The organism is Dictyobacter halimunensis (genome assembly GCF_036245075.1).
The window spans coordinates 5,766,982-5,882,324 of sequence record NZ_BSRI01000002.1; the positions used below are offsets into that span (position 1 = coordinate 5,766,982).

At 55.8% G+C, this 115,343-nt stretch carries 97 protein-coding genes and 4 pseudogenes (1 of these 101 running past the window's edge); 51 read left to right on the forward strand and 50 right to left on the reverse strand.

The window, feature by feature from the left end:
* On the forward strand, window positions 1–1,236 hold the 3' portion of the coding sequence (locus AABA21_RS38155) for an ABC transporter substrate-binding protein (RefSeq protein ID WP_338258270.1). Its footprint begins 105 nt before the window's first position; only the last 1,236 of its 1,341 coding nucleotides appear in the window; its start codon lies beyond the left edge, outside the window; the stop codon is at window positions 1,234–1,236.
* A 36-nt stretch (window positions 1,237–1,272) separates the two neighbouring features.
* Here the strand turns inward: AABA21_RS38155 and AABA21_RS38160 are convergent, their stop codons facing one another.
* The 3 genes from AABA21_RS38160 to AABA21_RS38170 form a co-directional block, all read right to left on the reverse strand.
* A complete protein-coding gene (locus AABA21_RS38160) occupies window positions 1,273–1,407 on the reverse strand; it encodes a hypothetical protein (protein WP_338258272.1) in 135 nt (44 codons plus the stop codon).
* Window positions 1,408–1,470: 63 nt separating this feature from the next.
* Window positions 1,471–2,334: an SDR family oxidoreductase gene (locus tag AABA21_RS38165; protein ID WP_338258273.1), complete on the reverse strand. Its 864-nt coding sequence runs from the start codon at window positions 2,332–2,334 to the stop codon at window positions 1,471–1,473.
* A gap of 154 nt (window positions 2,335–2,488) precedes the next feature.
* A complete protein-coding gene (locus AABA21_RS38170) occupies window positions 2,489–3,316 on the reverse strand; it encodes a MerR family transcriptional regulator (RefSeq protein WP_338258275.1) in 828 nt (275 codons plus the stop codon).
* A 320-nt stretch (window positions 3,317–3,636) separates the two neighbouring features.
* Here AABA21_RS38170 and AABA21_RS38175 point away from each other — a divergent pair, with 320 nt between their 5' ends.
* Window positions 3,637–4,551 carry an LLM class flavin-dependent oxidoreductase gene (locus AABA21_RS38175; RefSeq protein WP_338258277.1) on the forward strand — a complete coding sequence of 305 codons (915 nt, stop codon included), beginning with the start codon at window positions 3,637–3,639 and terminating at the stop codon, window positions 4,549–4,551.
* A gap of 92 nt (window positions 4,552–4,643) precedes the next feature.
* Window positions 4,644–5,219 carry a GNAT family N-acetyltransferase gene (locus AABA21_RS38180; RefSeq protein WP_338258279.1) on the forward strand — a complete coding sequence of 192 codons (576 nt, stop codon included), beginning with the start codon at window positions 4,644–4,646 and terminating at the stop codon, window positions 5,217–5,219.
* 87 nt (window positions 5,220–5,306) lie between these two features.
* Here the strand turns inward: AABA21_RS38180 and AABA21_RS38185 are convergent, their stop codons facing one another.
* On the reverse strand, window positions 5,307–6,119 hold the full coding sequence (locus tag AABA21_RS38185; RefSeq protein ID WP_338258280.1) for an aldo/keto reductase: 813 nt from the start codon (window positions 6,117–6,119) through the stop codon (window positions 5,307–5,309).
* A gap of 279 nt (window positions 6,120–6,398) precedes the next feature.
* On the opposite strand from AABA21_RS38185, the gene AABA21_RS38190 reads away from it, so the two are divergent.
* Window positions 6,399–7,118, forward strand: coding sequence for an MgtC/SapB family protein (locus AABA21_RS38190; protein ID WP_338258281.1), 720 nt, complete (start codon window positions 6,399–6,401; stop codon window positions 7,116–7,118).
* A 12-nt stretch (window positions 7,119–7,130) separates the two neighbouring features.
* Here the strand turns inward: AABA21_RS38190 and AABA21_RS38195 are convergent, their stop codons facing one another.
* Window positions 7,131–7,622: an arsinothricin resistance N-acetyltransferase ArsN1 family A gene (locus tag AABA21_RS38195; protein WP_338258282.1), complete on the reverse strand. Its 492-nt coding sequence runs from the start codon at window positions 7,620–7,622 to the stop codon at window positions 7,131–7,133.
* 198 nt (window positions 7,623–7,820) lie between these two features.
* On the opposite strand from AABA21_RS38195, the gene AABA21_RS38200 reads away from it, so the two are divergent.
* Complete coding sequence (locus tag AABA21_RS38200; RefSeq protein ID WP_338258284.1) at window positions 7,821–8,201, forward strand: VOC family protein; 381 nt, start codon at window positions 7,821–7,823, stop codon at window positions 8,199–8,201.
* A 115-nt stretch (window positions 8,202–8,316) separates the two neighbouring features.
* On the opposite strand, the gene pgi is transcribed toward AABA21_RS38200, so the two are convergent.
* The gene (pgi, locus tag AABA21_RS38205) at window positions 8,317–9,948 is read right to left on the reverse strand and encodes a glucose-6-phosphate isomerase (RefSeq protein ID WP_338258286.1); all 1,632 of its coding nucleotides are present in this window, start codon (window positions 9,946–9,948) and stop codon (window positions 8,317–8,319) included.
* A gap of 384 nt (window positions 9,949–10,332) precedes the next feature.
* Between pgi and AABA21_RS38210 the strand changes: the two genes are divergently transcribed.
* Window positions 10,333–11,232 (forward strand): DUF6807 domain-containing protein, encoded by a 900-nt coding sequence (locus tag AABA21_RS38210; RefSeq protein ID WP_338258288.1) that lies wholly within the window; start codon window positions 10,333–10,335, stop codon window positions 11,230–11,232.
* Between the two features lie 247 nt (window positions 11,233–11,479).
* Here the strand turns inward: AABA21_RS38210 and AABA21_RS38215 are convergent, their stop codons facing one another.
* From AABA21_RS38215 to AABA21_RS38225, 3 genes are all read right to left on the reverse strand, one after another.
* Window positions 11,480–12,241, reverse strand: coding sequence for a DUF2071 domain-containing protein (locus AABA21_RS38215; RefSeq protein ID WP_338258290.1), 762 nt, complete (start codon window positions 12,239–12,241; stop codon window positions 11,480–11,482).
* Window positions 12,242–12,371: 130 nt separating this feature from the next.
* Window positions 12,372–12,986: an HNH endonuclease gene (locus AABA21_RS38220; protein WP_338258291.1), complete on the reverse strand. Its 615-nt coding sequence runs from the start codon at window positions 12,984–12,986 to the stop codon at window positions 12,372–12,374.
* A gap of 31 nt (window positions 12,987–13,017) precedes the next feature.
* A complete protein-coding gene (locus AABA21_RS38225) occupies window positions 13,018–13,617 on the reverse strand; it encodes a TetR/AcrR family transcriptional regulator (RefSeq protein ID WP_338258292.1) in 600 nt (199 codons plus the stop codon).
* Window positions 13,618–13,820: 203 nt separating this feature from the next.
* Between AABA21_RS38225 and AABA21_RS38230 the strand changes: the two genes are divergently transcribed.
* Entirely contained in the window at window positions 13,821–14,705 is an 885-nt protein-coding gene (locus AABA21_RS38230) for an NmrA family NAD(P)-binding protein (RefSeq protein WP_338258293.1), read from the forward strand.
* Between the two features lie 501 nt (window positions 14,706–15,206).
* Window positions 15,207–17,309: a glycoside hydrolase family 43 protein gene (locus tag AABA21_RS38235; RefSeq protein ID WP_338258294.1), complete on the forward strand. Its 2,103-nt coding sequence runs from the start codon at window positions 15,207–15,209 to the stop codon at window positions 17,307–17,309.
* A gap of 102 nt (window positions 17,310–17,411) precedes the next feature.
* On the opposite strand, the gene AABA21_RS38240 is transcribed toward AABA21_RS38235, so the two are convergent.
* Window positions 17,412–18,506 carry a LacI family DNA-binding transcriptional regulator gene (locus tag AABA21_RS38240; RefSeq protein ID WP_338258295.1) on the reverse strand — a complete coding sequence of 365 codons (1,095 nt, stop codon included), beginning with the start codon at window positions 18,504–18,506 and terminating at the stop codon, window positions 17,412–17,414.
* 505 nt (window positions 18,507–19,011) lie between these two features.
* Here AABA21_RS38240 and AABA21_RS38245 point away from each other — a divergent pair.
* From AABA21_RS38245 to AABA21_RS38285, 9 genes are all read left to right on the forward strand, one after another.
* On the forward strand, window positions 19,012–19,974 hold the full coding sequence (locus AABA21_RS38245; RefSeq protein ID WP_338258296.1) for a carbohydrate ABC transporter permease: 963 nt from the start codon (window positions 19,012–19,014) through the stop codon (window positions 19,972–19,974).
* 59 nt (window positions 19,975–20,033) lie between these two features.
* Window positions 20,034–20,870 (forward strand): carbohydrate ABC transporter permease, encoded by an 837-nt coding sequence (locus tag AABA21_RS38250; RefSeq protein WP_338258298.1) that lies wholly within the window; start codon window positions 20,034–20,036, stop codon window positions 20,868–20,870.
* Between the two features lie 136 nt (window positions 20,871–21,006).
* Window positions 21,007–22,479, forward strand: coding sequence for an ABC transporter substrate-binding protein (locus tag AABA21_RS38255; RefSeq protein ID WP_338258301.1), 1,473 nt, complete (start codon window positions 21,007–21,009; stop codon window positions 22,477–22,479).
* 82 nt (window positions 22,480–22,561) lie between these two features.
* The gene (locus AABA21_RS38260; RefSeq protein ID WP_338258303.1) at window positions 22,562–23,704 is read left to right on the forward strand and encodes an enolase C-terminal domain-like protein; all 1,143 of its coding nucleotides are present in this window, start codon (window positions 22,562–22,564) and stop codon (window positions 23,702–23,704) included.
* A gap of 12 nt (window positions 23,705–23,716) precedes the next feature.
* Window positions 23,717–24,487: an SDR family NAD(P)-dependent oxidoreductase gene (locus tag AABA21_RS38265; RefSeq protein WP_338258305.1), complete on the forward strand. Its 771-nt coding sequence runs from the start codon at window positions 23,717–23,719 to the stop codon at window positions 24,485–24,487.
* 135 nt (window positions 24,488–24,622) lie between these two features.
* Window positions 24,623–25,462, forward strand: coding sequence for a hypothetical protein (locus AABA21_RS38270; RefSeq protein ID WP_338258306.1), 840 nt, complete (start codon window positions 24,623–24,625; stop codon window positions 25,460–25,462).
* Between the two features lie 63 nt (window positions 25,463–25,525).
* Window positions 25,526–26,113, forward strand: a complete 588-nt coding sequence (locus AABA21_RS38275; RefSeq protein ID WP_338258308.1) for an IS607 family transposase — start codon at window positions 25,526–25,528, stop codon at window positions 26,111–26,113.
* The gene (locus tag AABA21_RS38280; RefSeq protein ID WP_338258531.1) at window positions 26,100–27,398 is read left to right on the forward strand and encodes an RNA-guided endonuclease InsQ/TnpB family protein; all 1,299 of its coding nucleotides are present in this window, start codon (window positions 26,100–26,102) and stop codon (window positions 27,396–27,398) included. The genes AABA21_RS38275 and AABA21_RS38280 overlap by 14 nt, the downstream gene beginning before the upstream one ends.
* A 2-nt stretch (window positions 27,399–27,400) precedes the next feature.
* A complete protein-coding gene (locus AABA21_RS38285) occupies window positions 27,401–28,444 on the forward strand; it encodes a hypothetical protein (RefSeq protein ID WP_338258309.1) in 1,044 nt (347 codons plus the stop codon).
* A gap of 110 nt (window positions 28,445–28,554) precedes the next feature.
* On the opposite strand, the gene AABA21_RS38290 is transcribed toward AABA21_RS38285, so the two are convergent.
* A complete protein-coding gene (locus AABA21_RS38290; protein WP_338258310.1) occupies window positions 28,555–29,001 on the reverse strand; it encodes a cupin domain-containing protein in 447 nt (148 codons plus the stop codon).
* 221 nt (window positions 29,002–29,222) lie between these two features.
* On the opposite strand from AABA21_RS38290, the gene AABA21_RS38295 reads away from it, so the two are divergent.
* Window positions 29,223–29,642, forward strand: a complete 420-nt coding sequence (locus AABA21_RS38295) for a MarR family winged helix-turn-helix transcriptional regulator (RefSeq protein WP_338258312.1) — start codon at window positions 29,223–29,225, stop codon at window positions 29,640–29,642.
* 69 nt (window positions 29,643–29,711) lie between these two features.
* Here the strand turns inward: AABA21_RS38295 and AABA21_RS38300 are convergent, their stop codons facing one another.
* The 3 genes from AABA21_RS38300 to AABA21_RS38310 all read right to left on the reverse strand — a co-directional run bounded on the left by AABA21_RS38300 (window position 29,712) and on the right by AABA21_RS38310 (window position 33,019).
* Window positions 29,712–31,100: an RNA polymerase sigma factor gene (locus AABA21_RS38300; RefSeq protein ID WP_338258313.1), complete on the reverse strand. Its 1,389-nt coding sequence runs from the start codon at window positions 31,098–31,100 to the stop codon at window positions 29,712–29,714.
* 151 nt (window positions 31,101–31,251) lie between these two features.
* The gene (locus AABA21_RS38305; protein ID WP_338258314.1) at window positions 31,252–32,124 is read right to left on the reverse strand and encodes a MurR/RpiR family transcriptional regulator; all 873 of its coding nucleotides are present in this window, start codon (window positions 32,122–32,124) and stop codon (window positions 31,252–31,254) included.
* A gap of 88 nt (window positions 32,125–32,212) precedes the next feature.
* Window positions 32,213–33,019, reverse strand: coding sequence for a metallophosphoesterase family protein (locus AABA21_RS38310; protein WP_338258315.1), 807 nt, complete (start codon window positions 33,017–33,019; stop codon window positions 32,213–32,215).
* Window positions 33,020–33,259: 240 nt separating this feature from the next.
* On the opposite strand from AABA21_RS38310, the gene AABA21_RS38315 reads away from it, so the two are divergent.
* A complete protein-coding gene (locus tag AABA21_RS38315; RefSeq protein ID WP_338258316.1) occupies window positions 33,260–34,129 on the forward strand; it encodes an EamA family transporter in 870 nt (289 codons plus the stop codon).
* 249 nt (window positions 34,130–34,378) lie between these two features.
* Entirely contained in the window at window positions 34,379–34,816 is a 438-nt protein-coding gene (locus AABA21_RS38320) for a hypothetical protein (protein ID WP_338258317.1), read from the forward strand.
* Between the two features lie 46 nt (window positions 34,817–34,862).
* On the opposite strand, the gene AABA21_RS38325 is transcribed toward AABA21_RS38320, so the two are convergent.
* Entirely contained in the window at window positions 34,863–35,867 is a 1,005-nt protein-coding gene (locus AABA21_RS38325) for a phosphotransferase (RefSeq protein ID WP_338258318.1), read from the reverse strand.
* A gap of 311 nt (window positions 35,868–36,178) precedes the next feature.
* On the opposite strand from AABA21_RS38325, the gene AABA21_RS38330 reads away from it, so the two are divergent.
* Window positions 36,179–39,820, forward strand: a complete 3,642-nt coding sequence (locus AABA21_RS38330) for an MBL fold metallo-hydrolase (RefSeq protein WP_338258320.1) — start codon at window positions 36,179–36,181, stop codon at window positions 39,818–39,820.
* Window positions 39,821–39,931: 111 nt separating this feature from the next.
* Here the strand turns inward: AABA21_RS38330 and AABA21_RS38335 are convergent, their stop codons facing one another.
* A complete protein-coding gene (locus tag AABA21_RS38335; RefSeq protein ID WP_338258322.1) occupies window positions 39,932–40,714 on the reverse strand; it encodes a 3-keto-alpha-glucoside-1,2-lyase-like domain-containing protein in 783 nt (260 codons plus the stop codon).
* Window positions 40,715–40,945: 231 nt separating this feature from the next.
* Here AABA21_RS38335 and AABA21_RS38340 point away from each other — a divergent pair, with 231 nt between their 5' ends.
* Together AABA21_RS38340 and AABA21_RS38345 are read left to right on the forward strand one after the other, a co-directional pair.
* On the forward strand, window positions 40,946–42,187 hold the full coding sequence (locus tag AABA21_RS38340; protein ID WP_338258323.1) for an FAD-dependent oxidoreductase: 1,242 nt from the start codon (window positions 40,946–40,948) through the stop codon (window positions 42,185–42,187).
* 128 nt (window positions 42,188–42,315) lie between these two features.
* Window positions 42,316–43,113, forward strand: coding sequence for a GNAT family N-acetyltransferase (locus AABA21_RS38345; protein WP_338258324.1), 798 nt, complete (start codon window positions 42,316–42,318; stop codon window positions 43,111–43,113).
* 114 nt (window positions 43,114–43,227) lie between these two features.
* Here the strand turns inward: AABA21_RS38345 and AABA21_RS38350 are convergent, their stop codons facing one another.
* Window positions 43,228–45,159, reverse strand: coding sequence for an alkyl/aryl-sulfatase (locus tag AABA21_RS38350; RefSeq protein WP_338258325.1), 1,932 nt, complete (start codon window positions 45,157–45,159; stop codon window positions 43,228–43,230).
* A gap of 243 nt (window positions 45,160–45,402) precedes the next feature.
* Here AABA21_RS38350 and AABA21_RS38355 point away from each other — a divergent pair, with 243 nt between their 5' ends.
* A complete protein-coding gene (locus AABA21_RS38355; RefSeq protein ID WP_338258327.1) occupies window positions 45,403–47,148 on the forward strand; it encodes a Clp protease N-terminal domain-containing protein in 1,746 nt (581 codons plus the stop codon).
* A gap of 92 nt (window positions 47,149–47,240) precedes the next feature.
* Here the strand turns inward: AABA21_RS38355 and AABA21_RS38360 are convergent, their stop codons facing one another.
* Both AABA21_RS38360 and AABA21_RS38365 read right to left on the reverse strand, forming a co-directional pair.
* Entirely contained in the window at window positions 47,241–47,756 is a 516-nt protein-coding gene (locus AABA21_RS38360) for a hypothetical protein (protein WP_338258328.1), read from the reverse strand.
* 150 nt (window positions 47,757–47,906) lie between these two features.
* Window positions 47,907–48,833 (reverse strand): hypothetical protein, encoded by a 927-nt coding sequence (locus tag AABA21_RS38365; RefSeq protein ID WP_338258329.1) that lies wholly within the window; start codon window positions 48,831–48,833, stop codon window positions 47,907–47,909.
* Between the two features lie 718 nt (window positions 48,834–49,551).
* Here AABA21_RS38365 and AABA21_RS38370 point away from each other — a divergent pair.
* The 5 genes and pseudogenes from AABA21_RS38370 (at window position 49,552) to AABA21_RS38390 (ending at window position 54,229) form a co-directional block, all read left to right on the forward strand.
* On the forward strand, window positions 49,552–51,450 hold the full coding sequence (locus tag AABA21_RS38370) for a PAS domain-containing sensor histidine kinase (protein WP_338258330.1): 1,899 nt from the start codon (window positions 49,552–49,554) through the stop codon (window positions 51,448–51,450).
* Between the two features lie 11 nt (window positions 51,451–51,461).
* Window positions 51,462–52,076, forward strand: a pseudogene (locus AABA21_RS38375) (RNA-guided endonuclease TnpB family protein); the annotation flags it as partial.
* 61 nt (window positions 52,077–52,137) lie between these two features.
* Window positions 52,138–52,980 (forward strand): alpha/beta fold hydrolase, encoded by an 843-nt coding sequence (locus tag AABA21_RS38380; RefSeq protein WP_338258333.1) that lies wholly within the window; start codon window positions 52,138–52,140, stop codon window positions 52,978–52,980.
* A 12-nt stretch (window positions 52,981–52,992) separates the two neighbouring features.
* Window positions 52,993–53,616, forward strand: coding sequence for a trimeric intracellular cation channel family protein (locus AABA21_RS38385; protein WP_338258334.1), 624 nt, complete (start codon window positions 52,993–52,995; stop codon window positions 53,614–53,616).
* Between the two features lie 88 nt (window positions 53,617–53,704).
* The gene (locus AABA21_RS38390; protein WP_338258335.1) at window positions 53,705–54,229 is read left to right on the forward strand and encodes a hypothetical protein; all 525 of its coding nucleotides are present in this window, start codon (window positions 53,705–53,707) and stop codon (window positions 54,227–54,229) included.
* A 57-nt stretch (window positions 54,230–54,286) separates the two neighbouring features.
* Here the strand turns inward: AABA21_RS38390 and AABA21_RS38395 are convergent, their stop codons facing one another.
* From AABA21_RS38395 to AABA21_RS38425, 7 genes are all read right to left on the reverse strand, one after another.
* The gene (locus AABA21_RS38395; protein WP_338258336.1) at window positions 54,287–55,309 is read right to left on the reverse strand and encodes a tagatose 1,6-diphosphate aldolase; all 1,023 of its coding nucleotides are present in this window, start codon (window positions 55,307–55,309) and stop codon (window positions 54,287–54,289) included.
* Between the two features lie 225 nt (window positions 55,310–55,534).
* Complete coding sequence (gene iolG, locus AABA21_RS38400) at window positions 55,535–56,584, reverse strand: inositol 2-dehydrogenase (protein WP_338258337.1); 1,050 nt, start codon at window positions 56,582–56,584, stop codon at window positions 55,535–55,537.
* Window positions 56,585–56,606: 22 nt separating this feature from the next.
* Window positions 56,607–57,536: a TIM barrel protein gene (locus AABA21_RS38405; RefSeq protein WP_338258338.1), complete on the reverse strand. Its 930-nt coding sequence runs from the start codon at window positions 57,534–57,536 to the stop codon at window positions 56,607–56,609.
* 27 nt (window positions 57,537–57,563) lie between these two features.
* On the reverse strand, window positions 57,564–59,444 hold the full coding sequence (gene iolD / locus AABA21_RS38410) for a 3D-(3,5/4)-trihydroxycyclohexane-1,2-dione acylhydrolase (decyclizing) (protein WP_338258339.1): 1,881 nt from the start codon (window positions 59,442–59,444) through the stop codon (window positions 57,564–57,566).
* 99 nt (window positions 59,445–59,543) lie between these two features.
* Window positions 59,544–60,587: a 5-dehydro-2-deoxygluconokinase gene (gene iolC / locus AABA21_RS38415; protein ID WP_338258340.1), complete on the reverse strand. Its 1,044-nt coding sequence runs from the start codon at window positions 60,585–60,587 to the stop codon at window positions 59,544–59,546.
* The gene (gene iolB / locus AABA21_RS38420) at window positions 60,588–61,493 is read right to left on the reverse strand and encodes a 5-deoxy-glucuronate isomerase (RefSeq protein WP_338258341.1); all 906 of its coding nucleotides are present in this window, start codon (window positions 61,491–61,493) and stop codon (window positions 60,588–60,590) included. It abuts the gene before it with no gap.
* A 30-nt stretch (window positions 61,494–61,523) separates the two neighbouring features.
* Window positions 61,524–62,555, reverse strand: a complete 1,032-nt coding sequence (locus AABA21_RS38425; protein ID WP_338258342.1) for a LacI family DNA-binding transcriptional regulator — start codon at window positions 62,553–62,555, stop codon at window positions 61,524–61,526.
* A 564-nt stretch (window positions 62,556–63,119) separates the two neighbouring features.
* On the opposite strand from AABA21_RS38425, the gene AABA21_RS38430 reads away from it, so the two are divergent.
* From AABA21_RS38430 to AABA21_RS38440, 3 genes are all read left to right on the forward strand, one after another.
* Window positions 63,120–64,571, forward strand: a complete 1,452-nt coding sequence (locus AABA21_RS38430) for a serine hydrolase domain-containing protein (protein ID WP_338258343.1) — start codon at window positions 63,120–63,122, stop codon at window positions 64,569–64,571.
* Between the two features lie 355 nt (window positions 64,572–64,926).
* Window positions 64,927–66,117 carry a sensor histidine kinase gene (locus AABA21_RS38435; RefSeq protein WP_338258344.1) on the forward strand — a complete coding sequence of 397 codons (1,191 nt, stop codon included), beginning with the start codon at window positions 64,927–64,929 and terminating at the stop codon, window positions 66,115–66,117.
* A gap of 175 nt (window positions 66,118–66,292) precedes the next feature.
* Window positions 66,293–67,087: an IclR family transcriptional regulator gene (locus AABA21_RS38440; RefSeq protein ID WP_338258346.1), complete on the forward strand. Its 795-nt coding sequence runs from the start codon at window positions 66,293–66,295 to the stop codon at window positions 67,085–67,087.
* Between the two features lie 44 nt (window positions 67,088–67,131).
* Here AABA21_RS38440 and AABA21_RS38445 read toward each other — a convergent pair whose 3' ends face one another.
* The 3 genes from AABA21_RS38445 to AABA21_RS38455 form a co-directional block, all read right to left on the reverse strand.
* A complete protein-coding gene (locus AABA21_RS38445) occupies window positions 67,132–67,590 on the reverse strand; it encodes a MaoC family dehydratase (protein WP_338258348.1) in 459 nt (152 codons plus the stop codon).
* A 17-nt stretch (window positions 67,591–67,607) separates the two neighbouring features.
* Window positions 67,608–68,780 carry a CaiB/BaiF CoA transferase family protein gene (locus AABA21_RS38450; protein WP_338258349.1) on the reverse strand — a complete coding sequence of 391 codons (1,173 nt, stop codon included), beginning with the start codon at window positions 68,778–68,780 and terminating at the stop codon, window positions 67,608–67,610.
* 76 nt (window positions 68,781–68,856) lie between these two features.
* Window positions 68,857–70,002, reverse strand: coding sequence for an ABC transporter substrate-binding protein (locus AABA21_RS38455; RefSeq protein WP_338258351.1), 1,146 nt, complete (start codon window positions 70,000–70,002; stop codon window positions 68,857–68,859).
* Between the two features lie 383 nt (window positions 70,003–70,385).
* Between AABA21_RS38455 and AABA21_RS38460 the strand changes: the two genes are divergently transcribed.
* From AABA21_RS38460 to AABA21_RS38485, 6 genes are all read left to right on the forward strand, one after another.
* Window positions 70,386–71,498: a Gfo/Idh/MocA family protein gene (locus AABA21_RS38460; RefSeq protein WP_338258353.1), complete on the forward strand. Its 1,113-nt coding sequence runs from the start codon at window positions 70,386–70,388 to the stop codon at window positions 71,496–71,498.
* Between the two features lie 128 nt (window positions 71,499–71,626).
* Window positions 71,627–72,880, forward strand: coding sequence for an extracellular solute-binding protein (locus AABA21_RS38465; RefSeq protein ID WP_338258355.1), 1,254 nt, complete (start codon window positions 71,627–71,629; stop codon window positions 72,878–72,880).
* A complete protein-coding gene (locus AABA21_RS38470) occupies window positions 72,877–74,988 on the forward strand; it encodes a beta-galactosidase trimerization domain-containing protein (RefSeq protein WP_338258357.1) in 2,112 nt (703 codons plus the stop codon). Before AABA21_RS38465 ends, AABA21_RS38470 begins: the two co-directional genes overlap by 4 nt.
* Before the next feature lie 520 nt (window positions 74,989–75,508).
* Window positions 75,509–76,993 (forward strand): ABC transporter substrate-binding protein, encoded by a 1,485-nt coding sequence (locus AABA21_RS38475; protein WP_338258358.1) that lies wholly within the window; start codon window positions 75,509–75,511, stop codon window positions 76,991–76,993.
* A 96-nt stretch (window positions 76,994–77,089) separates the two neighbouring features.
* Window positions 77,090–78,037, forward strand: a complete 948-nt coding sequence (locus AABA21_RS38480) for a carbohydrate ABC transporter permease (RefSeq protein ID WP_338258359.1) — start codon at window positions 77,090–77,092, stop codon at window positions 78,035–78,037.
* A gap of 3 nt (window positions 78,038–78,040) precedes the next feature.
* Window positions 78,041–78,934 (forward strand): carbohydrate ABC transporter permease, encoded by an 894-nt coding sequence (locus AABA21_RS38485; protein WP_338258360.1) that lies wholly within the window; start codon window positions 78,041–78,043, stop codon window positions 78,932–78,934.
* Between the two features lie 109 nt (window positions 78,935–79,043).
* Here AABA21_RS38485 and AABA21_RS38490 read toward each other — a convergent pair whose 3' ends face one another.
* The 6 genes and pseudogenes from AABA21_RS38490 to AABA21_RS38515 all read right to left on the reverse strand — a co-directional run.
* Window positions 79,044–79,985, reverse strand: coding sequence for an acetamidase/formamidase family protein (locus tag AABA21_RS38490; protein ID WP_338258361.1), 942 nt, complete (start codon window positions 79,983–79,985; stop codon window positions 79,044–79,046).
* A gap of 141 nt (window positions 79,986–80,126) precedes the next feature.
* Window positions 80,127–81,308 carry a phosphotransferase gene (locus AABA21_RS38495; protein ID WP_338258362.1) on the reverse strand — a complete coding sequence of 394 codons (1,182 nt, stop codon included), beginning with the start codon at window positions 81,306–81,308 and terminating at the stop codon, window positions 80,127–80,129.
* 175 nt (window positions 81,309–81,483) lie between these two features.
* Window positions 81,484–82,267: pseudogene (locus AABA21_RS38500) on the reverse strand (SDR family oxidoreductase).
* 63 nt (window positions 82,268–82,330) lie between these two features.
* On the reverse strand, window positions 82,331–82,786 hold the full coding sequence (locus tag AABA21_RS38505) for a response regulator transcription factor (protein ID WP_338258364.1): 456 nt from the start codon (window positions 82,784–82,786) through the stop codon (window positions 82,331–82,333).
* A gap of 388 nt (window positions 82,787–83,174) precedes the next feature.
* Window positions 83,175–84,098, reverse strand: a complete 924-nt coding sequence (locus tag AABA21_RS38510) for a 2-deoxy-5-keto-D-gluconate 6-phosphate aldolase domain-containing protein (protein WP_338258366.1) — start codon at window positions 84,096–84,098, stop codon at window positions 83,175–83,177.
* A gap of 275 nt (window positions 84,099–84,373) precedes the next feature.
* Window positions 84,374–86,167: pseudogene (locus AABA21_RS38515) on the reverse strand (PAS domain-containing sensor histidine kinase); the annotation flags it as partial.
* Window positions 86,168–86,559: 392 nt separating this feature from the next.
* On the opposite strand from AABA21_RS38515, the gene AABA21_RS38520 reads away from it, so the two are divergent.
* A complete protein-coding gene (locus AABA21_RS38520) occupies window positions 86,560–87,282 on the forward strand; it encodes an SDR family NAD(P)-dependent oxidoreductase (protein ID WP_420917252.1) in 723 nt (240 codons plus the stop codon).
* Between the two features lie 34 nt (window positions 87,283–87,316).
* Entirely contained in the window at window positions 87,317–88,048 is a 732-nt protein-coding gene (locus tag AABA21_RS38525) for an SDR family oxidoreductase (RefSeq protein ID WP_338258371.1), read from the forward strand.
* A gap of 136 nt (window positions 88,049–88,184) precedes the next feature.
* Here AABA21_RS38525 and AABA21_RS38530 read toward each other — a convergent pair whose 3' ends face one another.
* From AABA21_RS38530 to AABA21_RS38550, 5 genes are all read right to left on the reverse strand, one after another.
* Window positions 88,185–88,763 carry an NADPH-dependent FMN reductase gene (locus AABA21_RS38530; protein WP_420917253.1) on the reverse strand — a complete coding sequence of 193 codons (579 nt, stop codon included), beginning with the start codon at window positions 88,761–88,763 and terminating at the stop codon, window positions 88,185–88,187.
* Window positions 88,764–88,875: 112 nt separating this feature from the next.
* On the reverse strand, window positions 88,876–90,537 hold the full coding sequence (locus tag AABA21_RS38535; protein WP_338258373.1) for an FAD-dependent monooxygenase: 1,662 nt from the start codon (window positions 90,535–90,537) through the stop codon (window positions 88,876–88,878).
* A 331-nt stretch (window positions 90,538–90,868) separates the two neighbouring features.
* The gene (locus tag AABA21_RS38540) at window positions 90,869–93,292 is read right to left on the reverse strand and encodes a glycoside hydrolase family 65 protein (RefSeq protein ID WP_338258375.1); all 2,424 of its coding nucleotides are present in this window, start codon (window positions 93,290–93,292) and stop codon (window positions 90,869–90,871) included.
* A complete protein-coding gene (locus tag AABA21_RS38545; protein ID WP_420917187.1) occupies window positions 93,289–93,522 on the reverse strand; it encodes a DDE-type integrase/transposase/recombinase in 234 nt (77 codons plus the stop codon). Before AABA21_RS38545 ends, AABA21_RS38540 begins: the two co-directional genes overlap by 4 nt.
* Before the next feature lie 347 nt (window positions 93,523–93,869).
* On the reverse strand, window positions 93,870–94,109 hold the full coding sequence (locus AABA21_RS38550) for a hypothetical protein (RefSeq protein WP_338258377.1): 240 nt from the start codon (window positions 94,107–94,109) through the stop codon (window positions 93,870–93,872).
* Window positions 94,110–94,483: 374 nt separating this feature from the next.
* Between AABA21_RS38550 and AABA21_RS38555 the strand changes: the two genes are divergently transcribed.
* A complete protein-coding gene (locus AABA21_RS38555; protein WP_338258379.1) occupies window positions 94,484–95,467 on the forward strand; it encodes an aldo/keto reductase in 984 nt (327 codons plus the stop codon).
* Between the two features lie 142 nt (window positions 95,468–95,609).
* On the opposite strand, the gene AABA21_RS38560 is transcribed toward AABA21_RS38555, so the two are convergent.
* The gene (locus AABA21_RS38560) at window positions 95,610–95,735 is read right to left on the reverse strand and encodes a hypothetical protein (RefSeq protein ID WP_338258380.1); all 126 of its coding nucleotides are present in this window, start codon (window positions 95,733–95,735) and stop codon (window positions 95,610–95,612) included.
* Between the two features lie 157 nt (window positions 95,736–95,892).
* On the opposite strand from AABA21_RS38560, the gene AABA21_RS38565 reads away from it, so the two are divergent.
* Window positions 95,893–97,110: an epoxide hydrolase family protein gene (locus AABA21_RS38565; protein WP_420917254.1), complete on the forward strand. Its 1,218-nt coding sequence runs from the start codon at window positions 95,893–95,895 to the stop codon at window positions 97,108–97,110.
* Window positions 97,111–97,235: 125 nt separating this feature from the next.
* On the opposite strand, the gene AABA21_RS38570 is transcribed toward AABA21_RS38565, so the two are convergent.
* The 5 genes from AABA21_RS38570 to AABA21_RS38590 all read right to left on the reverse strand — a co-directional run bounded on the left by AABA21_RS38570 (window position 97,236) and on the right by AABA21_RS38590 (window position 102,951).
* A complete protein-coding gene (locus AABA21_RS38570) occupies window positions 97,236–97,820 on the reverse strand; it encodes a type 1 glutamine amidotransferase domain-containing protein (protein ID WP_338258383.1) in 585 nt (194 codons plus the stop codon).
* A gap of 66 nt (window positions 97,821–97,886) precedes the next feature.
* The gene (locus tag AABA21_RS38575) at window positions 97,887–98,507 is read right to left on the reverse strand and encodes a LysE family transporter (RefSeq protein ID WP_338258385.1); all 621 of its coding nucleotides are present in this window, start codon (window positions 98,505–98,507) and stop codon (window positions 97,887–97,889) included.
* A gap of 394 nt (window positions 98,508–98,901) precedes the next feature.
* Window positions 98,902–99,990, reverse strand: a complete 1,089-nt coding sequence (locus AABA21_RS38580; RefSeq protein WP_338258387.1) for a molybdopterin-dependent oxidoreductase — start codon at window positions 99,988–99,990, stop codon at window positions 98,902–98,904.
* Between the two features lie 236 nt (window positions 99,991–100,226).
* Window positions 100,227–101,828: a DUF7405 family protein gene (locus AABA21_RS38585; RefSeq protein WP_338258389.1), complete on the reverse strand. Its 1,602-nt coding sequence runs from the start codon at window positions 101,826–101,828 to the stop codon at window positions 100,227–100,229.
* 496 nt (window positions 101,829–102,324) lie between these two features.
* The gene (locus AABA21_RS38590; protein WP_338258390.1) at window positions 102,325–102,951 is read right to left on the reverse strand and encodes a TetR/AcrR family transcriptional regulator; all 627 of its coding nucleotides are present in this window, start codon (window positions 102,949–102,951) and stop codon (window positions 102,325–102,327) included.
* A 132-nt stretch (window positions 102,952–103,083) separates the two neighbouring features.
* On the opposite strand from AABA21_RS38590, the pseudogene AABA21_RS38595 reads away from it, so the two are divergent.
* The 3 genes and pseudogenes from AABA21_RS38595 to AABA21_RS38600 all read left to right on the forward strand — a co-directional run.
* Window positions 103,084–103,605, forward strand: a pseudogene (locus tag AABA21_RS38595) (SDR family NAD(P)-dependent oxidoreductase); the annotation flags it as partial.
* A 161-nt stretch (window positions 103,606–103,766) separates the two neighbouring features.
* A complete protein-coding gene (locus AABA21_RS39630) occupies window positions 103,767–103,847 on the forward strand; it encodes a hypothetical protein (protein ID WP_420917255.1) in 81 nt (26 codons plus the stop codon).
* A gap of 111 nt (window positions 103,848–103,958) precedes the next feature.
* The gene (locus AABA21_RS38600) at window positions 103,959–105,215 is read left to right on the forward strand and encodes a cytochrome P450 (RefSeq protein WP_338258392.1); all 1,257 of its coding nucleotides are present in this window, start codon (window positions 103,959–103,961) and stop codon (window positions 105,213–105,215) included.
* Window positions 105,216–105,322: 107 nt separating this feature from the next.
* Here the strand turns inward: AABA21_RS38600 and AABA21_RS38605 are convergent, their stop codons facing one another.
* Window positions 105,323–106,375 (reverse strand): sensor histidine kinase, encoded by a 1,053-nt coding sequence (locus tag AABA21_RS38605; protein WP_338258394.1) that lies wholly within the window; start codon window positions 106,373–106,375, stop codon window positions 105,323–105,325.
* A 364-nt stretch (window positions 106,376–106,739) separates the two neighbouring features.
* Between AABA21_RS38605 and AABA21_RS38610 the strand changes: the two genes are divergently transcribed.
* Complete coding sequence (locus AABA21_RS38610) at window positions 106,740–108,929, forward strand: PAS domain S-box protein (RefSeq protein WP_338258395.1); 2,190 nt, start codon at window positions 106,740–106,742, stop codon at window positions 108,927–108,929.
* Window positions 108,930–109,096: 167 nt separating this feature from the next.
* Here the strand turns inward: AABA21_RS38610 and AABA21_RS38615 are convergent, their stop codons facing one another.
* Together AABA21_RS38615 and AABA21_RS38620 are read right to left on the reverse strand one after the other, a co-directional pair.
* Window positions 109,097–109,747, reverse strand: a complete 651-nt coding sequence (locus AABA21_RS38615) for a PsbP-related protein (protein WP_338258397.1) — start codon at window positions 109,745–109,747, stop codon at window positions 109,097–109,099.
* Between the two features lie 249 nt (window positions 109,748–109,996).
* Window positions 109,997–110,557: a TQO small subunit DoxD gene (locus AABA21_RS38620; protein WP_338258398.1), complete on the reverse strand. Its 561-nt coding sequence runs from the start codon at window positions 110,555–110,557 to the stop codon at window positions 109,997–109,999.
* Between the two features lie 288 nt (window positions 110,558–110,845).
* Between AABA21_RS38620 and AABA21_RS38625 the strand changes: the two genes are divergently transcribed.
* The 5 genes from AABA21_RS38625 (at window position 110,846) to AABA21_RS38645 (ending at window position 114,232) form a co-directional block, all read left to right on the forward strand.
* Window positions 110,846–111,661, forward strand: a complete 816-nt coding sequence (locus AABA21_RS38625; protein ID WP_338258400.1) for a class I SAM-dependent methyltransferase — start codon at window positions 110,846–110,848, stop codon at window positions 111,659–111,661.
* A gap of 150 nt (window positions 111,662–111,811) precedes the next feature.
* Window positions 111,812–112,570, forward strand: coding sequence for an N-acyl homoserine lactonase family protein (locus AABA21_RS38630; RefSeq protein WP_338258402.1), 759 nt, complete (start codon window positions 111,812–111,814; stop codon window positions 112,568–112,570).
* A gap of 226 nt (window positions 112,571–112,796) precedes the next feature.
* On the forward strand, window positions 112,797–113,174 hold the full coding sequence (locus AABA21_RS38635; protein WP_338258403.1) for a P-loop nucleotide/nucleoside kinase family protein: 378 nt from the start codon (window positions 112,797–112,799) through the stop codon (window positions 113,172–113,174).
* Window positions 113,162–113,359, forward strand: coding sequence for a hypothetical protein (locus tag AABA21_RS38640; RefSeq protein WP_338258404.1), 198 nt, complete (start codon window positions 113,162–113,164; stop codon window positions 113,357–113,359). The genes AABA21_RS38635 and AABA21_RS38640 overlap by 13 nt, the downstream gene beginning before the upstream one ends.
* Before the next feature lie 195 nt (window positions 113,360–113,554).
* Window positions 113,555–114,232 (forward strand): hypothetical protein, encoded by a 678-nt coding sequence (locus AABA21_RS38645; protein WP_338258405.1) that lies wholly within the window; start codon window positions 113,555–113,557, stop codon window positions 114,230–114,232.
* A 91-nt stretch (window positions 114,233–114,323) separates the two neighbouring features.
* On the opposite strand, the gene AABA21_RS38650 is transcribed toward AABA21_RS38645, so the two are convergent.
* Window positions 114,324–114,920, reverse strand: a complete 597-nt coding sequence (locus AABA21_RS38650) for a hypothetical protein (RefSeq protein ID WP_338258407.1) — start codon at window positions 114,918–114,920, stop codon at window positions 114,324–114,326.
* Window positions 114,921–115,343: the final 423 nt, after the last annotated feature.

The window sequence follows — 115,343 nt, forward strand, 5'->3', positions numbered from 1 at the left end:
TCGAACGGCAACGGCGATCCGACCAGTTTTGATGCTTCAAAGCAATACTCGATTAATTTCTGGGAGGCGTTCGCCACCGGAGCCAACAAGACGGTGTTGGAGAGTCTGACCAAGCAGTACACAGACAAGCATCCTAACGTCAAGATCAACCTGCAGGCCTACGATTCGTACACCACCCTGCAGACCAAGCTGAACGCGTCCATCGCCGCCAAGAATCCGCCGGCCATCGCGCAGGTCTACGAGAACTGGGCCATGCAGTACAAGCAGAACGACAACATCGTCTCGCTGCAGCCCTACATCTCGGGCAAGAACGGGCTCAGCTCAAGCGAGATGTCCGACTTCTATCCTTCTCTGCTCAAGGATGGTCAGATAGATGGGCAGCAGTACATGATGCCGTTCAACAAGAGCGACGAGGTCCTGTATTACAACGCCGACATCCTAAAGAAGATGGGCATCGAGCCACCGAAGAGCATGAGCGACCTGGTCGTGGATCTGGCGAAGGTCACCAAGAGCGATGGCTCGCAGTGGGGACTCTCCCTGACCCCTAGCGTCGACGAGTGGTCTATCCTGTACAAAGCCCTGGGTGGCAAAGATTTTGTCTCCAGCGACGGCCAGAAGTCAGCCTTCGCGCAGGGTGGCAATAAGGCTTTCGCGAAAAGCGCCCTGGAGGCGCTGGCCCCGCTGGTCAAAGCCGGCTCCGTCCACGTAACCAAGCAGTATGCCTGGCAGAACGATTTCGCCTCGCAGAAGTCGGTCTTCGCCATCTCGACCGTGGCCAGCTACAGCTTCTTGCAGGCCTCGATCAAGGGCGCCTTTGCCTTCAACGAGGCAGCGATCCCGGCTGGTCCCGCCGGACAGTACACGGTCCTCTACGGCACCAACCTCTCGCTGTTCAAAGGCGTCAGCGACGACACCCGTGCTGTGGCCTGGGATTACCTCAAGTTCCTGATCAGCAAAGATTCGAACACCACCTTTGTGCAGAAGACCGGCTACCTGCCGATTCGCCAGTCGGTGTTCAACAGCGACGCCATGAACACCTACTACAGCAAGTTCCCGGCGCGCAAAGTTGGCTCAGAGCAGATCAACAATGCTTTTGTGGCCTCGTTCCAGCCCGGCTGGCAGAAGTGCCGCGACGAGATCACCAACGACTACACCAGCGTTCTCAGTGGTCAGAGCAGCTCGGATGCGGCCCTGAGCAAGATGGAACAGCAGTGTAACGACGCGCTGGCGCAATAGATTGTGCGCGAGAGCGCATCAAACATATGTGTGTGTTTAACTCTTGTCATCCTGGGGGCACATGATAGCCCCCGCACGGGCGGCCGCATTCGCGGCCGCCCCATTTTTAATTACTGGTGCATCGGTGGGCGCATCCGCGCCCACCGATGCACCAGTAATTATATGGATCATGAGGGCTGCATCCGCGCCCTCGGGGAGGGAGTAAGCCGGGGCGAGTCCGGCACCTACGAAGAGCTACTTATCCATTTGAAGCGTTACCTTCACAACATCCCGTAGCGTCATTGGTGGACGGCCGATAAGACGAGCAAGCGTCGGGTCAACGTGGGCGAACGCGCCTTGCCTGCTGGCGGCAAAATACCCTAGATACATGTTCGCCACCGCCTCAGGACTGCCATTAGCGATCAGGCGAGCACGAAACTCATCGTCTGACACAATGATCCGGCGGATTGGCCGACCTGTCACTTCAGAGACGATCTCTGCAACTCCGGCTAAGTCGAGTGCCTCAGTGCCAGTGAGAGGGGGTGTGATGCCATTCAACTCGCCCTTCGTCAGCGTGATTGCCGCCGCCCTTGCCAGGTCATCGTGGGCTGTCCAGGCAACTGGCCCATCCTCTGGTGCCACCGCCTCACCGGTCTCAATGGCGTTGCCAAGCAGCGGGACGGCAGATGATGCGTAGTAGCCATTGCGTAGTGATATGAAAGCCACCCCTGACTCTCGCAGCGCTTCCTCTGTGGCTGCGTGATCGGGCGCGGGAGCAAAGGGTGATGCCGGGTTTGCTGCCATCTGGCTTGTATAGAGAATCCTTTGAGCGCCGGCCGCTTTGGCCATGTCAATCGCAGTCCGATGCTGGCGAAGAGCCTGTTCCCCTAGACGAGGGGCCGACACAATGAGCACTTGCGATGCCCCCTCGAATGCATGAGCGAGGCTCTCAGCATCGTCAAAGTCTCCCCGACGGACGCGAACCCCTCGTTGCTCAAGGTCGCGTGCCTTCTCAGGATTCTGGACACTCACGCTAATCTGCTCAGTGGGAACGAGTGTGAGCAGGTTTTCTACAATGGCTCGCCCAAGCTGGCCATTGGCTCCTGTAATAATAATCATAATGACCTCCTGTTGTTCATTTGACGTAATATCAATTGGGTTGGATGTCGTTTTTGGGATACATGGGCGCATGGGTAAGGGGTCGCCTTCGGCTCCAAGCCGGGGCGAGCCCGGCACCTACGGGGCGTATGTATCCTCCGTGGGTGGATGACGTTCATGTTGATTTCTCGACCGGAAATTGGACCTCGGTGAGAGCTTCGTCGAGGGTTTCTCCGCGACGCAAACTGATCTTGCGGCGAGGGCCGACGATGGTGTAGGCGTTGTTTTCTATCCAACTGCCCAGGGCTTGATAGGCCGGTAGCACCAGTCCGGGTGGTCCGTGATGGAGCGTAGTGGCCATGTGGGGAACTGCTGGCAATTCGCAGCGTGCCAGCTGTCCCTCACTGCGCGAGATCAGTGTATCGATGTCCTGGTCTGCAAGCGGGGCGACGATCTCCACGAAACCTGTGATCTGCTCATCCTCATTGGTTTCATAAAGGACGAGCAGATGATCGGCGGGCTTGACCCGGTAGCGTTTGAGCATGACATCGAGCAGGTCAACCCAGTGCCCCTGATCGGCCAGGTCCGCCAGCGTCAGGCGCAGCGAGACGCCTGTGATCGGCCTGACCGTTTTGAGTACCACTTCATAATCCGGTAGGGAACTGCCATGTTCAAGGGAGCGCAGGCGCGCCTCGATGCGCACCAACTGCTCCTGCTCGGTCTGGATCTGCTGCTGGAGTTGTGTTTGCCGGATGCGTAGCATCCCCTGTAACGCCTCGGGAGCAAGGTTCTCGCCCAGAACCTCGACGATCTGGGTCAGTCCCAGTCCGAGCTCCTTGAAGGCCTGAATGCGATGCAGGTATGGCAATTGATCTATAGTATAGAACCGATAGCCAGTCTCTGGATCGACATGGATCGGCTTGAGAAGGCCGATCTCGTCGTAGTAGCGCAGGGTGGTCATCGACACCTCGGCCAGCCGGGCGAAATCGCGGATCTTTAACATCTCATCTCTTCCTATTGGGATGTGGAACAGGTAAACATCTGATGTCACAAGCATATAACTTTCGGGTAAGGTGAAGGTCAAGGGGGAGATTATGAGAATTTGTTTTGTTTTTATCCTGTCGGGAAACTTGCGCGCCCCCGCATACGCGGCCGCAATGGTTTTTGGGTTGGTTCGTGCTGTGCGTGTTTGCACACAGCACGAACCAACCCAAAATTGCCTTCTGAGCAATACAGGTTATAAGGCCAAGCGTGTGGGACGGCGGAGGCTGTGATGTGCGATACTGTGGGGAGAAAGGCGTCTTTACATAAAATAAAGGGAGTATGATGGCACGTATTCAGTTTGGGCTGGCATTGCCCAATGGTCCTCGTGACGGAATGGCCCGTGAAGCGTTCATGGAGCAACTCAAGAAGAACCTGGACGTGGTCGATGGGACATTTGACTCGATCTGGTTTATTGATCATGTGCAGTTTAAGGGGAGTCCGTTGCTGGAAGGCTGGACGGCCCTGGCATATATGGCGGCGCTCTATCCATCGTTTGATTTTGGGCACGTGGTGCTGTGTCAGTCGTTCCGCAATCCGGCCCTGCTGGCCAAGATGGCGGCGACCGCGCAGTTTATGAGCGGGGGACGTTTCGTGCTCGGCATCGGCGCGGGCTGGCACGAGGAGGAGTATAACGCCTATGGCTATGACTTCCCCGGAGCGGGTACTCGTGTTGAGGAGCTCGATGAGACCTTGAAGATCGTCAAGGCGCTGTGGACGCAGCCACAGGCCACTTTTAAGGGTAAGCACTACCAGGTGTCCGAGGCTTTTTGTGAGCCGAAGCCAGATCCGGTCCCACCGATTATGGTGGGTGGCGCGCAGCCGCGCATGCTACGGCTCACTGCCCGCCATGCCGACTGGTGGAACGTCTCGCAGGTCGGTATTGAGCGCTATCGGGAGCAGGTCAAGATGAGCGAAGAGGCCTGCGCGGCCGTCGGACGTGATCCGTCCACCCTGCGTCGCACCTGGTTCGGCGGCTGCTATTGCGTCCCCGAAGGGACCGCCGAGGCTGACATCGATACCTCGCTGGCGCGCTCGCCCAATCCTTTTGTTGGCACGCCGACGCAGATCATCGAGCAGATGAAGCCATTTATCGATCTCGGCGTTGACTACTTTATGTTGAAGCCCGAGAGCTTCCCCGATACCACCTCGCTGCGCCTGCTGGCCGAGGAAGTCTTCCCCAAACTCAACGCCTGATGTGAATGGCAGCGAGGTGAGATGCTCCTGGGCATCTCACCTCGCATCCGCAGACCTGAAGAAATCTTCAACCGCACATGGGAGGGGTGCCAATGTCTATCACCGCTTTTACCACCATTGAGACCGGCAGATTGCGTCTGCGACACTTTATGGATGCTGATCTCGCGCCCTTCATGGCCTATCGTAACGATCCCGAAGTCGCCAGATATCAGAGCTGGGAGGGGATCAGCGAGTCCGAGGCGCGTACCTTTGTGCAAGAGCAAATGAAGGCCCAGCCGGGTGCGCCGGGACAATGGTTTCAAATCGCTGTCGAACTCAAGGAGACGGGCGTGCTAGTGGGCGATTGCGCATTGAAGATTGAGGAGCATGATGAGCGCCAGGCCGAAATCGGCTATACGCTTGCCCGTGCCTACCAGGGACAGGGTATCGCCTCGGAGGCCGTCCGGTGTGTGCTGGAGTATGCCTTCGTGACGCTGGGTTTGCACCGGGTGATCGCGATTACCGACTGTGAGAATGCCGCCTCTATCGCATTGCTTGAGCGTCTTGGCCTGCGCCGGGAAGGACATTTTCACCAGAATGTGTGGTTTAAAGGCAAGTGGGGGGATGAGTACCTCTATGCCATGGTACAGGAGGAATGGCTCATCCTTCGTAGGGATTCCTCTGGATGAATGAAAAGAGAGCGTAAAAAAAGCGCTAGGGATAGGTGTACGCGAGATAACATACCTTCTCGCGTACACCTATCTCTATAGGTGATATCAGGAGATGGCCAGGCGGGCCACGAGGTCGCGTTCGGCGGGCCCGAACCAGGGGGGACTACCAGCGGCCGCGTTCTCAATGACGCGTTGGGTCTTTGTGGTGGCCGGGATGGCTACGTGGCAGCGCTCATCGCTGAGGATCCACTTGAGCAGGGCCTGTCCCCAGGTTTTGACGCCGAAGGGGGCCAGCGGTGCCAGTGCCTGGGCCGAGGGTGGCTGACGCATCAGGCTTCCTTCGCCAAAGGGGCGCATCACGATCACACCCAGCCCCAGGTCGGCGGCCAGTGGCAGGATATCTTTTTCCACGTCACGCTGCAGCGGGTTATAGGGGACCTGGATGACCGAGATGCGACCGGTCTTCATGATTTTGCGCAGTTCTTTAAAAGCGGAGGGACTATAGTGGGTCGCCCCGATCGCCCCGATGCGTTTCTGCTCTCGCAAACCCTCCAGCAGGGCCAGATGTTCCAGCCAGTTCTCCAGATTGTGAATTTGATAGACATCGACGAATCCATCGAAAAAGTTCAATGCTCGCTTCACCTGGGTTTGCCCCTCCTCGCGTGTGCGTGCCCACACTTTGGTGGCGATGAGAGCCTGCTCGCGCCGTCCGTGCAGGGCATCGCCGAGCGCCTGCTCGGCCGATCCATACATGGGTGACGAATCAAAGAACGACACCTCTCGCGAGAGGGCCGTATCGACCAGCATACGAGCATTCTTCATGGTTGGCTGCTCGCCTCGTGTATCAAAGGTACGCCAGGTGCCCATACCAATTGTGGGCACACGTATCTGACTGGAACCCAGTATACGATAGTCCATACAACAACGCCTTTCCAGAGCAGCGTGACCGACCAATCGCTGGGCGCCCATCATCGCTGCCACTAAATAGAACAACTCTGTTTCAAAACGTCTGGCCGGGAAGCGCAAAAAAGACCCTCCCACTAGTAGCACGTCTGGCATAGTGGTTTCGGGTTACTATAGAAAGCAAGTACTGTTGGGTGGGTCACGGAATGGAATATAATAAGGTATCTCGTCTGAAAAGGAAGAATAGTTTCATACAAGCCCGGCACAAGGGAGTGAGGGGAGCGCCGACAGATCATGATTAGTTTGCCCGAAATGTTATTGCGTCTCGTTGTATCGATGCTGCTGGGGGGGATTATTGGTTGGGAGCGAGAGTATAGCGAGCATCACGCCGGTGTGCGCACCAGTGCCCTGGTGGCGCTCGGAACAACGCTGTTCACCATCATCTCCGCCTATGGCTTCCACGATCTGCTGAATCTATCACACATCCAGCTCGACCCCTCGCGTGTCGCCTCCTATATCGTAGCGGGCATCGGCTTCCTGGGAGGAGGAGCGATCTACTTCCGGCAGGACCTGCAGAAAGTCAAGGGACTGACCTCGGCCGCCTCGGTCTGGGTAGTGGCCGCCATCGCCATGGCCTGCGGCGTCGGATTCCTGATCGAGGCCACCATCACCACCCTGCTGGTCTTATTTATCCTGATCGGCATGCGTTACGTGGAAGACAGGTTTCTGCCATTCAAGAGCCAGCACCTGCAGGAATTGTATATCCTCTTCATGGATGCCGACGAAGGCGCCCTGCTCGGGAAGATCTATGATACTCTGAGTGCTCTACAGATAGAGATCGTGCGTGTCGACGTCTATAGCCAGAAGAGCGAGCAGGGCACGCAGCACAAACTGGATATCGATTGCCATGTCAAGGACGCGCACACGATGATGCAGGCCATCGACCAATTACGTGCCATCAAAGGGATTCGAGACATCAAATCCTCGACCAGAAAAGGCCTCAGCGTTGATTAGCCCGCTTATTGATCAAGGCAGGATCTTCTCCATGATGATGACGTCGACCCAGCGATCATCGAGCCGTCCCTGCTCATGGTAAACGCCAACGCGCTGAAAGCCATGGTTTTCATATAGCCTTAAGCCCGCTTTGTTATGCGGGAAGGCGGCCAGGACCAATTTATGGTAGCCGATGGATGCGGCCCGCATCTCAAGCGCGCTCAGCAGAGCATCACCGATGCCCCGGCCGCGCTGCCGGCGATCGACGTAGATGGAGAAGTCCGCCACGTAGTCGTAGGCGGGGCGCGGATTGAAGGGGTTGAGTGAGCCCCAGCCAACGACCGTGTCCTCTGTGTCCACGGCGACGAGGACGGGGTGGCGCGGGCCACGAGCCGCCAACCACGCGGCGCGCTCTTCGGGTGTGCGCAACTGTGTCTCCAGCGTCGCCGAGCGATCATCGATCCCCTGATTATAGATTGACGCGATCAACGTCGCATCCTCATGTGTGGCTGCGCGAATCTCCATCTATTCTTTGTTCCCTTCTGTTGATATTACCTTTGGTGGAACGTGCGCCCGGGAACCGGTCGCTTCGCGACAAAGTCGGGGCAAGCCCGGCACCTACGTGGTCTTATTTATTATATACTTGTATGCATTACAAAAATACGTATTTTAAGCATCAGCAGTATGATTTATTTTACCCCTGGAGGGAAGAAGGAGCTGTTCATGATACATAAATTAGAGCATATCGGTTTAAGGGTTAAAGACATGGGTGCATCGATCCGCTTCTATACGGAGGTTCTGGGCATGCACCTGGTTGGCCGGGAGAGGTTGGATGATGGGCTGGAGCTTGTGTTCCTCAACTATCCTGGTAGCGATACTATGCAGATAGAGTTAATTGGTAACGGCAATGATGATGTTCCGGCTCTGGGTAAGGTAGATCACTTCGCTTTCACTGTGAGCGATATCGAAGCGGAGTTGGAGCGGCTGCGCACCCTTGGCGTTCCTCTGATCGATGAATCACCACAAACGATACTGGGTGGTATTAAGATCGCCTTTTTCTACGGCCCCGATGGGGAGCGGTTGGAATTCTTCCAGGCAAAATGAGCAGTGTCCATGCAGGCAAGCTGCCGAAGCGGGTCATGTGTGTTGCATATGACCCGCTTCGACTGAATGAAAAGAGGCAGGGGCCGACGGCGTCCCCTGCCGGCCTGCCGCAAGGCTATTCGGCTTTGCGCAGGTTGCGGTAGCGGCTGATGAGGGTATTGGTGGAACTATCGTGTTTGAGATCTGGTTGCTGCTCGCTCTCCAGCTCGGGGATGATGCGGTTGGCCAGTACCTTGCCGAGCTCGACGCCCCACTGGTCGAACGAGTTGATGTTCCAGACGGTGCCCTGGACGAAGACCTTGTGCTCGTAGAGGGCGACCAGCTTGCCCAGCATTGACGGGGTGAGGCGATCGGCCAGGATGGTGTTAGTGGGATGGTTGCCCTCGAAGGTGCGGTGTGGAACCTGGAAGTCGGCCACTCCGTCGGCCTTCACTTCCTCGGCGGTCTTGCCGAAGGCCAACGCCTCGGTCTGGGCGAAGAAATTGGCCATCAGCAGATCGTGGTGGGGCTTCACCGGGTTGAGCGTCTGGCAGAAGCCGATAAAGTCGCAGGGGATCAGCTTGGTGCCCTGGTGGATCAGCTGGTAGAAGGCGTGCTGGCCGTTGGTACCGGGTTGGCCCCAGATGATCGGACCGGTCTGGTAGTTGACGGTCTTTCCCTCAAGATCGACATGCTTGCCGTCGCTCTCCATGTCCAGCTGCTGCAGGTAGGCGCTGAAGCGCTCAAGGTACTGATCGTATGGTAGGATCGCCACCGTCTCGGCGCCGAAGAAGTTGTTATACCAGATGCCGATCAGCCCCAGCAGGACCGGAAGGTTCTTCTCGAACGGAGTGGTGCGGAAGTGCTCGTCCATGGCATGGAAGCCGGCCAGCATATCATAGAAATTCTCGGGCCCGATGGCGATCATCAGCGAGAGACCGATGGCCGAATCGTAGGAGTAACGACCGCCAACCCAGTCCCAGAAGCCGAACATATTCTCGGTATCGATACCGAACTTCGCCACCTCTTTCTCATTGGTCGAGACGGCCACGAAGTGTTTGGCGATGGCCTTCTCATCGTGTAGCTTCGCCAGCGTCCAATCGCGGGCGCTGCGCGCGTTGGTCAGGGTCTCAAGGGTGGTAAAGGTCTTGGAAGACACGATGAACAGCGTCTCCTCGGGATCCAGGTCGTGCACCGCCTCGGCGAAGTCCGTGCCGTCCACATTGGAGACGAAGCGGCAGGTCAGATTGCGATCACTGTAGTGGCGCAGGGCGTCGTAGGCCATATGGGGACCCAGGTCGGAGCCGCCGATGCCGATGTTAATAATGTTGCGGATGCGCTTGCCGGTGAAGCCCTTCCACTCGCCGCTGCGCACGCGGTTCGAGAAGTTAGACATCTTCTCCAGCACCTGGTGCACCTCGGGGACCACGTTCTGGCCGTCGACGAGGATCGACGAGCCCTTGGGGGCGCGCAAGGCCACGTGCAGCACGGCGCGCTGCTCCGTAACATTGATCTTCTCGCCGCTAAACATAGCGTCGATGCGCTTGCGCAGTCCGACCTCGTCGGCCAGCTTCAACAGCAGTTGGATCGTCTCATCGGTAACACGATTCTTTGAGTAATCAAAATAGATATTTTCCGCCTCGGCCGAAAAGCGCTCGCCGCGCTGAGGATCGTCGGCGAAGAGTGAGCGCAGGTGAAGGTCGCGAACCTTTTGAAAATGTGCTTCTAAGGCCCTCCATGAGGGTAGTTGTGTCAATGTAGCTGACATCTGTTCATCTCCTCTATAACAAAGTTCCTGGTCTCATTGATTGTTTCTTCATAAGTGACCCTTGTGAGTATATCACTCTTTAACACGATGACGCGCGCGCCAGGGCTACACTCCGATGGATTTGATTGCTGATGCTCCAGGGAGGTGAGCGCCCTCGCACGGGCAGCCGCTACGCGGCCACATATTTATATATATTGGTGCACGCGAAGCGCATTGAGCCTCGCGTGCACCAATATATATAAAACCATGTTGAAGGCATGGAGGGCATGCGGCAATATATAAAACCATGTTGATGTTGTTGGATGGCTGATCGGTATGAGGTACAATAGAAAACGTTATCTTCTCGAATTGATGTGAAAGGCCGAAAAGGAAGGATAGGATGCTATGAAGACAAAGCTGGTGCATACGCTGCATGATAATGTTGAATTGCAGTATGAGGGGCGCTCTTTATTTACGTATGTCTATGAGCCTTCGTTTCCGACATTCGAGTCGCCCAGACCCTATTTTCATTCGTTGAGGACGCTGGCTGGCAACGAGCTATGTATTGTACGCCCCTATGATCACCGGTGGCACGTCGGGCTTTCGCTGACCAGCGCCCACCTCTCGGGGGAGAACTTCTGGGGTGGACGTACGTATGTGCGCGACAAGGGCTATCAGCCACTTGATAATAATGGGCGCATGCAGCACCGGGCGTGGCAAGAGCTGGCCAGCCGGGACTGCGTCAGCTGTGTCGAGCAGCTGCAGTGGACGACGCAGGCAGGGGCGGACTGGATCGAGGAGGAGCGGCATCTGGTGGTCAACGAGATCAATGTCGAAGAGGGCTATTGGAGTCTTGATTTCTCGTCGCGGCTGCTCAACATCTCGGGTCAGGATCTAAAGTTCGGCTCACCAACGACCGAAGGCCGGGAGAACGCAGGCTACGGCGGCCTGTTCTGGCGTGGTCCCCGCTCATTTTTGGACGGGAGGATTTTTGGTCCCGATGGACTGGAGGGTCCCGACTGCATGGGCAAGCGGGCGCCGTGGTTGGCCTTCACCGGCTGGCACGATACGAGCTGCGAGCAATCGACCATCATCTTCATTGATCAGCCGCAGAATCCGCGTTATCCCAACCAATGGTTTGTGCGCAACAACTTCTATCCTGGCATCAGCTGCGCCTTCATGTTCGACGAATACTACACGCTGGCAGCGGGCAGCCTCTTGGATCTCAGCTATCGCGTCGTGATGGTCAACGGCGCGTGGACGAGGGAACGGGTAGATGCGTATGTGAACAATGCGCAGTCATAAGCATCGATGGATAAAGGCGCCCCTCAGGGTAATACATTCAGCATAACACGCTGGCGCCCCTTTGAAGGGGGAGATGGTATCGCTGGTGGAACGTGCGCGTCCGGGCACGGGGCCGCTTCGCAGCAATCGGTCGCAAGGGCCGAACCTACGATCTTCGTTCCCAATGCCATTATAATGCCGTTATATTGAATGTATTGGCTCCAAAGGGCGCCCGCTATGTTTTTTTTGCTGGTTGTCGTATGCATGTCTATATCAGAGCTGAGGTGTTTTGAATTGGGCTTTCTTTCTCTGTTGAGAAAGGTTTTCCTACATGCCACTCATGGGGGATTGCCCGCATCAAGAGGGCGCAATCGAGCTCGGCTGTACCTTCTGGGAAGCGTGTCGGATCGTCAAAGAAACTGGATTGGGCTTCTATCACCTGCAGAGGTTCAACCTCCCAATACTTGCAGTGTAATGCCAGGTTATCGAGGGTTCCCGGCTTGTTGGTGACCGAATAGCCATGCAGACCATGCTCGAAAAACGCAGAAGCCTCCTCCAGGGAGGCGAAAATAGAGTTGTCAGGCAAGCGTGACGCGCTCTGAGCCTGGACAGCTACCCTGGTTTCCCCATCGTCGCTCAGCATACGAACGGAGAAATTCTCATCATCTTCCTTCACTTGAAATGTCGCATGATAATGGAGACCAGGGAACAGTCTGCCACCAATCAAGGTAACGACCTGGGATGCCGTATCTCTTCTAGGGATATAGACACCTTCCCGATAATTCCCGTCTTCTTCCCACTCGACGGCGATGCGGTGTGCTGCATTCTCTGATGCCAAACCAACCTGGGCTGGCAGCCCACGTGGACGGAGTTGTTTAAGGCGAATGAGACAGATACCCGCTATCCCCATGCCATGGAGGCGTTTAGGTCGAAACGGGGCGGGCAGCAGCTTCTGTAGATATGCTGGATCGACGCGGTAATTGATAAGGAGGCGGCGATCAATGATCCCTTGAAGCGTTGGTATTTGCATGTAGCTCCTCACTTTCACCTATAAGAGCATCAAAAATGCGATAAAGGTTTTTCTCTTATTCTCTGTATCAGATTATAGCGGCTATAGAGACGATAAAGTCAACCGCTATAAATGAGGTTGATGGGGCACGTTAAGGCATGGGGCGTTGATCGACCTCTCTTTGCCAGGTGGGATTGGATTTGATCGTGGCGGCATTCTGGTTGGCGTAACGCTTGGCGTCCGCTCGTACATGCAGGTTGTACGATTCCCAGTCGTCGAGGTGGCCGATGAGCAGGTGGTGGGTGCGGCCCCTGGTTTCGCAGAGGGTGACCAGGTTGCGCGGATCAAGTTCGAGCTCAGGATAGAGATGGAATGGTTTAATGTGGTGAACCTGCAGTCCTTTTCCCCGGTGGCCACAGACCACGCAGGCAGGTTCGCGGCTGAGATGCTCATGCGCGACCTGGGGCCATTCGGGGCTGCGGGCTCTGCCATATTTATTAGCGACCCTGGCACCAGCGTCCTTTTGCCAGGATGGGACGCGTCCATTTCCTCTGGGAGTGCTTTGCTTTTTCTTGCCGGTTGGAGGACGTTTGCGCCTGGGAGCGTAGCCGCGCGGCGAGCGATGTCTGCGTGTGCGCCGAGGGCTCGTTCTAAGATGCCTGAGCGCAAGTATCAAAACGAGAAGCACAACGACGACTAACGCCGCTGCTGCCAGTGGATTGCTTATATAAATGTGTATAAGTGGATTGTTTAAATGAGTGTTCATATTCATTTTTCTCCGCTATGGGCAAAAATAGTCAAAGTGTAACGGTGGTAACAGGCGACAGGCCAGCAATAACGATGGCCAAAACGTAGTGGGCCATGGTGTCTCTTGTGATTGCCCGGTCTCCCCGGCTCCACTGTATCGCCGGTCCGAAGATGGCCCAACTGATGACCTGCGCCGTGGTTTCTACTTCTTCCTGACAGACGGGCACCGACGACGGAACCTGGTTTAGCCAGCTCAGGAGGACCTCCTGGAGCTCTTGCTGCAACGCGACCTCGAAGAACGGCACAAACTGCCTATCGGCTGGCTTGAGATGATAATGCCAGAGGGCAAGAAAATCGAACACGGCGAAAATAAGCAGGCGCAAGGTGCTCCTCTGCAAGGTGGAAGTGGCGGGAAGCTGACTCTCCAATGCGTGGTGAAACTTTTCGCGCATCCAGATCTCTAAGAGGGCATATTTGTCTTCAAAGTGTGCATAAAAGGTAGCCCGATTGACCGTTGCACGTTCTGCGATATCTTGCACTGAGATAGAGTGAATGTTGCGTCGTTCTTCAAGTAACGAAATGAATGCTTGCAGCAACAACTGACGGGTCCGTTTCACCCGTGGATCGTTCTTATTCGCCGGCGTGGTCATCTTGCCTCCTTACCTGAGTAAGGTTCTTATCACACCTCTCCTCTGAAAACCAACAGTTGCCTTCTCGTGTTGTCTAAACAACGATCCAGCCTGTTTGCTGATTGTTTCCAGCCCAGAGACAACGTACTATTTCTACTGTGTAGTATACACGAAAGTGTTGGGTAAGCAACACTGTTGCCTATTCTCTCCTGGAGGTGGTTTTTATGATTGTCATTACGACTCCTACTGGCCTGATTGGCCATCAAGTTCTTAACAACCTGCTCAATAGCGACGAACCGATCCGTGTGATTGTGCGTGATCCTTCCCGCCTGTCCCCACGCGAGCGTAAGCGCGTTGAAGTTGTGCAGGGATCGCATGGGGATCTCGCTGTGGTCACCAAGGCGTTCACGGGCGCAGACAGCGTGTTCTGGCTTGTCCCCCCGGACCCCCGTGCCGAGAGTGTCGAGGCCGCGTATGTGAGTTTCAGCCGACCGGCGTGCGAGGCTTTCAAGACCCAGGGGGTCCAGCGGGTGGTCGGCGTCTCGGCCTTCGGCCGTGGATCAGCCGTATCCGGGAAAGCTGGCAATGTTACTGCATCGCTGGCGATGGATGACCTGATCGCAAGCACGGGGGTCAGCTATCGTGCTCTGGCGCTGCCCCCTTTCATGGATAATCTGTTCCGTCAGGTCGAGTCGATCAAAAACCAGGGCATGTTCTTCGACATGATATCCGGGGATCTCAAGCAGCCAACCTGCGCCACGCGCGACATCGCCACTGTTGCCGCCAGGTTGCTGCTCGATCACACCTGGAGCGGAGTCGCAAGTTGCCCGGTGCTCGGCCCCGAGGACCTCTCCTATAACGACATGGCGCGGATCATGTCCGAGGTGCTGGGCAGGCCTGTGCGCTACCAGCAGATCTCCGATGAGGCTTTGAAGGCTACGCTGACTAGATATGGGAGGTCCGAGGCTATGGTGCAGGCCCTGGTCGATATGATGGCGGCCTACGATCAGGGACTCGCCACCGCTGAACTGCGTACCCCTGAGTCCACTACGCCTACTAGCTTTCGTCAGTGGTGTGAAGAAGTGCTCAAGCCAGCAGTGGTGGCCTGAATTTTCCATCCTACGCGGTACTTTGGGGATCGTGTGTGGTACGTTGGCGTGGAGGTACCACGTGGGGCGAGATGTTTTCCATGGGAAGCCGAACCGGCTGGGCACGTGGCCCGCAAGTCGGGGCAAGCCCGACACCTACGCGCTCGCGGGCCGGTCGACCGTTGAAGGTCGACCCTACATGGGCGTTCCTTTTTTTAAGGAGCGTTCCGTGTTTTTGGGGGCGTTTTGTGTTTTTTGTTGCCTTCTCTTTTGGCCAAAGGATGAATTGTATTCTGTGGTAATGGGTGCATTGACCGTATTGCAACATGAATGGTATACTTATTGAGATACAACGTTGTAAATTTCATGTTCTTTTTCTCTCGCAGGTAAAAATGGATGTGTAGCCTGGGCATTTGAGGCCAGCGTTGTAGCCTTGACAGGCAACGTTTTTCTTTTGGCCATGATGACATGATGTCAGGTTAACGACAGCATTGGTGTGTGTCGTATCAAGGAGGACGGTCAATGAAGAGATTCGCGTGTGTATCCATATTTGTGTTTCTTATAGCTTTAGTGATGGGCACCGTAATGATGGGGGTGGGGCAGGTGCAGCGGGCGCGGGCGGCGGGGGTGAGCCTGACAAATCCGTTGTTGACGGGGCCGGTTGATCCGTATGTGATCTATGTGAATGGGTACTATTATTATACGGGGACGACGGCGGTCAATATTCAGATCTGGCGCTCGGCGACGATCGCGGGTCTGGCCTCGGCGAAGCCGGTGACGGTATGGACGCCTACAGCGGGGACGCCGAATTGTTGTGATGTGTGGGCGCCTGAGCTGCACTACATCAACAGTACCTGGTATATTTACTACACGGCCGATGGCGGCTCGGATAGCAGTCATCGCATGTTTGTGCTGCAGGCCAACAGCAATGATCCGCTGGGGAGCTATAGCGAGGCCAACACCGGGAATCCGCATGGGCAGCTGTCGGAGTCGAGCAACCTGTGGACGATCGATCCCGACGTGTTCCAGGATGGCAGCGGGAAGCTCTACGCGGTCTGGTCGGGCTGGCCCACGGGGAGTGGAGGGGTGCAGAATATCTACATTGCCTCTATGAGCGATCCGCTGCACATCAGCAGCAATCGCGTGCAGATCTCCGCCCCCACGCAATCGTGGGAGACGCATGGCTTTGGCGTCAATGAGGGTCCGGTCGGTTTTACCCATGGTGGCAAGACCTTCATTACCTACTCGGCCAGCTTCTGTGGCACCCCCAACTACGCCGTCGGCTTGCTGACGGATAACAGCACTGATGGCACCAGCTATCTCAGCGCGGGCAACTGGAGCAAGACCGGCCCTATCCTGGAGCAGCACGATAGCATCAAGGGTCCCGCCTCGTTTGTGCCGGTGCAATCGGAGGACGGGACGGAGACCTGGTTCCTGTACCATACCACGCCGGGAGGATGCGACGGTACGCGCACGGTGCAGGCCCAGAAGATGTATTGGGACTCTGATGGCTCGCCGCTGCTCGGCTATCCGATGGACGCCACTGTTCCGCTGACGCCGCCCTCGGGTGAGAACGGCGCGTTCGGCTGGGGTCCAGCGGCCTCCGGAGACGCGGTGGTGGGTTCGTGGTCGAACAACAGCGTGACGAGCGCGAACAGTACCTCGCTGGGATCTGGCTGGCACCAAATCTTTCGTGGCGATGCCACTCTGCTTGACTACACGGTGCAGGTTGACGCGCAGGGCGTGTCCACCGGCAGTTCCGCGTATCCCAAATATGGCATGTACGCCGTCTACCAGGATAGCAACAACTACGTACAGGGCTGGCTCGATACGAAATACAACGTATTCGCCACCTATGCCGTGGTTGGCGGGGTCGCCCAGAGCTGGCAGAACACCAACCTCCCGTCTGGGTTTGATCCCACGCAATACCACACCATCAAGGTCAGCAAGGCCGACAACGTCTTCACCTTCTATCTAGATGGCGCGCAGATGCAGCAGCGTACCTTCAACATTCGGCGAGGGCAGGTCGGGCTGGTGACCGAGGACCGGACCGCCAACTATCGCAATTTCTCGGTGGCCGACAACAGCCAGGGTTGGCGTGACTCCTTCGGTGATAGCGCGGAGGGGGATACGACCGATGGGCTTAAGACAGGCAACTGGTCCATCCAGGGTCCCGGCGCGGCCAACGGCAGCAGCCTGGGCGCCGGCTGGGAGCAGATCTTCCGTGGCAATCCCAACTATGAGAACTACACGGTGCAGGCGGACGCGCAGTGGGTGCAGACCGGTACCACCTCGTCCTATCCCAAGTACGGCATCTACGCCGCCTACGTGGACCACAACAACTACGTGGTCGCTTTCCTCGATCGTCAATACGGGGTCTATGCCACCTATGCCGTTGTAGGGGGGAGCGCTCAGGGCTGGCAGAACGCCAATTTGCCCTCGGGATTTAATCCCACGCAGTTTCACACCATCAAGGTTACCAAGGCCGGCAACACCTTCACCTTCTACCTGGATGGCGCGCAGATGCAGCAACGCTCATTCTCGCTGCTCGATGGCCAGCCGGGTCTCGTCACCGAGGACACGGCCGCTAATTACCGCAACTTCTCGGTAACGGGCGTTAACTGATGTGATGGGTTTCGGGGGTGGAAAGGGAAATCGGACGCGAGGTCCGAACGTATGGGGGCGTGATCGTGCGTGGAGAGGGGAAATCGGACGCGAGGTCCGAACCTATGGGAGGGGGTGGTTCGTAATCGGGGGCGAGGTTCGAACATATGGGGCGGTGGAGTGGCGGGTGATGAGCTGGGGAGGGATTTCGGCCAGGATGGGGGGGCGGTCGCGCTGGGCCAGGCGCTCAATGGTTAGCCGGGCGGCTTCTTCGCCGATTAAGCGGGCGTTGTAGTCGACGGTGGTCAGGGCCGGGATGGTATAGGGAGCCTGGGGGATATTGTCGAAGCTGATCACGCTCATCTGCTGCGGAACGCGAATGTGGCTATGGGCGAGGGCGGCCAGCACTCCCATGGCGAGCAGGTCATTGACGACGACCAGTGCTGTAGGGCGCTGGTCGTCTGTTTCTGGCAGCGATTGCAGCAGGGATTGGGTGGCCTGATAACCATCGTCGATGGTGGGGCCGCAGCGGTAGATCCACTCCTCATGCACTGGCAGGCCGAGCTGCTGCTGGATGCGCAGGCAGGCGTCAAGGCGGTCGCGCAGAAGTTCGTGGTTGGCGACGCCATAGATGTAGCCGATGCGCTGATGGCCCAGTTCGGCCAGGTGGCTCAACACCAGCTGCTCGCCGAGGTCGGCCTGTGGGACCACGCTATCGATGTCGGCATCGAACATGGTATCGCTGCGGAAGCTCAGGTTGGTGATCAGGTTGCCGCGCTCGTGCAGGGAGCGCACATCGCCGAGCAGCGCGCGTCCGGTGCCGGACAGCAGGATCAATGCGTCGCTGCGCTTCTGTTGCAGCCAGGTAAAGCAGAGGCGCTCACGCTCCTCGCTGAAATTGGTGATAAAGATTGATGTGCTATAGCCCTGGCTCTGTGCATAGGTATCGATGCCGCTCACGATCTGCATATAGTGGGGGTTGTGGGCATCGGGAATAGCCACGCCGAGTGTTTGAGATGCCTGGGTACGCAGGTTGCGTGCTGCCTCCAATGGCTGATAGTTTAACTGAACGACGGCGTTGTGGATGCGGCTGCGCGTCTCGGGCGAAATGTTGGCGGAACTCACGTTGTTCAGCACCAGCGAAACCGTCGTGCGAGAAACCCCCGCCAACAGTGCTACATCCTTGATCGTCGGTCTTTTCGCGTGTATCTTTTCCATCGGCGTTGGCACCCTGCTTCTTTTGTATTATGGATTCTTAAATAAACCGAATCAATAAATCGATTTATCTCTACCAGATTATAACGAAAGAATTGATTCTTTGTCAATATAAGGAGGGATTAGAAGAGTCCGTTGTGTGTTGGTGCATGGGGCGCGCATGCGCGCCCCATGCACCAACACATAAAATTTGCGGTCGCGCATCGGACGCGCGTGTGGACGCGCTCATATGTCTCCGCAATGGCGGGAGGGAATGATGACGCATGAGAAGGAAAATAAATGAAATTATTCGAAAGCTATTGACATATGGCTGGGTTGTTGCTTATACTTCGTGTAGTAGGTAAACTGATTTACTAAATCGAATTATCGATTGTTTTGTGCACGTGGCGAGCTTCTGTGGATGGGGACGGCTCATCCATACATGCATATAAAATAAACACAATGGTGTCTGGCGCAGTGATGCTCCGGGCATGGCGCTTATTTGGTTCTCTGTTGAAGGAGCATTTGCATGCAGACTATTTCTCGCCCTGGAAGGGTTGATGTGCATGAAGGTGGTCCGGCGCGCAATGGTAGGCGGGTTGGGCGGCTGGTGCGTGTTGGCAGGTTGTGGAAGTTTTATGTGCCGCTGCTGCCTCTGTTCGCGGTGCTGGGTCTCTTCAGCTACTATCCGGCGCTGAGCGGCCTCTATCACGCTTTTTTTGATTGGCGACCGGGGTTCGACTCGCCATTTGTGGGGATGAAGAACTTCACGGCGCTGCTGTCGGATGGCGTGTTTGTGCACTCGTTTACCAATATCATCCAGTTCTTTATTTTCGGGGTCACACTGGCCTGGGTGGTGCCGCTGTTCGCGGCCGAACTGGTGCTGGCGCATTCGAGCAAGCGCTGGCAGTTCATCTTTCGCACCCTGCTGATCATCCCGATTGCCTTCCCGATGGTGGTGGTCTTCTATCTGTGGGGATTTATGTATGAGCCCAACATCGGCATGCTCAACACCATGCTGCACGCGCTGGGATGGAGCTCGCTGGAGCGCAACTGGCTGGGAGATCCCAACATCGCCCTCTACTCATTGATGTTTCTGGGTTTTCCCTGGATCGCCAGCACGCCGTTTCTGCTCTTCCTGGCGGGTCTGCAGAGTATTCCGGGCGAGATATTTGACGCCGCCTCCATCGACGGTGCATCCTGGCTGACGCGCATCATGCGGATCGACATTCCACTGATTTCGGGTCAATTCCGGCTGCTGTTTGTACTGGCCATCATCAACTATGTGCAGTTCGCCATCCCCATGGCCCTGCTAACGAACGGGGGGCCGGCTTACTCCACCATGACGCCGGCGCTCTATATGGTCAACCAGGCCTTCTACGATGGCAACTGGGGCTATGCCGCCGCCCTATCCTCGGTACTCTTTATCATCACCGCACTCTTTAGCGTTGTATCGTTGCGCACGAGGAAGCAGGCCGTCACGGCAGCCTGAGGCAGTGAGCACTGGTATGTAAGATCGATATCGACGAGAGCATGAAAGGATGGTCGAGCATGGCAACACGCCAGGGACGTCGTGACCTTCTGATTGGCAGTATCTTGATGATACTGGTCATACTGACCCTGTTCCCCTTTGTCTTCATGGTCATAACATCGCTCAAGGACAACAGCCAGTTTCATACATCGTATTGGAGTCCCTCGCTGCCGTTCCACTGGGAGAACTACACGGTGGCCTGGAACCAGATTAGCGTCTACATTATGAACTCGCTGATCATTGCCTGCAGCTCCATGGTTGGGGTACTGGTGCTCAGTTCGATCGCAGCCTTTGTGTTTGCCCGCTACCGCTTTCCGGGCCGCAACTTTCTCTTCACCATGATCGCCGTCCTGTTGATGGTGCCATCGATCTCCAGCCTGGTACCACTCTTTATCCTGGTGCGCGACATGGGGCTGATCAACACGCGCCTGGCCCTGATCCTGCCCTATATCGCCAGCGGATCTATTTTTGCCACCTTCTTAATGCGTACCTTCTTTCAGCAGGTGCCCAATGAACTGTTTGAAGCCGCCCACATCGACGGGGCGGCGGGATGGCAGGCCTACTTCTACGTCATGCTGCCGCTCTCGGGGCCGATCATTGGCACTATTATTCTGCTTACCCTGACCACGGTCTGGAACGATTATTTCTGGCCGCTACTCACGCTCAACGACGACAGTCTGCGAACGGTTACCACCGGACTGGCCTTTCTGCAGGGGCAGAATGTCACCCTGTGGGGACCTCTCTTCGCCGGCTATGTGCTGGCCAGTCTGCCGCTGGTCGTTGTCTACTTTGTGGCTTCGCGCTACTTTATCGCCGGTGTTGGCGGTGTCGTTGGAGGTGGGGACATGTTGAAATAGGCGTGATCGGCCGGCGAGAAATCGGCCGCAAGGGCCGAACCTACGGAGGGGGACGCGATCGTGGAGGGGGAAAATCGGACGCGAGGTCCGAACGTATGGGGGCGATTTGTTTATTTTATGGGAAAGGATTCATCTCATGTTTGTGAACAAGACGATGTCTGTCTGGCGTTCAGCCCATGTGCTTGGTCTGCTCTTTTTGTTGGGGGCGTTGCTGCTTACGGCTTGCGGCAATGGGTCGCAGGCGCAGGGGAGTAACGGGGGTCCCATCACGATTACGCTGGCCGGGCCGAACCAGTGGAACAGTAGTGGAAAGAGCTTTGGTCCCGCCTGGGATACTGCTGTACAGCAGTTTGAGAAGCTTAATCCCAATGTGAAAGTCAAGATTACTGTGCTGCCGCTCTCCAATTTCTCGCAGATCGAGGCGACGCAACTGGCCTCGGGGAGCGCGCCCGACCTGATCTTCAACCAGACCAGCTACAAGCCCTACCAGGTGACGCCGCTGGATAGCTATCTACAGCAGCCCAATCCCTACGCGCCGGAGAAGCCTCATTGGATGGACTGGTTTGACTCACGTGCATACAACCAGACGACATCATCAGCGGCCGACGGCCATCTGTACTGGGTGCCGCTCAACCTGGTGAGCGTTGGTCTGTTCGTTAACCAGGACCTGTTCAAGAAGGCCGGCGTGGATCTCCCTATCAAGACCTACAAGGATTGGGAGACGGCGCTACAGAAGTTCAAGGCGGCCGGCATTACGCCGATGGCGATGGACAACTCGCAGATCGGCATTGCCTGGCCGGTCGGCTCGATCCTGAACCAGATGATGAACAAATACTACAACGACTTCAACTGGTATGACGCCGCTGGCAAAGCTGGCAGCTACTCGACGCTGACCAACAAAGATCTGGTGCGCGCCATCAAGACCGGCAAGCTCAACGCCAGTCTGCCCGAGGTGGTCGAGACGTTAAAACTGGCCAAAGACATGTACTCCACGGGTGCCACGCCCAACTGGTCTGGCATCAAGGGCCTCTCGGGTGCTGGCGTCAACCTGGACGATTTCCTGGCCGGGCGCTCCGCCATGGCCTGGGGCGTCAACTTCGGCGCCGCTGAGGTCTCCAAGGCCACGTTCAAGGTTGGCAGTATGGGCTTCCCGACCATCACCAGTGATACCACGCCGCTCTCCACTGGCGCGCCGGCGCAATTCGGCGTCACCGCTGGCGGCACCAGCTATATGATCCCCTCGACCGTCAAGGGCGATCAATTGAAGTACGCCGTGCGCTTCCTGCAGTTTATGACTGCGCCCAAATACGCGCAGAGCTGGATTACCGCCACCACCGGCGTCCCCTCAGTAAGCGGGGTCACGGCACCGTCGGTGATCAGCGGCTTTTCGGAAGGTGCGTGGGGCGAGTCGCCAAAGTCTAACGGCTACTCCTTGCAGGGGCTCTCACCGCAGCAAGGGCAGGATTATACCCAGATCATGCAGGGCTATCTGCTCGGCACCACCAGCCTCTCCGCCACGCAGAGCAAGCTGGACGCCTCCTGGAAGTCCGCTGCCGACTACCAGATACAGCAGAATCCCAGCTGGCAGAACGAGAGCTGGGCCAAATAACCATCCTGAGACATACGGACCTGTTATATTGGGGTGCCACGGTGCGACGGCGTATCGTGGTATCCCTATTGAAAGGTAGATCATGAAAATCACCGCTATTCGCTGTCAACGTTTGCGTTTAAAACAAGAGGTCGCCTCACAGCCATCCTGGCTGTCGGAGAGCGTGATTGCCAACCCGATGTCGATCTATCCCCGCTATGCCGCCCGGCGCTCATCCTGGACCGCGCCATTCGGGGGCCTGGCCGTCAGCATTGAGACCGACGAGGGGATTGAGGGACTGGCCACTGCCGACGGAGGAGAGGCCGTTCAGATCATCATCGAGCAACACTTCGCACGCCTGCTGGTGGGGGAAGATCCGACCGACATCGAGCGCCTATGGGACCAGATGTTCCGCGCCTCCACGCCCTATGGTCGCAAGGGTTTGAGCATGTTCGCCATCAGCGCCGTCGACTGCGCCCTGTGGGACATCTTCGGCAAGGTTCTCAAGCAGCCGGTCTATCGACTGCTGGGTGGGGCCACCCGAGACGACATGCCGGTCTACGAAACGACCAACGACCGCGTCGATTGGGATAACCATGAATTCTTTGGCGTCAAGCTGGCCATGCCGTATGGACCCGCCGATGGACGCGAAGGGCTGCTCAAGAACCGCGACCTGGTCAAAGAGTGTCGTCAGCGCATCGGCGACAAGCGCGACATCATGCTCGACTGCTACATGGCCTGGGACGTCGAGTACACCATCCGCATGATCGACCTGGTTGAGCCCTACGCGGTCCGCTGGATCGAAGAGGCGCTGCCACCCGACAACATCCAGGGCTACGAAAAGCTGGCGCGCTACACGGTTCCGGTGGCCCTGGCGACCGGCGAGCACGAATACTCGCGCTGGGGGCATCGCGACCTGCTGGCGACCGGAGCCATCTCGGTCTTCCAGCCCGACATCAACTGGGTCGGCGGCATCAGCGAGACGCGCAAGATCTGCGCCATGGCCTCCGCCTGGGGTCTGATCGTCGTTCCTCACGCCGGAGGGCTGCAGGCGGCTGGCCTCCACCTGATGAAGAGCCAGGTCAACTGTCCCTTCGCCGAATGGGTACGCACCTGGAATCGAGACGCGGGACGACCGGCGGCGGCCATCCTGGGCGTGCCCGATCCAGAGCATGGCCGCATCCGACCGAGCGAGGAGGCGGGACTGGGCATCAGCTTAAATCAAGACGTACTGGACCTGGCATAGGGGGAGAAGGGCATGCATAAACTAGATGGTCGGGTGGCGATCGTCACCGGTGGCGCGCGCGGCATCGGCGCCAGCATCGTCCGCACCCTGGCGACCCACGGCGCTGATATCGCCATTTTGGACTGGATGCTCGACGAGGAGGCGGCCGCCCTGGTCAGCGAGATTGAGCAGCTGGGACGGCGAGTCCAGACAATCGAAGCCGACGTCTCCGTCTCCGAGCAGGTCAACGCCGCCGTACGGAAGGTCCGAGAGAGCTATGGCCGCATCGACATCCTGGTCAACAACGCCGGTATCTGTCCCTTTCGCGATCTGCTCTCGATCAGCGACGAGATCTGGCAGAAGACGCTCAACGTCAATCTGAGCGGCATGTTCTACCTGGCCCGCGCCGTCGCGCCTATCATGATGGAGCAGCAGAGCGGCGTCATCATCAATATCTCAACGGTCTCTACGCAGATCTGTAGTCCCCACCAGGTCCACTACATCGCCTCCAAAGGTGGGGTCGACGCCCTCACGCGGGCGCTGGCCGTGGCGCTCTCGCCCTACAATGTACGCGTCAACGCCGTCGCCCCTCTGGGGGCGGCCACCGCCATCAACGCCAACGTCGAGGAGCAGCGCCAGGCCTGGGAAAAGAGCGGGGTACCGCGCATCCAGCACCACAGCCTGGTCAAGCGGCAGGGGGAGACGCAGGACTACGCCAACGGAGTTCTCTATCTTGTCTCGGACGAAGCCTCGTTCATCACCGGTATCGTCCTGCCCATAGAAGGAGGGGCCCTCGTCTTGTAGGATTTCCTATATCAAGGGAGAAGAAGCATATGCCAATAGGGAGCCCCCTGGTGTGACTTCACGCCCATCAACGGACGAACCTTTGGCCCTGGCGATCAGATCCTGCTGGCGCGTGGGGCCAGCTGGAATCAGCAGATGACCATCAACGGCTCCGGTTCGGCCGCCAGCTACGCCAGGATCGACGCCTACGGCTCGGGAGCGCGTCCAAAGGTCATCAGGAACGGCAACGAAGCCGACCGCGCCATCCGCATGAACAACCCATCCTACTGGAGCGTCAACAACCTGGAGATTGGCTCGGCTGGCACCGGCATCCTGATCTACTACGACACGCTATCGCACCAGGGGCTGCAATTCTCCAATATCTACGTCCACGATATCCGGGGCATTCACCAGGGAGACACGACCAGTGGACAGAACGACCGCATCTGGAACTCGGCCGGCATCGAGATCACGGGAAGTGTCTCCTTCACCTCAAGCCAGTACGCGCTGCAGAACGTCACGCTCAGCGGCATTGAAGGGACCCACAACCAGGATAGCATCTCTTTCGATTGGTTCAACGGCGTGCAATCCAGCGATGGTGGAGATGGGCACAACCTGGTACAGAACGCCACCCTCAGCGACCTCTATCTGCACGACGACAATGGTCCGGCGGCCGGCTGCGACGAAGGGATGCGGCTGGTCAACATACAGAACGTCACCATCTTCAACTCGCGCCTCAACGACGAAGCTGCCTGCCACAGCAACAGCGGGACGGCTGGCATCATCTTTGGTCGTCTGCAGAACGTCTCATTCGTCAACAGCATCATGACTGGAGTGCCTAATACTGGATCACCCGACCAGACCGGCTTTGACTATGAGTGCTGCAACGACCAGGTGCGCATTCGCGACAGCTATATCGCGGGCAACGCCGGGGCGGGCATCGAATTCCTGGCTATCCATGGTGGAGAGATCACAGCACCAATAGCGAGGTATTGAAACCGATCTTTGGAAATATAGTGAATCCTTGACAATTGATGCGTATCATTGTATTATGAGCGTATGAAACTCAGTGAGTATGCCAAACAGCAAGGGGTCCGCTATGAGACCGCCTGGCGTTGGTTCCGGGATGGGAAGATCCAGGGGCGGCGCGTCGGGGCTCACACGATTCTCATTGATGAACCAACCACGGTCTCCGCCTCCTCATCGAAGACGCACACCGTGGTTTACACACGGGTGTCTTCCGCAGAGAACAAGGTCAATCTGGACCGTCAGGCCGAACGGTTGGTCGCCTACTGCGCGGCTCGTGGCTATCCGGTGAGCCGGGTGGTCAAGGAAATTGGTTCTGGCGTCAATGACAACCGCCCCAGGTTTCTGGCGCTGCTGGCTGATCCGAGCGTGGGGCGCATCGTCATTGAGCACAAAGACCGCGGCACCCGTTTCGGGTTTCGCTATATTGAAACGCTGCTTCACACCTACGGGCGAGAAATCGAAGTGGTCAATCACGCCGAGAACGGCACCGAAGACCTGCTCGCAGACCTCACCAGCATTGTGTACAGCTTTTGTGCCAGACTCTATGGGCCGCGGCGTGCCAAACGCAAGACCGAGCGTCTGGTGCAGGAATTGGAGGGTGATGGTGAAACTGGTTGAAAAGCACGTGATCGCTCGCAGTGATCCCCGGTATGCGGTCCTCGATGCCGCCTGCTTTGCTTCCAAAAACCTCTACAACGCGGCGCTCTACGACATGCGTCAGGCCTTCATCTTTGAGGGGATCTCTCTCAACTACTATGCGATGGATCGGCGCATGCAGTCGCATGAAGCCTACAAAGCACTGCCGGCCAAAGTGGCCCAACAGGTGCTCCTGCTGCTCGAACGCAATTGGACATCGTTCTTTGAAGCCCTCAAGGCCTACAAGGCCGATCCCTCCACGTTCCGTCGCCGTCCTCAACTGCCCAACTACAAGCAGAAAACGACCGGCCGCAACGTGTTGATCTATACCATGCAGGCCGTCAGTCGCAGTAAACGGACGCTTGGCCGGCACCTCATCCAACCGTCCGGGTTACCCATCCAGGTCAAAACCCGGCAAGACCCCAGGGCGATTGCTCAGGTCCGTGTCGTTCCCAAACACGGCTTTGTCGTGGTGGAGATCGTGTATGAACAGGAGCCAGCCACATCTGCCGTCGATCCTGCACTTATCGCGGGCATCGATGCTGGGGTCGACAATGTGATCGCGTTAACTTCAAACAAGCCGGGCTTTGTCCCGGTCGTCGTTAACGGACGCGGTCTCAAAAGTACGAACCAGTTCTATAACAAGATGATGGCCGATCTGCAACAGGCCCTCGGCCGCCCTGGCTGTACCCGGCGCATGCAGCGCCTGACCATCTGGCGCAATCGGCGCATTGAGCATGATCTGCATACCATCTCCCGCTTTGTGGTGGAGTTGCTCGTTGCAGAGGGCATTGGCACGCTGGTGATCGGGCGCAACGCAGGCTGGAAGCAGGAGGTTAACCTGGGCGCACGCAACAACCAGCACTTTGTTCAGCTTCCCCATGCGCGCTTGATCCAGATGCTCAGCTACAAAGCGGAGCAGAAAGGCATCCGGGTGCTGCTCACCGAAGAGGCCTACACCAGTAAGGCCAGTTTCCTGGATCGTGATCCCTTGCCCACCTACCAGGCTGGTCAGGAGAAGCCACCCGTGTTCAGCGGAAAACGCATCGCACGGGGCCTCTATCGGGCCCAAGATGGCCGACTCATCAACGCCGATTGCAACGGGTCGTACAATATCATTCGAAAAGCAGCTCCTGATGCCTTTGAGGTGGAGGGAGTAGCGGATGGGGAGTGCAGGGTTCATCTGCCGGTAGTCCATCCCGTGAGGCTGTCATTCCCTCACAAAGCTGCTCACGTGAAAATCCTGACACCTGTCAGGATTCGCTAGTCGTGACGGAACTATCTGGTAATGTCTTCGTTAACAACGGCAATGGTGGCATCGAACGTCTGGGCGCGGACATCACACCGACCGGAACCATTCGTGATAACCTCTACTCCGAGCCATCCGGACTGACCACGACGGCGGGCGGAGGCACCTTTAGCGGCTTCACGCTGAGCAACAATCTACAGGCAACCACCGCCAGCGCGCTCTACAACGCCGGCAACGACTATAGCGGCACGCAGGGACAGCAGCAGTGGTCGTATCAGTCCAGCAATGATGGCACGAACTGGAGCAATCTGCCCTACGACGCCAGCAGCGGCATTTGGAAGCCTACCTCATCCAGCGTACCCCAGATTACCCGCTTCGGCATGCATCCCGACATCTGCTCACAATGCCGGGTTGGCAGGGCCTGGACCGCGCCCAGCGGCGGCACGATCAGCGTGCGCGGTCGCGTGCTAAAGGGGGATACTGGCGGAGGCAATGGCATCGTGGCGCGCATCACCAGAAACGGCAGCGTCATCTGGGGTCCCCAGACGGTCGCCTATAACGACCAGGTCGGCATCGAAGCCAATGTGGATAACATCGCCGTCAATGCCAACGATGTTCTGCGCTTCGAGGTCGCCAACAACGGAGACAATGCGTATGACACCACCAGCTGGGACCCCTCGGTCGGCTATACCGCGCTGGGAACGCCTGCGCTGAACCGCTACTACAATGGGTCGTCCGATCACTGGATTACCAGCGGCAGCGTCACGGGCGGCTATCACCTGGAATCGACGCTGGGCTATGTTTTTAGCAGTAGCCAGAGTGGAACGGTGCCCATCTATGGTTGTCTCAATGGTGGCAGCGACCACTTCATCTCACTGACATCCAATTGTGAAGGGACCAGCGTCCTGAGGACCGAAGGCTGGATCTATAGCAGCCCCATAGCAGGAACGAGGCAGATCTACCGCTGCCGCACTGGTAACGATCACTTTGTATCGATCGATCCCGGCTGCGAAGGGCAGACCTATGAAGAGTCGCTGGGGTACGTGCTGAACGCGCCCCGGTGATGGAGAGGAGCGCGGCCATACACGGTCATGTATGGCTGCGCTTTTTTTGTGTATGGCCGCGATCAGCACAATGGGGAGAGTGTTCTTGATCCTCTGAATGGAATGTCCGGTTAAGAGACGACCTCTGTGTCGTAGTGGGCCATCAGTTCGGCGATCTGGCGCGGGCTGAGCGCACCCTCTGTGTGGAGGAGCCTGCTCATTTCCTCGAAGTAGCCAATGTAGAGCGGAGGTGTAAAGGTGTTGAGGAAACGAGCGGGCCTGTCGGTTGGATTGGCGAACGTGTGGACGGTGTCGATGGGCACCATCACCCATGTTCCCTGGCTGGCGCGAACAGTCTGTGTTCCTGTCAGGAACTCCAACTCCCCTTCGAGAACATAAAAGCCCTCTTCGTGGGCGTGATGGATATGTAGTGGTGGGGTGGCAGCATGGGGAAGCACTGCGAATTCCGCGACAGCCAATGTGCCCCGCGTATGTGTCCCGTCCTCCTGGATAATCATCTGGATCGTGCCGAGAGAAAGTACGCGTCCTTCACCTGGCTTCAGTATGGTAACATCCATGAAAAATTTCTCTTTCTTTTTTGTTATACGTGGCTTGAGAAGCGGTATGAATAATGTTTCGAATTTTCAAAGTGGATAGGAGCTTGTAGTATCCGCAACAGAGCTGCTATACTTTAACAACAAGCTTATATAAACAAACTTATATAGGGATTTTAACACAGCGTATTTATATAAGCAAATTTATATAAATATACTGATTAAATGAAGAGGAGCGAAGAGGAATGGGCGCTACACTGGAAAGTCTGGCACTGGCCGTCAAGAGTATGCAGTATCGGCATCATCGTACGCTTGATGCAAAGCTGATGCCGCGGGGGATTACGCTTGTGCAGTGGGACGCCTTGCGCGCGATCAGTCGCAATCCTGATGCGTCGTCGCACCGGCTGGCGCAGCTGACGTTCCAGACCGATCAATCCTTTGGTGCTCTGGCGGGCCGTCTGCTGGCTCATGGCTGGATTGAGCGCATCAGCGGACCCGGCAGGGCGATCCGCCATCGCATCACGCCTTCCGGCGAGGCGATACTACACGAGGGGTTTGGCATATACAATGAGGTGATCGCGCAGTCATTCGCACCGCTTTCACCTGCCGAACGCAATACTCTGTACGACCTGCTGGCACGCCTGTTGGAAGAGACTGGCGAATAGTATCGCGGTCAGACGGCGCGGACACGCACTCCTGGTGCATGTCCGCGCTTTTTTGCCTGGCGACTGCGATCAAGCACAATTGGTAAAGTCTCCCTGGCCTTCAGAAGATGATGAATAGAGGGGCAGGGAAGTGGATGGGAGGGTGAGATGAAATTGGAGGGATGTGCGATCTGATGGTTGGAGGGAGAGATATGATCTTGAATTGTAAGTTTTGGCGATAATGATTTCGCGCACTGTGATGCTCAAGACAATTGTCGCGCCCTTTTGAGAAGGGATGTCAGGGAAGATGTTGGCAAAAGATGCGGATGATGTGAAGGTAAAGGATGATTGATGGGGATTATCGATGTCTGACACCCCCAGGTGGCAGGCGTAGTTGTTTGTGGCAGATGAACCGGGATAGATTGCGTTGAGAACCTGGACATGCAGATCCATAGATTTGATCCAGTAGAGAAGTTGTTTATGGGTTGAGTCCTCAAGGTGATATTTGAGTAGGATGCGATTGTTGTTGAGGTGGATCTGCTGGAGCGTAAAAGCGTAGCCCTGGAAGTGGTGGGTCTGGTTGGTGCAGATAGTGGCGTTTTTGTCATCGCTGGTGATCAGGGATATATTGATGGGGTTATAGAAGGTGCAGGTGTGCTGGACAATGGGGCGGGTGGCAAACGTAGAGGAACTGAGGAGTAGGATGCAGAGACTACTAATGATGGTGAGGACGGTCCATCTGGGCAGACGTTGATGATAGGGTGATGTTTGCTGCCAGAGCTGGCGCGAGGTCAGGACAAGTTGTGATGTGAGAGGAAGGCGCGGCGCGCTGGCGTACGAATCACCAGTGGTCAGAGAGGGGACGTAGTGGCGTGGTGGCTCGGGCCGGTTAGTAAAGGGTGAGGTTAGATGTATCTCGGGAATAAAGAACTGACCGAGGTAGGAGGCGATGGTATCGGGCGTGGCGTGCCACTCGGATGGCAGGAGTTGGATAAGCTGGGAGAGGCCGCGTGCATGCAGGCGTTGGACCTTCTGTGGGGTCATGCTGAATATGCGGGCGATGTGCTGATACGAGAGATGCTCGTGATCATGGAGGATGAGACAGGCACGATCGAGGAAGATAATCTGGCTGAGGGTTGGCAGGGGTGGATCCAGGGATGGTGGTTGCAGTGGGTGTTTCTGGTAGCGTCGCTGGTAGAGGTGGGTCAGGTTGGTGGCGATGCGATAGAGCCAGTCGCTAAATTCAGTGCCAGCAGAGAAATTGAAGATGGCGTCCCAGGCCTTCAGGAAGACCTCGCTGGTGAGCTCCTGAGCTATGGCGGGGTAGGCCAGCATGAACACGAGATAGCGATAGATGGTATGGTGGTGGCGCTCGAAAAGGGTGTGCATAGCTGTGATCTGGCCTGCTTGTGCCTGCAGGACAAGCTCGTAATCGGTAGGATGGGATAGAAATGCATCCGTTGAGTTTTTATATGCCATAGAGAGTTTTTCCTTCTTTAATGGATGAAAAATATAAATGTGCCTTCTTATAGGAAACGACCGAAGGGGGAGAATATCGGGGATGAGATCATGTTGAGGGTGCATTGGCATAAAGCGAGGGAGGAAGCGCCCGCGAAGGGCGCACGTACGATTATAGCGAATGTTCGGCGATGGCGGCGGTGAAGCGTTCAATCGCGGCCAGGGAGGCTTCGGGGCGGCGCATGGCGACGGCGACGTAGAGTGCGTCGATCACGCTGAGGTGGGCGATGCGACTGGTGAGGGCGGCGGTGCGAAAGGCGGTCTCGCGGGACGCGGTGATCAGGGCGATGTCGGCGAAGTTGCTAAGCGGTGTGTGCATGTGGCTGCTGAGGAGGATGCAGCGGGCTCCCTGGCCGCGGGCATTGCGCAGCGCGTTAAGCGTTTCGCGGGTGGTGCCTGAGTGTGAGATGGCGAAGGCTACGGAGCCCGGTGACAGGTTCGCGGCGGAGACGGCCTGCATGGCAGCGTCCGTCGTGACGGTGACGGGCATGCCGATGCGTAGAAAGCGATAGTAGGCGTCCAGCGCAATGGGCAGAGAGGGGCCAATGCCATAGAACTCGATGCGCGTAGCCTGCAGCAGCGCCTCAGCCGCCTGTTCCAGAAGTTGCTCATCCAGCACCGCCAGTGTATCGGCGATAGCCTGGATATCGGACTGCAGGACTTTGCGCGCGACGGTGGAGACCGTATCGTCTGGTGAGATGTCCTCGTGGATCTGGTGGAGCGGCGTGGCGTGTTCGGCCGCCAGGGCCAGTTTGAGGTCGCGCACCCCCTGGTAGCCAAGTGAGCGGCAACAGCGGACGATAGTGGCCTCACTCACCTGGATGCGCTGCGCCAGGGCCTGGACCGACTGATAAATCATCTCCTCGGGATGCTGCTCGATAAATCGGGCGACGCGCTGCTCCGCGCCGGTCAGGGTCGAGGAAGCGGCACGCAAGCGGGCCTGTACCCCCTCTGGTATCAACGGGCGCTCTGTTGAATGTGGCATCGATCTGCTTTCTTTCTCCATCATATTTTTGGCTTTATGACTGATAACGATCGAGCCGGCACTGGTATTGCCGGCTCGCCAATGTGGGCTACAGCGGAACCTCGAAAATGCGGGTGGTGAGGAAGGTGTCCTGAACGGTGACCAGGCGATAGTGTGGTGGTTGGAGGCAGAGCAGTGGCTCATCCTGCATGACCGGCTGGGGCGCGGTAGAGCGCAGGCCGAAGAGCGGAATACCATTGACCACCCGTTCGTAGGTCACATGGGCATGGCCGCTGAAGATACCCAGGACCTGTGACTGGTGCGCGCCAAGGATGCTCCAGAACGCCTCGCTGTCGGCGGCCACCGGGAGAAAGGCATCTATCCAGTGGATGCCGAACGGAACCAGGTGATGGTGGGTCAGGATAATGCTCGGCTGCCCATTCTGCAGGCAACGCGTGAGGAAGGCCAGCATCTCGGGTTGAGCGATGGCTTTGCCCTGCGGCCCCCAATCCAGGCAGATAAACTGGATGCCCTTATGCTGGAAGCTGACGTTCATCCAGGACATGGGTGGTGTGTCCGAAAAGAACTGGCGGAAGAAATGGTCCCGATCATCGTGATTGCCGGGCAGGAAATAGAGTGGGAAATCTTGCAAACCTTCCAGCGTCATGCGGGCCGGACCCGGTGCCTGGGAGGTGGTTTGCAACTGGAGCATCTGGCAGGCATTGCCATATGATATGGCGGAGGCATTATCGACGATATCACCGGTGGTGACGATGAAATCAATGTGGTCAGCCACATGTTCCGCGATATGACGTAAGACTGTACGCAAGGCATAGGCGGGCGAGTAGCCTTGCAGCAGAAGGGACTCTGTATCACAGAGATGATGATCGGTGATCTGCACAAAAGAGAAAGCCATGGCTTGATTTCTCCTTAAAAATAAAATTTCTTTGCTTTTAAGTTAAAATAAAATTTCCTTTCTGTCAAGAGAGAAATGGCAGGCCAGTACGTGTATTATGGGGGTACTGGCTGTATGAAATTCGTTGACAGAAAAGAAATTTTATTTTATTGTTGATCTATGAAATAAATTATTTTTTTGAATAGGCGATGGAACCGGACTTCGGGGTGGTTTTTGCTCTTGAGAAGAGAAGGGGAATGTATGGACCATTTATGGCTTCTGGTGGTACTCATTGCGGCGTGTCTGCATGCATGTTGGAATTTTCTGGCCAAGCGTGCGGGGAGTAGTTTTGGCTTTACCTGGCTATTTAGCACGCTGGGGGCGCTTATTTATCTGCCCAGCCTCTTTTATCTCTTCTTTGTCGCGCATATACAGCTCACCTGGCTCCAGTGTATCTTTTTTGTGGGCAGCGCCGGTCTGCACCTGTCATATTTCTTCTTTCTGCAAAAGGGATATGGCGCGGGTGACCTCTCGCTAACGTATCCTATCGCGCGCGGCACTGGTCCGCTGCTTTCCGCGCTGTGCGCTATTGCATGGCTGGGTGAGCGGCCCTCGGCAGGCGCAATGATTGGAATTGCGCTGCTCATCGGAGGAGTATTGTGTCTGATGGGCAATCCCAGGCGGCTCGTCATGAGGGGTGAGGGAACATCGCTGGTGGTTGGCTACGCGTTGCTCACAGGTGTATTTATTGCCGCGTATACTCTCTGGGATAAAGTGGCGGTCAGCACATTCCTGGTCGCTCCACTGCTGTTGTGCGAAACGGAGTGTATGCTTATGTCCGTGACGTTGTTGCCTGCGGCGGCAAGAAACTGGAGCATGGTCAAGGAGACCTGGAGGGTCCATCGTTTAGAGGTGCTGGGGGTGGCTATCTTTTCGCCACTAGCTTATCTGCTGGTGCTCTTTGTTTTGACTTCCCATCCTGTCAGCCAGGTCGCGCCGCTGCGTGAGAGCAGCGTCTTGATAGGAACGCTGCTGGGGACGCGCTTGCTGGCGGAGAAGCGCGGCTGGAGCCGATTGGGGTCGGCGGCGTTGATCCTGGCGGGGATTACCTTGCTTGCGGTGGGCACATAAGCGAGGGAGGGACGGGGAAGAGGGTCTCGTTGGGGAAAGGTGGGCGCCCGGGGATGGGGGCCGCCGCGCGGAAAGCCGAGGCGAGCTCGGCACCTATGGGGTGGCGTGATTTTGTTGGGTGGGAACTTATTGGGGGGCTGATACATATGATTATTACGGAGGTTATTTATGGTTTTATAAATCAAGAGAGGGAGAAGCGCTATGAAGAGAAGTCTGAGAATGAGGCTGAGGGAGAAGAGGGTAAGGGTGATGTTGGGATTGGTGGCGGTGGTTGTGCTGGTGGTAGGTGGATGGGTGGTGTGGTCCGCCGTGGCTCCGAAGCCGGAGCCGACGGCGCTGGAGGTGACGCGTCCGAAAAATCCACTTGAGCCGGGGGTGCCGGCACTGGAGAAGCGGATTACGGATGTGGCGCAGGTGCGGCGGCTGTATGATACGGCGCTGGCGCTGCCGAGTATTCCTATTGGAGCTTCTTATAACTGTCCAGCGGATCATGGTGGTATGTATAAGCTTGTGTTTTTTAATGGCGAGACGAAATTAAAGACGATGACGTTGAAGACGAGTGGCTGCGAGTGGTTGGCGATTGATACGGATAATCTCTTTTTGCCGCAGGATGTGCGGCAGACACGCCTGGGAAAGGCTGATTTTTATGCGATTTTCAGTAGTACGACGGGCATCGCAGTAAGATAGTGGAATGAGAGCGGCTTTCTTCTGTTATATTCTCACTCGTTTGCGGTCAGGCTGTGCCGATGATCTCGTCAGCTAGATGAGCCCACTGGTCGAGGAGAGACATAGCGGCTGGAAAGCTCTTGAGGATGTAGAGCATGGCATGCAGGCTGTTCTCTCGCGTCTCCATCTCTTGCTGTTCAGAGAGATATAGGTGGAGATGAAGGCGCAGATTACAGAGTATGTCGCAAAGCCATCCTTCGAGAAGGACGCGCGCCGGAATGCGCAAGATACCGCCACCTTCGCGGTATCCTTTGAGAAACGCGATGAAGGTGGCCTCTTGTGCATCTCCCATCATGCCGCTCCAGCCGGCAGCAATGATGACCACTTCACCTGGATCGACGAGACCTGCCATCTCCCAGTCGATGAGTACAGGATGGCTAGAATCACGCCAGATGATATTTGCCCAGCCGAGGTCGCGGTGGCTGTACACCTTCTCACCGGATGTGACCTGTACAGACCCACATGGTTTGCTCCATGCCAACAGATCAGGGAGCCTCTTCTGGAATTCCTTGGCTAACGGACTGCTCTGCTCGGCTATTTTTTGTGCCAGTTGCAACCATTCGTCACCAATGAGTGGATTGGATGATGATGTTGGCTCTGCCTGAGGGAGAGGAGGTAACGGGAGCTTGCTGGTGTGCATAAGCGCGAGCAGCCGTCCTATCTGGCGCACACGCTCTGGTTGGAGCAAGGAGGGAGGCACTATTTCGCCATCGATCCATGGGTACACCATCGCAGTGATTCCATTGGCCTGGTAAAGTGGGCCATCGGAACCAGAGAGCGCAGTTAATGCAGGCACGCCGTGAGAAGCGAACGTGGTGGCAAGTTGTTCACTCCAGAGGAATTGTTCTGGTGTTCCTCGTTGCAGGTTGAAGTGTTTGATCACGAAATATCCCTGCGTCGTCTTCAGACGCCACAGTTGGTGTTGACTGGCGATAGTGATACGTTGTGCTTCAGCCAGGGCATCACCCAGGCCGAAGGCGAGGCGAATCTGTTCGATCTGGTGTGGGAGCATCTCTCTGTACTTCCCTGTTTGTTTTTTTGCTGGATGCCATATGAGTTCGCGGGCATCAAGAATATTCACGTTAGGATCATAGATAGTGCTGGTAGTTCAAAGCATCGATGTGTTTCCCTATTGTACGCTTCACCCTGTCTTTGTAGCAACCTATCATTATCCCTGCTGTCAAGCATGTTTGTGACAGGAAGAACCACAATTGTGGGGACGTTGACAAGGTGGAGTGGGAGAAATAGAATGCGTATGCAGTGGGATGTATTCGGTATCTTAAGGCGTGAGAGAATACGAGCTAGAAAAGGTGATGGGATAGTATGCAGGTTATTTTTGCTGGCGGCGCTGCCGGGGTAGGGGCGAGCTGCGTGGCGATCGAGATCGCGGGGCAGTGGATCGTGGTGGATGCAGGGGTGCGGGTGGATCGGTCGGCGGATCCATTGCCGGACCTGGCGTTGCTGGAGGGGAAGGATGTGCGGGCGATCTTTGTAACGCACGCGCACGCGGACCACATCGGGGCGCTGCCGTTGCTGCACCGGGCGTTTCCGAACGCGCCCATCTATACGTCGCGGGCCACGCATCTGCTGATGGAGATCATGCTGGCCGACGCCTTGAAGATCATGAACAAGCGCGCGGTGGAGGAGATGGAGATCCCGCTGTATCCAGCGGCCCTGGTGGGGAGCATGTTGAGCCGGGTGCGGCCGATACCGGTGGGCGAGAACTGTACAGTGGCGCAGCTGCCGGGGGTTACCATTCACACCAGCCGGGCGGGACATATCGCGGGTGCGATGAGCCTGGGCTTCAGTAGCCAGCAGGAAAGCATCGTGGTATCCGGAGACCTGAGCCTGACACCGCAGCGGACCGTGCTGGGAGCCGTGCCGCCGGAGATCGAGCGGCCCGACCTGCTGATCCTGGAATCGACCTATGGCGCGCGGCTGCATCCCAATCGACAGGCGGAAGAGCAGCGCATGGCGGAGGCGGTGGCCGAGGGGCTAAAGAGCGGGCACGTGCTGCTGCCCTGCTTTGGCCTGGGGCGCGGGCAGGAGATCCTGCTGCTGCTGCAGGCGATGCAGGAGCAGGGGGTGGTACCGGTCTTTCCCATCTACGTCGATGGGCTGGTGCGGCGCGTGTGTACGGCCTATCAGCTGATGCCCGAGGCCCTCACCCCACGGCTGGGGAGGCAGATCCGCAAGGGCTTTTTGCCGTTTCAGGGCGACAATGTCAGCTTCGTGCGCGACGCCAGGGAGCGGCAGACGATCCTGGATGGTCCGCCGGCCTGTATCATCGCCAGTTCGGGCATGCTGACCGGGGGTCCCAGCGCCTGGTACGCCGCCCGGCTGGCCAGCAATCCTAACGCCTCCATTCTGATCACCGGCTACCAGGACGAAGAATCGCCGGGCAAGCGGCTGCTGGACCTGGCCGAGAATAAGAAAGAGACGCTTGAGCTTGAGGATCAGCAGATCGCGGTCCAGTGTACGGTTGCCAAGTACAGCCTGTCGGCGCATGCCGATGGAGGCGAGCTGGCCTCGTACGCGGCGCACCTCAAGCCAAAGCGAGTGGCGCTGGTGCACGGCGATGACGAGGCGAGGCGCGCCCTGCAGACGTTGCTGGAGCAGAGCGAGGTCCTCCTGCCGCGCAACGGCGAGACCCTGAATCTGAGCGCGCGGCAGCTGAAGAAGAAGGCGGCTGAGCCCGCGCCTGTGGTCGAGACGGTCGTTGAGCCCGAAAGCCTGCCCTATGGGATTGGCGAGCCGGACGGCGTCTTCAACGCCTCCAACCTGGAGCAGCTCTGGCGCGCCCTGGAGCACGTCCCCTCGTACCAGGTGGTGACGGTGCGCGACCTCGTCAACGTCTGGTATGGCGATCGCGCCATTCCCGAGCACGCCATGTGGCTCTACGACGTGCTGGAAGAAGAGCAGCCCTACGACGAGCCGTATTTTATCCCCGCCGGCGAGATCGCCGAGGCCTACTATGTGAGGCGTACGGAGGAGGACGAGCAGGAAGACCGCCTGCGCCAGCTGGTCGGACGCATCATCCTGCTGCGCACTAATCCCTCCGCCTCCAAGCCGGTGCTGTGCCGGGCCATCGCCGCCCGCGAGACCCTGCGCGTCCTCTTTCCACGCGGCGAAGCGAATGATCGCACGCGTTTTCCCTTGAGATCTTTGATCGAGGTAGTCGGACGCCTGCCCTATGAGGAAGGGTTGAGCGAGAAGGAGACGCTGACTACCTGCGTACGCAACGCGCGCAGGATACGCCGGGGGCTATCAGCCCATGAACTGGCCCGCAACTGTCATCCGGACCAGAGCTATACCCTGACCGATCTGTGCGAGCTGGCCGGGGTCTCGCAGCACAAGATAGAGGAACGGCTGGCGATCGCCAAGCTGGTGCAGCAGCATCCCCGCCTCTTCGAGCAGCTCGATGACCTGGTGGAGGGGTCCGGACCGGTCCACTATGGGCTGGCGCCAACATGGAGCGAGGCCCTGGCCGAACCCGAACAGCGCGAACGGCCCGACCAGAACTGGATCCTCACCATCATCGAGCGTTATATAGGAACGCCGTCTGACATGGTGAGGCGCAGTGTCGATGGTGAGAGCGGAGACGTCACCCTGACCTTCATCTATCCCGAGGGGGCCTGGGAGCGCTATCACGAACGGCTGGAGGCCGCCGCCGAAGAGACCGGCGTCAACATCATCATCTCCCCGCACACGCCATTGGGAGAGCTGAGCAAGCTTGTCCAGCAGATGCTGCCCGAGGGTTTCAGTGTCCAGGGCAACCCCTCCATCTTCGTGGAGCAGCGTGTGATTCGCTTCACGTGTGTGGGGCAGGCGAGCGCGGAAGAGGTAGCGGCGGCGCAGCAGCGTGTCCTGGAAGAGACTGGCTGGCAACTGGAGATCGCGGGTCTGACGGCGTCCCGTGTCCAGACCGCGAAGGTCAGCGGCAGTAGTGTCCCGAGCAGCGCACCGGTCGCGCCGGTGAGAAGTGGTGGCGCGCCTGTGCAGGAGCAACAGGCGATCAACTATGCGCGCACGCTATTGAGTGGACTGGCTGGTTTTCTCAAGGTTGGGATGGATAAGGCCAACTATGTGTTGCGGACCCGCTTCGAATTTCCCGAGGTGGCGCAGCAGCGCTATGGAGCCATCTTCCAGCAGATCGAAGAGGGCACAGGCTGGACTGTCCAGATCTATCCGCTGACGCCGAGCCAGGAGGCGCTGGTCGCCATGGCGAATAGCATGCTGCCGGATGGACTGGAAGCGATCGGGCGTCCCTCCATCTACTGGGACCGCAACACCGTAGGCGTGCTCTGCAAAGGGAGCGCCGAAGTCGAAGCGGTCTACGAGGCGCAACAACAGTTCACGGCCGAGACGGCCTGGACGCTCGAAATGCAGGGCATGACCCTGCAGACCGGCCCCACTTCTAAGGACGGTCGCCAGCTTGAGCCAGAGCTATCCCCCGATCAGAGGCAGACCGTGGTAGAGGAGGAAGAGCAGACGCAGGAAGAGAGTCCGGTGCTGGTTGAAGCAGATCCCGGCGTCCGCGTCTCCCAGGTGCAGGCGATGGCTAAAGCCAGCGAGCTACTCAGCGACGCCGAAGACCTGTATCAGATCGGCGTGGACGCCAGGCGCGGCTGTCTGTGGCTGCACTTCTACTTTCCACAGGGGGCCCGCGTACGTTATGCGCAGCGCTTCCAGCAGATCAAAGAGCAGACCGGCTGGGGAGTTGAGCTCCATGAGCGCGTTCACCTGAAGGCCCTGATCAACACCGCCCGGCGGTTGATCCCGATCGACGCCCGAATCATTGGCAAGCCCCAGATCGATCATGGGAAGCAGCGCATTATCTTCACCGGCAACGGCATCATGAGCCAGCAGGCCAAAGAGGATGCGCGCCGCACCTTCGAGGCCGCCACCGGCTGGGAACTGGTGCTGCGGGTGGGAGCGGCCGAAGAGAGCGGCAACGCGTTATAAACGCCCGCGAGGGGCCGCTTCGCAAAGCTAGCGACCCAAGCCGGGGCAAGCCCGGCACGTATGGGGGCGATGGGCGGTGGCGGGCGAGGAAAGCCGGGGCAAGCCCGGAACCTACAGAGAAAGAACGCGGATGGGGCCGATGTTGAGGATGGCTTTTCCGCAGATGAGGCGGATGGGTCCCTGGGAAAGGGCGTTGGTTTTGGCGCTACTGGCGCGGCTGACGCGGTGACCATCGATGTAGAAGAGGGCGCGTTCTCCCTGGATATCGACGCGATAGGTATGCCACTGGTTGCCTGGTACGTAGTCGAGGACCTGGGGGACCGCGTCATCCATCTCGTGTTCAAACGGCTCGATAACGATTTCAGAGAGCGGATGGGTGGCGTAGCCATGCTGGGTCGCCGTGAGGAGATTGAGGATGTGGGCCTGGTAGCCATCTTTCCCTGTTGACGGGTCGGCATTGAGCATAAAGTAGCCCCCATCTTTAGGTACGCTCACGATCTGGACGCGGTACTCAACCGAGTAGTCGGAAGTGGTCGGCGTATAGGGGATCTGGAGCGTACGATTCTCGCCCAGATCGGTCTGCAGCGTGTCGCCCTTGATCTTCCATCCGGCCGAGGCATGCCAGTCTGTGAGTCCCCGTGACCAGTTGGATTGATAGAGTACCGTGCCTGCCGCCTGTTTCGTAGGGGTGGGTGTGGCCCCGGTGGTCGTAGGGGTAGGAGTACTGGCGGATGGGGTTGCCGCGCAGGCGCAAGACAGGATGCAGAGCAGGAGAATAGGCACCAGAGAGCCTCTGATGCGCCGTGGAGCCATGGATCGATGGCTTGAAGAAGCGATAGATAACACAGTGAGAAATCCTTTTCTATTTTCGTACTGCTGAGTACGATATTTCATAATCGTTGTGCTCCTTGTTGTTTGTGGATCTATATATATACGGTTTTTATGTTCCTGTCTTCACGCCCTGAAATAATGTCACTAAAGTTGGGTAGAGACTGTTGCAACCCAAAAGTCATATTGTCTGCTAAAAGCCAGTAGAGTCATGTTATAATTTTTGTGTATTACCAATGACCATTAAAATATATTACAAAAAAAATTATGGACTATTGATAGCCAGGAGTAGAAAATATGAGTGTTATTATAGGCGCCCCCGGTCAGGCAGCTGATACTTCAAATACCACCTATGATGTCACTGTACTGGGCGCTGGCCCCTATGGGCTCTCGGCGGCGGCCCACCTGAAGCAGCAGGGATTAAAGGTCGCCACCTTTGGCAAGCCACTGGTGTTATGGCGGGAGCACATGCCGAAAGGGATGTTGCTGCGCTCGTACTGGTGGGCCTCCAACCTCTCTGATCCCGAGCGAAAATATTGCTTTAAAAACTACCTGATTGAGCAAGGGATGGATCCATCCACTGAGCTTGATCCGCTGCCCATTCAGACGTTTATCGACTACGCAATGTGGTTCCAGCGGCATGCGGTGCCTGATCTAGATGAAACCTATATCTCCTCGATTGCGCGTAACGGCCAATCCTATACAATCAAGCTGGTCGATGGGCGCACTATTTCCAGTAAAACGGTTGTGATGGCGCCGGGCCTGCATTATTATCGTTACATCCCTGAAGAGTACCAGGGGCTGCCATTGTCGCTGGTCTCGCACTCGACCGATCACCAGGACTTTACCGCCATGGCCGGCAAGGATGTCGCCATCATTGGACGCGGACAGGCGGCCTTAGAGACGGCTGCGCTGGCGTCGGAGGCGGGGGCCAATATTCAGATCATCAGTCGCAGCCCGCTACGCTGGGTCAAGATCGCCAGCGGCAAGCTTCCTCCCTGGCTACAAAAGCTGCGTGCTCCTAAAGCTGGCATGGGTAGTGGCTGGATGAATCTCCTGCTCGAAACCTATCCCTACATGCTGCAGCGGCTGCCGCAGGAGCGCAGAGACAACCTGGTGGATACCACACACGGGCCGGCTGGCTCTCACTGGCTCAAGCCACGCCTGCTCGGCAAGGTCCAGATCCTGGAAGAGACGTCGGTCTTAAAGGTCGAAGAGGTTGGCGGGCGCGTCCGGCTCACCCTCTCGGGCGGCAAAGAGATCGAAGTTGATCATGTCATCCTGGGGACCGGCTTCAAGGCGGATCTCAAACGCCTGCCGATGCTCGATCCCGAGATCATCGACTCTGTCCGGACCTACCATGGATCGCCAATCTTAAATACATGGTTCCAGTCCAGCATTCCCAGCCTCTACTTCATCGGCTACTCATCGGTGCGTAGTTTTAGCCCGCTCTATCGCTTCGTCATCGGAGCGGACGCGGCGGCTAAACGCGTCTCTGCATCCATCAAGCGCGAAGCGCGTCAGCTCGCACGGGTATAATTAATTGACGCTTATCAAAAGAAATGAGTGGGAGGACGGATATCAGCTATTCGATATCCGTCCTCCCACTCATTTATTGTCGGTGGTAATGGAGGAGAGAGATGGTGAGACGAAGAAAGGGTGAGGCTATGTCTTTTTTGCTTGATCCAGGCAGCTATGCCAGGGTGCGTCCCCTGTTTGAGGACGCGACATATCACCTTGTGGTGATGAATGTGCTGACAGGAGTATTGCCCGGCAAGATCTATGTGGATGATCCTGACAATCCAGGAACCTCCATCCTGCTTCCATCCAACCGGCATCGAGTCTATGTGGGTGGAGCGCCGGAACCCGCTGTGCTCGAAGATGTCTTGGAGCGAAATTACAAGAGATCTCATGAGGGTGGCTATGGACTGCTCATCTATTATCCATCCGACACATGGCGGCAGGCTCTTGAGCAGTTGCTGCCACAGCAGAAAGCCTTTGCTGGTCAGCGGCAGTTTTATCGCCTGAGAGAACCATCTACGTCATGGAACTGGTCTCTGCCTGAAAATATAATCGCGGGCCGCATTGAAGAGGCTATAGTAGAAGATGAGTCCCTTGTAAACAGGGATTTGCTGCGCGAAGAGATATGTTCAGAGAGTCCCTCGCTTGAGTACTTTTTTCGGCGGAACTTTGGATTCTGCGCGCGGGATGGTCAGCAACTCGTCGCCTGGTGCCTGGCTGAATATCACTATCAGAGCCGTTATGAATTGGGTATAGAGACGATCGAAGCATACCAGCGTAAGGGAATTGCCACGTATCTCGCAGCGGCAGTGATCCGGAAGGCGTTTGCCGAGGGGGCAACGGAGATCGGCTGGCATTGCTGGGCCGGAAACGAGCCGTCGATCGCGACCGCTGTGAAGCTGGGTTTTGAGAAGGCGCGGGATTATGCGGCTTACCTTTGTTAGGGAAGATGGTATCATTGGTGGAACGTGGATGCCCGGGTACGGGCCGCTTCGCGGCAAGCGCCCGCAAGGGGCGCACCTACGGTGGAGGGTGGGCGCCCCGGGCGTGGTTGGCATTTATGGGGCGACGATGTTGAAGGTGGGTTCAAAGGTATCCATGAGAGAGAGGAGCTCAAGGACCTTGTTTTTGTCGCCTTGAATCTGGATGGCGTTGAAGGTGATCTCGTTTTCGAAGGTGGTGGCGCCGAGGTTGATGGCGTCCATAATGGCCCTGGTCAGTGTCAGAGTGGCATCGGGTTGGACGAACTGCTTATCGGGAGTGTAGGTGAGGGCGCTATTTTCCAGTTGGACGGCGTAGCGCTGGTTGGTATCGCTGAAGGAAAGGTTCAGCGCGATAGATTTGCCATTGGCTTTGGGTCCATTGAGGCGAATGCCCAGGTAGTCAAGGAACATGTCGATGGTCATGGCTTTGATGACATCCGGACTATCGGTTTTGGTGCCGGAGATGATGGCATGTCCCTGGCGGAGCTCCAGAGCACCCATCAGATATTCATTGCGCCAGGTGGGATTCTCACACTGATAGGCGAGCTGTTCGAAGGCTGCGGCCAGCAGTTCACGCGCGGGCTGCAGTGTGGGATCGGCGAAGACCACGTGATGCATGACCTGGGCCACCCAGCGATACTCACCGACGTCGAACGACTGCCGTGCCTTCTGCATGATCTGCTCGGGACCGCCCATGTACTCGACGTATTTGCGCGCCGCTTCGGTGGGAGGAAGGGGATGCAGGTCGGCCGGGTTGGAGCTATAGAAGCCCAGGTATTTCTGATAGATGCCCTTCACATTATGATTGACGCTGCCATAATAGCCCCGGTTATACCAGCACTGAGCCAGTTCCACGGGTAGCTGGATCTTTTCCGCCACTTCCAGCATGGTATAGCCGTGATTGACCAGGCGCAGTGTCTGATCGTGAAGATACTTATACAGGTCGCGCTGCTTCTTGAGGAAGGCCAGGATCTGTGCCTGTCCCCAGGTGGGCCAGTGATGTTGCGCGAAGACCACCTCGGTACGGGAGCCAAAGCGCTCAATGGTCTCATTGATGGTTTTCCACCACGAGACGGGATCGCGCACCTCGGCGCCACGCAGGGTATAGAGATTATGTAGGGTATGGGTCATATCCTCAGCGGCACAGAGCGCCTGGAACTGCGGGAAGAAGATCAGCATCTCGGAGGGCGCCTCCGTATTCATGGCCATCAGGAACTCCATCTCCACCCCATCGATGGTGCGCCGCTCACCGCTCTGGCGAATCGTATCGGTGGGAGGGATCAGTGTGATCGTCCCCAGCGGAATCGTTTTGCCGAGGCCTGCGTCGACCTGCCCCTGCTCACTTTTCGGCAGCAAGGCGCCATACATGTACATGGCACGCCGGCTCATAGCATTGCCTGCGAACACATTCTCACTTACCGCATGCGCCATAAAGTCTTCCGGGGCCAGGATCTGTACTTTGCCCGTCTCAACATCATCCTCAGAGACTACCCCTTTCACGCCCCCATAATGGTCGGTATGGCTATGGGTATAGATGACGGCGCGCACCGGCCTGGGCGCAAAGTGCGCGTGGTAGATCTGCAGGCTTGCGTGGGCCGTCTCCAGCGACGTCAACGGATCGATGATGATCAGGCCGGTATCGCCCTCGATGATGGTCATGTTGGAGAGATCCAGGCCACGCACCTGGTAGATACGATCGGCCACTTTAAACAAGCCATGGATGTAGTTTAGCCGGGCCTGGCGCCACAGGCTAGGATTCACGGTGGGAGGGGCTGATGAGGTGGAAAGAAAATCGTATGGCTCCAGATTCCAGACCACCTGTCCCTGCGCGTTGACGATGGCGTTAGCGGCAAGGGTGCCGACAAAGCCGCGCGTGGCCTGATCAAAATCATCCTGCTGCTCAAAAGGCAACTGTGTCAGGACACTGGCGTTGGCGATCAGGGTAGTTGAAGAGGCTATGGCATGCAAAGAAGTATGTTGAAGATGGCTGGGATTATAATTTGTCATCCGGCAATCCTTTCTGAATTGCTGCGATCAAGCAAGCGACAACGATCACAATATCCCGTTATAAAACAAAGCGCAGGAAAGGGTATCAGCCAATGGATGGAGATTTCTATTTTGTGTTCCAATTATGAATAATGAGAACGTCTATGTGTAGGCACCATAAGTTTATTTGGATAAATAATAGGCAATGATGTGAAATAGGCTATTAATGTAAGAGCTTATTTTGGTTAAAGGAGATGAATGCGCATGGAGAACGAGGATAGTTTCGAGCGGTTTAGCGAGCAGGCGAGACAGGTATTGAAACTGGCGGAGGAAGAGGCGCGATCATTTCAGCATGGGGAGATTGGGACTGAGCATATGTTGCTGGGGGTGTTGCGCGAGGGGGAGAGCGGTGCCGCCGGGGCGCTGGAGGCGCTGGGGGTGACGCTGGAGCGACTGTGGAAGGCGGTTGAGGAGGTGAAGGGACGTGGGAGCGCTCCCGTTGACGGCGAGATTGGTTTTAGCGCGCATGCTGAGATGGCGCTTGAACTGGCGATGAAAGCAGGCGAACGCCAGTTCCCGGCACGTGGAGACAAGACCTCGCGTCCGCTAATGGGTTCCATTCACCTGTCTGAGGACGAGGCGGCAAAGATGGTACAGGATGGCAAACTGACTCCACACATGGAGGCATTGGGAATAACGCTGGAGCAGGTAAGGCGAGGCATCCAGGAGGCACAGGGGCGTGGTGTGCAACTGCTGTTCGATCAGCGGGCTCCGATCAATACTCCCACGGCAGAGGCCGAGAGGCGGCGGCATCCTCTCTTTCGCGTAAGTACGGAGCATTTGCTGCGGGGTGTGCTGCGGGTAGCTGAGGGGACAGGCACAACGATACTGCGAGGATGGGGTGTGGCCTCGATTAGTGAGGTAAGCGCGCTCATGTTTGCTAATCATGGTACCTTACCTCTTACATACCGGGAGTATGAGCTGCATTTTACCGGGCTGGCCGGTCGAGCATGGAGCCTGGCACATGAAGAGGCGTGCCGTCTTGGGGATAGCTATGTTGGAGGCACGCATCTGCTGCTGGGTCTGTTGGAGGTTGGTACGGGGATTGCGGCCACAGCACTGTCCGAGCAAGGTATCAATCTGGCAAGCTTACGCGAACAGATCAAGCCCGGGTATAACGCGGGCGATTGGGATCAGCCGCAAAGCATCAAGCTGCAGCCGAGATTGAAGAATGTTATTGAGCTTGCCGCCAACGAAGCACGTCGGCGCCATCAATCCTTCGTAAATACAGGGCATCTCTTGCTGGCACTGGTACGTAAACAGGATGATCATGGCTATGAAGCCGGGCTGCTCAAGAGCCAGGGAGCAGACATGGAGCGTTTGCGGGCAACACTGCGACGCAGGCTGGCTGAGCATAATGCTTTGACTGAAGAAGAGGCGGAGAGCGTGGATGATGGAGGAGGCGACGCGGCTGTCTATGCCGCCGGTGCATCTGTGGATGTAATAGAGAACGGGTTGCAGAGCCGGGAACTGGACAAAATGCTGCTGGCGCTGTATCCATTTACGATCGAAGCCAGGTTTGTGCTGGAGCATGCTCGACTTTCAGCCACAAATCGGGAGCAACCGGTTGGACCCGAAGATCTGCTAGCGGGATTGGCGTATCTGGGGATAAGCAAAGATACTCGCATGAGCAAGATTCTGGCGGACACGGGGGTACAATTTGGCAATGTACAGAAGGTGCTCAAGGACAGGCCAGGGCAGCAAGGAAAAGCAGCTGCGCCGATCCTCGTCCACAGCGCCCTGGGGAGGGCCTGCATACTGCTCGCGGCAGACGAAGCGGAGCGTAGGGACGGTCCAGGGAGTCCGATCAAGAGCGAGCACCTGCTGCTTGGCCTGTTGCGCGAGGAGAAGGGTGTCATCGCGGACCTGCTGACCGAGCTTGGAACCAGTGTGGAGGCTTTGCGGGCCAGAGCGGAAGCGATGGCTGCAAATGGCCCCACCTCCAATTGATCTTTTGTGAAATATAGGAGACACGTGTGTTCGGGTACCGAATAGGCCAGGGCAAGGAGGAGAGCATGCTTCTAACCTACTTGTCATACAGTTTAGCCGATCGAGTAGGCCAGCAGCAGGCCGAGGTAGGCGATGATACGCACGGTGGCCGCGATCACGGTTATGAAGATCAGTTGTGGGTGGAACATGCCGGGGATGTTCATGCCATAGCCGGCGACCAGCACCAGGAACGCCAGGCTCATGAGCAGGCTGAAGCGCGTGGCTTTGGAAGTATAGAGCATAGCATAGCGAACGAAGGCGCAGGTATAAATGATCATGCGCAGCGCGTTCAATGACAGCGAGAGGAAGGGGCTCTTGATGGCTGGATAGAGGGGTGTGAGCAGGATGACGACGATAAGCAGAGCAAACGCGATCATCTGGGCTCGCTTCAACTGCTGCATCTGATACTGCGACTTCACCAGCGAACTTAGAAAGATAAAGAGCCCGCCACTGCACGCGCCAAAGGTACGAGCCCAATCGGTACTCAGCGCATTGCCTCCCAGGTGTGTCTCGCCGACAAGGCCAACAAAGGTACCCAGCGAGATCGAAGCCATTGCCAGTCCGAGCACGAACAAGCATATTGCTGCGCGACAGTGAATAGATATAGAATGCCCGCATAGAGATAAAGAGGCAGACGACAGCAATAGGGAGCGCCATCAGCGTCGCAACCTGGTTCCACGGCATTGGTAGGTTCCTCCTGATAGAAATAGTATAGCAATTTAAAGCATAGGTGGATTGAAGAGTGCATGATCCAGTGGCTCACCCGTTGAGGCCTGCAAGACTATTTTTTTCTGGTGCAATAACAAGTGCAAAATGATCCTGACATCTTTCGAGTTCAATCTCTGCTGACTGGCTATGTCCGCCACGCTTCTCGCGCCGTCGATGGCCGCGTAAAAGCGCCGGGCCCGTTTATCGCCGATGGTGGAAGCGGCTGTAAAGGGATTAACCGCCTGCACCTCTTCCATGTTATCGGATCGGTGAGCAATGATCTGGGAAAAAGGGATTGAGGGTTGCTCGCCTGGTGTCTTTTGAACTGATGTTGGAGGCGCCTGCAGGACAAACTGCCGGGAAGCCAGGATGCGCATAGACTGTGACAGCATAAAATGAATATCGCGCACCTGATCTTGTGTCAGGGGTTGTGGCGTGAAAAAAGCTACAACTAGCGTCAATGCAGTAGGTATATAGCTGACCGACGACGGCTTCTGTGGTACTGGAAGATATGCTGGATAGCGCAAGAAGTAGTCTGATAGAAAGTGGATGTTATGCTGTTTGAGCATATTCACCAGGGAAGTCGGAAAGGCCTGCTCGATCGGGAGCGACAGGGCGCTGCGCTCCTCCCGCAAGAGACGTTGCACAACAGTCTCTATCTGTTTATTGGCATATACAGGGTGCGAGGGAGAAAATAAGTGACTGGCATCGGCGCGCAGCAGGAGATAGGAGTTACCCTGTGCATCGAGTTGAGGAGCCCAGAATTGAATCGTGGATACACCCAGGTACTGCCCCATGGCCCGGCACAGCCATAGAAACGCCTCATCTACGTGTCGCAAATTGGAGATCTGGTTCAATAGTTGAGAAATGAGTACAATAGGCTTTTGCCGTTCCTCGTGTGGGGAAGCAGGAGGGGGAGAAAATTTATTATCTTCCATACAAGCCTCTCGTCTTGTTACACAAACAAACATGATATACGCAACTACAATATATTGGTCAGGTCAGGAATATATCATGGGTGGTACAGCCTTACATTAAGCCAGTGCATATCAAATGAAAAAGAGTACAGGTCACAAAAAGGGCCTGGTGATCACCCATTTTCCCTTTAAGGAACATCGTGTAATCAATGATGTTACAAATGTAACCTGTTTGATGAAACATCAGTTGATTTTGTTTTTTTGTTGTAACATATTGTACAGGTTAATAGTAGCATAAATTTTACCGTTCTCATAGTGAAAAGCGGGAGACATGTGTATTTTGGGTACTTGTGATCAATCTGTGATATCCGAGGTATAGCATTGTGGCACATAGTATGGTTTGATGAAGGGGAAAAAGGCATATTGAGGCTGACTCTGGTTTAAAGATGTAGCAAGCAGAAAGGTGTAGTTACCCACTGTATTGTCTGGTGTTCTCTTCTAATATGTGAGAGATTTTCCCCGTTTATTGCTCAGCCTGTCTACCGGAGGCCTGAACAGATAGCTGATCTGGTAAGAAGCTTGACGACGTCAATACGGTACTCTATTATAGTTGAGCTAAAATAGTATCGTAACGCGTTATATATTTCATCTACAACTTATTTTTTGGTATCCCTACATGGTAGTATGCAGGTTATAGCAGCTTATAGATGATACATATATGAGCGACCGGGACAAGATAATGGCAACAAATGATTATGTACAAAATGAAGCATTCTTTCAAACATTAATAGAACATAGCGCGAACGCGATCGTTCTCATGCAGCCTGATGGATGTATCGCCTATGCCAGTCCCGCTACCGCAAGCTGCACCGGTTACCCTCCTGAAGAGTTTGCGGGGCGCAATAGCTTTACCTTTATTCACCCCGACGATCTGGTTGCCGTACAGGCGGCGCTGGCAACGGTGATGGCCCTCGCTAATCGCACCGAGAGTGTTGAATATCGATTTCGCCGCACCAGCGGCAGCTATAGCTGGTTTAGAGGGACCTTTACCAACCTGTTGTTCAGACCAGCGGTGCACGCAATCTTAAGCACTATGTGTGACATCAGCGAGCAAAAGCGGGCCGAGGAACTGCTAAGGAAGAACGAAGAGAGCTCCAGAGCGCTGCTTGCCCGAGAGCAGGCGGTACTCAGGCAGGAAGAGGAGGTCAGCAGGCATCTGAACGATCTGTTCATGCAGGCGCCAGCCATGGTCTGTGTGTTACAGGGGTCCGAGCATCGGCTTGAACTGGTTAATGATGCCTATCGCCAGCTGTACCCCAGGCGAGGATTTGTGCTTGAAGCGACCGTACGCGAGAACTGGCCCGACCTGGAGGATCAAGGCTTCTTCGAAGAACTCGACAGGGTGTATCAATCCGGTAAGGCGTACGTCGCGAATGAAAAGCTGGCCATGGTTGATCGGGAAGATAGCGGAGTACGGGAAGCGGGCTACTTTAACATCGTGTACCAGCCCGTCTTTGACGCGCAGGGCAGCGTTGAGGGCATCATTGTATACGTCATGGAAGTAACGGAGCAGGTACTGGCGCGCAAGCGCATCCAGGAGAGCGAGGCGCGGCTACGCCGTCTCATCGACGCCAATATTGTCGGGGTAACATTCTGTACCCTGGACGGTCACATCAACGAAGCCAACGACGTATTTTTGCAGATGGTAGGCTACACGCGAGAGGATCTCCGGGCGGGTAGCATCGACTGGGCCAGGATGACGCCACCGGAATATGAAGAGCTCGATGCCCAGGCGGTCAGGGACTTACGGGCGCAAGGTGCTATTCCACGTCCATATGAAAAAGCGTACTGGCGCAAGAATGGGACCCTGCTTTCAGTGGTCGTAACGGCCGCCGCCCTTGACGAGGCCAATCCCAACGAATGTATCGCCTTTATCCTGGATAACAGTATGCAGAGAGAGCTCGATCAGCGTAAAGATGATTTTATCAGTATGACCAGTCATGAGCTCAAGACACCTGTTACCAGCATCAAGGGTCTCACGCAGGTCTTGCTCAAGCGTTTCGAGCAACGAGATGAGCCAGATATCAAACGCATGCTGGTGATCATGGATATGCAGCTCAACAAGCTTACCAAGCTGATTGGAGACCTGCTCGATATCTCGAAGGCGCAGGGTGGCAGGCTGATCATGGAGCAGAAGCCATTTGACCTTGATACATTAGTAAGCGAGACGATTGAGCAGGTGCAGGCCACCACGACCACCCAACATATCAAACTGATAGGAAAGACGAACGTCACTATTATGGGGGATCGAGACCGGGTAGGGCAGGTGATCGTCAACCTGTTAAGTAACGCCATCAAGTATTCTCCTCGCAACTCTCCCATTGTCGTGAAGGTCTTTCGAGAAGGGCGGCAGGCTATAACGTGGATACAAGACTTTGGCATTGGCATTGATCTGAGCCATCATGATAAGCTCTTTAACCAGTTTTATCGCGTCACGGACCCACGCGAGCCCTATCCGGGCCTGGGGATTGGCCTCTACCTCTCGCGCCAGATAGTCGAGCGCCATAACGGGAAGATCTGGCTACACAGCAAAAAAGGGGAGGGGTCGATTTTTGCTTTTTCTCTTCCTGTTGTGTGAGAATAGGGGGAGCATTCCCGGCCCTGTCTGATGGGAAGATGGTGGGAAACCCGCGTTTCTTCCAGAAGGATGAGAAGAAGCTTGCCAAAGCCCAGCGCCGACACGCTAGGAAGAAAAAAGGCTCCAAGAATCGGGACAAAGCGCGCCACAAGGTGGCCAGAATACACGCCCGGATTGTTGACCGTCGCACCGACTTTCTTCATCAACTTTCTACCCGCCTGATCCGTGAAAACCAAACGATCTGCGTAGAAAGCCTTGCCGTCAAGAACATGGTCAAGAACCCGAAGTTGAGCAAAGCGATCTCGGATGTGGGGTGGAGTCAATTTGTGGATCTCTTGGAATACAAAGCGGAGTGGTATGGTCGAAATCTGGTCAAAATTGATAAGTGGTATCCCTCCAGTAAACGCTGTTTTGATTGTGGATACATATTTGAATCTCTCACGCTCGATGTACGCCACTGGACGTGTCCAGAATGCGGTGTCCATCATGACCGAGATTTGAACGCAGCGAAGAATATAAGGTCCGTGGGGCTCACGGTCCTCAATGCCTGTGGAGAGTCTGTAAGACCGGGGGCGGTGAAAACCAACCCCGGCAAGACTCAGCGAAGCAGGAACCCCCGCAAGTGATTGCGGGAATCCCCCGGCTTGTGCCGTGGGGAGGATGTCAAATAGATAGGATAGGAATACGATGGAGCAATTTGAAGGCGGGGTAAGGTCAAACCGGATTGTTTTGCCGGCCGGTGAATTTCATTATTTGAGCTGGGGGGCCGAGCGGAGCGAGTTGCCGGCGTGCGTGTTGCTGCATGGGATTACCAGTTCGGCGCTGAGCTGGGTGCGCGTGGGACCGGTTCTGGCCGAGCGCTATCGGGTGTTCGCGATGGATATGCGTGGTCATGGCGATAGCGTCAAGCCGGCCGCAGGGGTGTATAGCCTGCGTGAGACGGCGGCCGATGCCGAGGCCTTTATTCAGAGTCTTGATCTGAGCAAGCCTGTGCTGGTAGGTCATTCGTGGGGTGGCGCGACGGCGCTGGTGCTGGCCAGTGGCAACGGAGCGGCGCGACCGAATATTGAGTTCTCGCAGATTATTCTGGAGGATCCGGCGCATAACTTTGGGCATGGAGATCCCGAGAAGCGCGCGACGCAATTTACCGCCGATATCGGGGTTGCTCCTGATGTATTACGGGTTAGATTGATGGAAAGCAATCCAGAATGGACGGAAGAGGATATCGCGGGGAAGCTCGATGCCAACAGCAAGGTTAGCAAGGAGGCGGTGGTGAGCGTGTTCGCGGATACGGAAAGAGAAGGTGAGCTCTTGCCGCTGCTGAGACGGCTGGAGGCCCCAACGCTGGTGGTGCGCGCCGATCGGAATCTGGGTTCGACGCTGAACGATCAGGCCTGGGCCGCTGTGCGCGAGCAGTTGTCCGCTCCCAGCATGGCCGTTGAGATCGCTGGCGCCTCGCACAATATTCATCGCAGCAAGTTCGCCGAATTCATGCAGAGCGTTGATGCGTTCTTGAACGCGAGCGCTTGAGGTTTTTTCTCGATGCTTATTCATATACTTGATATACTTGGTACCGCGGTGTTTGCTATCAGTGGGGTACTGGCGGCGGGTCGGAAGAAGATGGATATCTCGGGGGTGGTGGTGATCGCCGCGGTTACCGCGATCGGTGGGGGGACGTTGCGCGATGTGCTGCTGGGACGCCATCCGATCTTCTGGTTTCATGATCCCACCTATCTCTATGTCATACTAGCTGTCGCGGTGGCGACGATGCTCTATACGCGTTATTTTCGACCTCCCCATCGGCTGCTGCTGGTGGCGGATGCCGTTGGGTTGGCGACCTTTGTGGTTCTGGGCGCGAATGCCGCTTCTATGGCGGCGCTGCCTATGGTGATTGTGGTCCTGCTGGCGGTGATGACGGGGGTAGTCGGAGGCGTGATTCGCGATGTGCTCTGCGCGGAGATCCCGCTCGTACTGCAAAGGGATATCTATATGCTGGCCGCCCTGGCCGGTGCCAGTATCTATGTGTTATTAAAGATGGTGGGTTGGGATAATACGCTGGTAACGCTGCTGGCGATGGGGAGCGTGATTGTGTTGCGGCTGGCCGCGATCTTCTGGCATCTGCACCTGCCGCAGTACCAGGTACGGGAGACCCCGCTCAAGGGGTGATGGGGTCCGATTTGAACGCGAGCGCCTGATAGCGTGTACAATAAGGGGGCTATTTAACCGGATTATTGTGACGCGAGAGGAGCGATGCATGAGTGATCTTCCGTGGCTGGCGAGCCTGCTGAAATCGAGAAACACCATTGATGGTAAGATTGCCACGCTAATCGGGCGCGCGGCCCAGGTTGGGAACGTGGCGGAATATATCGCCGCGGCTGTTTTTCATATAGCGCTTGAAGAGGAGGGGAAGCGGCGGGGCTATGATGGACGCTTTACCACGGGCCCGCTGGCGGGGCAGACGGTCGACGTCCAATGGCGTCCCAGGCGCGACGGGCAGATGAACATCAAAGTGGACGCGCGGCCCGACTACTATCTGGTGTTTACGGGGCCAGCGGAGGCCGCCACCCCCAGCTTCGCCAATCCCTGGCTGATTGATGCGGTCTTTCTTTTCCATGCAGACGAACTGCTCAATGCGTTACGCGAGCGCGGCGTTCAGCTGGGGAGCAGCACCAGCGTGACAGGTCCATTGTGGGAGCGTTCCCAGATCTTCCCGGTTCCCCTGAACGCGCGTCTGCGGCTCTCCGACGACGATCTGAAGCAGCTGATGCTTTTTCGTTGATGTTGTCTTGCTGGCTGGTAGCCAGCGCTTGAGGCTGGAGAATGCATACAGGTTGGATCAGACGATCTCGATAGCATCGCGGCCACCATAGACGTCCCACCAGCCAGTGGCGCTGGCGGCCACCACGCGATTGATGGTCTGGATGTTGCGCACGCCATGCTCGGCGAGCCAGTCTGCCAGCTCCTCCTGTCCCTGCCGGGCGTAGATAGGGATGCCACCCTGCCAGGTCGCGCGTCCGCAGAGCACGCCAGCAAAGCTCGCACCCGCTTCGGCGGCCATCTCCAGCATTTCGCAGAAGGCTGCGTCGGAGACCCCGGCGCTTAAATAGATCAGGGGGAGCGTGGCGGCCAGCGCGGCCTCACGCAGATAGGCGAGGGCCTGCTGGCGTGTATATGCAGCCGTATCGCCGGTGAAGGCGCGCGTCCCGGCTACAAAGGCGGGGTTAATGGGCAGCTCCACCTTGAGCACATTGACGCTGTAGCGCGGCCGTCCAAATTCCGCAATTACTTCTGTCACATAGGCCGGTTTCTGGCGGGCGAAGGCTAATCCCTGACTATCGCCTACCGTGTGATCATAGACCAGTGGCTCCAGGAAGAAAGGGACGTCCAGGGCCGCGCACTCGGCTCCGACGCGCTCAATGTATGCCTGCTTGCGCGCATTGACGTCGGCGTGATCGCGGGGATTATAGTACAGCAGGATCTTGATCGCGCGCGCGCCCGCCTCGACGAGGCGGCGCACGCTCCATGTTGGCAGCAGGTCGGGCAGGCGATCGCCCGCTTCGCCTGTATAGCCGGATTTCTCATAGGCCAGCATCACCGCGGCGGTGGGCGCGCAGTTGGTGATCGCCTCCATGCCATATTCGGGATCTAGCAATAGCGCGCTGGCATAGGGTGAGAGCACCCTGGTCACTGTCGCCTTGAACGTCTGCATATCCTGAGCCGTTGCCTCGGCTCCGCGCGCATCGGCGATGGCCTGCAAGAGATTCAGGCGGTGATCGACCGCCAGGGCGGCGATCACGCCGCGCTCGTTGGCGCAGGCGTTTAGCGCCGTGAATTTGCCATGGCTCATTTTGATAGCCATCGATCTCTCCTCTTATTGGGGCACTTGAGCGCCCCCGCACAGGCGTCCGCATGCGCGGCCGCGCTGGTTATTATGTGTTGGTGCAACAGAGGTGCATTCGCACCTCTGTTGCACCAACACGAAACGAACTCCTGAGCACCGCAGGTGCGAAAGCTTGTGTTGGCCGCAGCGATTACCATGAGAATCAGACACGCTCAGAAAATGTTCGGAATACATGGCTTCTTCTTATTGTTGTGCGTGGTTGGCGCTGATTTCGCTCAGGCGCACAGGTTGTTTCAATTGCAATGATTTGAGGGCGGCCATGGCCATCAATACCGGGGCGCGTCCGTCTTGTCCGTTGACGGGTACGGGTTGGTCGTGTTGTATCGCTTCTATAAAGGCGGTTAGCTCGCGGACGAAGCTTTCGGTGTAGCGCTCCAGGAAAAAGTGCAACGGCAGGTCGCGACGTACGCTGTGGCCATCGCTGATGATGGCTGTGTTGGGATAATTGTTGTCGGTGCGGATCGCCCCGGCGCTACCGAGTAGCTCTACACGCTGATCGTAGCCGTAGGCGGCACGCCGACTGTTATCGATCGTCGCGATGACGCCGTTGGCGAAGCGCAGCATCACCACCGCCGTATCCACGTCTCCCGCCTCGCCGATGTCGGGATCGCTCATCACTCCGGCCAGGGTAAAGACCTCCTCAACCTCGTCTCCGATCAGGAAGCGGGCCATATCGAAGTCATGGATCATCATGTCGAGGAAAATGCCTCCGGAGACGCGGATATACTCGATGGGCGGCGGGGCAGGGTCACGGCTGATGATGTGCAGCAGATGAGGGCGGCCGATCTCCGCTTGCTCGACCGCCTGGCGCACGCGGCGATAATTGGCATCGAAGCGCCGATTGAAGCCGATCTGTAGCTTTATCTCTTGCTCGACGCTTGCCTGCTCGACTGCCGCGAGCGCGCGGTCGATTGAGGGCAGATCGAGGGCGATCGGCTTCTCGCAGAAGATATGCTTGCCCATGCGCGCCGCCTCTTCAATGATCTGCGCATGCGTATTGGTAGATGTACAGATAATGACCGCCTGAATATCAGGGTGCTTTAGCAAATTCATATAGTCATCAGTGCAATAGGGGACGGCGAAGCGCTCCGCGCAGAAGCGTGCCGCCTCCTCGTTGGCGTCGGCGATCATCAGCAGTTGGGCACTGGGGATGCGGGTCGCGAGATGTTCGGCATGCAGTGAGCCGATGCGCCCCGCTCCGATCAGGCCAATTTTTAAAGGGTGTGCTGGCACAGGGATTCTCCTCTACCTTCGCCTAGAGCCCGATCGTCTTCAGATAGTCCCGGTTGCGCTGCGCGCTCTCTCTGGGGCTACCCATGCCGGGCAGGACATCCTGTTCCACAACGATCCAGCCATCATAGTGTTGTTCATATAGCCATGATTTGATAGCCCCAAATGGGATGCTGCCCTGGCCGAGTTCGCAAAAGACCCCATCGCGTATGGCGGCGAAATAATCCTGGCCGGTGGCGCGTGCGCGCTCGGCTATCTGGGGATGGCAGTCTTTGAAGTGCACATGCCAGATGCGCTCGCGAAAGCGCTGCAGGCCATCCAGGACGCTTTGGGCGTCCGTGCCGCCGGTCCCGTAGAGATAGTGGCCGGTATCGAAGATCAGTCCCAGCAGCGACGGATCGGTCAGGTCGAGCAGGCGGGCGATCTCCTGCGGGGTCTCGACGTAGCCGGCGCAGTGATGGTGGAAGGCGGTGCGCAGGCCCGTCTCGTTGTGGACGGCGCGCGCGATCTGCTCGGCGCCGCGCGCGAAGGTTGTCCACTGTTGCGCGTTCAACCCCTGCTCTGGTTTGATGCGACCGGCGTTCTGGGTGCGCTCCGGCACCGTCCCGTTGGCGTCGGCGAGAATCAGGAAGGGCGGCTGATCGCCTGGGCTGGCTACGGAGGCCAGCAGGCGGGCGACCTTGAGGGCCTCCGCCTCGCCGGCGCTGTGCGCCTCTGGCTGAGCCAGCGCCACCGGAACGAACGCGCCCACCATGGCGAGCCCACGCTGTGTTAACTCTGAGCGCAGCTGGGTGGGATCGGTGGGCATAAAGCCCCAATCCCCCAGCTCGGTGCCGACGTAGTCGGTAGCGCGCAACTCATCGAGCATCTGCTGGTAGCCGATGCTCTCGCCCGCCAGTCCCTCAAATTCGAGCGCGCCCCATGAGCAGGGGGCGTTCGCAACACGAATCGTCATCTTTTTACACCTCCTTTGTGTAGATACTTACAGAAAATAGCGCTCATGCTGGCGCTTCTCTGCCCAGTCTGTGCGGGCTTCCTGTACCGTGGACAGCTCGCTGACCTCCGCCACCGGCACATCCCACCAGCTTTCATAGTCTGGCACGCCCAGATAGCGATCGTTCTGGATATAGATGACCGTGGTGCGGTCGGTTTCCTGCGCCTTCGCAAGCGCGGCCACAAAATCGGCGCGGGTCTGACATTCGATCACGTGCGCGCCCAGGCTACGCGCGTTGGCGGCCAGGTCGACCGGCAGGGTCTTGATCGTAGCGCCATCCACATCGCCGGGCAGGATGCCGTTGTCGCGATAGACGTAGCGCGTCCCGAAGCCCTGCTGACCAAGCGAGCGACTGAGGCCGCCGATGCTCTTGAAGCCATTGTTGTCGAGCAGGACGATGATCAGCTTATAGTTTTCCTGGATCGAGGTGACGATCTCGCTATTCATCATCAGGTAGGAGCCGTCGCCGACCATGACGTAGACGTCGCGCTCGGGCGCGGCCATTTTGATGCCCAGTCCCCCGGCGATCTCATAGCCCATGCAGCTATAGCCATATTCGAGGTGATAATTTTTGACGTGGCGGGCGCGCCACAGCTTGTGCAGATCGCCCGGCAGGCTGCCGGCGGCGCAGACCATGATCGCCTCCGGCGAGCTCAGCTCGTTGACCGCCCCGATCAGCTCGCTCTGGCTCGGCAGCGGCTCGTTGCGGATAGCGTATTGGCGCTCGACCTCGGCGTCCCATTCTGTGTGCAGCTGCGTGGCCTGGGCGCGGTAATCTGGAGCAACCGTATAGCCATCCAGCAGTTCCGACAGCTCGGCCAGCGTTTCGCGCGCATCGCCGACCAGTGGGCAGGCCGCATGCTTGAGCGCGTCGAATTCGGCCACGTTAATGTTGATGAAGCGCACGTCGGGATGCTGAAAGGCGGTCTTAGAGGCCGTGGTGAAATCGCTGTAGCGCGTGCCGATGCCGATCACCAGGTCGGCCTCGCGGGCGATGCGGTTGGCGGCGAAGGTGCCGGTAACGCCGATCGCGCCCAGGTTCAGCGGATCATCGTAGCATAGACTGCCCTTGCCGGCCATCGTTTCGCCTACCGGGATGCCTGTCTGCTCGACGAAGCGGCGCAGCAACTTGCTGGCCTCTGAATAGATCACGCCGCCGCCGGCGACGATGAGCGGACGCTGGCTGGCGCGAATCCACTCGACGGCCTGCTGCAGGGATTGACGATCGGCCCGTGGGCGTGTGATACGCCAGGTGCGCGGCTGGAAAAAGTCCGCCGGGTACGCGAATGCCTCGGTCTGCACGTCCTGAGGGAGGGCGAGCGTAACCGCGCCGGTCTCAGACGGGCTGGTTAGCACGCGCATAGCCTCCGGCAGCGATGTCAGAATCTGCTCGGGGCGGCTGACGCGGTCCCAGTAGCGGCTGACCGGTTTGAAGCTATCGTTGACCGAGATGTCCTGCGAGTGCGGGGACTCAAGCTGCTGCAGCACGGGCGCGACGTTGCGGCGCGCGAAGATGTCGCCCGGAAGCAGGAGAACGGGCAGGCGATTGATCGTCGCCAGAGCGGCCCCCGTGAGCATGTTGGTCGCGCCGGGACCGATCGAGGATGTGCAGGCAAAGGTCTGCAGCCGATTTTTGGTCTTCGCGTAGGCCACGGCGCTATGCACCATCGCCTGCTCGTTACGCGACTGGTAGTAGCGGAAATCCGGCATCTGCTGCAGCGCCTGGCCGATGCCCGAGACGTTGCCGTGTCCGAAGATGCCGAAGCAGCCGGCAAAGAAGGGATGGGAGACGCCGTCGCGTTCCACATATTGATTCTTGAGAAAGGTGATGATGGCCTGGGCCATCGTCAGCGTTGACGTTTTGTTCATGCGTTTTTCCTCCTGTCGTGGTGGAGAGGCACGGGGCCGTTGCGCGAGAAGCGCCCGCAAGGGGCGCACCTACGGTTAAATACGGTTAAAGCCGCCGGTTTAAAATCCGCCGTGGTTTTGGATGAATGTCATGACCTCGTCGTGGGTGGGCATGAAGTTGGCGCAGCCGTGCTGGGTGACGAGGATGGCACCGCAGGCGTTGGCGAGGCGCACGGTTTTATACCAGTCCCAGCCGTTGACGAAGCCGTAGAGGACGCCGGAGGCGAAGCCATCGCCCGCGCCGAGGATGTTTTTGACCTCGACCGGGAAGCCGGGCACCTCCTGCGGCTCGGCGATGACGCCCTCGGAGATGGTGTGGATCAACGAGCTGCCCGCGCCACGTTTCTGGATGACCAGGTTGGGTCCGAGTTTGAGCATGGCGTGGATGGCGGCCAGACTGTCGCCGCTGACTCGCGCATCCGAGACCTGGGAGTGGGTCAGGTTGACCTGGCTGGCCTCTGTTAGCATGATGGCGTTGATCTCGTCTTCGGTGCCGATGACCACGTCGATCAGGCGCAGGGCTGAGCGCAGGGTGATGCCGAAGGCGCGCGCGTCGTGCCACTGATCGGGTCTGAAATCGATGTCGAGCATGACGGTGACGCCGGCCTGCCGGGCCAGTTCCGCCGCCAGCAGGGTAGAGCTGCGGCTGGGCTCTTTGCACAGGCCGGTGCCGCTGATCAGCAGGGCGCGCGCCTCGGTGATCGGCGTAGCCAGGACATCGTCGATGGTGAGGGCGATGTCGGCGCAATTTTCGCGATAATAGGTCAGGGGGAAGCGATCAGGCGGTTCGATGCCGAGCACGACCGCGCTTGAGCGCAGTCCCGGCTTGCGCGGGATAAACTGTGTATCGATCCCCTCGCGCTTGAGAAAATGTAGGATAAAGTCTCCGACCTGGTCATCACCCACTGCTGTGAGCAGCGCCACGTTCAGACCCAGGCGGCGCGTGCCCACGCTGATATTGGTGGGGCAGCCACCGACGTAGGCGGCAAAGCTACTGATATCGACGAAGGGCGCTCCGATGTCGTTCGAATACAGATCAATGGAAGAGCGGCCCATCGTAATCACATCGAATTTTTTCTGCGTTTCCATGCTTGTTCCTCTCATCTAGCCTTTGCGTTCGATATCGTAGACCGGCACGCGCGCGTCCTGTCCCTGGTAGCCCGCTTTGACCCAGACGTAGCGCGGATCCTCGCTGTTGGCTAGCGATTGGGCGCTGCCGGCCAGGGCGTTGAGGTAGTAGGTGGTATAGCCGGGAGGTGAGGCGACGGGATGATAGCCTTCAGGCACCAGCACGGCATCGTTCTCGCGGGCCATCAGGACCGCGTCGATGGGCTTGCCGGCACGGTGTAGAGGAGACTCGGGATCGGTATAGATACGCTGGAAAGCATAGCCTTCGGGGCGGTCAATTTTGTAGAAATAGATCTCCTCCAGATCGGCCTCAAGCACGCCGCCGGCGCTATCCGTTTTATGGATATCGTGTTTGTGTGGTGGATAGCTTGACCAGTTGCCGCCGGGCGTATAGACCTCGACGACAACCAGGCGATGGCAGGGGAAGCCGGGTGGGATGATGCTATTGATCTGGCGCGTCGCGTTATCGCCGCCGCGGATCTCGATCGAGACATCGGCCGGTGTCACCAGGCGCGGCTCATGATCCTGGTCGGTGCGCACCCAGACCGCCACATATTCGCAGGCGGTCTCAGCGTGGACGCTGAACGAGGTGCGGCGTGGCAGATAGAGCGCGTGCGGCAGACCGCTGAAGACGCTTTCACGCTCGCCGATATGCGACCATTGTCCGCGATCAGACTCGACGCGGATGCGACCGCTCAGGGGTACCAGCGCCATCTCATGTTCATCGGTGGCGGAGGTCCAGGAGCCGTGTTCTGGCAGGCGGCGGGCTTGAAAATGGAGATAATCCCATCCGGCCAACTCTGGCGTGACCTCGGTAATCACAGCGGCATCGCTTGCACTATCAGGGTGAACAATCAAATTGTCGGAAGTATACTGACGCATGGATTATTTCCTTTCCATCTTTCCAGCTAACTATGTCGACAAGGGAGCGGTGCTGGCCCGCTGTACGAGCGTAGGGCAGAGGGTATGGTCGGCCCCCGGACGGTCCTGCAGCAGGTCCAGCATCACCTGCGTTGCCAGGCGCCCCAGCTCTACGCGCGGCTGATGAATGGTGGTCAACGGTGGTGTGACGCAGCTGGCGATCGTAATATCATCAAAGCCGATGACGCTCAGGTCCTGCGGTACGCGAACGCCTTTCGCATGGCAGGACGCCAGCATACCGATCGCGATCATATCGTTATAGCAAAAGACCGCCGTAACGCCGGCCGCGAGGAAGGGCGCCAGCGCCTGCTGTCCGGCGCTGATGTCCTCCTCCTGCGAAGCCTCATCGCCCGGCGGGGTTACCACCCAGGATGGCAACGGCTCCACGCCAGCGGCGCGCAGAGCGTCGAGATAACCTTGATGGCGCTGGGAGTTTGAGGCGGGACGGCTATGGCTTCCCAGGTAGCCGATCGCGCGATGTCCCAGCTGCAGCAGGTGCTCAACGGCCATCTGTGCGCCCCGGCGATCATCAACCGAGATCCAATGGAGCAGATTGGCCTGACCTTCAACCTGACTGTTAATGAGCACGGTCGGGATGTGGGTGTGATGCAGGCGACGGCCGTAATTGTCGGAGATGCGCGAAGAAGCGACCAGGATGCCATCGACGCGGCGGCGATGGAAGGTCTCGATGATATCCAGCGTCTGCTCGGGGTCATTGTAGGACGCGCTGAGCAGCACACTGAAGTCGGAGGCGCGCGCCACCGCTTCCACCCCTTTGACGATATCGCTGAAGAAGGGGTCTGCGATCGAGGTCACGACCAGCCCCACCGTGCTGGTCTGCTTCGTTTGCAGGCTGCGCGCGATCGCGTTGGGTGTATAGCCCAGTTCGCCCGCGAGGCGCTGGATGCGTTCGCGCGTCTCAGTGCTGATGAGTGGGCTCTCGCGCAGCGCGCGCGAAACGGTGGTGTGAGAAACGCCGGCGATGCGTGCGATATCAGAAATAGAGACCTCGGGTTGGCGCAAACGTTTGCTCCCTCCGCTGGTGTCGATGCCAGCTCAGATTATCAATGCACACGTGTGCAAAGCGTTGCAAAAAGTCCCGATACGCTATAAACGCAAAATAAAAAGGGAATACTATATTTGCAAGTATAGATGCCATGTTTTCCATTGTCAAGGAATAAGTGGTGAAGAAGCTTTTGGGTACGTGTGCGGTACGTTGGCGTGAGGGTACCACGTGGGCCTGCGTGTAAGACAGGGGAAACGGTGTCGTGGGGGTACGGGGGGCCGCAAGCGGCCCGGTCGACCGTTGAAGGTCGACCCTACGATTACGTTTCTTATGGAATTGGGCGTTGCATTTTTGGGGCGTGTTGGAGGGGACGTTGTATTTTGGAGGGGGCGCTTGCGGACAATATATGTTGTCATAAAGATGGGTATATGTCGTATGATGCATGTAGGGTATTGAAAGCGGGTTCAGGCCCGGTACCTATGATGTATGTTTATGGTGTAGAAAGAAAGGCCGAGTGAGTCCGGCATGTAAGCCGGGGCAGGCCTGGCACCTACGATGATGTATTTTGGGGAGAAAAAGTGATGGATCATGGTACTTCATTGCAGCTCAGCACGGCGGAGGCTCAGGGAATTTCTTCCGCTGCTGTTCAATCGTTCATTGATGCGGTTGAGGAGAGGAGGCTGGGCGTTCAGAGTTTGATACTTATGCGCAACGGGCGGATCGTGGCGGAGGGCTGGTGGAGGCCGTATGCCGAGCAGCTTTCGCATAGTATGTATTCGGTGAGTAAGAGTTTTACGGCGACCGCGATAGGGCTGGCGGTATCAGAAGGCCGCTTGTCGGTCAACGACGCGGTGCTCTCGTTTTTTCCGTCGTATGTTACCCCTGAGATCAAAGCGAACATGGAGGCCCTGCAGGTTCGTCATCTGCTCGCTATGAGTACGGGTCATGAGAAGGATACGTTTCCCCTGTTGACGCGTGAGCCGGAAGGGGATTGGGTGCGCATCTTCCTGTCGACCCCTATTACCTATGAGCCGGGTACGCATTTCCTCTACAACACCGGGGCCAGTTTTATGCTGTCGGCCATCCTGCAATCTTTGACCGGTCAGACGGTGTTAGAGTACCTGGGCCCACGGCTTTTTCAGCCGCTGGGTATCGAGAATGCGGCATGGGAGTCTAATCGGGATGGCATCAATTTAGGCGGCACTGGCCTGAGTATAAAAACACTTGATCTGGCAAAGCTTGGTCAGCTCTTTCTGCAGCGTGGTGTATGGAATGGAAAGCGAGTGGTGCCTGAGGAGTGGGTTGAAGAGGCGAGCTCGATTCATACGCCGAACGGGGATGATCCAAACGATGACTGGCAGCAGGGGTATGGATACCAGATGTGGCGTTGCCGACATAACGCGTACCGCGCCGATGGGGCTTTTGGGCAGTTTAGCGTGATCATGCCGGATCAAAATGCCGTGCTGGCCCTGACCAGCGGAACAAGCGATATGCACGCGATCTTAGATGAGGTCTGGAAGCATATTCTGCCGGGCATGCATGCGGAGCCACTTCCGGACAACGCGGAGGCGGCGAATAAGCTGACGAAGCGCCTGGCTGATCTGGCATTACCGCTGCCGGAAGTGTTGCCTGCGGCGCCAGAAACGGCTGCGAGGATAGAGAAGCGGACCATTCGTCTGGAAGCGAATGAGTTGCGTATTGAGGAAGTGTCGTTGGAGTTTGGTCAAGAGGAAAGTGTCTTTACGGCCCTTGACAACAAGGGTGTGCGGCACACCATTCGCTGTGGACGCACCGATTGGATTAGCGGGACGTCGACGCTGTGGTATCGCCGGGATTCCTCGACAGAAATGGCTGTTGCGGCCCATGGTGGCTGGGCGAATGAGCATACGTTTGTGATGACGTGGCAGTATGTTGAAACGCCATTCTGTCATGTTGTCACTTTTGATTTTGGTTCTGACGAGATCGATGTGTCCATTAAGATCGTGCCATTCTGGCAGGATCATGACGAGCATATTAAGGGTCATCTGGTATAAGCAGGCTCCAACGCGTGGTGCCCGAGGGGAAGGTTCCTTTTGGGCACAGCATGGGGCGAGGCGTTTCGGTTTGAGGGAGCATGGTCGTGGGGGAACGGGGAGCCGCAAGCGACCAGTCAACGTAAAGAACTGCCGCCACCAAATTTAGGAAGGAATCGTGATAGAAAGAGAGGATAATTTGCTCTCCGATTTCGCTGTCGACAAGGCTTCGGTTCTGCCTAAAAAGGCGATGCTTCTGTTCTGAAATCGCAGAACAAGAGCATCTCCCACCACCGGAATCGCTCAGCAGGAAAATTTCGCGCGGAAAAAGTGATTGGCTCCCATCTCTTGTTCAGAAATGGTCAAGGCTCTCGTCATGAAGAGAGATCATGAACAACACATGTTTCAACAGACCCATATCCCTCATCAGTGGTGGTATTCTCCTCTCATGGGCTATCCCATCACACTCTTGCTGGCTGCTGGTGCTTTTCTGATCGGATGGTTTGAGAGCAGGTTAGGTCTTTCTCATGTTTTTCTTACGCCGCCGTTTGTGATTGTCACGTTACTAGCTGGAGGGATCTGGGGAATTGGTCCAGCGCTTCTTGCGTTAGGGATCGAGGTTCTTGCGTTGGATTACTGGGTTGTTCCCCCCTTAGGGAATATCACCTTTTTTCTTTGGCCCAATATCCTCTCATATGGACAGTTTCTCATCATCCAACTCGTGGCGCTGTGGGTGGTCATTCGCCAGAAACGCTATCGCGATCAGCTCTTCCTTGCTAATCAGGCAATATCGCGACATGTTGAGGAATTACAAGAGATTAATTGGCAATTGGAGCGTGCGAGTGACGCTCGTGATCGCTTTGTGACGCAGGCATCGCATGAATTGAGGACGCCGCTGACGGGTGTCCGAGGACTCGCACAACTGACCTTACGCCGACTTCTTCGTGAACCTCCACTGCCCACAAATTACTCCTTTCTGCCCACAAATTTAGAAAAGATAGAAACGCAGACCCAGCGGTTGCATACCTTAGTGGACGACTTGCTCAGTATAAACTATTTACATACGGGAAATGTCCCCTTACGAAGAAAAGAATGTGATTTGATGCATCTTTGCCGTGATGTCATCAGCTATTTTGAACCCATGACCGATCAAGAGATTGAGCTGAAAAAATGCTCGGACCAGACAGTCATTCAAGCTGATGAAGATCGACTCTCCCAGGTCCTCTACAATCTGATCCGTAACGCGCTCCAATACTCACCGCCTCATACCACCGTGCGAGTGGAGGTGTATTCCAATGAAAGGGAAGCACTTTTGGGGGTCCATAACGATGGCTCGTTTATTGCACCAGAACACCAGGAGCATCTTTTTGAACCGTTTTATCGGGATCCGAATATTTGGAATTCCGCCATTACAGGGTGGGGACTTGGTCTGACCATTAGCAAATATCTGGTTGAGCAACAGAAGGGACGGATCTGGGTGGAATCCTCAGAGCACCAGGGAACTACATTTTGGATTGCATTGCCTTCTGGCTCTAGTGGGGGGCAGGGCAAAGAGACCATGGAGTAGCCCACGCGATGCGCAACGTAGCCGCTAACCTGTAGCAAGCAAAGATAAAATGCGCCTTGCATCTGCATTGACAGATTGTTGTTTGGATCATTACAATATTTCATATATGAATATTGTAGTTGTGAGTGAAATTTAGCAATGCTGTTATGTTTGAGAGCGGCGAACGCGAGAAGGCATGGATAAGAAGTTAGATGATATTGACGCGGGCTCGGCGCAGCCGGCGTATCATGTTCCGGCTCTGGAGAAGGGGCTGGATATTTTGGAGTGCCTGGCGGCGCATACGGTGCCGTTGACGCAGGCGCAACTGGCACGTCTGCTGGGCCGTGGGGCGAGCGAGCTCTTTCGTATGCTTACCTGTTTGGAACGGCGGCGCTATATCCAGCGCGATCCGTTGTCGGGCGCCTACAGTCTGACACTGCGTTTGTTTGAGCTGGGCCATACACACTCTCCTTACCAGGGGTTGCTGCGGGCGGCGGCGCGTCCGATGTGCGAGCTGGTCGATGAGATCAACGAGTCCTGCCATCTGAGCGTGGTGCATCAAGGCAGGCTGGTTGTGCTGGCGCAGGAAGAGAATCATGCTCGCCTGCGGCTCTCCGTTGAGGTGGGCGGGACCTTTCCGCTCCTGCATACCGCTTCTGGTCGCCTGCTACTGGCGCATATGGATCCGATTGCTGCCGAGGAGGCCTACCAGCTGGATGAGGAGTACGCGAGCTTGTCCGCGCAGGAGCGCGAGGAGCTGGCTGCGCGCCTGGAGGAGATCCGTGCCCATGGTTACGAATATGTGGTGGGCGAATCGAACGATGGCGTGCAGGACCTGGTGGTGTTGGTTGGCTCGCAGACCTCGAATTTACAGGCCGCGCTGGCGATCTGCTCGCTCTCGCGCAGGCATGCTTCATTCCTTGATACGATGCTGCCCCCATTGCGCCACTGTGCCGACGCTATCGCCAGCGCCGCAGGCATCGTGGTGTGATTTTTCCTCCAGTCTTTTTCCTCTCTGGGACAGATATATCGCAATCAGACAGACGTTGCTGGCGTCTGGCGTTTGGCGAGGAGGAGGTGTTCGCAGACCAGTACAAGCTCATCGTGCTGATTGAAGACCTCGCATTTCTCTACGACAACGCCGTGATCGGTGCGTTTGGCGTGCTCCCGCTTGTCACTGACGGTGACGCGCACGTGGATGGTATCGTTGATGAAGACGGGTTTGATGAAGCGCAACCGGTCATAGCCATAGGAGAAGGCAAGCTGATTGATGGCGCCGGCAGTCATACCGATGGCGACGCTGAAGATCAGGGTACCGTGGGCGATGCGCTGGCCGAAATCCTGCGTCTTGCACCACTCGCTATCCATGTGATGCGGATAGAAGTCGCCGGTCTGGCCGGCGTGCAGCACGATGTCGGTTTCGGTGATGGTGCGCCCCATAGTCTGGCGCTGCTCACCGATCTGGTAATCTTCGAAATAGCGGTCCTGGAACATGGCTCTCTTCCTCTTTGCTATAGATCAAGCAGATCAAATTCTTGCGCGATGAGCGCGTTGTGCTCGCCGATGGTTGGTGCCCCGACCGGCGAGGTCAGCAGGGTGCCATCGATGCGGATGGGGCAGCGCGTGGTGGTAAGCGCGGCACCGTTGGCGCGGCTCACGCGTTGGACCATATCGAGGGCCTTGAAGCCGTCATGTGCCAGCAGTTGATGCCAGTTGAGGACTTCGGCGCACCACATGCCGGCCGGTTCAAGGATGCGCAACCAGTAGGCGGTCGTCTCACCCTGGAGATGTTGGGCCAGCCGAGCTTTGATGGTGTCGCGCTCACTAAACCAGGTTTTGGGATCGGTGTAGGGCAGCAACTCCGGGCAGTTCAGGAGCTGGCCGAGGCGGGGAATGTCATTCATAGCCAGCGCCAGATAGCCATCGCTGGTCGCGTAGATGCCATAGGGGGCGCTCAGATAGGCGTTGGCATTGTTGACCTCGCTACGCTGCGGCAGCTTCCCGCCATCATTGAGGTGCGTCGTGAGCAGCTCGAACTGGCAATCGAGGATGGATTCGAGCAGGCTAACTTCGACGAGGCCGCCCTGACCACTGATGCCACGACGAACCAGGCAGGCCAGGATGCCCTGAGCCAGGTAGGTGCCTGTCAGCATATCCGCGATGGAGAGCCCGAAGGGGACCGGACCCTGCGTGGCGTCGCCGCTCAGCCAGGTCACTCCCGATAGGGCTTGAGCCAGCAGATCCTGTCCCGGCAGGTCGCGCCAGGGTCCCTCTTTCCCATAGCCACTCACCGAGGCGTAGACGAGGCGCGGATACTCCTCACGCAGCTGATCATAGCCGAGTCCCAACCGCTCGATGACGCCCGGTCGGAAGTTCTGGATCAAAACATCGGCGTGCGAGATCAACTTCTTCACCTGCCGCATATCAGCCGGGTTCTTGAGATCGACGGCGAAGCCCTGCTTGTTACGGTTGATCGAATGGAACAACGTACTGTCACCGTCCAGCTCAAGGTTAGAGATGTAGAGCTGGCGGCAGAGGTCGCCACCCTGTGGGCGCTCGATCTTGATGACGCGCGCGCCCATATCGGCCAGGCGCAGCGAACAAAATGGCCCGGCCAGGAATTGACTAAAATCGAGCACGAGGAGGCCACTCAGCGGCTTTGTACTGTCGTAATTCTGGCTCATGCTTGCCTGCTTTCCCGCTTTCAAATTTTTACACTTGTCAAATTTTTAAGCATTACTGAAACGCAAGAAGATAGGGCTATGCGAGCGAATGGGCGTAGAGGTTGTCGATCTCGCGCAGTACCGTGCGTGGATCTCCTCCCTCACTCAGATAGCGATGTACCAGTGGTCCCGCGTGATCCTGGAAGGGGATCGCGCCGGAGTGGCGGGGACGCAGATAGGCCTGATCCAACGTGGGAAGGGTACGGGCGAAGAAGTGGTCGCAGGCCTGGTTGACGGTATGATCCAGCCACGCCTGACGATGACCTGGCTGGCCGCCGCTGACGAAATACAACCCACGCTGATTGAACGGGTCGGCGACAAAGCGCGCGTAGGCGAGCGCGGCCTCGCGCTGGTCGCTGCGTGCCGAGAGGGCCAGTCCAGTTCCACCCAGCGTCGAGCGCAGTTGAGTGGAATTGAGGCTGACCAGTTCGCCGAAGCGCAGCGGCGACTGAGCATACTCGGGTCGCGAATAGTTGACGTAGCCATAGGCTGCGAGACAGTAGGCGATCTGATCGCTGGCGATCATGGCCTCATAGGTGGCGATGGGATTGCGCTGTAGACACGCCGGATCGCACAGGCTGACCAGCTCGCGCAGGTAGTTGAGCGCGGCCACACCCACCTCCACGCTGACCACGTTGCGTCCATTGGCAAACGGTTCCTCACCGAGTCCACAGCAGAGCATGTAGAAATGCATCAAGCTATCAATGGGAATGGCGGGCAGCGCTACCAGGCCGCGACGTGCCAGCGCCAGCACATCATCCCAGGTGCGCGGAACCTCGATCCCCCAGCGTGCCAGCAGATCGGCGCGCCAGGAACTGACTGGTGTGGCTGCGTCAACGGCCAGCGCCCACTGGTGATCCCCAAATGCATAGCTCTCATGCGAACGACCGACACTATTGCTGGCCTGGTCGGCCAGAAACTCCGCTGGAAGATGCTCGTCGAGCGGCAGCAGGACGGGATGGCTGGCCGCGTAACCGACAAAGGGATGATCAATGATCAGCAGGTCGAACTTTTCCGCCAGCTGGTCAACGGGGAAATCGGCAAACTCCTGTAGCGAGCGCTTATGCCAGTGGACCTCGATGCCAGGGTTCAACTCGCTAAAGCGCTGCGCGCTGGCCACCAGCGGTAGATAGCCGCGCGTGTGATTCCAGGTGATGCTGTTGAGAGTGATGACAGCGGACATACGTTTCCTCTGCAAATAGATTTTGTGTACAGATAGATTTTCGTATATGAATATTGTAATCACAGGTGAAAGTTTGTCAAGCTGGTTTAAGATGCGAAGCTTAAAAGGTTATCGATTGGTGCAGCAGTTGGGACTGGCGGTGGGGGCAATGTCCGGTATGGGTGGTGATGGGAGACGGCACGAGGAATGAGGCTTTTTGTCACCCTTGACAAACTTTCACCTGTGATTACAATATTCATATACGAACATATGGATGCCGGAGCGAGCCCGGCATCCATGGATGGAACGTGGGCGCCCGGGTACGGGCCGCGTTGCGGCAAGCGCCCGCAAGGGGCGCACCTACGGGTGGAACATGGGCGCCTGGGAAAAGGGGATATGCCGCTATGAGCAATGATGCAATACAGGGGCTTCCGCGTGGTGATTGGCAGGTTTCGTCGGAGATTCCGCTGCCGAGGCGCCGCGATTATCCTATCGCGATTGTTGGCGCTGGTAGCATCGTCAATGACGCGCATCTGCCGGCGTATCGGAAGGCCGGCTTCAACGTCATCGGTATTTATGACCGGGATGCCGACAAGGCGGGGGCGACCGCTGCGCGCTACGGCATTGATACGGTCTATGCCAGTCTGGATGATGTGCTTGCCAGTCCAGCGGCTATCGTTGACGTCGCGGTCCCGGCCCGCGAGAATTATGCTATCGCCACCCGCGTCGCGCAGGCGGGCAAGGCTCTTTTGTTGCAGAAGCCGATGGCGGAAGATCTCGCGACGGCCGAAGCTATCGTCGCAGCCGTGGAAGAGGCGGGGATCGTGGCGGCGGTGAACCAGCAGGCGCGCTGGATGCCGGCGGCGCTGGCAATGCGCGACCTGATCGGGCGCGGCCTGTTGGGAGAGATCTACCAGGTCTCGTTTCTGATCAATGTACTGACCCCCTGGGATACATGGCCCTGGATCGTGGCGGGCGAGCATGTCGAGGTCATGTATCACTCGATCCATTATCTCGATACTATTCGCGCCCTGCTGGGGCGTGAGCCGCGCCTGGTCTTCGCCGATGGCAGCACGGTGCCCGGTTTCTCAACTGGAGGCGAGACGCGCACGACGATCCAACTCATCTTCGATGGACAATTGCGCGCCACGGTCGTAGATACCCATCACAATAGCGGCGGACTGGTTGACCAGTTCGCGACCTTTCGAGTTGAGGGGACCGAGGGGAGCGCGGTAGCAGAGCTGGGTCTGCTCAAGAACTATCCCACCGGCGTTCCCGATAGCTTCCGTTACATGAGCCACAACCTGCAATCTGGTACCTGGATCAGCCCTGATCTTGCTGGCAGCTGGTTTCCTGATGCCTTTATCGGCACGATGGCCAGTGTCATGCGTGGCCTGGAGGGCGCTCCTGGCGCTCCCGAGACATCGCTGCGCGACAACCTGGGCACGCTGCGCATCGTCATGGCCGCCTATCACTCTATGGTTAGCCACAGCGCCGTCGATCCACAATCACTGTAATGCGATTAGCTTTTTTAAGCGACCACAGCCATCCAAACGCATGACCTGTCTATCCGGAATGGTGTAGAGAGAAAAGTCTGATTACGTCAATTGATTTTGTGTCAGAGACGGAAATGGAGGCACCGCGTATGGTCACTGGAGACAAAACGTTGCTACGCCTGGTGGGGCGCAGCTTTGTCGGATTCGAGCAGGCGTTGGCTGAGCAGGCGGCGGCCTTTGAACAGGCTCATCCTGGCGTCAAGGTGGAGCTGACCTTTCGCGATCCCCAGGCGCTCTACGAAAGTACGATCGCCAGGGCCGAACTGGCGAGTGGGGCGATTGATGTGACGCTAACCCTGACGGACTGGCTGCCCGAGGCGATGCAGCGCGACCTGCTCGTGGCGCTCGATCCTTTGCTGGCGCAGGATCCACCCGAAGGATGGCCGGATGGCTGGTCGCCCAGTCTGCGCGGGCTGCAGCGCGATGCTGGTGGCCAGACCTATGCCCTGCCGTATCACGATGGTCCCATGATGTTTATCTACCGGCGCGACCTGTTTGAGGATCCGCGTGAGCAGGCCGACTTTCAGGCACGTTACGGACAGGATCTGCGTCCCCCTGAGACGTGGTCCGATTATTTGAAGATCGCGCAATTCTTCACCAGGCCCGAGCAGGATCTGTATGGCGCCGTGGCAGCTGGTCTGAACGACGCGCACAACAACGTATACGACTTTATGATCCACACCTGGAGCCGTGGCGGTCGTCTGCTTGATGATCAGGGGCTACCGATCTTCCACGAACCGATCGCCATCGAGGCGCTGCAATTTCACGTCGACCTGTTTAACCGCTACAAGGTCGTGCCTCCGGAGGCGAAGGAGCTCGATTCGGTAGCTTCCGGGGCTTATTATGCCAGTGGGCGCGCCGCTATGATGGTCAACTGGTGCGGCTTCGCCACGATGGCCGAGGTGCCGGGGCAGTCGAGTGTGGTGGGCAAGAATGGTCTGGGATTGATCCCACGCGGCGATAGCGCTCAAGGGGTGCATACATCGATCAATGTCTACTGGGTGCTGGCCGTCGCGGCGGGCAGCGCGCAGAAAGAGCTGGCCTATGAGTTTCTGCGCTCCACAGCATCGCCCGCCCTTGATAAGATTACGGCCCTCAATGGCTGCATCGCCACGCGCTACTCGACGTGGCGCGATCCCGACATTCTGCGCCAGTTTCCCGTCTACGCCACCATCGAAGCCGTGCATAAGAGCGTGGACAGCCCACCACCCATTCCGCAGTGGCCGGCGATCACCGAGATTTTGAACGTCGGGATAGACGATGCTCTGCACCAGCGCAAGAGCGTCGAAGAGGCTTTGACCTGGGCCAGCACCCAGGCGCGGCAACTGATGGAGGCGAGATGAACACCAGGATAAATGACGGCGGTGAGCAGCGACCAATGTGGATCGATGAGCGCTTCTATACGCGCTCGCATCCCTGGCGCAAGGTCCACCTCGACTATCACAACAGCGCCTATATGCCGAGCGTTGGCGAGGCCTTTGATGCCGACGAATTCGGTGATCGCCTGGTCGAGGGACACGTCAACTCTATCGTTGTCTTCGCCAAAGACATGCACGGCTATTTCTATTATCCCAGCTCGTATGGTCCCGTGCATCCCGGCTTGAAGCGCGATCTGCTTGGCGAGCAGGTCGCCGCCTGCCGCCAGCGCAATATCAAGGTCTACGCGTACTACTGTGTGACCTGGGACAACTACCTGGCCGAGCGCCATCCCGAATGGCTGGTCTTCAAACGCGATCGCAGCACCTATTTACCGGCGTTTGGTCAGCCGCCGTCATGGACCGCGCTCTGCCTGTCGCATAGCGATTTTGTCGATACCGTGCTGGCCCACGCGCATGAGATCCTGACGCGATATGATCTCGACGGCATCTGGTACGATATGCCCTTGCCTATTGATGGTGAATGTTTCTGCTCCACCTGCCTCACCACGCTGCGCGACGCCGGTCTGGATCCTTTCGATATCGAGGTGCAGCGCAAGCACAAGCAGGAACTGCTGGTCGGATTTATGCGCCAGGCATACAACCAGGCGCACGAACTGAGGCCAGGCTGCCAGGTTGACCAGAATAACCAGACGCGGCTCGGGCTGGGGGAGCGTGCCATCTACATGGATAATATCGACATCGAGGCGCTGCCGACCGCGATGTGGGGTTATCTCTATTTCCCGGCTAACGTGCGTTACTCGCGTCCCTTTGGGATCAGCGTCTATGGGATGACGGGACGCTTCCACCGCTCGTGGGCCGACTTTGGTGGTCTCAAGCATCCTACCCAATTGCGGACGGAGCTGGCGCGCATCATTGCCCAGGGGGCCCAGATCACGATTGGTGACCAGATGCCTCCTTCGGGACGCCTCGACCCGGCAGTCTACGCAACTATTGGTCAGGCCTATGCCGAGATCGAGCGTCTGGAGCCCTACCTGGTCGGGGCCGCGCCGGTTGTTGAAGCCGCCATCGTCGTGCGCGGACCACTGCTTGATGATATCGGTCGCCCCGGCGGCTCGGCAGCCGAGGGGGTCAGCCGATTGGGTGAGAGCGTGCTGGGTATGGTCAAGTTGCTGGTGGAGCTGAATATCCAATTCGATATCATTGAGCCTGACGCCGAGCTAGAGCGCTACCGGCTGCTCGTGCTGCCCGATACGCTCAGCGTGGATGATGCGCTGGCTGAACGTCTGCGCAGCTATCTCGCGGGCGGTGGAGCGCTATTTGCCAGTCATGAAGCGTTGCGTTTGAGCGGAACGACGGCCAGCTGGTTTGATGAATTACCGCTCACCTATGAGGGCGAAGGACCATTTGTCCCCAGCTATCTTGCGTGCGCAGAGCCTCTGCTCGATGCGATCCCGAATTACGAATATGCCCTCTACGAGGGTTCAGCGCGCTGGCGGGGAGGATCCGGACGTGAAGAGTCTGTCTGGGCACGGCTGGGCGAGCCGCTGTTCCAGCGGGCCGGAAACCACTATACCAGCCATGCCCAGACGCCGTTTGATCACGTCACGGATTACGCGGCCGTCGTGCAGCAGGGAAACTTTGCCGCGACCGCCTTTCCCCTCGGAACGAGTTACTATACCCACGGCTATTGGGTTTATCGTGAGATCTTTCATCGTCTGCTGCGCGAGGTGCTGCCGGCACAACTAGTAGAGACAAATGCGCCGCTCAGTACTGAGATAAGCGTGACCCACCAGCAGGCTCACGCTGACCACCCGGAGCGCTGGCTCATCCACATCATCAACTTCTCGTCCAATCCGCGCACACCCGAGCATGTCGAGTATTACGAAGATCCAATCCCGTTGCATGATGTGCGCATCGACCTGGCGCTCGATGTACCCATCGCCCGAGCCTACACAGCGCCCGAGCAGATAACGATCCCCGTTGAGAGGATAGCGGGAGGAGTGCGTATTAGCGTCCCCAGGATTGATATTAGCGCCGTAGTTGTATTGGAACAGGGCGAGGCGGGCGGCTGATGCCCGTTCGCTCCGCCCCTGGTAGAGTAGTTTATAAGGCTGTTGTGTTCACTGGCTGGATAACGGTCACGCAAGAATGTATAGAGCTTATTTTTCCTGAGCAGGTTGTAATAAGTAATATACTTTTCTTTCTCTCCTTTCAGGTAGGAGAGCCCATATTTGTACCGATATGTATACGTTATTCTACACAATCAGCTTTATTACCTCTTGACAAGAAGCAAATACTGTTTTATATAACCTCTAACCAATAATTGATATTCTTTGATTTAAGGGGAGGAAATTAAAAGGAAGGATAAAAGGTAGTAATCTCTGCTAAAATGTGTCATACTCATTTTAGCAAGTTATGGCCTTGATTTTTAAGCGGTGTAGAGAAAGCGCTTTCTCACTTAGGAAGATAGTTGTACAGCGTTGGTACGTATCTTATCGAACAAGTGACGATCCTGTCACGAATGTGCTATGAATGGATTAGCATGCATCGTGAGGGGTCAGAGCCAGGTCCAATCCAAGGGAGGATTAGATAATGGAATATTCTAATCGGGACGGCATAACACCTGAAATCGAACGTGAACTTTTAAAGCGCGGTTACAGTAGGCGAGAAATTCTCAAGTTAGCAGGAGTCGTTGGTGTAGGTGGACTGCTTGCCGCCTGTGGTGGAAGTGTAAAGCCGCAGACCTCGCAAGGCCAGGCAGCCGCAGGCACGCCGACTCCATCCACGAAATCAATCTACTCAATTAGCGATGCCAACGGCCTGCAATGGCCCAAGACGATCCCCCCTGAACCAACCTCAAAGGTTCAGCTTAGCATCTCTCATTCCTGGGACGCCACGTTCTGGACGCGCCAGGTGCAGTTCGACACGCTATTCATGAAACGCCACCCTAACATCAGCATTAGCGCTGAAAATACGCCGTTTAGCAATTATTTGCAGAAATACATCGCGCAGGCGGCTGGCGGAACCTTGCCCGATGTGATGTATTGTCAGTTTGCCTGGGCGCAGCAATTTATTTCGCAGGGAGCAATCGCGCCGCTCGATGACTATATCAGCAAGCAGACCGACTTCAACCTCAGCGATTTCACCAAGCCATCGATGGGTTTCTATCAGCGCGGCGGAAAAACGTATGGCGTGGCGTACGACTGCGGTCCTGGTCTGCTCTACTACAACAAGGATCTGTTTGATAAAGCTGGCGTGAAGTATCCCACCAACAGTTGGACGCTTGATGACCTCAAGCAGAACGCCATCAAGCTGGCCAGCGGCCAGGGAAGAAATAGAATCTTTGGCATCAGTGGAACGCCCAACCCATCCGATGGTGGCATCGGGCCCAACTATCTCTTCCCCTTTGGAGGCCAGTACGCCAATGAGCCTCAGGAGACGCAGATCTTTATCGACCAGCCGGCGGCCGTCCAGGCCATGCAGTGGTGGCTGGAGATACGGCTCAAGCACAACGCCGTCCCCTCGCCCGCCGAGGCGCAGGGCTTCCAGATCCAGCAGCTCGATCCCTTTACGTTGGGAAGGTCGGCCATGATGCTGGCAGGCTCCTGGTCGACGCCCGCGCTTAGCCAGAACGCCCGCTTCAAGTGGGACTTCGCCCTCTGGCCCCAGGGTCCCAAAGGGCGCTCCACATTTGCTGAGGGGAGCGCATATATGATCCCCAAAAATGGGCAGAACAAAGACGCCGCCTGGATCTACCTGAATGAATACCTCTCCTCGGCGGGTCAGCAGTTTATGTGGGGGATGACCGGGCGTGGCAGTCCAGCGCGTTCATCGGCCTGGGATTCATACTTTAAATCAAAATACGCGCCGCCCAGCGCGAAGCTGGTACTGGAGTCGCTGGAGAAGTATGGCTCGAACGCGGTACTCCACCAGCCCACGACGCCGAAGGTATCCAATACAGTAACGCCGATCTGGGACCGTGTCGAGTCGGGTCAGCTGGCTGTCGCGGACGCCCTGAAGCAGGTTGCTCAGCAGGTAGGACCGATACTGGCGCAGAATGCCAACTCCGGCAGCTGATTAGCTACATGCGGTACATCCTGTCATTCAGACGCGGCATATCTGCTGCGTCTGAATGACAGGATATGTACTGTGCTGTGAAAGGAGTCTTTCAGCATGCAACTGACGAGCGAAAAAGTGAGTCCGCAGCGGAAAGCCGTGAAAAGGGCTACTTCCAGGCGGGCGCGGCGCGAGGAGCGCGAGTTTTACCTGTTCATCTTACCCTGGATAATAGGATTTATCTTCTTTGGTGGGGGACCGATCATCGCTTCGGCCTTCCTCAGCTTCTCCAACTGGTCTCTGCTCTCCAATCCGCAATGGATCGGGCTGCAAAACTACCAGCGCCTCTTTCAGGATCCCCTTTTCTATATCGCCCTCAAGAACACCCTGTATTATGGCATCGGCAGCGTGCTGTTGAGCGTAGTAGTCTCGTTTCTGCTGGCGCTCCTGCTCAATCAGAAGGTACACGGCATCGCCTTCTTTCGCACCATCTTCTACCTGCCCTCAGTCGTCTCGGGCATCGCGACCGCGCTGCTCTGGATCAACATCTTCCATCCCGACTTTGGCATGGTCAACTTCCTGCTCGGGCTGATTGGCATCCAGGGACCCGGCTGGCTGGCATCGGAGCAATGGGTGATTCCCGCGCTCATCATCATGAGCGCCTGGAGCGCAGGCAGCACGATGATCATCTACCTGGCAGGTCTGCAGGGCATACCCGCGCACCTGTACGAGGCGGCGTCGATCGATGGGGCGGGCAACTGGTCGAAATTCTGGAACGTCACCGTCCCGATGATCTCACCTGTCATCTTCTTCAACCTGATTACGGGTTTCATCGCCTCGCTGCAAGCCTTTGTACTGATCCTGGTCATGACCAATGGCGGTCCCGCCAACGGCTCCCTGGTCTATGGGCTCTATATCTATCGCGAGGCCTTCCAGTACTTCGACATGGGGTATGCATCCGCGCTGGCATGGGTACTCTTCATCCTGATCATGTTAATCACGATGATCCAGCTTGGTCTGGCCCGGCGTTGGGTCCACTATGAAGGCGCAATACAAAGGAGATAGGTTATGAAAGTAAGCGCAACCACCGATTCGCCCGTAGTAGAGACGTTGAAACCGGCGCACCAGAGCAGGCGGACTACTATAAAGTCTGGACGAATCCTGATCTATGTCTTGCTTGTGTTGGGAGCGATCGTTTTCATCTTGCCATTTATGTGGATGGTCACGACATCACTCAAGCCATCGCAGCAGGTCTTTACCTTTCCGCCACAGTTTTTCCCCAGCACCTTTCAATGGCAGAATTACGTGGATGGCTGGACAACCTTACCCTTCACCCACTTCTTGATCAATACAATCATCGTCACGGTCGCGAACGTATTCGGCAACTTAATCTCGTGCGCGCTCCCGGCGTACGGCTTCGCGCGCCTGCGCGCGCGCGGCAGCAATGTGATGTTTGTCCTCATGCTGGCAACCATGATGATCCCGGCCGAGGTAACGCTGGTGCCCACGTTTATCCTCTTCAGTAAAGTGGGCCTGGTCAACACGCTCTGGCCGCTGATCCTGCCGGCCTGGTTTGGCTATCCCTTCTCGATCTTCTTGTTGAGACAATTCTTTATGAGCATTCCCAATGAGCTGGACGATGCCGCACGCATCGAGGGAGCCTCGAATCTGCGCATCCTCATCAGCATCATCCTGCCGCTCTCCAAGCCAGCGCTGGCGACTGTCGCCATCTTCGCCTTTGTCGGCAACTGGAACAACCTGCTATCGGCATTGATCTACCTGCGCTCCACCAATCAGTTTACCCTGGCGATTGGCCTCAACCTGTTCTACGGCCAGTCCGTCACAGCGTATAATCAGTTGATGGCGGTCTCTATTCTGACCATTCTACCGATCATCGTCACCTTCTTCTTCTCGCAGAAGTACTTTATCCGGGGTGTCGTACTGAGCATGGGAGAACGCTAATGTAGCAAGTGCCCAAAGGCATAGCCTGGTGGCGCAGGCCACACCTCCTGAAGAGGTGTGGCCTGTGAGCGCGGTTGAGTACAGCCGGCTGCCCAGATCGGAGAAAAATCTATGAAGATAGAGCCGCGAGGCGCTCATCGGGCAAGAGGGCATGGACGCCAAGGATGCCATTGGCGATCTGGGTGACGCGCAGATCAACGACGAGGCTGGCAAGCGCGAGAGCCTGGGTGCGCGGCAGATGATAGCGTTCGACCATGAGGTCGACCATGGCATCTAACGCGATCAGCGAGGCCTCGTGGAGGTTCTCGTGAAATCCCAGCGTGATCCAGGCGTTGTCGATCCTGGCTTGAGGTGTCTTCAGAGAGAGATCATCACGCAAGTGGAAGGTGAGATCGACGCGTTCCATGGGGCATTCGATAGCGACCCCGCTTACCTCACCGTCGCCCTGGACGCCATGGCCATCCCCAACCGAAAAGAGCGCGTCGGGCACGGAAATAGGGAGATAGAGAGTCGTGCCGGCGACCAGTTCTTTGCAATCGATATTGCCGCCGCAATAGCGTGGTGGAGATGTAGGATGGATGCCCGGCTCATCGGGCGGCATCCCCATCACGCCCATGAAAGGTCGTAAGGCGATGGTGTGGCCATATTGATCACGCGCGGTCATTGCGTCGGCGTTCAGCGACCAGCGCAGCCGCAACTTCTCTTCGAGCAGACCAAGTTTCTTATTGACGGCGCTCTCCCAGCCACCGGCAACGGTCCAGCCCCACGGTCCTGGCTGTATCTTGTTGATATGGATTTCAAGCACCATCCCGGGCTGCGCGCCACGAATAGCGACGGGTCCGCAGAGGGCGTGACCACGGTCACGTGTTTCATCGCGCGGTTGAAATTTGTGGTCTGGCTCGCCATCTTCACCTAACGAAAGATTCCAGCCCGCATCCAGGGTACGAAATTGCACGGTGTCTCCTGAATTGATGGTGAGCACCGGGGGATATTCCCGTGAGAAGGTGCCGTGAAGCGTTTTTGAGTCGGGTTCGACGGTATAGGTTGTCATGTTTGTTCTGTCTCCTTTCCCTCAATTATACTTGAATTTGCATTTTAAAGTGGTGAAGGGGGCGAGGTGTTGGGTTTTGGGGGACGTGGGCGCCCGGTGGCGTGGGGGCGCTGCGCGGCAAAGTCGGGGCAAGCCCGACACCTACGGGCGGAAGGCTGGATAATAGGGCATCTGATCCGCTTCGGAAGGCAAGAGCTGACGTAGCCGGCTAGCGATCTGCTCAAACGTCTTGCCAATAGCTTGTAAATACTCGCTGGCTTCAATGGCTTCTCTTGCCATATCGAAGCGCAGCAGGAAACGCTGCCGAGCCGTGGCAAGGCCAGGTGACCACTGCCAATCTTGTTCTAGATGACGATGTAGAAAGCGGCAATCATCGATGGTCCAGTAGGCGCAGGCTGAGGCAACGGCCTGCGCAAATAACCTGTCGTCAAGTGCGGCAGGACAACCCTTTGCCAGTTCTGCGCGATAGCTTGTCTCCATACGATGAATGACGTGCGCAGGTAGCCGACCGACGCACCAGCAGGTAGGGAATGGCATGCGCGCATAGACGCCTTCAATGAGTGCGTGACGGTACGCTCCGAATTCGAAGTCCAACAACTTGCCAGATGTGCCAAGAAGGATGTTATCGGGGCAAGGATCACCATGTGTATACGCTAAGAATGGACCTGGATTTTCCATGATGGAAGTAAGTTGTTGCAATTCATTCTCGATGCCGGCGACTGGCGTGATATCAAGTGTATGAATGGTCTTCCACATTGTGGACGAAATCCAGCTATAGTCGGGGGTCTCGGCAGGCCCAAGCTCCTGACGAATATGGGAGAAGGTCTCTTGTTTACCAATTGTGGCGGCATGCATCTTTCCCACGGTAGCCGCATACTGTACGGCGGCCTCTTCCGCTACCTCAGGGTTATTTGCGAGCAGAAGATGATGTAGTCCGTTTCCCGTTCCCAGATCCTCCATGACGAGCAATTTATGCGCTTTGCTGCCAGCATAGAAGCGGGGCGCTATAGTTGGGTGAGGAGCGATCTCACTTAGAAAGTGTAAGCCAGCCCACTCGTTAAAGAAGAGCTGAAGAGAATTGTCTGGAGCTGTGTTGGAGGCTGTGGATATGTCTTCCATCACTGGCATGGCTTTGACAATAACGTATTGAGGGGCATCAACCGGCTTTTCAATGAGCGAGAAGCGATAAACCTGGGTGCGACCACTGGCCTTAAGATCGGTGGCATTGGGAGCGAGTTGCACCTTGTGACCCCAGACCTCCGTCAATAGTTCTTCAACGCAGATTTTGAGTATCGAAAGCGACCTTCCCTGGTCTGTTGGCATACGTTAAGCTCCTGTAAAAGATGCATGTTTTTTACATGTAGCAATGACTACTTGCGCTTTTGCATACAGAGGTACATCTTACACGGAAGAGAGATAGTTGACAAGCGTAATGAGTGCAGGGCAACAAAAATCACCTCATTGCAGGCAATGAGGTGATGATACATATATATGGAGGTTAGCCGGTGATGAGGGACGAGGCGCCATCAATCCAGACCTCGGTGCCGGTGATGTGGGAGGCGGCATCCGACGACAGGAATTGAACCGCCTGCGCGATCTGCTCGGCGGTGGCGGACTTTCCTTCACCCAGGGGGGATGCGGCCCTTCGGGTATTCGACCGGGAACTTAATTTTATCCACGTTTTGCTGCTGGGTGTTATCGCTGATCTCGGTATCGGTCGCGCCGGGGCAGATCACGTTGACCCGCACATTTTGGGGAGCCAGTTCTACAGCCAGCATCTTTGTGATCGCGACCTGACCGGCTTTACTGGCCGAGTAGGCCGTCGCGCCGGTATTGCTGAACACGCGGGTACCATTCACCGAGGCGATCACCGTAATCGCGCCTCCCTGCTTTTTCAGGTGGGGAGTGGCGTATTTAATGGTCAGGAAGGTACCGGTCAGATTGGTGGTAATCGTGTGGGACCAATCCTGTAGAGAGAGCTCCTCGATGGGTGCCCAGACGCCATTGATGCCGGCGTTAGCCAGCACGATATCCAGGCGGCCCCACTTATCGATGACCTGCTGGATGCCCTGCTGAATCTGATTCTCCTGGGAGACATCGGCCACGATAGCCAGGGCCTCATTGCCGGCGCGCGTAATCTCGTCCACTGTTGCCTGCACCTCATCAGCCGTATGGCTGACGGCCGCGACCTTGATGCCCTGTTGCGCTAACAGAGTTGCCGTAGCCTTACCGATACCCGAACCAGCCCCTGTAACAAATGCCACTTTTTCTGTAGACGCCATAAATGTTATTCCTTTATTTTTTTATTCTATTTCCGCATAATAATATATTTCCCCGATATGAATCTATGCACAGGCAATAGGCCCTGAGTGCATTAATCCATCAGGGGACACTATAGTAGACACGGGCAAAGCACAGGAATCGCGTCTCATCCATAAGCACTTTAGCGCATGAATTTTTTTGATTAGATCTAATAAATCGTCGATATCGAACGGTTTGGCCAGGAAAGCATCGGCGCCAGCATCGATGGCGGTTTGCTCCGCATCGGTATGGGCGGAAAGGAGGATAATAGGGACATGCTGCGTCGCAGGCTGATCTTTTAAATAGCGACAGATAACTCGACCATCCATACCTGAAAGCAAGATATCGAGCAAGACTAGATCAGGGAATGGCTCCTGCATATTTTTCACAGGTTGTCCCTGGGCATAGGTGTCGACGACGAAACCGGCGTCTTCCAACATGATCTGCAGCACATCTACGATGGCGGCATCATCATCTGCGACCATGATTTTCTTTTTCAACGAGGAAGCCTCTCTTTTTTCCTGCCGGGGCCAGAAAGAGACAGTAGAGCCAGCGGAAGGGTAACGTTATTTCCTTATCGCTTCATTGTAGCAATCGCCAGCCTTACCAGTCAATAGTCAAAGAGGGGTCATCAATAGAGATGTAGATGAGAGAATGCAGAGAAGTGGGTTGGGTGACGGCTCACAAAGACTTTTTTGAGGATACAAATCTCATGTTCCTCTTTGGTTAACATCTTATGAGCCGCCTAAACATATTGTACTTAAGAGGTTGAGGGATGTCAACCTGAAGCATATTAAAGGAATTATCGATATAAGCTTTGTGTTTCCTTCCCACCCGCCGTAACCGTCGTAACTTGTGATTTTGCACTGCAGCGGTGCTGACTTTGTACTATTTACCAACACCTTCCTTGCGTGCAGCCTCAAAGCTCCGGTTCCACTCCTCAAAGTTCTGCGCGATCTGTGCCGCGGCGGCCTCCCTGGAGAGGCGTTTTGCCTCAAAGTCCCTCACGGCGTTCCAGAAACTCGTTCGACCAACGGCAAAACCGATAAAACCGGGCACGCTGGCCGCCGTCTGGAGCCAGTGAACAACGCGTTCCTGGCTTGCTCCACGCCCCAGCACAATGAGGCCAACGTTTTGACAGCCATTGCGGTGTGCCACTTCGACGATCTTCTCGCAATCAGTGCGTTGATCCAACCCCTCAATTTTCCAGACATCTGGTTCCACTCCGGCCTGGCGCAATTCCTCGATGGACTGGACCATGAGACGAGGCCGAAGTTGGGTGTCATAGGTATCTTTATCGTGATCAACGAGTTCAAGTTGGTGGAACTCAGCCGGGACAAGGAGTTCAAAGAGGAACAAAGAGGGTGATTGGTGTAGATAGTCGGAGAGACGTTTCAGACGCTGAATTTGCCGCTGATTCAGCGCGTGGTCTCCCTCCGGATTATAGCGCACCAGCGCTTTGGCGAAGGTTGGCCGCATGGCCTCAATATGGTGCACGAAGTCGTCGCCATAGACAAAATCAAACTCGTCCTGCCCACTTTTTTCTACGGGAACTGCCGTGATGGTGCCCTGCTGCACCGCGTCGCGGAGGATGCCAACGCCATAGTGTTCATCCACGAGGATACCTGCCTCCCCTTTAGGGATATGAGCCTTTTGAAATCCCTCGTAGATGACTCGTTTACTCTCCGCGACTGTTAGCGCTTGCTCGACATTGAGTGGTTCCTTCCAGCCAAACAACCCGCTGACGTAGGAGGAACGATGATCAAATGGTAAAATAGCGAGCTTGTTGGTATATCCTGTCATTCGCATCATGTGCTTCCTTCTTCTCACCTGTGTCTTCTAGAGAGAGGCAAAGATGTGCGCGACTGCTGGCTCTTTGAATGCCAGAATGTTTCTTGTACCAACGCCTTTTCAAAGTTATGTATGCTCATTTACAAGGAAGAGAGCAACCTAAATCATAGCACGCTCGCTTGTAAATGCAAGCTCAAGTGGTTCCCTGATTTTGAGGAGATTGCCATCATTGACACTTTCCTGACTTCAGCCGGGGAAGTGTCAATGAGCAGGGTAAAGTCCCAATTGTTCCAGGCTCAAATAGCCCTCTTCGTGGGAAGCGTGACCGTAAAGGTCGAGCCTGTTCCGACCTTGCTGTCCACTGTGATCGTCCCTCCATGACCCTTGACGATTTCTGCCACAATATAGAGCCCCATGCCCAGGCCAGGGATCGCACCCTGCTTGAGATCAGCAGCCCGGTAGAAGCGCTCAAAAATCTTGTCACGCTGCTCACGCGAGATGCCCAGGCCATGATCACGCACACGGACCGTGATCACCTCGTCAGAGGCGGAGAGTTCCACCTCGACGGTCTGTGCGCCGGGTGAATACTTGATGGCATTACTGAGCAGGTTGGTGAAGACCTGTCTGATCCGGTCTCGATCCCCGATCATGCTGGTCTGCACACTTCCACGAACCAGAATGGCATGGCTGGGGCTCGTGTGCTGCATGGTGTCGGTGACCTCTCGCAACACCTCGTCGAGATTCACCGACTCCCAGATGTACTCCAGTTTTCCCGCCTGGATCTTGGAGACATCCAGTAACTCTCCGATCAGGCGCTCGAGTTGTTTAATCGGCATCTCCACCCTCGAAAGCTCTGTGGCCGCCTCGTGCAGGGAGCGCTTTTCGAGGCGTCTGCGTACCATTTGGGACTGCAGCTTGACCGCAGTGAGCGGGGTCTTGAGTTCATGGCTCGCCATGCTGATAAAGTCATCCTTGCGTTGTTCCAGTTCTTTGCGCGCGGAATTATCCAGCACAAAGGTGATCATCAGGTGCGGGTGATGCTGGAGGGTGACCCCGCCCACGAGCACCGGAAGGCGACGGCCATCCTGACACACGTACTCTTTCTCATAGGGTGTGGTCGACTGCCGGATGGCCAGTTCCTGATGAGCCTGTTGGGTTCGAGCCAGATACTCCGGAGGAGTCATCTGCAACCAGTTCAGGCGCCCTGCACGCAGATCGTCGTGGGTATAGCCAGTCATGCGCAGAAACGTGTCGTTCGCATCCAGAATCTGTTCCTCTTCGCTGACAAAAATACCGATAATGTTGGAATACATCAAAGCATTCACGCGCTCCTGGCTCTGGCGCAAGGCTTGCTCGATCCGCTTCTGGTCGGTGATGTCGGTACAGGTGCCAAACCACTTGACGATCTGGCCGGCTTCATTGCGCACGGGCATGCCCCGACTCAAGAACCAGCGATACTCCCCGGTCTGGCTCTTTCTGATCCGCTCTTCGTACTCAAACAGCGTTCCCACGTCCAAGGCATGCTGCCAGCATGCCCGGTTGCTTTCCCGATCATCGGGATGCGTGACCTGAAGATGAACCCATGGGGTGCTTTGGGCTTGTTCAAGCGTGAGCCCGGTGTAGTCACACCAGCGCTGGTTTACATACTCGGACAGACCGTCGGGGCCTATCACCCACACCAGATGAGGCAGCGTTTCGGCGAGCACGCGCAAGCTCTCCTGGCTTTCTTTAAACTGGTGTTCAGCCCGCTTCTGGTCATCGATATCAGTGGTGGTACCAACCCATTGGACGATCTGGCCGGTTGAATCGCGCGCAGGCTCGGCGCGGGTTAAGAACCAGCGATAGCTTCCAGTGTTGCCCTTTCTGAGACGACATTCGATTTCATATATGGCTCCCGTGTCCAGGGCATGCTGCCAGAGAGCTTGCCTGCCTTCCTGATCATCGGGATGGATAAACGGGAGAGAAGCCCATCGGTCGCTTTGGATGTGCCCTAATGTGAACCCGGTGTAGTCACACCAGCGCTGGTTCACATATGCGAGCTGGCCGTCGGGTCGTGCGGTCCAAACCAACTGGGGAATGGTCTCAATCAACGTGTCACCTGACGTAAGAGTGACATCCCTGGTCTGTTTTGTCTTTGACATCGTACGGTAAAACCCCTTTTTCACATGCCCCCATCCCTGGTAGCGAAGATACGTACTTGCTCTGACCTCAAGAATTTTGATTTAGATAAGATTTCATATAGTAATAGAACAAGCGAACTGGCACTTCGTATTCCCAGCCATCTGCTAAGGTGCCGCTGTTCCTCTGCAATCCTCGCCTGACAGAGCAATTTCTCAGCTCAAATTTTTTTGCAACACTACTGCGTTGTCAGCTATACATGATCGGGGAGAGTGAAGACTGCTGTCACTAACTACTTGCTTCCTGGCGTGATTAGGAGTAGTGAAAGTTGGCGGAGCACATCAGCCCGAAGCAGAGGGGAATGATGAAAACACCAAAAACAGCCATCGTGACTGGTGCCTCTCAGGGTATTGGTGCTTGCCTGGTCAAGACCTTTTTAGCACGAGGGTATCATGTCGTGGCCACCGCGCGCAGCATGGAGAAATCTGGCTTGCAAGCGTCAAAGCAACTGGCACTGGTTGACGGAGATATTGGCGAGGCCGGCACGGCTAAAAACATCGCGGCGGTGGCCATTGAGCAATTCGGTGGTATCGACACGCTGGTGAATAATGCGGGGATTTTCTTTACCAGGCCATTTACCGATTACACCACTGAAGACATCAGGAAGCTCATTTCGACCAATCTTTACGGCTTCATCTATCTCAGCCAGCTTGCCGTCAAGCAGATGCAGAAGCAGAAAAAGGGTGGCTGTGTGGTGAGCATTACGGCCTCACTGGTGGATCACCCAATAGCCGAGGTGACGGCTTCTGTACCGATGATCACCAAAGGCGGCATAGATTCCATCTCGAAAAACCTGGCAATGGAATATGCCAAAGAAGGTATTCGCTTTAATACCGTGGCTCCTGGCGTCGTCAATACACCGCTGCATCAAGACGATCCGAAGGAGTTTCTGAGCACGCTTTCCCCAATGGGCAGCCCTTCGGATGAGCAAGAAATCGCTGATGCGGTCGTGTTCCTGGCGGAAGCGCCACACATTACCGGGGAGGTGCTCCACGTTGATGGCGGCGCGCACTTAGGCAAATGGTAGACAACAAATGAGGATAAGAGGAGAAAGGATAGAAATGGAACGATTTGAAGAGACACTCCACGAGAAGCAGGTCATCGTTCTCGGAGGCAGCTCGGGTATTGGTCTTGAAACGGCACGTCTCGCTCATGCACAGGGTGCCAGGCTCGTACTCGTCGCTCGTGATGAGCACAAGCTTGAGACGGCCTCCCATGTACTGGGCGGTTTGATTCAGACAGCTGTCTTTGATGTTGCCGACGAAGGGGCAGTCAAAACGTTCTTCGAACATCTTGGGAGTATCGACCACGTTGTCCTCGCGGCGGGTGGCCCATTCTATGCACCGTTTGCACAGATGAACTTCTCAGAGGCTCGTCACTACCTTAATAGCCATATTTGGTCGGCACTGTATGTGGCGCGGTACGCTGCACCGCATATAGTCCCTGCTGGCTCCTTGATCTTTTTCAGTGGAACGCAGATGCGGCGACCAGCTCTCGGCCTCAGTGTGGGCTCGGCCGTTGGCCATGCTAAAGAGACATTGACGGAGAACCTTGCCCTGGAACTGGCCCCCATTCGAGTGAACACCATTGCTTGCGGGTTTGTTGATACTCCCTTATCGGCTGCTCTGCTTGGCGAGGGTCTGCAGGCACGTCGGGAAGAACTAGAACGAACACTGCCTATTCATCGCGTGGTGCAGCCTGAGGACGTGGCTAAACTGGCTGTTCACTTGATGTTGAACACTGCCATCACCGGGTCAACTTATGCGATTGATGGAGGTCAAAGTCTACTATAACATAGTTGCTCATGAGGGATATATATTTAGGTATTCCTCATTGAGGTGCGGAACATGACTGCCTATATTCTTGTCGAAGACAGCGTGACCGATCCAGGGGGCTTTGTAAAGGGCTGTGTTGCAAAAACGGCATAAACTACACCTTCATATCTTGTTGTAATTTCCTCCATTGTCCTGCCCAGGTTGAAAGTGCCTTCAACAGCTCTTGTATTTTTTCTTTCGTATGCTGATCAGTGAGGTTTCCTGCGCTATCAAATTTATCAGCCGCATGAGGAATGATGACTTCAGGACGATTTAAAGGATACATATTTAAATAGACGAACGTCTGCCGTAAGTGATACTGTGCTCGCGCACCACCGAGCATACCAATGGAAGCGCTCATAAGAGCAACTGGTTTTCCTTCCCATGCGTTATCACCGTAAGGACGTGACGCCCAATCAATGGCATTTTTAAGAACTCCTGGAACAGAGTAATTATATTCAGGAGTTGCAAAAAGGATAGCATCAGAAGCTCTTATTTTTTCTTTGAATTGCCGAATCACTTCAGGTGGGTTGTTCTCATCGTCCTGATTGAACAATGGGAAAGAACTGATATCAAATGTTTCAAGCGTGACATTGCTCGGCGTAAGATAAATAGCGGATCGCAATGCAGCTTTATTAAATGATCTTTTTCTCAAACTCCCAGCAATCCCAAGTATAGTTAATTCATTATTCATCTTCCACATGCCTTTCTCTTTTCTACCTCTCCTGTTCTATTCAAATGCCGTTGGTCCGTCGGACGCCGACCGATATGATGGTGTACACATGTTAAAAGTATCCATTGCGATGCTATGGTTGGGTTCCACCAGATGGGACAAAGAGCGCCTGAATATAGCTACGCAAGGCCTCAGTCGCGCCAAATGGACCCCAGAAGCCAATATAGCCATCGGGACGGACCAGGACCACTCCTCCCTGCTCGGCCTCATAGCGCTGGTGCAATTCACCGGTCGCGTCCTGCAAGATCTGGCCCCCCTCTTGTTTCAATCCAGGGGTTGCCATCCTGGTTACCAGATAGGCCTCGATCATCTCGTGATACCCACCAGAGAGCAGGGCCGCGATTTCACCCCATTGTCGCTCGACCGCGGCAGCTTCCTGCTGGGAGGCGAGCAGGAGCAGGATCGAGCGTTCGCTGTTGAAAAGCTCGAAGAGGGACCGGGGTTCTGCCCCCTCACACATGCGCACCAGCGCGTTGGGGGCGCGATCCCCAGCGCGCAGCGCTCCTTTCTTGTCGCGGTTATCGGCGGTGATGGGGCTCTCTCGATAGGTGATGTTGATCTCAGCCATGGACTCAGCCAGGCGACGCGCCGCAGGAGGAAGCGACGTGAGGATGGGGGCGAGCGCATCACGGAGCGCTACTCCCAGCGAATTGTGCATGAGGGCCAGGCGGGTGGAGAGGGATGTTCCGCGTAATAGGGCTGCTCCCACGTGCTCGCGTTCTGTCCCATAACTCTCCAGCAGGCGCTCCGATGCCTGTCCTTGCACCATGAGCGCGAGCTTCCAGCTCAGATTCAAGGCATCCTGGATGCCAGTGTTCATTCCCTGGCCGCCAACCGGCGAATGAATATGAGCCGCGTCCCCGGCGAGAAAGATCCGCGAGGCGCGATATCGTTCAGTCCGGCGCTGATTGACATGAAAGCGGGCGAGATCCACCGGCTCCGAGGCACGCGCTCCCGCGGGACCACTGGCATCAATCACCTGCTGAATTTCTTCCAGCGTGACGTCCCCTGTGGGTGCCTTGCCCAGGGCATAGGCAATCACCACGCGGTGGCGTCCATCAGCGATGGGGAAGTAGGCAATGAACGTGCCCTGATGGACAAAGGCAAAAATCTCCTCGGAGGACAGGTCCCAGGTCATGCGCACATTGCCCACGGCCAAACTCCGCTCAAAGCTTGCCCCGACGAACTGGAGTCCGAGCACATGGCGGACTGTACTGTGTGCCCCGTCACAGCCTACCACAAAGCCCACCCGGACGCGTTCAACCGTTCCATCAGGGTGGCGCAGCATGGTCTCCACCCCCTCTTCGTCCTGCGTGAGCCCAACGAGTTCCTCCTGCCATGCAATGGCCCCACCCAGGCACTGCAAGTGTTCCGTCAGCAGTTGTTCCGTCTCATTCTGTGGCAACAGCAAAATATAGGGATAGGGGGTCCTCCCCAGGAGGTACGTCCTCAAGTCGATCTGGATAAGGCGCTTGCCACCACTATAAATGTTCATGTGAGCGGCCGTGAGTCCGCGCTCGATGGCGGTGTGCGCCACGCCCATCTTCGCGAAGAGTTCCAGCGTTCTCACATGGATCGTCATGGCTTTGGTCTTCTGCTCGGCATGTTCCGCTTTATCGATGATGTGGCAGCGAATGCCACGGCGCAGCAGGTCGTTGGCCAGCGCCAGACCAACAGGTCCAGCACCAACGATCAACACGTCAGGGGTGGCAGCAGTCAGGGACCCATCACTCATCTTCTTAGACCTTTTCGTATGGGAATACCTTAAGCCATCTCAATGTACGGTTGAGAACTCTCTCTCAAAATGCTCCTATCGCCCTATTCTTTGAGGCCTTAATCTTTCTGCTTGCTGCTGTAGAATGGCGAGGAAAGCAGGGATTTACCGTCACTCTGTTTACAGACGCCTTTTCAAAGTTATATGCATGCCCATCTACAAGGAAGAGCGCAACCTAAATCATAGCACGCTCGCTTGTAAATGCAAGCTCAAGTGGTCCCCAGATTTTGGGGAGATTGTCAACTTATGCACTGAAGCGAAGTGCTATTGTTGAATAAAAAAGAGGAAAAAGCTAGAGCGTAAGATGCGACCAGGGACGAAGATGCACGCTATGGTGTGGCTGCTCTGTTTTTTTGCAGGAATGGGATTGGGCAGCATGTTCAACAGGTACGCGTCCAGGAGGTTGAGTCGGTCGCGGCCCTACCTTTATCCGCGGAATGGGCCGGATGACCGCTTCATGCGCGGAGAGAGCTAGTTTATCGCCATGATGCCATATCGCTAGCGGGGAGCCTTCAATAAGAGAATACCGTACGTCTGTCGCACTTACTTCAACGCATATGCAACGGTTGCGGAACAGAATTCGGAAGGCGAGTCGGGCGACACCCTCTGGCAGCCTGGGGGCAAACGCTAGTGAACCTCCGTATAGGCGCATACCGCCAAAGCCAGCGACCAGTGCGGACCAGGTTCCCACCAGCGAAGCGATATGGAGTCCATCGCGAGTGTTATGCTCCAGATCGTGAAGATCCATAAACGCAACCTCGGCAAGGTAGTCATACGCGAGTTGGAGTTGACCTACCTCAGCCGCGATGACTGCCTGCGTTGATGCCGAGAGCGAGGAATCGCGTACAGTGAGAGGCTCGTAGTAGGCGAAGTTGAGCGCCTTCTGCTCTGCAGTAAAGGCATCGCCACGAAGGTGCATAGCAAGGACAAGGTCGGCCTGTTTGACCACCTGCTTGCGATAGAGGTCAAAATAGGGGAAGTACAGGAGCAAAGGGTAGTGGTCCGATTTGGTGTCAGCAAAGTTCCACACTTCATGCGAGGTAAATGCATCATCTTGAGGGGTTACATTGAGGCTCTTGTCATACGGTATGAACATTTTATCAGCAGCCTCGCTCCAACTGGCAATCTCGCCAGCGTGCACACCGAGTGCACGTGCCACGTGAGGATGGCGCTTTGCTGCCTCTGCCGCAGAGCGCAGGTTATGCTGGGCCATAAGATTGGTATAGACGTTGTTGTCGACAAGGGCGCTATACTCGTCGGGTCCGGTGACGCCATCGATGCGGAATTCCCCATTGACATTGAGGAAGCCGAGCGAACGCCACAACCTTGCAGTCTCGACGAGTAATTCAAGGCCAATCTCCTTCTCGAACGCTCTATCTTCGGTGCTCTCGATGTAATGGGTTACCGCGTACGCGATATCAGCGTTGATATGAAACGCGGCAGTGCCCGCCGGCCAGTAACTTGAACTCGCCTCGCCATGAATCGTTCGCCAGGGAAAAGCTGCTCCACGCAGTCCAAGTTGGCGAGCACGTTCCCTGGCCAGATGGAGGGTCGAGTGACGCCAGCGCAGGACGTCGGCGGCGGCGCGAGGAAGGGTCAGCATCAGGGCGGGCAGGACGCAGATCTCTGTGTCCCAAAACGTGTGCCCATCATAACCGGGTCCGGTCAACCCTTTTGCCGGTATAGGTCGTTGCTCTCCCCGACAGCCCGCCTGAAGCACATGGAAAAGCGCGAAGCGCAATGCTTGTTGAACCTCTGCATCACCTTCGATCTCGATATTTGAACTCTTCCAGAAATCATTCAGGAAGTCACGCTGCTCAGCAAGCAGGCCCTCCCAGCCAGTGGACCGGGCAGCGGAAAGCGCGGCGATGATCTGGTCAGAGATCGCTGATCGTGAGCGCTGGCTCGACCAACCATAGGCAAGAAATTTGATGATGCGCAGTCGCTCACCGGGTCTCAACTGCGCGCTGACCGAGACACGCGCTATGTCAGGGGTACTCTCCGCTTCAATCGTCATCCCCTTAGGCCCCTCAATCTGATGATCCATTGCCGCACCCATGCGCAGGCTACTGGCCCGTGTGTGATGAACCAGGAGTCCACGTGTGTTCTGAACCTCATGTTCCTCGCCCTCAAGTGAGGCCAGGGAAACAGTGCCTGCTCGCGGATCCTTGTCAGCATCTGGCAGCGCTTCGTTCGCCACTAACTCTGATTGCAAAACGATGCGCACCGAAGAGTCAATCGGCTCAACCTCATAGCTAATCGCAGCGATGGCCCGCTGGGTAAATGATACCATTCGTGTAGACGAAACCTTGATTGAGCGACCTATAGGCGAGGTCCAATTGACCGTACGGCGTAGGACTCCAGCGCGAAGGTCGAGTTCCCTTTCATGGTTTTGAAGCAGGCCATACCGGACGTCAAAAGGTGCATCATCGACAAGGAGGCGGATAATTTTGCCATTGGTTACATTGACGATCGTCTGCCCAGATTCAGGATAGCCGTAGCCTCCTTCAGCATAAGGTAGGGGACGTAGCTCATAGAAGGAATTTAGATAGGTGCCAGGAAGGCCATATGGTTCTCCTTCATCAAGGTTGCCACGGAGCCCAATGTGTCCGTTGGAGAGGGCGAAAATAGACTCTGTCTGTGCCAGAATATCAAGGTTGAGTTCTGTCTCGTGAATTTTCCACTCTTCGACTGTGAAAGATGGATGTTTAATCATGGTTGCTCCAAAAGTTCTAGATAGCTCTCGCTCGTATATGTACTTCCACGATCAGAGTGATGGAGTAATCCGGACTGTAAACGTCTATGGGCCAGTGCCATACGCAGGGCTCGTACGGCCGGGGTAGCATCTTGAAAGGGAGCCATGAACCATCCTACCACCATGCGTGAGAACAAATCAAACACCACCGCAAGAAAGAGCCACCCTTCTGTGATCCAAATGGACATCATGCCTGCCTACCCATTGGCTGTTTGGGCTCATTGTATTGGAGAGAACAGTTTTTATGAGTGGGATGGCTGTCCTACAAGCTAGCTGCAAAAGACCACCACAATCTCGTCTGTTTTCAGGGGCTGAAGCACGTGAAAGCAGTTGTATTGTGCCTTATTATCTGAAGTGGCCAGACATAGACCTCCCTTTTGAAGAGATTTTGAGTGGATCGATGTCTTCCCAGGAGAGCGGTATAGGTAAGAAACGTGAGGAAAGGCCGGAGCGGTCTCTCCTCACAGATGAACTATGGTTTGTCGGAGAAGCTCCATGGATTTTGTTGGGTATTGATTGCCTGTATCACTTCCTGCATCTACGATGGTTGGCTACTCTTGGAAAGGCGCTGGGCCACTAAACCTCGTAATTTCTCGATATCTTTTTCTGATTGCTGCTTTATGTTGCGGAAGCACTGAACTACCTCTTGATCATTGGCTTGTTCCGCATCTTTGATGTACGTGCCATAGGTTTGTGAGCCTTCCATGAGATGATACAGAGCACTCACAAGATCAAATTGCTCGTTTGCTATTGGGGTCTGCTGTGGTTCTTGGGTCATAGCAATGATCCTCCTTTTGAAGGCTATTTCTGTGTTCATCGTTTGGCTGTAAGGATTTGTTTTCCGGCTTTACTTTCATTACCACGTTCCCAAAAAGGAAAAAGTTCTATCTCTCAATGATGTTCATATAACAGATTGCTTTAGATTCATTCATGGTTGAGTACTTTTATGAGAATAGTGCTGTAAAGGACGTTGCCATGTCCCCCGGTATCGATTGGCGTCTGGTTGTGCTGCAAAATACCACCGCACCGGCGGCAGCGCAAAGTCACAAGTTACGATAACCGCGCAAGAATCTGTTGTTTTCGCGCAAGAACAGAGGAGATTGTCAAGACCACCAGCGGTACACTGAGAGCAAGAGAAAGGAAAGAAGAAACATGCAAACACGTGTCCTTAGCAGAACGCAACTGATGGTCTCGGAACTGGGATTTGGCTGTATGGGTTTGACAGGCTTTTATGGAACGCCCCTCAACGAAGAAGAGGCGATACGTGTGATCCATAGGGCCATCGATCTGGGAGTAACCTTTTTCGATACAGCTGAGGCGTATGGACCCTTTACGAATGAGAAACTGATCGGCCGTGCTTTGAAGGGACGGCGCGACTCGGTGGTGATTGCCACCAAATTTGGCTGGGAGTGGTTCCCGAATGGCGAGCGTCGTCCCAATAGCCGTCCCGATCACATTGTGAAGGTCGTTGACGAGTCATTGCAGCGTTTGCAGACGGATTACATCGATCTGTACTATCAACATCGGCTTGACCCGCAGGTACCCATCGAAGAGACCATCGGTGCACTCGCAGAACTGGTCAAGCAGGGCAAGATCCGCCATATTGGTCTCTCGGAAGTAGGGCCAAAGACTATTCGCCGTGCTCACGCGGTCCATCCTCTCACGGCCCTGCAAACCGAGTACTCGTTATGGGAGCGTGGGCCAGAGACCGAAATCCTGCCCACGTTACGCGAGTTGGGGATTGGTTTTGTGGCCTACGGTCCGCTGGGACGCGGTTTCCTGACGGGCGAAGTCAAAACCACCCAGGACCTGCCTGGAAATGATTTTCGCCTGCGTGATCCTCGTTTCCAGGGAGAGAATTTTGCCAGGAATACAGAACTGATTGAACGGGTCAAGCAACTGGCCAGTCAGAAGAACGTCACTCCCGGACAGATTGCTCTAGCCTGGCTTCTGCACAAAGGAAACGACATCGTGCCTATTCCCGGAACCAAGCATCTGCGTTATCTGGAAGACAATATCTCCGCCTCGCGCATCGTGTTGAGCGCGGAAGAAGTCACACAATTGGAAACCAGCGTTGGGCAGGCTATCGGAGAGCGCAAGAGTGAGGCTGACATGCGCTTAATCTCCCGCGATTAGCCAGGTTTACCAGTTGTCTCTTTTCTCAGATAAAAGGCGTATTTTTAATGAATGGCCGATCCATGCTGCCAATCTCTTTTCAAATAAGACAGATGGTGTCTGCCGATCTACTGATTATATTCCCGCTGCTCACAACATAATACTACTGAGCACCCAATACCTGCGCCACGCCAAGAACCGTCAGCAAAGAGAGAACAATCGACGATGTGAAGTCTTCATGAATTCCATCGTCAACGTTGCTTGTACTCATCGAAGGAGAATCGTTCATGTCGTTTTCTTTTCGACCGCTTCAAAAAGAGGTTGAGTTCTCTTCGAGCACTTTCTCCATGAGTCGGAGAACCCTCTTCCACCATCTTGGTGGAGTGGCAGCCGCAACAACGCTGGCAGCTCTTTTCCAGGCCTCTACTTCTGTAAGGGAGGCAAAGATGTCAGGAGGACTGCCCTCTCCCGGACTACCTCCTCCCGTTATGGATTCCGGAACCGCCATTCGCCCCTTCCATATCAACGTTCCCGAAGAGGCCCTTGCTGACCTGCGCCGACGCATAGTCGCTACACGCTGGCCTGACCGCGAGACGGTTACAGATCGATCGCAGGGTGCCCGGCTCGCGAAGATCCAGGAGCTCGTCCGCTATTGGGGTACGAACTACAACTGGCGCAAGGTGGAGGCACGGCTCAATGCCCTGCCCCAATTTATGACGACGATCGACGGAATCGGCATTCACTTCCTACATATTCGCTCTCCGCATCCCGGCGCCTTGCCACTGATTATGACTCATGGCTGGCCGGGTTCTATTCTTGAACTCCTTGATGTCATTGGCCCATTGACCGATCCTCCCGCTTATGGAGGACGCGCTGAGGATGCCTTCGATCTGGTCATTCCGTCGATGCCGGGGTATGGCTTTTCGGGCAAACCACAAGGAACGGGTTGGAATCCCGACCATATAGCGCGCGCCTGGAACGAACTGATGCAACGTCTGGGATACACGCACTATGTGTCTCAGGGAGGTGATTGGGGCTCGGTTGTCTCAGACAAGCTGGCGCATCAGGCTCCTTCGGGATTGTTGGGTATTCATGTGAATATGCCCGCCACCGTCCCCCCGGAGATCGCGCGAGTTCTCAAGTGCGGAGATCCAGCGCCGTCCGGGCTGTCTGAGAAGGAGAAGATTGCATTCGAGCAGCTAAATGCCCTCTACACAAAGGGATCCGGCTATGCGGACATCATGGTGACACGTCCGCAGACCCTGGGCTATAGCCTGGCGGACTCGCCAGCCGGGCTGGCGGCCTGGTTCTATGACAAATTCGCTGACTGGACCTACAGTGGCGGTGACCCTGAACGATCTCTCACTAAAGATCAGATGCTCGACGATATTACGCTCTACTGGCTCACCAATACTGGGACCTCTGCAGCGCGGCTCTACTGGGAAAACAACGCGAACAATTTCAACGCGGTAAACATATCCATTCCTAGCGCTGTGACGGTTTTTCCCGGTGAGATCTATCGCGCCCCGCGGAGCTGGACTGAGCGTGCCTATCACAACCTCATCTACTTCAACGAGGTCAACAAGGGCGGCCACTTCGCAGCCTGGGAAGTGCCAGAGCTCTTTGCGGCCGAGATCCGTGCGGCGTTCAGATCTCTGCGCTAATTATGTGCGGTGGGAATACTGGCAGAACATCTGCCAGTATTCCCAGATCGCTTGCAGTGCCAGCTTTAGCGAAAATGATGATCACGATAGAAACCAGAGTTGTGTGATATAGGGATATCCCGGCTTCATACCATCGCTTTGGATTGAGCTGAGCGAAGTACCTGCAATAATGCTTTGGCAGCAGGACCCGAAGGCGCTGGACTCTGACCGGTTACCAGTTTGCCATCGGTTTGCACATAAGGCACAAAAGGTTCGGCTTTGCTATAGATGCCGCCTCTCTCCTTGAGCTTATCTTCGAGCAGAAATGGGACGACTATGATCAGGCCCATCGCTGCCTCTTCCTCATTGGTAAAACCTGTCACATGCTTGCCTTTGATGAGGAGCTGGCCATGAGCATCATGGACATTGATGAATGCGACTGGTGCGTGGCAGACGGCTGCAACCGGCTTATTGGCTTTCGCCAGGGCCTCAATGATCGCGATGGAGTGAGGGTTGTCTGGCATATCCCACATTGGACCATGGCCGCCGGGATAGAAAACAGCATCGAAATCATTCGCCGATATATCGGAGAGCTTCCTGGTATGGGCAAGTTCTGCCGCTGCCGCAGCATCGGTGTGGAAGCGCCTCGTCAAATCTGTCTGGAATTCGGGCTGGTCGCTTTTCGGATCGAGTGGTGGCTGCCCGCCTTGAGAGAACAGCCAGGCATTCACTGCTTTCCTCGCTCTGCACGTTTCACGCTTGCCATTAATGGAATGTGACTCTACGTTGTGAGAGGGCTACTTTTCTATGGCGAGACGGATCCCCAGTGCCACAAAAATGCCGCCTGTGAGGTAGTCGAGCCAGCGTTTTGCTTTCCGATAGGCTTTGCTAATTGCGCCAAGCGAGAAGACGCAAGCAACTATACAGAACCAGCTTACGGCAATGGTGAGCATGAGTATGGCACTTGCTACTTGAACCCAGATTGGGGAATGGGAAGGCAAAAGAACGACGAATAAACTGCTAAAGAATGCCACCGCCTTCGGGTTACCGATATTGGTCAGAAATCCCACGCGCCAGACGGCAAAGCTGTGTGTTTGAGCAGATTGGGACGATGCCTGTGAGATCGGGCGATGAGCGGAAAGAATCGTTTTGATGCCAAGATAGACGAGATAGCACGCCCCGACCACTCTGATTATTTCGACCAGCCAACTCATCCGAGCTAACAGGACTTCTAACCCCACAAGGCTTCCGACGATCCAGATAGAGAGAGCGCTGGTAATGCCAAGTGCGACAAGCATCCCATCGCGTCGGGAGCGGGTTGTGGCATATTGGACAGTCGCGGCAAAGTCTGGACCAGGGCTCATGATTGCAAGGGTCCAGACGCCTGCAAGTGCGATAAGACTTGGTAAATAGGACATGTGATTTTTCTCTTCTTCCTGTGATTTTTCTATCCCATCACACAGAACGCAACTTGGTATAAGGCATCAGAAAGTGTCTCAAGAAGCTGGAGGAGCGTCACATGAGACGCCAAATGCAGATGTTTGCTCCATGCTGTATTGGGCATCTCGTCATCACTCTTTCGTTTATGGACCTCCCATCCTTGAGAAGAAAATGTGTTACTGCTCGAAACTCAAAAATACTCGCGTGCGATGGCTTTACTTCTAAAAACAAGCGGGCGGTGCTAATGTATTCCAGGGGGTCTGCTTATTGCTTTAGCTATGGGAAGATGTCAACGCTATTGGCTCTTCTTTCTGATGCGCTGGCTACAGAAAGAAGAGCGGTCCAGGGTGGATAGTTCCATGCAAACCACCATTAGAAGAGATGGATATGCACTCGATGCCAGGCCTTGTTCATATAGCCTTTGAAATTCCAAAGGGGTCGTATGTCCTCTGGCTGTGTCTGCTTCGAGGCGTCCCACGCTCGTACAATTAGCTGGCAGTCGCCAGGGAGAAGGCTGACTATCACCTCCCAAAAGCACCAGGCATACGGATCAGCCCGCTCGACGATGGTGGCTGGCGTCCAGGTTTTTCCGGCATCGATCGAGAGTTCAACCCGCTCCACGGGAGTTCCTTCGGCGCTTATGGCATAACCCTGGATACGAGTTGGTCCTGCCGCTCGCGTCTCGCCTTCCTGTGGCGTTGTGATTACCGCATTGAGGGTCAGATCTTCGATGGGTTTTTCGTGGCTCCAATCGACAGTTTGTGCTGTTATTTCTGGTGGGAAGAGCTTATAATCGCGCGCCTGGTACGGGTTGGTCGAGGGATGTTCCTGAAGTGTGATTTCGCCCAGCCACTTGACGCTTCTGGCCCCGATATAGCCTGGCACGATGACACGCAGGGGAAAGCCATGTTCTGGAGCCAGGGGTTCATCGTTCATCGCATACGCCAGCAGTACATCTGGGGAAAATGCCTTCTCTAGCGCGATGGAGCTTCCAAAATGGACTGTTTCCCCCTCAAATTGCGTCTCATCGAGACTGCTAAACGCGACGTAGTGAGCCTCGGCCTGCACTCCGACAGCCTGCAGAACCTCTCGTAAGGGAACGCCTCGCCATTGAGTTGTACTGATGACGGCCGCTTCCCAGGGAACTTCTCCGGGAATAGGCTTGATTGCCATGAGTTCCTTCCTGCGATTTCCCGCACACTCAAGGGTTGCTGTTACACTGTGGGTTGGGGCAAGCGACCGAAGTTCGTCTAACGAAAGTGCTCGTTTTTGCTGGATCAGACCCGTGATCTGTAGGCGGTAGCTTGTCGGGTCCACCTTCGGAATAGATCCATGACTGCGGACATAGAAATGCTGCTGTGGGGTGAGAAACGATTGACGCAAAAGATGTCCTGGTGGTTCGGCGTTGAACGGGTCTTCTTGATGGACGAGCAACCGCGATTTTCTCATGTTCACTGTCATGATGATTTCCTTCGCTATGGTCAGCATATCCAATGCCTCAGATAGGATGCCAGGGTACCTGTAGACCTCTGGCGGAAAAACCTCTTTTTCATCGTACTAGATGAGTGCAAGTTGGAGTGTCCCCTTTCCAGGGGATCACGCTCGAAATCAACAACCTCAACTCTTTTCCTCCCCAGACATGAGCTTTGCCTGGGAGATGACGGAGAGCAGAGGAAGTCCGTCAAGCCTGGCTAATGTCAGGCGAGAAACTCAGCGAGCGGGAAGGAGCGATGGCTACGGGATGGGACCAGGTAGTTCTGCCGGTGGGTCGTGAACAGGACCGAGTTGATGCCGGCGTGGGGGGAGCGCGGTGTGACGGAGAGGGTCTGATCGGAATAGTGGCCGTCCATCGCGAGCCGGACGCGATTGAAAATTGCAATCGTCGGCTGGAACATGATGAAGTGCATTCCGGTGGCGGGCGTGCTGCTGTAGTGATCTCCGGTCGGGTCGGAGGTGTAGTGGAATGGATTATCCACCGTATTGAAATCACCGCGCACGGGGATGGTCGTTCCCGTGGGGTAGTTCACGCCGTAATTGCTGGTCGTCGGCGCTGTCGTGCTGTCTACCGGCGCCATGCTCCCAGTGTGACCGTAGGCGTGGTACTGGTGGACCCCTTGCACCACATTGGCCTCACTTTGACCTGGCGGATTGAGGGTGAGAGTTCCCGGCGCAGGCGAGAGGCCAGGCTGCAACATCGCCTGGACGCGATCAGCATACGTGGGGAAGCCCTGCCCGTACCAGGTAGCCAGATCTTCAAACAGGTGCGAGAGGTGCATGGTGGTACCGCATTTGAAGTACCCATTGGGCCATTGGTCAGTTTGGCCCGGTATGGTCTCCATACTCGGAATATTGCCCGGAGCCTGATTCGCCTGTAATGTTGTGGTGAAGCCGAGGAAGACCTGAGCGTGAGGAGGGATAGACTCCGCGCCGGGAATATTCGCCGCCAGTGCTACCTTGCGCGGGATGCTCTGTTGCCCATAGAAACCTCCCCCCGTGGAGCCCCGGCGAATACTGGTCACATTGAATAAGCTGCCAGCCTGGTTGCTTGCCGTCCCGAAGATAGTATTAGTGGCCGCCAGGATATTGTCCAACGAGTCGCTGCGCAGAACTACAGCCACATCATTCTGCTCCAGCCGGACCGGGCCAAAGCCGGGAGGGGGCTGGTCACTCGGGAAAGTCCTGGCCTCCTGGACCGCATACACCTTCTGTTTTTGTTTCTGAGATGTTGCCAGGTCAACTGGCATATAATCCGGGTAATGCGTTCCAGCCTTGAAAAAGCTCGAAGATTTCCCCAAACTGGGGATATAGTGCTGGAAGTACGGGAGTCCCCAGGCTACCAGGATGTCCACTCCGGTGGAAGCCGTAGGTGGAAATTGCTGTTCAAGACCCTGAAGAACGGACTCCAAATGTTGCTGCGCTTCCTGCAAGGCCTTCGCTTTCGCCGGGACGTTTAATGTCGCAGTGATGATATGGTTGTGGAGAGGATGGACCACAACTGGAATCGTGCCAGGGCCGCCGTCGCTTAGACCTGAACCATTAACGTTGACGATGCGGGTACTCGGGACAATATATTGTTCTTGCGGTAAAGATTGGCTGCTCGGTAAAGGTTGGCCGTCCGCGAAAGCAACCTGCTCGGGCTTTTGAGCAAGATTATCGATGAACTCATAGAAGACGCCGGCAGAGGCCAGTGCCATGCTGAGGGTGCGTCCCGTCTCTGCAAGAAACTCTCGTCGACTCAGTTCCTGGTGATGTTTTCCGCGTTGCTCTCCAGCAAATACATTTTCTTTGTCATTTGTCATGAAACACCTGCTCCTTGATTCTTGCTGTCCCCTTGATAGTGACCCACACATTCGAGGCAGCAAGATTACCTTTGCGAGGAAGGCAGCTTTCCTGTTGAGTTCAGATCCTGTGGTGGTTGATGATCCAATGCCCTGGCTCGCTCGTTTTTGGATCTTTTGAACCATGGACTTACGCTCCATAGGGTGGCTTCTATGCGGTGACAATGCCTTTCCGTTTCCAGCCTTGTTTATGGAGGGGCTAGACGAGCAAGCGTCGCCCTCGCACCAATCTTTTGAAGATGGTGTGGTTGGTTCTTGTTCATATCCCCTTCTATCGGCTTTTCATTTCACTCCTGTAGGATCTCTATTATCTTTCGCACTCAGTCATGCTTAGGAGAAAAGGAGCTCAAACTGATGATCTTTCAGCCGTAATATGTTTGATTCTTAGAAGAAGGTGCCAGACCTCTGCAAATGTGGTATCCCGGCGTACCTGTTCAGTGATCTTTAGCAACGGTATCTAGATATGCCGGAAAAGAGACGAGAAAATGTCCAGCTGCTTACGTAGCAAAGAGAGCAGGTCTTGCTGTGCTTCATGCTCTAGCCAGGCGATGAGAGCCAGGCGAAAGGCTGCCATGTAGATAGCCACCAGGGCGTCTATCTCCTCCTGGTTCGCGGTGTTTTCCAGGCGAGTGTATAGCGCATGGGACATCGTTGTCTCACCTTCCAGGAGCGCGTAGACATAAAACGATGCGATAGAGGGTGTCTGCACAGCCACCCGGTAACGAATGAGAAAACTCTCCCGCTGTTGTTGATAGCGATTGGCCATGTATTCCAGCGTTGCTTTCAAGGCGGTGCGTGGAGTCTCTATGGGAGCAGCATGCTGAAGAAAATGGACACCTTCGGTTAGCGTTGCCTTCGTGGGTCCAAAGAGCACCTCTTCTTTCGAGGCGAAATGGCGAAAAAAGGTGCGCGTAGACATCATGACAGCCTCGGCAATGTCCTGAATAGAGGTTTGCTCATATCCCTGTTGCTGAAAGAGCCGTAAGGCCGTTTCGGCAATCGTGGTTTGCACGAGCTGTTTCTTACGCTCACGCAAACTCAAGAGCTGGATAGCATCGCTTTGTGAAGAAATTATGTCACTCATTTTCCTTTTTGCTCCTGTTGACTTATGTCATCTGATGGCCATACAATACAAAATAGCAATAATGTCAATAGAAGACAGTATAGCTGATCTCTCGCTCTAGCGCGAGTGGTCTTTTTTCTGGAGGAACACACTATGCGTTTTGAACAACAGGTCGCCTTAGTTACCGGAGCTGCGTCTGGCATTGGCCGGGCGCTGGCCCAGCGTTTTGCGGCTGAGGGAGCCGCCGTGGTTGCTGTCGATGTCGTTGAAGCTCCACTGCAAGCCCTGGTCGCAGAACTGCGGCAGCAAGGAGTAAAGGCGACGGCCTGCACTGCTGATGTCTCGTCCGACGCGGATGTGGAAGCTATGCTCGCCACCGCTACCTCAACCTATGGGCGCCTCGATATTCTGTGCAACAACGCTGGTATTATGGATCTGATGACGCCTGCCGCCGATGTCCCGCTTGACTTATGGGAGCGGGTGCTGGCGATTAACTTAACCGGACCTTTTCTCGCCTGTAGGCGAGCGATCCCTCTCTTTCTGGAGCAGGGAGGAGGAAGTATTGTCAATACCGCTTCCGAGGCTGGTTTACGTGGAGGCGCCGCCGGAACCCCTTACACGGTCTCCAAACACGGGGTGGTAGGTCTAACCAGGAGCATTGCTTTCCACTATGGTGAGCGCGGTATTCGCTGCAACGCGGTCTGTCCTGGAGGCGTTGCTACCGCTATAGGGATCGGAAGGGGAGCCCCCAGTGAGACTGGTATGGCGAAAGTTCTGCCCTTCGTGCAGGCAAGCTCGCCATCGCATATGCTCAACCTGAAGAACTGGCGGCGGCTATCGCCTTTCTCGCCTCAAAGGATGCCAGTTATCTCAACGGAGCGATTCTGCCGGTAGATGGTGGGTGGTTCGCCGCCTGATGGCCCAGGCAGGAAGTCCAGATAGCCTTTCTCTGACCGTAATGAAGCATTAAGAAGAAAAACGGCCCTCCCAGCCACAGGTGGGAAGAGTCGAGAGATTGGAGTATAGAGATGAGCCAGGAGCAGATACCATCCAGGAATGAAGCCAGCGAGGAGCAGCTTCCCTCGTACCCTTTTCCTTTTGCTGATCATAGCCTGGAGGTTCCTCAGGAATATGACCACCTGCGCCAGCAGTGTCCGGTCGCCAGGGTGCACATGCCCTATGGTGGAGATGCGGTTGTCCCCACCCGTTACACAGAGATCGCCCAGGCGTTTGCCGATCCAAAATACGGTGCCATCAAGGCATCCGACGGAGATGTGCCTCGCCTGGAAGCTGGCGCCGTGACCGGATCGGACGAGTCGGGTCCCGCCACCATTTTTAGCGTCTCCGATGCGCGTCATAACAAACTGCGCCGTGTGATTGGACCGGCCTTTACCGTGGCCGCGGCCAACAAACTGCGTCCCCGCGTGGTTGAAGTCACCCAGGCGCTGGTGGATGAGATAGAGCGCTCCGGCCCCCCGGTGGATCTCTTTGAGGATTATGCCATCCAGGTGCCGATGACGGTATTGTGTGAGATGCTGGGTATTCCGCAGCAGGAAGAGCAGCTCTACCGTGAATCCGCGCGTGTAATGATTTCGACAACGGCCTCGCTGCAGGAAAAACAGATGCAAGGCATGAAATTGGTGCAGTATCTTACTCCCATCATTCAGCAAGCGCAGGCGAATCCCGGTGACAACATACTGGGTCTGCTGGTTCGTGCTCAGCAAAAGGGGGATGAGGTCATGACGGCGCCTGAAATGTATGGCTTTGCCATGGCGATTATCGGGGCAGGTTTTGAGACCGTCAGCACCACCTTCACAAATTCGGCCTTTATTCTTCTGCAGCAGCCAGAGCTCAAAGCACAGTTACGGGTGCACCTGGAACAGCCCGATCAACTGTCGAAGGCTATCGAGGAAGTGCTGCGCGTCACACCGATCGGCCATGGCCGGCCACGTATCACGCGAGAGTCGGTACAGCTGGGTGATACCACACTGCCTGAAGGGGAAGTGGTCTTTCTGGCCCCGCACGCTGCAAACTATGATGACTCCGTGTTTCCCGATCCTCGGACGATTCGCTTTGATCGCGATATGCAACCCATTATGAGCTTCGGACGCGGCATTCATGCTTGCCTGGGACAACAGATCGCGCGCATGGAACTGCAGGTGCTCTGGCAGACGTTGCTGACCCGCCTCCCCGCTGTTCACCTGGCGGTCGCACCTTCAGAGGTCCCCTGGCGAGAGAATGACGCGCTGACCTTTGGACCCGCGCATCTGCCCGTGGCCTGGTAGTCTGAATGCACTTTTCGACCACACAGAAAAACGTAGCCGTGTTCGTTTTTCTGTGTGGTCGAAGGGACCCTCTCTGCATGGAGGACTCCTTGAGTATGTGTCACCTCTCATTTTGAGATGGGAATTTGTACAAAGCAGGTGAAGCCCTCTCCCTTAAAGGATTGTACCCAGATATGTCCACCATGTTGCTTGGCAATTTCTTTACTCATCGTGAGGCCAAGTCCCCATCCTTCTCTGAACATGATTTCAGCGTAGGGGGTACGATAAAATGGCTCAAAAAGATGTTCTTGTTGTTCCTGAGAAAGCTCAGGAGCATCATTATGAACCCGGAGCAGTGCATGGGAAGGTTCCAGGCTCAGGTTTATATGGACCATGGTGCCTTCTTGTGAATACTGAATGGCGTTCCTCATGATGTTAGTGACAAGCTGAGAGAGTCGTTCGCTATCAGCTTGAAGGATGACTGGAGAGGAAGGACGCTTGAACTCAAGAGAACGCCCCGAAATTGTGCGCAGATTCTCGACGACTTTACGGCAGAGGTCTCCAAAATCGCATCTACTCAGCCGTAACTGGACCTCTCCCGAACGGAAGCTACTAAGATCAATCAACTCGTCAATTAATATGTTCATGCCGCGAGCCTGACCCTCAATCAATTCAATATCTTTCTTCCAGGGGAGCGATGCTGTCGCTGGTTCCTTTAATTTGTTCAGACGGCGCAATGCGAGTTGTGCCTCCCCTAAGATCGTCGTAAGTGGAGTTCTCAATTCGTGTGCCGCGCGTGTGACAAAGTAGTCCTTGAGGTGGTTGGCTCTCTCAAGTTGTTGGTTGGTAACGGCTAGTTCCTCGGCGGAGGATTGTAGCTTTCGCCGCATGCGCAGGACTCGTCTGTACTGTACTTCATGCTGGGCCGCCAGAAGAGCTATAATGACTTGCGCAAATATGAAAGGGCCGAAGAGCATGAAATCGCTCGCAATATTCCAGGTAAGGAAGTGATATTGAGGAATAACGACGAAGAAGACAAAGGTAAGCAGTCCAAGTATCAGGGTAATGAGCGCGGGGCCAACGCCCCAGAAGAATCCAACGAGAACTGTTACAAGACAAAAGGGAGCCCAGATAAAATGAGGGGGGGTCATCAAACGGTTTGCCAGCAGGGCAACGAGCACAAAGAAGAGTCCGGCTACATAGCCAAAGAGGACCTGATGCCCCCAGGGGTAGCTCCCGTCAGCCGTTGTTCTGAGATGCCAAAGATGCGGTTTTTTTCCTCCGTCCATTGTAGTATGTCGCTCGCTAGCTATCTACCCCTCCTGCATTGAGCTGTGTAAATATTTTACATTTATAGTGGGGAAGAAGGACTACTTTTTTTCTAAAACGTTCTCGATGGGAGTGAAGTTTCACTGGATATATGTTGACTACATGAGCTTGCGTAGTGCTCAAATATATCACATCATTCTAGTATATCTGGATGGAGAGTAGGGAAGCGTCTTTCTTCCCAGGGATGGGGCCGGTGAAAGGGATAGCTGCTGCATTATGGCTCTTGACAAACGGACCCGGGGTGTCACTTCTGCGTCGCGTGATACGCTCATACAGATCCTTGAGACGCTTCCTGATGCTTTGTATGTCATTGATAGTGACGCGAGGATTGTCTATGCCAATGAGCGAGCGCAGGTCCTGGCTGGATCTTCCCGAGAGCATATATACGGCAAGGTGTTGTGGCGCCATGTTCCTCAACTGACAAGTCCGGCGCTCTACCAGGCTGTCCAAAAGACCATGCAGACGCGGGAACCAACTGAAGTGGCGTATATTTCTCCTGCCACGAACCTCCGGCTGCACGCTTCTCTCTCTCATACAGATGAAGGTCTCTCGATTTTTATCCGTGAAGACAGTGATCCACAGCACCTTCAGGATTTCTATCGGCAGGACGAACAGATATATCGGAATCTGCTGGAAGGCTTCGTTGGCGGAGTGATGATCTTGACGCCCGAAGGGCTGATTTTGGACATTAATCAGCGTCCCCTGGTAGATGCACGCATCCAGCGAGAGAAGGTGATTGGCAAACCGTTCGCCGATCTGCCTGCGTGGTCCTATGACCCTGCTGTCCAGCAGCGATTGCGGGCCGCAATTGAGCGAGCTGGCAAGGGAGAAAACGTGCAATTTGAGGCCAGAATCCATCCACGAGATGATTTGTATCTGGATATTTTGACGACGATTACCCCTCATTATAATGGCCGCCAGCAGGTTGTGTATTTGATCTGCGCAGGTCAGGATATTACTGAACACAAGCAAATTGAAAAGGAACTGCGTGCACTGGTTGATGATATCCCCCAATTTGTCTGGATGGCAGGACCCGATGGGGCGATTACCTATAACAATCAGCGCTTGATCGACTATCTGGCAATGCTGCATGAACAGGCAGAGGGGAATGGCTGGATGGTGGCAGTACATCCTGATGATCTACCAGGAGTACGGAAGTTATGGCGTTCCTCCGTCCGCAAAGGAGTGCCTTATGAAGTAGAACATCGCCTGCGCGACGGTGCCAGTGGAGCATATCGCTGGTTTCTGGTGCGAGGTGTGCCGCAGAGAGATGCACGAGGCACGATTCGTTCCTGGATCGGATCGTGTACGGACATCGATGAGCAGAAGCGTATTGAGGAAGCCCTGCGTCAGAGCCAGGAACAGGCCAATGTCTTAATGAGTTCCTCAATTATCGGGATCAATATCAGTGAAGGTGAGCAGATTGTGTCCGCCAATGATACCTTTCTGCGCATGACCGGTTATACGCGCGATGATTTGCGTAATGGAAAAATAAACTGGATGCACATGACACCTCCAGAATATGTGGACCGAACGCGACAAGCACATCGGGAACTAGACACCCAACCGGCAATGACGCCCTATGAGAAAGAGTACATCTGTAAAGACGGGAGTCACCTGCCAGTAATTGTCGGGCGAGTCACATTGCCATGCAATCCATCTCAGGGGATCGCCTTTGTGTTGGACAATACGGCCCGCAAGGAACTGGAACGACGTAAAGACGACTTTATCAATATGGCCAGCCACGAACTGGGGAACCCGCTCACGGCTGTGAAGATGCAGCTCTCCTTAATGCGTCGGCAACTCACAAGGCAGGGGCTCCAGGTTCCGGTTTCGGCTTTTTCCCTGATGGAGACGCAGCTCAATATTATCAGCCGGCTGATTGATGAGCTGCTGGACGTCTCCAGGATCCAGAACGGGAAGCTGGAGTACCGGCGGGAGATGGTGGACATTGATGAACTCCTACATGAGATCATCGATACGTTGCAGCAAATCAATCCAGATCACACCATTCGGGTATCTGGTACAGCAACGATCAGGTTGATGTCGGATCGGGACCGATTGGGACAGGTCTTCACCAACCTGATCAGTAATGCTATCAAATACTCTCCCAACGCAGAGACGGTCGAGATCGATCTCGACGCTTCATCAGAGACGATCACCATTCGTGTGCATGATCATGGCCTGGGTATTCCGCGCGAACAGTGTGACAAGATTTTTGAGCGCTTCTATCGGGTATCGACTCTTAGGCAGAAATCGATACCCGGTCTGGGCATGGGATTGTACATTGTAGCCGAGATTGTCAAACATTATGGGGGAGTGATCAGCGTGGATAGTGAAATTGGGAAAGGTTCCACCTTTACGGTTACCCTTCCCATCAAGGATGCCTCCGATTCACATTGTTGAATTGAACGTATCGGGCGTGAGCCCCGAACGTACGGAGCATTTATTCGTCTTCGGGAGAGGCGAACTGTCGCCGCGCCTCGATCGAGGGGATAAAGAAAGGGCGAGAACGCAGCATGACATCTCGTTGTGTGTGATGAGTTCTCGCAGGGAAGCAGGCAAGGCCGCTTCTACACGGCTGGTTGGTTGGTGAAGTGAAACGACTGTATCATGGGCTGGAAATATTGTTCTTCGCTGATACTTTGATTATCGGCGGACGAGTAGGTCATGATATAAAAGACGCCATACTGTGGGTGGACTGCTCCCCATAAGGTGTAGTACACGGGGTAGGTGTCATTGTCGGCGGTATAGTCACCTCGAATGCTTTTTTGTTGCCAGGTGAGACCTCCGAAAGTGGTCGTCGGGGAGGTCGTGGTATCCTCGACATTGGTCAGCGGCTCAGAGACGGATTTGATCTGATTGTCCATTCCGACTTTCAGATTGACCTGCAGATCACTGCTCAGAGGGCCGGAGGCGAAAATCGTGACGTCATCGGAGTCGCCTGGCGCGGTGATCGTGATCATGTTGAAGCGACCTTCCTTTTTGTCTTTGACCGTCCATGCTTTTGGATACGAGAGGCTAAAGTTGTGATTGGTATAGATCTGCTGTGGAACTTCCGGGGTTGGCGTCGGAGTTGGAATGCTTTTTGTAGGTGTTGAGGTTGGGACAGGCTGATGCTGCATTGCCGTAGCTGAATCGGCGCATCCAGCCAGGAAGGCAAGACTTAAGAGCAGGCAGAGGCAGCAAATCACAGAGAACTGCATTCGGCGAGAGAAGAACATGCAAGATTGACCTTTCTAGGAAAACGAACTCATAGGGAAATAGCAATATAGGTATATATAAATATAGAGAAAGAATATAGATGAGTATAACAACATTCTTTTCTATTGTCTAGAGATAGGATAAAAGGGCTAAAAGGGGCCTTATCCTTTGTGGCTGATTATTATCCGCAGCTAATGCACTATGCGCTACTGATCAAGGCATCGTACAACTGGCTACGCCATCTGTACGATGCCTTTTACCATGCCTGATTATAGACCTGTCGTAACTTTGTCAGGCACGGGGATATCTTTCGTGGAGGCCAACGACGTGTGCGGGGTTGATGCAAGGAAATGGAGAGGACCGAGTTTAGGGAGAAGGTAGCGATCGATGCTATAGTAGCGGCTATCTGTGGCAAAGAATAAGCTGGCGAAGACAAAGGCATAGACAATAGCGGTGCCAATGTCGGTCGCGCCAGCACGGTAGGGGCCCCCAAAGCCTTCGGCTGCTGACCAGATGCCCAGTGAGAGAATGAAGCCGCAGATATAGGTGAGATTGTTGAAGAGTCCTAGAATGAGCGCCAGAGCGAGGGCCGTCTCGCTGATGGCGATGATATAGCCGAACAACTGAGGATTCATCTGGACAATGTTTGCCCACAACGTTATCCAGGTCTGCGCGATGGGCAGCTGCCCTTGCATATGGTGAGTGAAGTAGTGAGGGACATTGTTGATGAAGCCGGGTTGCCATTTGTAGATGGCGGCGATAGCCCAGAGTAGCCCAAAGGCAATACGTATGAGACCCATAGATTTCGTCCACCAGGATGATGAAGCCATAAATTTCTCCTATCTAGAGAGGAAAACGAAACTGTAATAGATGTATGATTTCTTTATATACGATATTAATGCTAATGATAACATATTGTGATGAAAGATAGATGAATTCATGAAAATAATAATTAGAATTATTTAATGTGAAAAGTCAACAGAGCTGCTGTTTATGCATAGATTTTAAAAAGGATGAAAATATAGAAAGAAGTTAGAGATAGAACAAGGGTGACAGGATAGGTTAAAATATCAGCGAATCTAAAGTTTGAGGAATGAAAGTGAGGGTATATTCTTTTTATGTCAGACACGATAGATCAACGCTACCTGCTGGATAAGCAATATCATTCAGCGGTAAATCTGGATGCGCGGATACGCTTGCATGAGCGTTTCAGCACCAACCGTACGGACTGGCAACGCTGGGTGTTTGAGCAGTTTGATATTCCTGATGGCAGTCGCGTGCTGGAATTGGGTACAGGTTCGGGGCAGTTGTGGGTGCACAACCTGGATCGTATCCCGGGCGGCTGGCAGGTTACGCTCTCTGATTTCTCGGAGGGTATGCTGCAGGACGCGAGGAAGAATCTGGTAGAGAGCCCTGAGCGGTTTCAATTTCAAGTCATAGACATCCAGGCGATTCCTTTTCCCGACGACTACTTCGATTATGTAATTGCCAACCACATGCTCTATCATGTGCCGGATCGCCAGCGTGCCTTTAGCGAAATCCGGCGTGTGCTGCGGCCGCAGGGGCGTTTCTACGCCGCCACCAACGGGGAAGCTCATCTGCGCGAGATCGAGCACTTCTCCACGCGGGCCGGGATAGCGGCGGGTGGCATCATGGGTGCGCAGCCGCGATCCATCTTCAATCTACAGAATGGAAGCGAGCAGATGGCACCCAGGTTCAGCCAGGTCGAGAGGCGCTTATTTGAAGGGGATCTTGCCGTCACCGAGGTAGAGCCTCTGGTCGCCTTTATCCTCTCGGGCCGGGCGCCCGGCAGCGTCAGTGAGGAGCAGTTACGGTCCCTGCGTGCTCTTTTGACAGAAGAGCTCAAAGCTCATGGTGTCATTCATATAGCCAAAGAGACCGGGCTCTTTATCGCTTCGGGTGTGAAACACTAAGTCAGCGTGGGTTAGCGACGCGACATAAATCTATGCTGAAAGCATGCCAATGCCGGGAGGTATGCTTTCAGCATAGATTTATGCTTTTGCTGGTTATGCGGGTCTGCTATACTTTTGGGGATAATTGGCGAATGATGAAAGGATAAACGTATGGCCAGTAGTTCAATGCGTCCACAGCGGCTCTATCTGATGCAGGTAGCAGTCATGAAGGTAGGTCCCTTTACATTGCCGGTGCCGTGTTACCTGATCCAGACAGAGGACGGCAAAAACATCTTGATTGATAGCGGTTTATCGCTGGACATGGCAAGATCGGGAGGGAGTGAGGTCGTGGTAGAGGATAGCCTGGGGCGCGGCATGACCCTTGTATATGGGAAGAGTGTGGTTGAACAGCTGGCCATGATTGGGGTGCGACCTGACGACATCGATCTGCTCATCTGCACGCACTATGACGACGATCACGCGGGCAATCTGGGTATCTTCACCAACGCCAGACTCATTGTCCAGCGCCAGCATCACGAGATCGCCAGCGCCGGACACCCGCGTTTCGCGGCCACGCGCTCCCAATGGGATCAGCCCGCTGAGCGCTACCAGCTGATCGACGGAGACGTGGAACTGCTGCCCGGAATCGAACTGATTGAGACCAGTGGACACGTACCCGGTCACCAGGCGGTGCTCGTAGACCTGCTGCACAGTGGTCTCGTGCTGCTGGCCATTGATGCCGTTGCGCTGAGAGACCACTTCACAGCCACGCGGCCGGTGGGCCCCACAGACGCCGATGGAGAGGGGGCCATCGCCAGCACGCGCAAGCTGCTGGAACTGGTCGAGAGGAAGCACATTTCGCAGGTTATCTTTGGGCATGATCTTGCCCAGTGGGAGACGCTCAAGCAACTGCCGCAATTTTTTGCTTGATCGCGGAGATCTCGAACAGGGGACGGGGCCGCAATCGCTGTTGCTCGCGGCCAGGCGACCGTTGAAGGTCGCCGCTACGATTACGTTCCATTTTGGATTGGGCGTTGCATGATATCTTTATATTGATTTGGGTTGGCATTAAGAGGGAAGATACGGTAATATAATGTGGCTGAGAAAAGAATAGGATGACGTGATGAGGTACTTCACGGGAAAGTGAATTGTGAGAATGGGAAAGCCCACATTGATTATCGTAAATGGCCTGCCCGGCAGTGGCAAGACGACCTTATCCAGGCGATTGGCGGCGGATGTGCCGCTGCCGATCTTCTCCAGGGATGGCATCTACGAGACCCTTTATGATGCTCTGGATTGTAACAGTCATGGGATGCCGCCGCTGCTGGCAAAATCTACGTTTACGCTGCTGTATTACGTTCTGGGATCGGTGCTGGCTGGAGGCCAATCAGTCATCGTCGAGGGCTTTTTGGGCGGCCGGAGATCAGGGGGGCCGAGTTCCGAGAACTGCAATGCAAGCACGATTTTGAACCGCTGCAGATCCTATGCCAGGCAGATGGCGCCGTCCTCGTTGAGCGCTTCATGGCACGCATAGGTGCGGAGGGTCGGCACGGCGGGCATCCAGATGTAGAATGGTTGGAAGAAAACAAGCAGCGTCTTATGCAGGGTCGTCTCACGCCGATGCCTCTGGACGGCCAGATCGTCGAAGTTGATACCACCACGCCCGACAGTTTGAACTATGACGACCTGTTCCAGACGATACAGACCGCCATTCGATGACAAGGTTTCTTTGGAAATAGCTGTGCCTTGTGGTAAAATAATAAAAATTTTATCACTGATGGACACAGCTTCCTTTCCCTTTCCAGCAGTAACATGTCTCCCTGTCTTTAAGATGGAAAGATCCTGTGAAAACGGGGAGCTTAGCCAGCTACTTGTACTGCGGGTTATAGCTGAGGAATCCGGGCGGTACAGAAAATGACGACAACGACACTTGATATTTTTGTTGGCATCCTCCAGAAGCTATTGGATGCCGGAACCATAGTCAGCGTAAACACAACGATGGAGTTTGAAGATTATGTTGATGAGGACAAAGACGACGCCATACCTGGGGCCGATCCGTCAGATATTTCATTTCGCGTCTGGAAAAAAATAGAGCTGGCAGCAGAGCAACGCGTTATGGTGGACGGGCGGCTCATAGACGATATAGAGGATGTTCTTTTTGAACTCTCCATATCGCCGTCTGACTGCGACATTGAGCGCTTCTGCAAGCTTATCACCGAACTGGCCGATGCGGGCCACATTGTCCAGGCAAAAGTGGGAGAAGATGAGGTACGCATTCTGGAGCTTGAAGCATTGGGCGCAGGGAAATTGAAGGCACTCTACATTTTTATTGAAGATGCCGAGCGCTCGCTGGATGTCGACGAAAACCAGGACCAGGATATCGAAGATACCTTCTATCATGAGAGCGACGAGCTCACCTACCTGGCAGATTTTTATGTTACCTACGACGAAGAAGAGGCGCGTTTCCGCCTGTATCCTCCCGGCTTTAATGAGGACCTGGAGGATGCCGTAGACCTGTATCAACGCATATTTTTGCCACGCATGAGGGCGGCTCGCGCCTACGGCGAGGTTCCCGGCCTCATTTATCATTAATGCATTCAATTTTATGTATGAATATTGCGTGGCTTGAAGTCAGAGCCGGATGAAAGATCCGGGGGAGATCATTCCCCCGGATCTTGTTATTTTAGGGTTGAAGCTGGAAGCCGGTATGGGTATTGCGGAAGAGGATGGTATTGGGGCCGATATGGAGCAGCATATCGGGGTAGCGGGTATGGGTGGAGGAGGTAAACTGCAGCGTAATGGGAACGAGTTCAACATGGGAGCCCGTGAGGCGAGGCCCGATAAAGATACGCGCATGAACCGGATCGTTGCCGGGAAGCTCAATAACCTCGATCTGGCCTTTAATATTGAGCGCGACAAAATGGCTTGGCTGGCCCGTCTGCTCGTGGCCGACAAAAGCGTCGGTTTGAAAGGTACGCGGTCGGCCATAGTGCAGATCATCGCTGGTGAGCGAGATCCAACCTCCCAGCCACTGTGCCAGCAGGATGGTGAGCAGCGCGATCGCCATCCCCAGGCCAACCAGTGTCGCCAGCGAGGCCGATGGGAAGCGCGCGGCCATGCGCAAGAGTATAGAAGAGCCGGGTAGTGAATGAAACCATGCACGCTGGCGCCTGCCAAGCTGCTGAGAAGCACGAACCCAGGCCGGGATATCTGCCTCTGCATAGGAATAGATTGGACGATGGCGCAAGGCGCTCCGAGGGAATCCCATGGATGAAGACATATATGTGCTCCTTCGCGAATGGATGCATCGGACCCATTCCGTGAATGGGTTTTACTTTTGTGTTACTGGTCAGCGTGAGCGCCCCTGCACGGGCGTCTGCTGCGCGGCCGCACTAATATTAAGGTATGGCAGCCGGGGCGCATCCGCGCTCCGGCTGCCATACCTTTAAACAGGTAGATAGGTGTTGAAGACGCGAAAACATATATAAGTTATAAATGTGAACATAAGTGTCAGGTACTTCTCTGATAAGAAAAGTATAGTTGAGGAGAGCATAATTTGCCTAGCGGGTTATCCACACGTTGCTGACGAATGCTGTGGATGACTTGTGGAGAACTCGCTTATGCTGTGGATAAGATCAGAGAGGACAGGTGAGAGCCCCCGCACGGGCGTCCGCTGCGCGGCCGCACTGATCTGGTGTGTTGG

What these genes read in the sequence shown, in the direction of transcription:
- AABA21_RS38160 (WP_338258272.1), bottom strand. Translation starts at nt 1,407, where the DNA reads ATGATCCATATAATTACTGGTGCATCGGTGGGCGCGGATGCGCCCACC.
- AABA21_RS38165 (WP_338258273.1), bottom strand. Translation starts at nt 2,334, where the DNA reads ATGATTATTATTACAGGAGCCAATGGCCAGCTTGGGCGAGCCATTGTA.
- AABA21_RS38170 (WP_338258275.1), bottom strand. Translation starts at nt 3,316, where the DNA reads ATGTTAAAGATCCGCGATTTCGCCCGGCTGGCCGAGGTGTCGATGACC.
- AABA21_RS38175 (WP_338258277.1), top strand. Translation starts at nt 3,637, where the DNA reads ATGATGGCACGTATTCAGTTTGGGCTGGCATTGCCCAATGGTCCTCGT.
- AABA21_RS38180 (WP_338258279.1), top strand. Translation starts at nt 4,644, where the DNA reads ATGTCTATCACCGCTTTTACCACCATTGAGACCGGCAGATTGCGTCTG.
- AABA21_RS38185 (WP_338258280.1), bottom strand. Translation starts at nt 6,119, where the DNA reads ATGGACTATCGTATACTGGGTTCCAGTCAGATACGTGTGCCCACAATT.
- AABA21_RS38190 (WP_338258281.1), top strand. Translation starts at nt 6,399, where the DNA reads ATGATTAGTTTGCCCGAAATGTTATTGCGTCTCGTTGTATCGATGCTG.
- AABA21_RS38195 (WP_338258282.1), bottom strand. Translation starts at nt 7,622, where the DNA reads ATGGAGATTCGCGCAGCCACACATGAGGATGCGACGTTGATCGCGTCA.
- AABA21_RS38200 (WP_338258284.1), top strand. Translation starts at nt 7,821, where the DNA reads ATGATACATAAATTAGAGCATATCGGTTTAAGGGTTAAAGACATGGGT.
- pgi (WP_338258286.1), bottom strand. Translation starts at nt 9,948, where the DNA reads ATGTCAGCTACATTGACACAACTACCCTCATGGAGGGCCTTAGAAGCA.
- AABA21_RS38210 (WP_338258288.1), top strand. Translation starts at nt 10,333, where the DNA reads ATGAAGACAAAGCTGGTGCATACGCTGCATGATAATGTTGAATTGCAG.
- AABA21_RS38215 (WP_338258290.1), bottom strand. Translation starts at nt 12,241, where the DNA reads ATGCAAATACCAACGCTTCAAGGGATCATTGATCGCCGCCTCCTTATC.
- AABA21_RS38220 (WP_338258291.1), bottom strand. Translation starts at nt 12,986, where the DNA reads ATGAACACTCATTTAAACAATCCACTTATACACATTTATATAAGCAAT.
- AABA21_RS38225 (WP_338258292.1), bottom strand. Translation starts at nt 13,617, where the DNA reads ATGACCACGCCGGCGAATAAGAACGATCCACGGGTGAAACGGACCCGT.
- AABA21_RS38230 (WP_338258293.1), top strand. Translation starts at nt 13,821, where the DNA reads ATGATTGTCATTACGACTCCTACTGGCCTGATTGGCCATCAAGTTCTT.
- AABA21_RS38235 (WP_338258294.1), top strand. Translation starts at nt 15,207, where the DNA reads ATGAAGAGATTCGCGTGTGTATCCATATTTGTGTTTCTTATAGCTTTA.
- AABA21_RS38240 (WP_338258295.1), bottom strand. Translation starts at nt 18,506, where the DNA reads ATGGAAAAGATACACGCGAAAAGACCGACGATCAAGGATGTAGCACTG.
- AABA21_RS38245 (WP_338258296.1), top strand. Translation starts at nt 19,012, where the DNA reads ATGCAGACTATTTCTCGCCCTGGAAGGGTTGATGTGCATGAAGGTGGT.
- AABA21_RS38250 (WP_338258298.1), top strand. Translation starts at nt 20,034, where the DNA reads ATGGCAACACGCCAGGGACGTCGTGACCTTCTGATTGGCAGTATCTTG.
- AABA21_RS38255 (WP_338258301.1), top strand. Translation starts at nt 21,007, where the DNA reads ATGTTTGTGAACAAGACGATGTCTGTCTGGCGTTCAGCCCATGTGCTT.
- AABA21_RS38260 (WP_338258303.1), top strand. Translation starts at nt 22,562, where the DNA reads ATGAAAATCACCGCTATTCGCTGTCAACGTTTGCGTTTAAAACAAGAG.
- AABA21_RS38265 (WP_338258305.1), top strand. Translation starts at nt 23,717, where the DNA reads ATGCATAAACTAGATGGTCGGGTGGCGATCGTCACCGGTGGCGCGCGC.
- AABA21_RS38270 (WP_338258306.1), top strand. Translation starts at nt 24,623, where the DNA reads ATGACCATCAACGGCTCCGGTTCGGCCGCCAGCTACGCCAGGATCGAC.
- AABA21_RS38275 (WP_338258308.1), top strand. Translation starts at nt 25,526, where the DNA reads ATGAAACTCAGTGAGTATGCCAAACAGCAAGGGGTCCGCTATGAGACC.
- AABA21_RS38290 (WP_338258310.1), bottom strand. Translation starts at nt 29,001, where the DNA reads ATGGATGTTACCATACTGAAGCCAGGTGAAGGACGCGTACTTTCTCTC.
- AABA21_RS38295 (WP_338258312.1), top strand. Translation starts at nt 29,223, where the DNA reads ATGGGCGCTACACTGGAAAGTCTGGCACTGGCCGTCAAGAGTATGCAG.
- AABA21_RS38300 (WP_338258313.1), bottom strand. Translation starts at nt 31,100, where the DNA reads ATGGCATATAAAAACTCAACGGATGCATTTCTATCCCATCCTACCGAT.
- AABA21_RS38305 (WP_338258314.1), bottom strand. Translation starts at nt 32,124, where the DNA reads ATGCCACATTCAACAGAGCGCCCGTTGATACCAGAGGGGGTACAGGCC.
- AABA21_RS38310 (WP_338258315.1), bottom strand. Translation starts at nt 33,019, where the DNA reads ATGGCTTTCTCTTTTGTGCAGATCACCGATCATCATCTCTGTGATACA.
- AABA21_RS38315 (WP_338258316.1), top strand. Translation starts at nt 33,260, where the DNA reads ATGGACCATTTATGGCTTCTGGTGGTACTCATTGCGGCGTGTCTGCAT.
- AABA21_RS38320 (WP_338258317.1), top strand. Translation starts at nt 34,379, where the DNA reads ATGTTGGGATTGGTGGCGGTGGTTGTGCTGGTGGTAGGTGGATGGGTG.
- AABA21_RS38325 (WP_338258318.1), bottom strand. Translation starts at nt 35,867, where the DNA reads ATGCTCCCACACCAGATCGAACAGATTCGCCTCGCCTTCGGCCTGGGT.
- AABA21_RS38330 (WP_338258320.1), top strand. Translation starts at nt 36,179, where the DNA reads ATGCAGGTTATTTTTGCTGGCGGCGCTGCCGGGGTAGGGGCGAGCTGC.
- AABA21_RS38335 (WP_338258322.1), bottom strand. Translation starts at nt 40,714, where the DNA reads ATGAAATATCGTACTCAGCAGTACGAAAATAGAAAAGGATTTCTCACT.
- AABA21_RS38340 (WP_338258323.1), top strand. Translation starts at nt 40,946, where the DNA reads ATGAGTGTTATTATAGGCGCCCCCGGTCAGGCAGCTGATACTTCAAAT.
- AABA21_RS38345 (WP_338258324.1), top strand. Translation starts at nt 42,316, where the DNA reads ATGTCTTTTTTGCTTGATCCAGGCAGCTATGCCAGGGTGCGTCCCCTG.
- AABA21_RS38350 (WP_338258325.1), bottom strand. Translation starts at nt 45,159, where the DNA reads ATGACAAATTATAATCCCAGCCATCTTCAACATACTTCTTTGCATGCC.
- AABA21_RS38355 (WP_338258327.1), top strand. Translation starts at nt 45,403, where the DNA reads ATGGAGAACGAGGATAGTTTCGAGCGGTTTAGCGAGCAGGCGAGACAG.
- AABA21_RS38365 (WP_338258329.1), bottom strand. Translation starts at nt 48,833, where the DNA reads ATGGAAGATAATAAATTTTCTCCCCCTCCTGCTTCCCCACACGAGGAA.
- AABA21_RS38370 (WP_338258330.1), top strand. Translation starts at nt 49,552, where the DNA reads ATGGCAACAAATGATTATGTACAAAATGAAGCATTCTTTCAAACATTA.
- AABA21_RS38380 (WP_338258333.1), top strand. Translation starts at nt 52,138, where the DNA reads ATGGAGCAATTTGAAGGCGGGGTAAGGTCAAACCGGATTGTTTTGCCG.
- AABA21_RS38385 (WP_338258334.1), top strand. Translation starts at nt 52,993, where the DNA reads ATGCTTATTCATATACTTGATATACTTGGTACCGCGGTGTTTGCTATC.
- AABA21_RS38390 (WP_338258335.1), top strand. Translation starts at nt 53,705, where the DNA reads ATGAGTGATCTTCCGTGGCTGGCGAGCCTGCTGAAATCGAGAAACACC.
- AABA21_RS38395 (WP_338258336.1), bottom strand. Translation starts at nt 55,309, where the DNA reads ATGGCTATCAAAATGAGCCATGGCAAATTCACGGCGCTAAACGCCTGC.
- AABA21_RS38405 (WP_338258338.1), bottom strand. Translation starts at nt 57,536, where the DNA reads ATGACGATTCGTGTTGCGAACGCCCCCTGCTCATGGGGCGCGCTCGAA.
- iolD (WP_338258339.1), bottom strand. Translation starts at nt 59,444, where the DNA reads ATGAACAAAACGTCAACGCTGACGATGGCCCAGGCCATCATCACCTTT.
- iolC (WP_338258340.1), bottom strand. Translation starts at nt 60,587, where the DNA reads ATGAGAGGAACAAGCATGGAAACGCAGAAAAAATTCGATGTGATTACG.
- iolB (WP_338258341.1), bottom strand. Translation starts at nt 61,493, where the DNA reads ATGCGTCAGTATACTTCCGACAATTTGATTGTTCACCCTGATAGTGCA.
- AABA21_RS38430 (WP_338258343.1), top strand. Translation starts at nt 63,120, where the DNA reads ATGGATCATGGTACTTCATTGCAGCTCAGCACGGCGGAGGCTCAGGGA.
- AABA21_RS38435 (WP_338258344.1), top strand. Translation starts at nt 64,927, where the DNA reads ATGAAGAGAGATCATGAACAACACATGTTTCAACAGACCCATATCCCT.
- AABA21_RS38440 (WP_338258346.1), top strand. Translation starts at nt 66,293, where the DNA reads ATGGATAAGAAGTTAGATGATATTGACGCGGGCTCGGCGCAGCCGGCG.
- AABA21_RS38445 (WP_338258348.1), bottom strand. Translation starts at nt 67,590, where the DNA reads ATGTTCCAGGACCGCTATTTCGAAGATTACCAGATCGGTGAGCAGCGC.
- AABA21_RS38450 (WP_338258349.1), bottom strand. Translation starts at nt 68,780, where the DNA reads ATGAGCCAGAATTACGACAGTACAAAGCCGCTGAGTGGCCTCCTCGTG.
- AABA21_RS38455 (WP_338258351.1), bottom strand. Translation starts at nt 70,002, where the DNA reads ATGTCCGCTGTCATCACTCTCAACAGCATCACCTGGAATCACACGCGC.
- AABA21_RS38460 (WP_338258353.1), top strand. Translation starts at nt 70,386, where the DNA reads ATGAGCAATGATGCAATACAGGGGCTTCCGCGTGGTGATTGGCAGGTT.
- AABA21_RS38465 (WP_338258355.1), top strand. Translation starts at nt 71,627, where the DNA reads ATGGTCACTGGAGACAAAACGTTGCTACGCCTGGTGGGGCGCAGCTTT.
- AABA21_RS38470 (WP_338258357.1), top strand. Translation starts at nt 72,877, where the DNA reads ATGAACACCAGGATAAATGACGGCGGTGAGCAGCGACCAATGTGGATC.
- AABA21_RS38475 (WP_338258358.1), top strand. Translation starts at nt 75,509, where the DNA reads ATGGAATATTCTAATCGGGACGGCATAACACCTGAAATCGAACGTGAA.
- AABA21_RS38480 (WP_338258359.1), top strand. Translation starts at nt 77,090, where the DNA reads ATGCAACTGACGAGCGAAAAAGTGAGTCCGCAGCGGAAAGCCGTGAAA.
- AABA21_RS38485 (WP_338258360.1), top strand. Translation starts at nt 78,041, where the DNA reads ATGAAAGTAAGCGCAACCACCGATTCGCCCGTAGTAGAGACGTTGAAA.
- AABA21_RS38490 (WP_338258361.1), bottom strand. Translation starts at nt 79,985, where the DNA reads ATGACAACCTATACCGTCGAACCCGACTCAAAAACGCTTCACGGCACC.
- AABA21_RS38495 (WP_338258362.1), bottom strand. Translation starts at nt 81,308, where the DNA reads ATGCCAACAGACCAGGGAAGGTCGCTTTCGATACTCAAAATCTGCGTT.
- AABA21_RS38510 (WP_338258366.1), bottom strand. Translation starts at nt 84,098, where the DNA reads ATGATGCGAATGACAGGATATACCAACAAGCTCGCTATTTTACCATTT.
- AABA21_RS38520 (WP_420917252.1), top strand. Translation starts at nt 86,560, where the DNA reads ATGAAAACACCAAAAACAGCCATCGTGACTGGTGCCTCTCAGGGTATT.
- AABA21_RS38525 (WP_338258371.1), top strand. Translation starts at nt 87,317, where the DNA reads ATGGAACGATTTGAAGAGACACTCCACGAGAAGCAGGTCATCGTTCTC.
- AABA21_RS38530 (WP_420917253.1), bottom strand. Translation starts at nt 88,763, where the DNA reads ATGAATAATGAATTAACTATACTTGGGATTGCTGGGAGTTTGAGAAAA.
- AABA21_RS38535 (WP_338258373.1), bottom strand. Translation starts at nt 90,537, where the DNA reads ATGAGTGATGGGTCCCTGACTGCTGCCACCCCTGACGTGTTGATCGTT.
- AABA21_RS38540 (WP_338258375.1), bottom strand. Translation starts at nt 93,292, where the DNA reads ATGATTAAACATCCATCTTTCACAGTCGAAGAGTGGAAAATTCACGAG.
- AABA21_RS38545 (WP_420917187.1), bottom strand. Translation starts at nt 93,522, where the DNA reads ATGATGTCCATTTGGATCACAGAAGGGTGGCTCTTTCTTGCGGTGGTG.
- AABA21_RS38550 (WP_338258377.1), bottom strand. Translation starts at nt 94,109, where the DNA reads ATGACCCAAGAACCACAGCAGACCCCAATAGCAAACGAGCAATTTGAT.
- AABA21_RS38555 (WP_338258379.1), top strand. Translation starts at nt 94,484, where the DNA reads ATGCAAACACGTGTCCTTAGCAGAACGCAACTGATGGTCTCGGAACTG.
- AABA21_RS38560 (WP_338258380.1), bottom strand. Translation starts at nt 95,735, where the DNA reads ATGAACGATTCTCCTTCGATGAGTACAAGCAACGTTGACGATGGAATT.
- AABA21_RS38565 (WP_420917254.1), top strand. Translation starts at nt 95,893, where the DNA reads ATGTCAGGAGGACTGCCCTCTCCCGGACTACCTCCTCCCGTTATGGAT.
- AABA21_RS38575 (WP_338258385.1), bottom strand. Translation starts at nt 98,507, where the DNA reads ATGTCCTATTTACCAAGTCTTATCGCACTTGCAGGCGTCTGGACCCTT.
- AABA21_RS38580 (WP_338258387.1), bottom strand. Translation starts at nt 99,990, where the DNA reads ATGACAGTGAACATGAGAAAATCGCGGTTGCTCGTCCATCAAGAAGAC.
- AABA21_RS38585 (WP_338258389.1), bottom strand. Translation starts at nt 101,828, where the DNA reads ATGACAAATGACAAAGAAAATGTATTTGCTGGAGAGCAACGCGGAAAA.
- AABA21_RS38590 (WP_338258390.1), bottom strand. Translation starts at nt 102,951, where the DNA reads ATGAGTGACATAATTTCTTCACAAAGCGATGCTATCCAGCTCTTGAGT.
- AABA21_RS38600 (WP_338258392.1), top strand. Translation starts at nt 103,959, where the DNA reads ATGAGCCAGGAGCAGATACCATCCAGGAATGAAGCCAGCGAGGAGCAG.
- AABA21_RS38610 (WP_338258395.1), top strand. Translation starts at nt 106,740, where the DNA reads ATGGCTCTTGACAAACGGACCCGGGGTGTCACTTCTGCGTCGCGTGAT.
- AABA21_RS38615 (WP_338258397.1), bottom strand. Translation starts at nt 109,747, where the DNA reads ATGTTCTTCTCTCGCCGAATGCAGTTCTCTGTGATTTGCTGCCTCTGC.
- AABA21_RS38620 (WP_338258398.1), bottom strand. Translation starts at nt 110,557, where the DNA reads ATGGCTTCATCATCCTGGTGGACGAAATCTATGGGTCTCATACGTATT.
- AABA21_RS38625 (WP_338258400.1), top strand. Translation starts at nt 110,846, where the DNA reads ATGTCAGACACGATAGATCAACGCTACCTGCTGGATAAGCAATATCAT.
- AABA21_RS38630 (WP_338258402.1), top strand. Translation starts at nt 111,812, where the DNA reads ATGGCCAGTAGTTCAATGCGTCCACAGCGGCTCTATCTGATGCAGGTA.
- AABA21_RS38635 (WP_338258403.1), top strand. Translation starts at nt 112,797, where the DNA reads ATGGGAAAGCCCACATTGATTATCGTAAATGGCCTGCCCGGCAGTGGC.
- AABA21_RS38640 (WP_338258404.1), top strand. Translation starts at nt 113,162, where the DNA reads ATGGCACGCATAGGTGCGGAGGGTCGGCACGGCGGGCATCCAGATGTA.
- AABA21_RS38645 (WP_338258405.1), top strand. Translation starts at nt 113,555, where the DNA reads ATGACGACAACGACACTTGATATTTTTGTTGGCATCCTCCAGAAGCTA.
- AABA21_RS38650 (WP_338258407.1), bottom strand. Translation starts at nt 114,920, where the DNA reads ATGTCTTCATCCATGGGATTCCCTCGGAGCGCCTTGCGCCATCGTCCA.